Origin of the sequence: Lysinibacillus sp. UBA6686 (genome assembly GCF_002455205.1) — a bacterium.
GTDB classification, from domain to species: domain Bacteria; phylum Bacillota; class Bacilli; order Bacillales_A; family Planococcaceae; genus Lysinibacillus; species Lysinibacillus pakistanensis.
On the sequence record NZ_DKJS01000083.1, the window covers coordinates 255 to 85,004 of the forward strand.

Below are 84,750 nucleotides of genomic sequence, written 5' to 3' on the forward strand. Positions count from 1 at the left end.
TCACCTTGATTTCATTGACATAATACTATTTCAACAACATGAAAGGTCCTTGTGCACTTTTAAAGCACAAGGACCTTTTCGAAACTTTTACAGAGTATAAACCGTAAAGAGAGTATTAAATAACTAGGAGGGAAAGCAAATGTTCAAAAAAATAGCAGCAGATGCACTGGGATTGTCGGATATTGGCATAGTTGTGCCGCGTGAGGATTATGATAAAACGGATGCAGATGATTTTATTTTGCATGAAATAGATGAAAAAATTTATTTTTTAATTAAAACGAAGGCAGATGAGTATTGCTTTACAAATAGAGCAATTATACATGTTGATGGGGAAAGTGCCATGAGCAAGAAGAGATTACTGCGCCGTTATGATTATTCTATGTATGCTATTACAGATGTTTTTCTCGAAACAGCAGGAACAATTGATCTTGATGTCGAAATTAAGTTTACAATAGGTAATTCTCCATTATCCATCGATATTCATAAACGGTTTATTGATGATATTAAAGACTTATATAAAGCGTTACATGCAATCAGCTATGAGCAAAAGCAAAATGCCTACAAGCTAGAGGCAGCAGAAAAATGCTTACAAATTGCTTCCTCATCCATCGGACGAATTGGTAATGATAATGTTACTCCTTCTACATCATTCGAGGAAATTACACGCTTCGCAAATAGCTGGATATTAGATCATAAGGACAAATATAAAAAAGAAGATTTCTCACACGTTTATGATTTATATATGAACAATTAAGAAAGAATAGCTCTCTGCAATTTGTGGAGAGCGTTTTTAACATAAATACATAAAAATCAAACTAGGAGCGTGACGAAAAATGACAAACGAATTGCAAGTGCTAGAAAAAGAAATAGGAATAGAAGATGAACATTTCGAGCAGCAACCGCAAGCCGTAGAAACATTATTCGTAAATGAGTTTATAGATGGTATTTTAGACCCTTCGCAGAAAATGCTTGGTCCTGTTAAGGATGGTGGAACGATTATTGCTAATACAACACCTGGTTGCTGGGGACCCATGCTGACACCTACAATTCGTGGTGGACATGAAGTGACGAAGCCTGTATTTGTAGAAGGCGCGGAGGTAGGAGATGCCATTGTCATTAAGATTAAATCCATTCAGGTGACATCATTAGCAACGGTATCTGGACACGATGAGGTTATTAACGATCGATTTATTGGGGACCCATTTGTTTCCGTAAAATGTCCAGGCTGTGGCAAACTTCATCCGAGCACTATCGTTAAGGGAATCGGTCAGCATGCCATTCGCTGTTCCACATGTGATACCGAAACGGCCCCTTTTAAAATGACCAATGGCTACACGATGGCATTCGATCATAAGGGGAATATTGGTGTTACTGTTGGTCGAGAAGGAGCACGTCGAATTGCACTGGATGGGAAAAATTATATGCGCACACCTGAAAATTCTATACAAAATCCGGTAGTAGCATTAGCGCCCAGTGATTTAGTTGGCATTATGGCTAGAATGCGACCATTTTTAGGACAACTTGGTACGACGCCATCCAAGGCTATGCCAGACTCTCATAATGCAGGTGATTTTGGTTCATTTTTAATTGGGGCACCGCATGAATATGCCTTTACACAAGAGGAGTTGGATAAACATCGTACAGATGGGCATATGGATATAAGCCGTGTTCGTGAGGGGGCAACCATTATTTGTCCAGTTAAGGTTCCTGGAGGTGGCGTTTATATTGGTGATATGCACGCCATGCAGGGAGACGGTGAAATTGCAGGACATACAACAGATGTTGCTGGTATCGTCCAACTACAGGTGAGTGTATTGAAAAAAGCGTCATTGGAAGGTCCAATTTTATTGCCAAATGCTGAAGATCTACCTTATACAGCTAAACCTTTTACAAAGGAAGAAAAACGCCGTGCTCGTGAGCTTGCGGAGGAATTTGGGGTTAAACAGGTGGAGGATGCATTCCCTGTATCAATCATTGGCTCTGGAACATCATTAAATGAGGCAACAAATAATGCCCTAAGTCGTGCTGCAAAGCTTTTTGAGATGAGCGAGCCTGAGGTGATGAACAGAGCAACCATTACGGGCTCCATTGAAATTGGTCGTCATCATGGAGTTGTAACAGCAACCTTCCAGGTACCGAAAACTGTACTGAAAAAAGCACGAATTTATAAACCAGTGAAAAAACAATATGATTGACCGATGAAAATAAGCACAAAAGCAAACTATGAAAACTGGTTTGCTTTTTTTTGATGGCAAAGACTTTTGTCTAAAGATTGACAAATAAAAATTGTTTTCTATTGATTAGTTGCTATAATAGAACAAGTTCTAAATAGCTAAAAGATTGTTATAGTTCTATTAGAATTCTTACATAGAAATGATGGTGACACATGGCAGATTTCGTGCATTTACAAGAAAAAAGAGAAAAAACAAACAGTTTTAAAGCATATCTCAATAAAATGCGAGGTGGAGGACATGCACCATCGAGAACAAATTTTGCTGACGCTCTCACAGGTGCGGTCGGGGGATTAGTATGTATTTTTGTGCTGCTTTGGCTGACGAATTACACAGGGACACCCTGGCTAATGGCCTCACTAGGTGGTAGCTGTGTACTCGTATTTGTGGTTTGGAATGCACCGTTGTCTCAACCACGAAATATTATTGGAGGGCATTTTATTTCTGCCTTTATTGGTCTATCTATATATTCCCTTCTAGGAACAAGTATTGTTTCCATTAGTATGGGTGTAGGATTAACGATTTTCCTAATGGCGATTACGGGAATTATTCATCCACCGGCAGGAGCTAATCCTATTATTATTATTTTAGGAGGCTATGGATGGAGCTATTTGGTGATGCCTGTATTAATAGGTGCACTAATTATTGTGTTCTTTGGTATAGTGATTAATAATTTACGAGAAACACGACAATATCCTTCATTCTGGTAAAACAATTGTGTAATCCATATATGCAGGGCAATTAAAAATTTGACAGATTTTTTTGTAACTATTTGAATGGTTACTCGTCTACTGTTACGAGAAGGTTAATTTCTCGATTATATTAGTGAATTATACATAACTTCCCTAAGTTGTGTATGCAGCTAGCACTGTCTAGCATAGGCAATGAGTGAATTGTGACAATGCCAATGGGCTACCAACTTATAAGCACTTGTCCAATGAACTCATTTGCCCTTTATCAGGAAAATTTTAAATGTTAACCCATCTATTAAGTTACTATTCAATAGATGGGTTTTTCTTTGTCACATTTATAAGAATACTTTTGTCGTATTCTTAAGGCATATCATAATTTTTTTAGCATATGTTGGATTAGATTTGTTATATTGAAGAAAGAGCATTAGCTAAGCTTGTTAGTATTTTTGATAGGGGGCTCCAATTTCATGCTGTTGGATTGTGATGAGCAGTTATTCATGGCATATAAACGTAGTGGTGAAAAGGGTACTGAAAAAGTGCTGTCAACTTGGTCAGAGGCGGAGAATAAGTTACAGGCAGACCCAAAAATATTAGGTACTGCCCTTTCACCAAATTTATTTTTAGTGAATGAGGAAATGGCGATGAATATTGCTTTTTCAACTGCGAGGAAATATTGGGGTCATGTAACTACAGATACGCAAGCTTTTTTTGATAAGCAGGGTATGGATGCTAAATTTGTACATGATCGTCTGAATGATTTTTTTTATACGCAAAGAGGGAAAGAAATTTTTTTTGAGCAGCTTTTTGCACAGCATACAATGGACTTTGAACGGTTAATATGGTTAATCTTTGGCAAACGAATGCAAATTACAATGCCGGTTAACGAACTTCAAACTATATTTTTATATAAATTAAATAATGAATATTTTGTGCATATGATTTATAAAGAACATACTCTATTTTGGCATTGGTTGTTTATGAAAAAGATTTATTCACTGTTTATCCACAAACCTTTAGAACAATTCACATTTATTCATGAAATGCTTGGTCATTTTGAGCATTCTGCAAGAAAAACTTATGCACATGTGAATAACTTTGTGAATAATTACAAAAAAAATCTGGATAAGTGTATAACTTATGTGGATAACCATAATTCAACGTGCTTAGAAAAAAAACAGTTACACCTTTACCAAATCGTAGTGCATTACCGGTTAGCCGAAGGGGATAATCGTTGTGTTAAGTCATTAATTACTGCTTTTGAAGCGGATTGGCGTTATTCAATGTATGCGTTGACAGAGAAAGAAAAGGTGTTGATTGCCTACCTTCTGTTTCATATAGCACATCAGGAGAAGAATGATGAATTGGTTATCCAGTATGGAGAATATTTATTAGAGGATGAACGTCTTAATAATTATGCAATAGAGATTATGCTGGAGTATAAAGAACTATTGCCTAATCGTAAGCCAACACCTCCCGCTATTATCAAAAATTATGAACTAAATTTTCTAGAAAACTTATATGCTATTTTACTCGATCATTACGTAAGAACCGAGCGTTATCAGGAGGGGTTAACACTTTTAAAGGAGCATAAACTAGCATCCAATAAAAAAATACATGCAGCATTAGTGCAGAAAAACTATAGTAATGAACATTTCATAGCGATAGAGGCTTATGTCCAACAAGATATTGCTTTACTTGTGAATAATTCATTACAGCATATCGGATTATCTGTTGATGAATGGCGTAGAAATTATCGTCTACCAGAGGCTTCGTATTATTTTGTTGCACAGAGCGCATCCCTTCATATATTAAATATCTTAAAGGTTCTATTTGTAACAGAGCAGTATGAGCTCTTTGAAAAATTAATGGAAATTTATAAGAAGTACTTACTTATAGATGATCATTTCGAAAGTTTACGAGTGTTTATAAGTGCATATGTAGAGCAGGAATGATTAAAAAGAGTGTCTAGTGTAAATATGCACTAGATACTCTTTTTGATGTTTATTCTAAAACGCCCTTGTCTTTTAAGTTAGCGATTTCTTCTGCACTAAAGCCAAGAACAGATAACACTTCCTCATTATGCTCTCCAAGCTTGGCGCCTACATGCCTATATGCTGGTTGAGCGCCATCAAATTTAAAGGCAGATGCAATTTGTTTTTGCGTCGTACCATCGCTTTTGGGAATATCAACAATCATGCCACGAGCCTTTAGCTGTGGGTGCTCGCACGCTTCAGGAAAGGTTAAGACAGGTTCCACGCATCCTTCAAAATCCTCGTTAAACACTTCTAGCCATTCATTATAGGTTTTTGATAAAAAAGCATCATGAACGGCTTCTTTAAAACGAATTTGTGTATAGTATGAATCATTAAAAGTATTATCAATAAGCTCAGGAATATCAAGGGCTTCACATAGCAGCTTGCGGAATTGAGGCTCAAGACTTCCTACTGAGAAAAATCGCCCATCTTTTGTTTTGTAAAAATCATAGTAGCTACCACCATTTAAAATCTCCTGCTCTGGCTGAGGCACACGCCCCCCTCCAATGTATGCGGCTCCATACATAGCATTAAGTGAAAATACAGCATCGGTCATACTAATGTCAACATATTGCCCTTCGCCTGTTTTTTCACGATGTAATGCAGCAGCCAGTACGCCAATTGCAGCATGCATGGTGCCTCCTGCAATATCAGCTAACTGAATTCCCATCGAAACGGGTTTTTTATCCTTATGGCGAGAGTAATCCAGTACACCAGCTAATGATAAATAATTATTGTCATGTCCTGGACGATTGCTATAAGGTCCCGTTTGACCATAACCAGTAATTGCACAATAAATAACCTTTGGATTAATTTCCTTTAGAGCCTCATAGCCAATGCCAAGTCGTTGCATAACGCCAGGTCGAAATCCTTCAATAATAACATCGTACTCATGAACGAGTGACTTCACGATTTCTACAGCCTCTGGCGATTTTAAATTTAACGTTAATGACTTTTTAGAACGATTTAAATGTTGGTGTATATATGCCTCATGATCGTCATCATAAGGAGGCATGATTCGTGTTAAGTCCACGCGCTTCGAAGATTCAACGTGGATAACCTCCGCACCTAAATCAGCAAATATCATTGTTGCCATTGGCCCTGGCAGTAATGCAGAAAAATCGAGAATTTTTAACCCCTTTAAAATACCCAAATCTCCCAACCCCTTTTGTTTAGCTACTAATGCCATCTATATTAAGAGACCTAGTAGCTTTTCTCTTAACCCCATTTTGAAAAGCGTATATTGTATCTGTATTAATACAGTGTAATATAAATTTATCAGTATTATAACAGAAAAAATGATGGCTTGACTATGCTAATTTTTATTATAAAATACTTAGCCTGAAAATTATATGTCAGAATAACAATAAAAGTAAAAAAATTTCGAATATAGATTTTCTGTCAAATTTCAGATAATAATCACCTTTTATTTGAAAATTCTGTAAATATAAAAGCGAAAAAATCTCTATGTAATAGAAAGTACATAGAGATTTTTATATTGTTATAGAAATATTATGTCAAAGTGTACGCTATGACTTTGAATAAAAATTCACTGTAAAATAAGGTGAACCATTGTTTTTAAAGCAGACACCGACAAAAACATGCGTAAATTCTTTTCTTAAAATATTCCTACGATGTCCTGCAGAATTCATTAATGCCTCATGAGCAAAAATGCTATTGCATTGACCAGAGGCAATATTTTCACCATACCAGAAATAATCTACACTACCAGCAGTAAGTCTATCATTAGAATGATAACCTTTATGATCCTCATGGCTAAAAAATTGATGAGTTATCATATTGCTACTATGTTGGCGCGCAATAGAATTGTACTTTTTATCGTAAATAAGTGGTTGCAATCCTTCTACGGCTCGTTCATTATTAATGAGCTCAACCATTAAATCTTCAAATCCTGTCCGTAATTCATTGGAAGGTTTTCCGTAGAAACTATTTTTATTTAATTCTGTAACAGCATGAATCCAAAGAATGGAGCGAACTATATTGTTTTTGTGTAAATCATAGAAAAAAGTGACATAGTGCTGATTAATTAAATAGGTACCATGTGCTACATTGTCTGTACAATCAATATAATGTAGCAAGTAACTTGTATTTTGATAGTGAATAGCTTTGAGAGGAGACCCATATTTTTTAGTAACCTCTGTTAAACTAGCACCTATTTTAATACCAAATGCTTTATGCGCTATTCTTGTTTCATATCCACCAACGACTTGAGAATTATGCCTTCCTACAAGAGAAAATAGGGAATCATCTGTCCCTATTCGATGCCATTCCATTTTATATTCACTTTGAAAGCTAATACTTGAGGCGTTTTTTTTTGTCAAAGCACTCGAATAAGCCTTTTTATTTGAGCTGATAGAAGCTTTAGCCCATAATCCCATACCAAAGCCCAATAAAATTGGAGCTGTTTTATAAATCAACATACTTCAATCCTCTTCTGTTAAAGTACAATATCTAATAAAAATCTATCAGAAATAGAGCGTTTTATTACTATAAAAATACTATATTTTTGCTAAAAAAACGAGAGGATAAATTTTGGTACTTACACTATAATGTTACTTTAGATATAAAATATCTATAAAAAATCACTGTTTTCAATAAATTATTTCTAATAAAATAAGGAAATGTACTCATTAAGAATAATAGGGGTGTGAAAGTTGAAATCAAATCGGTTAAAGTTAAAACATTTAATTATGGGAGTAGCAATGGCTGCCTTTTTCTTTACAAGTATTGGTAGTCTCTGGAGCGGTTACCAAATGAATGTTGACTCGATTAAAGAAAATACATTAGAAACGAATCGAGTGTACGCACAAAAATTAGCATCTACAGCAGATGCTTACCTAGAGGAGGCTTTTCAAATTTTAGGTTATAGTGCTTCCAATATAAGCTCAAGGATGAATGATGGAAATGCATTAGAGCAGGAAACAGATCGTTTGAAAATGCAAAATAGTATGTTTAACTCTGTCGTTATTACGAATGCAGATGGCCGTGTACTTTCTATCTCACCTCCCTCTATAGAAATAAAGGGAGAGGTTTTAACATCAGTTGGTGCTAAAGAGGCTTTAACTAAAAAGGAGCCGCTTATATCAAAACCATATGAGGCGATAACAGGGCGTCTAATTATTTTTATATCTTATCCTATATTCTCAGCATCCAATGAATATCTAGGAATGGTGGCTGGTAGCCTTTATTTAAAGGAACAAAATGCCTTTAATAATTTATTGGGAGAACATTATAGCCATGATGGTTCTTATGTATATGTAGTAGACGAAGATGGTCGAGTGATTTACCATCAGGACCCAAGTAGAGTCAATGATATAGTTACTGAAAATAAAGTCGTGAAAGCTGTAATTTCTGGGGAGAATGGAGCACAGCTAGTCGAGAACACAAAAGGCATTAAAATGCTTGCAGGCTATAGTGCAGTATCTTTATCAGGGTGGGGAGTTGTATCTCAAAGACCTTTAGATGTTGCATTAGCGCCTTCGTTTGATCGGGTACAGGATGTGGCGATAAAATCTATACCACTTATGCTGGTTTCAATCCTTATAGTGCTTTGGGCGGCAGCACGTATTGCTAGTCCTTTACAACAATTAGCCACTTTAACAGAGGAGAGCCTAGATAGTAAAAATGTTGAAGGGCTAAAATCTGTCCAAGGTTGGTATTTTGAAGCGTATTCTTTAAAAAGTGTTTTAATAAGGAGCTTATCTTTTTTACATGGACAGGTACTGTTTTTCAAGGATCAATCGACCACTGATCCACTAACAGGGGTAACAAATCGACGTACGATGGATGCAATGCTGGCAGAATGGCAAGAAAACAAGCTACCTCACGCTATCATCATGTTGGATTTAGATCATTTTAAAAGTGTGAATGATACATATGGCCATGCGGTGGGAGATAAGGTGTTGCAATTTTTAGCGAAAAATATGAAAGCTGTCGCTCGAGAAGGAGATGTGTGTTGCCGCTATGGTGGGGAAGAATTTGTTATGCTACTACCTAATACTACAGCGGATGAAGCTGCTTCTGTTGCAGAGACGCTGCGTCAGGTTTTAGCTAACACGATTAGTCCTTGTGGTCGACCTGTGACATTATCGGCAGGGGTGGCTGTCTATCCTCAAATGGCTGATTCAACGGAAGCATTATTTGAAGCTGCTGATGGGGCATTGTATTTTGCTAAGCAGGCTGGTCGTAATCAAGTGATGGTAGCTGGGCAAGAAAATTAGTAAAAAATTTATGACAGATAGGCATACATTGCTATTTTAGGGGTACATGATTAATGTAGAAATCATTTGGGCAAGCTAATCTTAAATGATTTGACATATATCACTTCTAAATCATGTTCAAATAATATGCAAACTCGGGACACATCTCTTGATCGACTTGACAAGACGTAAGGTTATCCCCCTTTCCCTTATGACATTTACAAGAACGACTAGATGTATGCCTATATATCGTTAAAGCCAAGCGAGCACCGATGCTCCTTGGTTTTTTTGTGTAGGAATCCTATAAGAAAAATGAATGAATTATGCTCATAAAGTTGCTTAATAGGACAGGGAAATCTAAAAAGTCGTACTCACTGCTCAAATGTACACTTTAAATTCACAAAGCACCGATTAATGCGTGACTTTCTACTAGTATTTTAGAATTAACTATGAAGGTTTTCTAATTTGCTGTCGATATAAAGGGTATGATGAAATTGATATTTGTGCGTATCAAAATCCATAAAGTGAAAGGATGAGTGGAATGGATAAAACCAAAATCCAAAAAGTGAACAAAGCACTTATTGCAACTGTCTTTGCTACTAGTGGAATTGCTTTAGTAGTGCCACCACCACAAAAGGCAGAAGCAGCTACCTCACCGTTTAAGGATATCGATCAATATTCAAGTCACTATGATAATATTTTAAAATTATATTCTCAGGGTGCAATTAGTGGGTTTGCAGACAATACCTTCCGACCAAATCAAAATGTAACAAGAGGTCAGGCAGCTAAAATGCTGGCTACTGTCTTAAAATTAGACCTAAAAAATGTACAGGACCCTTATTACAAGGATGTTCCAAAAGGTAGTGAATATTACAAATACGTAGCGGCATTACAAAATGCAGGGATTATGTCTGGATATTCGAATGGAACATTTATGCCAAATGAAGTTATTACACGTGGCCAATTAGCAAAAATGCTAGTGCTTGGATTTAAATTTGAGGTAGCTTCAAATTATAATCATAGCTTTCAGGATGTTAATAGCCAAACGAGTAATGCCATTTATATTCAAACATTAGTGGATTTAAAAGTTACAGAAGGAACTACGCCAGTTACATTTTCTCCATTTAATCCAGTAACTCGTGGTCAGATTGCCTCTTTCATTGTTCGCGCACAAGATAAAAAGGGGAATGCGTCCTCTTACAAGATTACGGGTATTGAAGATGATGTAGTCTACATAAATGCTGAGCCTTACACGGTACCTGACAATTTAGCAAACGTTTTTAATGAGTATAATGCACCTGTTTTACAGGGAGCAATTATTGAAGGTAATTTAGCTGGGAAGACTATTCAATCTGTTTCAAAGCTAACATTGAATGCAAGCGGCACAAGCTCAAAATTTTTAGATTTTGATGGTGAGTATGGTTCATTTGGTGCAACCATTGTTGTCAATGGAAACTATATTGGATTTTCTAATATTACATTGACTGGCACAATGCTAGTAAACGAAACAGTGCGTCCACCTTTACATTTAAATGTTTCCGGCTACAAGCCATTATCAATTGGGCGCACAGCAAGTACGAATTTTTCATTTATTAACTGGTCTAATCCAGAAAATCAAAATGGGGAAAGCTCGTCCTCGTCCAATAGCAATTCATCGTCTGATCTTCAAAATTGGACAAATCAAAATTCAGAGAAGAACCCAGATAAAAACAAACCGTTTGTTAACTGGTCTAAAGAAAAAGTGACCATGAAAAATGTGGAAAAACATCTTGAATTTTATAACAGCACTGTCTCGCGTTTAGTTGTATCTCAAAGCGGTACTAAAATTGAAACGAATACTAAGCTGCCACGTGTGGATATTATCGGAAGTGTTCGAGAATTTGAGATTCAAGGTGATATCGGAACACTAAACCTTGATACAGAAACAAAGCTGACAATCTATGGAGATAGCAATATCGACTGGATTAACTACAATAGCTTTACAGATTTAGAGCTTTATATAGACGGTCGAGTGGGTACACTGTATGTGGATAATGCATTTGGCTGGGTGGATATTGGTCCATACACGTATATTGACAAAGTCATTATACCGAAGGGTGAATCACCAAATAATATCTTCGATGATTTCTTAGAGGATAAAGATAATATTGGTAGTATCACAGATCCAGATGGTAAACCAATCGATAAGGATGATATTGAAAACCAAAAGCCTGCTGATAAAACTAAGCCTGTTGTTAATATCACAAAAGTATCTGTATTGAATGGTAGTGATGTACAGGTAGATTTTACTTCAGATAAAGTCGGCACGTATTACTATATAGTTCGAGAAAAGGACGCTGAACCACCAACAAAACGAGAAATGGTTGATCGTGTTTCTACTGATAATGTTGCAAGTGGAACAGGTTCGGCTGTATTAAATAACAACACCTTTAAAGTGACAAATCTAGGTGAGAAAAAAGAATATGTTATTTATATAATGGTTGTAGATGGTGCGAAAAATGTTTCTGATCTAAAATCAGAATCCTTCCAGATGAAGGATGCGTCACCGCCAGTAGTAAAATCTCTAAAAGTGAATCCTTTACATGGTGGAAAACGAGCAGAGTTTACATTTACTGCAAGCGAGCCAGGGGACTACTACTACTATGTTCGGAAAAAGACAACTGCAGCTGATCCGACAACCGCAGATATAGTAGCGAAGCCAACAGGTACAGGTAAGGCTGTTGCAGGTAAACTAGGAATTACGGAGATTTTAACAGGCTTAGAGGCCGAAGAAGTGTATCAGCTCTACGTAGTAATGAAGGATGCATCAGGTAACTATTCGGTAGACCCTATTCCGAAGGAGGCTATCAAAGAGTTTACGACAAGTGCATTAGATAATATTCATCCTTATGTTGAGCAGACGAAGCTAGAACCAGCAGGAAAAGCAAATCAATTTTATTTATATTTAAACGAAGCATTAGATCCTGAAAGCGCTCGTAATATAAACAACTATGATTTATCAGGGACAGTTATTGTTAACACAACAGGACAAAATAAAATTAAACCTTCGGCAGTAGAATATAAAGAAGGGGATAAAAAAGTATTATTAACGATTCCTTCTGAAACAGGCTTTGTGTACGGTGATACATTGCGCGCTACTGTTTTACCGGGCGTAAAGGACTTAACGGGTAATGATTTTGAAAATGTCAATACCGTTGACTCTGGCAAACCTGTGAGAAACTATGCGGAATATATCCATGAAAAATTTGATATGCCTGTCATAACGATTGAAAATGTAGTTAGTAAGCCAGATCAAAATGATAACTATAGACGTTCTGAAGTAGAATTTAAGCCAAGTAAGGCTGGTACTTATTATTATATGGTGCTACCTGATACTGTTGAAGACAATGGAGAAGTAAAAACGTTTAAGCAATATTTAACAGACAAGGGCATTACAGAACGTGATTTTGTGAATGAGTTTGCAAATGAATCATCCTTAAAATCAGGCTATTTCCAAATTGGTGGGAAGGATATATATATTGACCGTGGCTCGGGTCCAGCTGATTTAGAGGAAAAAACAAAAAAATTCCCAATAACGATTTCGAAAGACAAACTGAATCCATTCTTAAGCTATTCCGTGTATATGGTCTTAAAGGATCGTGGCGGGGAACTTTCTAAAATTACCTCTAAGGAAATGATTGGTGATACAAGAGCACCGTTAATTAAAAATTTAGTAGTAAAACCTAAAGAAAATGATGATACGAAAGCTATGATTTCCTTTGATACTGATGAAACAACAGAGCTTCATTATTGGTTTGTACCGAAGAAAAATGCAGATGGCACGACAAATGATTCAGCAAATCTAAAAATTGATACACCTGCTGAACGTAAATTCTTAGAGGAAAAATTAAGAAGTAGCCCAAGTGTTAAGAAAAGTGGAAAGGGATCATTCCCATTATCTGAAGCTACAGGTGTAACTTTAGAGCCGCATAAGGAATATGTTGTGTATTTTGGTGCTGCAGATACGTATGGAAATATAACAGTGTACAGATCCAACGCTACTTCCGATGGTTACGATGAATCAAGCACGGGCTGGATGAGAGAAAATTTCTATTCTGATGGTACACCACCACGTATTGAAATGACAGTTGATGGTCAAAAGAAACGTAATATTGTTTATCGTAATTCAGATGATACATTTACGATTACATTTAGTGAAGCCATTATGCGCGATGAAAATGGTAATTCTTTAATAAACAATTTAAATTTACTTACAATTACGAATGAATCAGGTCAAGATATTACGTCTCAATATCAATTTGTTAAGTATACACAAGGTACAAAAACAACAGATGAAAGTAAGTTGATTATCAAACCAGTGGCACCAAATACGGCAGATAAAACATTTACAGTGAAAATGAAAAATGAAGCAGTCGATTACAATATTACAGGGTACACGGGTAATAAATTCAATGTTGAGGATTTTGGAAAATATGTATACCAAAAATCAGGTGTGGCATTCAGATCAGCTACATTAATGGGGAATATCTCAGTGGGGAATGTCCATTCTTACAGAGAGCTTGAGTTTATGTATCAACTTGCAAACGCAGGAGATGATGTAAAATTCTATTATGCAGTCCGTGTAAATGTTGTTCCTGGAGACTTAACCGCAGAAGAAATTATTTTTGCAGGTGAGCATGCTGACCAAATAGCGGCTGGACAAGCTGTTCCTGGTATTGCTAATGGTATTTCAGTTGCAGGTACTGGTAAACCTGAAAATTCATCAGATAACTCACAAAGATCGGTATTAACAACGAAGTCTTCTAATCTGAATAAAGTATTTATGGAAGGTGACCGTATTTACTTTGCAACTGTCGATAAATACGGTAATATTTCTCAAGGCGTACTAGATACAAACGACCAACAGAAATATATTAAAATTGAGAGAAAACCTTAATCAAAATCGTATAATAGACATCTAATTAAAGTTTTAGTTCACACTTTAAAGATTCTAAAACGTTATAATCAATTTATCAATATAGTAATTTGGAGAGATATTAAAAGCCAAACAATTGTAGAGAGCTACAGTTGTTTGGCTTTTATTTATAAACTTTAATTTGTTTTATAGTATAAGGCAGTCAATATAATGAAAAAGGGGATTTGAAATAAAATTTTTTATATACGTTATAAATTATTTGTTTATTTTATTGGAATATTCGTAGTTTATCTGGGAAATATATTTTAAATGTAGTACCCATATTTTCTTGGGAATCTACACTTATTCGTAAGCCTAATTTTTGGCACAAAGTTTCACAAAGATACAAACCCATTCCAGTAGATTTAACATAATTTCTGCCATTGGTTCCTGTGAACCCTCGTTTGAAAATTCTTTCAATATCAGTTGCTGCTATACCTATACCATTGTCTGATATTAACAAGTTAGTTCCGTTTTCTACCTTTTCTGAAATAAAAGACAATTTAAGTGAGTTATGTCGATATTTAATAGCATTATCTATTAATTGTTTTAAAATAAAAACAATCCATTTTGAATCAGATGTAACTCTTAAATCAAGATTATCCTTATGTATGCTACCATTAGCACGAATAATACTTAGGGAAAGTGATTTAATGGCTAAATTAACAACCTTATCTAGTGTAAATGTTTCAATTCTATAATCTTGATTTAAAGTACTGCTTCTTGCATAATATAATGCTTGTTCAACATAACCTTCTATCTTTAATAATTCTTCTTGAATAAGGGTACTTTCGAACGCCTTATGGTTGCTTATAATTAATTTTAGTGCAGTTATAGGTGTTTTTATTTCATGCACCCAAAGTTCAATGTAGTCGGTATAATCACGTTGAGCGTTTTTTAAAGAGAAAATACAATCATTCATATTTTTTGTTGCTTCATTGAGGATGTTGTAGAAGAATTTCCCTGAAAAAAAAGGAGGTTCCTCTACAATATCTGCAATATATGTTTTTTCTTTGATTTGTTTTGAAATATTTTTTATTTCATCATAATAATTTTTTAATTGATAGTATTTTACTCCTAATGGTATGAAAAAGAAAAAAAGAAGTATTGAATCAATTACTATTACTAAACTTCCATTTTCATTATACAAATAGAGGATAGAGGAAATGATTAGCAATGAAAGAAAGTGAAGAAATATAGATAACTGTTTTTCCTTAAAGAATTCGATTAAGCTCATAGCTGGTAACCCTGTCCTCTCTTCGTTAATAAATACTTTTTTAAACCGATTGATTCCAATTTACGTCTTAACCTCGAAATATTAACATTTAAAGTGTTTTCATCAACAAAATCTCCATTTTGCCAAAGTTCATTCATTATTTCATCTCTAGAAACAACATTTCCTTTATTCAACATCAGTAGTCGAAGAATGCATAATTCGTTCTTTGTAAGCTCTATTTCTGTACGATTATAAATCGCCTTACTTTTTAATACTTCCAGAGTCAAATCTTTATAAGTAAGAATAACACTTTTGGAAATTTCGTATGTTCTTTTTAAAACGGCTTGAATATGAGCCAAAAGAATTTGTAAATCATATGGTTTTGTAATAAAGTCATCTGCTCCTATTTGAAGACTTAATAGTTCGTCGAAGGAAGTGTCGCGGCTAGTTACTATAATAATGGGAACAGATGACGACTTACGAATTTCACGACACACTTGAAAACCGTCTTGATAAGGAAGGTTAAGGTCTAAAATAATTAAGTGTGGCATGCTTTGTAAAGCATCTTCTACAATATTTGTAAAATCATCTCCGCTCATGCACTCATATCCATATTTTTCTAAAAAATTAAAAAGTTCCTTTCTGATAATTGGATCATCTTCGATAATGAATATTTTCATGTATAATTCTCCTTTTATTTAAACCAATGACTGGATTTATTTCCATTATTCATACCATTATAGTGAAGTGCAAGTAAACTTACAAAACGGTAATAATATGATACAATAATCGATTTTTTGTCAATTCATCCGATGGTAATATTATGGTAACAAAAGGATAAGTAATCCATAAAAGGAGCAGGATGGGGAAAGTGAATACAATATTAAAAGTTGAAAATATTGAAAAGGTATATGGTAATAAGGGTAATGTGACCCATGCATTGAAAAATATTTCATTTGAAGTGCAAAAAGGTGATTTTATAGCTATTATGGGGCCAAGTGGGAGCGGTAAATCGACTTTACTTAATTGTATTTCAACCATCGATACTGCAACTGCTGGTCATGTATTTATAGATGACGAAGATATCACCAAATTAAAGGGCCATAAATTATCAAAATTCAGAAGTGAAAAATTGGGTTTTATTTTTCAAGAATATAATTTACTAGATACACTAACTGCATTCGAAAATGTGTCTTTGGCATTATCTATCATTAATTATCCAGCGAATGAAATTGAGCCCGAAGTGGATAGAGTTGCCACTGCGTTAGATATAAAAGAAGTACTATACAAATATCCATATCAAATGTCAGGAGGTCAGCAGCAAAGAATTGCTGCAGCTAGAGCAATTGTAACAAGACCTACTTTACTATTAGCAGATGAGCCAACTGGGGCTCTTGATAGTAAATCCGCTAAAATGCTGCTGAAAAATTTGGAAATTTTAAATCAACAACAAGATGCCACTACTTTGATGGTTACTCATGATCCTTATAATGCTAGTTTTTGCAGAAGGATTATTTTTCTGAAGGATGGGCAAATTTTTAATGAACTAATAAGAGGAAACGATGATCGTAGAACTTTCTTTCATCGAATTATGGAGGTTGTTGCACTGCTAGGAGGAAATATCAATGATGAGTTTTAAATTGATATATAACAATGTAGGCAGAAGTATTAAAGATTATGCTATCTATTTTCTAACTCTTGTCTTAGGTGTCAGCCTATTTTATGCATTTAATTCAGTATCATCACAACCAGCTTTAAATGATTTAAATTATTCTATGGAGATTTTTGGGGATGCATTAGTTACATATATTGGTCTATTAACAAGATTTATTGCAATTGTTTTTGCTTTTCTCATTATATATGCGAATCAATTTATAATGAAGCGAAGAAAAAAAGAGATGGGTATCTATATGACATTAGGAATGAGTAAATGGCGGATATCCTTCATTTTTGTAGGAGAGACTTTTTTAGTAGGGTTATTTGCTTTAATTATAGGACTAGGGCTAGGATTTTTAGTGTCACAAGTAATTTCAATATTAGCTTTAAAAATGTTTGTAGGAGATGCAATTGGATATAAATTATTGTTATCAAAAGTAGCTATAAAAGAGACTATTATAAGTTTTTCAATTATTTATATTATAGTAGCGCTCTTTAATACACGTAATATTATGAACATTAAACTTATCGATTTATTAATTGCAAATCGTAAAAATCAAGAATTAAAGGTCTATAACAAATGGGTAACAAGTAGTCTTTTCTTAGTAGCGATTACTCTAATAACTACTGGAATTCTATTGTTATTGAAATATGGGCTTGATAAAAATTATTTAACAGGGATAGTTTCACTTCTTGGTTTTGGTATTATTCTTTTTTACTACACAATTTCTGGTGTAATGGTATTTTGGGCAAAAAGAAATAAAAAGTTGTATTTTAAAGAATTAAATTCGTTTTTGTTTCGACAACTTGGAAGTAAAATGCAAATCAATTTTCTAGTAATAAGTATTTTAAGTGCATTACTGATGGCTTCACTAGTTGTTTTAGGTACTGGAGTTAGTGTTACAAGTTCTATGAATAAGCAAGTTACCACTGCAACCCCGTTTGATCTAACAATTGTACAACCATATGATGAAAACAATGGTCTTTTAGAAACAGCAAAACAAGATGGTATTCCACTTAAAGAAAATCTTGTGAATTATGTTGAAATAATGTTGTTTAACACAGGTTTAACATATGGGGAATTGTTTAAAGAGAAACAAGTAAAACTATCTGATTTAGAACAAGAATTACTTATGTCACAAGTTACTTTGATAACCGAGACAGATTACAATAAAATATTGAAATTATCTGGAAAAGAAGAAATTCAGCTAGGAGAAAATAATTTCATTATTAATGCAAACTATGAACCCTTTAATAAGCATATTCATTATTTTTTAAATAATGAAGGGAAAATTAGAATAGGTGATAATGAGCTCACTCCAGCAAACAAAAAAATATTTAGTAACATTACTTACTTAACAAATTCAACAAGGGCAAATGATGTAGGGACAGTGGTTGTACCAGATAATATGAAAAATCTAATGAATCCAGATAGCTTGTTATTGAATGGTATTTTTCCCTCACAAGAAATTGAGGGCATGGTCTATAAAATAATGAATAATAAATGGGTTGAAAAATCTCTTGATGGGAATATTTACTACGTAACTAAAAGCGTAATACAAGATACTTACTTTGGAGTATTTGGAGTAATAGCTTTTATTAGCAGTTACTTAGGAATAATATTCATGATTGTCACTTTATCAATACTAGCATTACAGCAATTAACAGAAATACAGGATAACAAAGAAAGATATCTGACTTTATCGAAAATTGGCTCAGATGAAAAAATGATTAATAGGTTGTTGTTTAGACAAATTGGATTTTATTTTATTTCACCTTTAATTTTAGCTAGTTTGTTATCAATCTTTACTACTAAGGTTGTATTGGAGAAATTAGAACCGTTTTTTGAAGTTTCTATAAAACAGAATATGTTTGTAAGCTTCGGGATTATTTTTCTACTATATGCAATATATTTCATTGCAACTTATCATAGTGCAAAACAAGTAATCTTGGACAATAGACTTAAATAAAAGGAGTAGATAATATGGTTGAATTTCTAATGGGCTTTGGATTATCGGAGGGAATTGTTGAAACTATTAAATGGTGGATTCCATATTTAAGTTTTATAATGATCATAATCATCATAACAATTTTATTAAAGGTTATCCGTAAAAAGAAAATAAAGAATGCAAAAAATGGATAGTGAACTGCTCCCTGTCAAGTAGATAATGGAAATAATAAAGAGCGGTTTGAGCCCTGAATTCTAAAGGACTTAAGCCGTTTAATCGTGTCTGGTTGCGATAGTGATTATAAAAATGAATCTAGTCATCAACGCTAATTTTAACTCTTTTGAATAGAATTTACATAGAGTAGCTTCTTCGCGTTCACCTGGCTCATATTTTAATTTCCAGCTATAAAAAGTTTGATGATAATGGAAATTTTCCACACCCTTCTTTGAACAATTGAAGGATTTGTAGTTTTACTAGATAGAATGTTTGCCTCGCCTCATAAAAAGTATTCCCCTTAGATAAACAGATTTTATTTTGTAATCTGTCTATCTAATAGGGGGTATCAAAGCGCTTTTCAGCTAGGTATTTAAAAAACGGGGGAGTCGGCTAAGCATACAGGGAAGAACACTAACATGATCCTCCTCATCGAACTTCACAAAATTGGTGTGAATATTCTTGTCACTTAAACGCTTCATTCGTTCTGCTGCTTGCTCAGCCCCTTCAAGCATAGCAGCCAGTTCATTGGCACCAATTGTGAGCAGCAGATTGATAGTATGATTCCCATTCCAAGTTTCACTAAATCTCTCCATTTCTTTTAACACAGCATTATCAGCCCACCAAACTGAGGGACTTCCAGCTATGATGTGCGTAAATAAATAAGGTCTTGCACATAAAGCATATAGAGTAAAAAGACCACCTAATGAATGCCCCACAATGCCTTGTTTACTTTTATTAATGGGCCATTCCTTTGCCACCTTAGGCATCAATTCATGTTCGATAAAATCTAGAAAATCATTCGCCTTGCCATTAGGAGGCCAAGGCGTACCATCAGGACGAGGTGGTAGATTTTCCTCACCTACAGGTAGTGTAAAATCAAGGCATCGTCGTTCCATATCAAATGGCTCCTTTGAGGGATAGCCAATACCTATAACAAGAATGGCGTCAAAGCCTTTTGGTTTTCTTGTTTGTAGCTTCACTGCCTCTGCAAGTGTTGGAAAAAGTGCATCTCCATCTAAGACGTATACCACAGCATAGCCATCTGCTGGCGGCTCATCTGTTGGAGTCACAATCAATATTCGATAGTCTAACTGCTGTTGGGAAGTCATCATGTATTCAAAATAGTCTTTTGATACATAGGGTTTCTTTGTCATTGTTTTCATGGCGTTAAAAACTCCAATACATCATCTATGACTTTTCCCTGTGCATGAATGCCCCCATTTAGCCAATAATCTCCTGCTGTTTCGTATACGTGATTGTTTTTGAAGGCTGTTGTACTTTGCCAAATTTTACTTTCCTTAAATTCCTTTAAAAATTCATCGCCAAGATTGCCATCATTAATAAGGAAAATATAATCTGCATCAAGCTCTGGCAAAATTTCTAATGACACCTCGAAGGCACCATTCTTCACTAAGTTGCTTTGTTCAAAGCCTAATTCATGTGTTAATACATAGCCACTGAAATACTCATCAGTCATGAAGAACATACCTTTCGCATTAAAGCGAATTAACGCCACTTTTTTCCCTTTCGTAATAGCAGCTAGCTTCGCTTGTGCAGCATCTACCTTCTCTTGATAACTTTGTAATGCTTGCTCAGCCTTATCTTGTTCATTAAGTAGCTGCCCTAATACTTTAATAGAACCTTCCAAATCACTTGCTGCATTTTTGAATACGTATGTTGGGGCGATCTTTGCATATTTTTCATAAGTGCCATTTTCAAGATAAAATGAGTTGTGCAATATAATTATATCTGGTTTGTTTGCCATAATCGCCTCTGCAGATGGAGGACCACTTGCAAAGCTAATTTCTGGTACACCTTGTAACTGATTCTGTAAATAGAGCTGTGGCTTCACGCCATTTGACCATTGCATCATGGGTTTAATGCCTAAAGCAAGCAGCGAATCCTCCATGACAGGCGCAAATATTTTTGTAGGCTTAGCAGGTAATGTCACGTCATTTCCAAGCTCATCCTTTACTGTTAATGGATAAACATCTTTTTGCTCCTTCGTGCTTCCCGAAGCTGCCTGTGTTACTACCTCTTCTTCTTTATTACTTGATTGAGCATTGCAGGCAGTAAGTACGCCAATAACAAGTAATAAAGAGGCAAACACAAAGATAGATTTTAAAATTGTTTGATAGTGATAACGACAGTTTATGTTCATTGTTCATCAAGGTCTCCTTTTACTGATAATGATTCTCAAATGGAATTATAATTCAGTGTTAGAAAGGAAGCCATGGACTGGAACAGGAAAGGGATTTGGATTTTTTCCGGTTAACATTAACAATGTTTCATCTAACATTCGATTAATGGCAATAGCAGAGTACTCAAACCAAGGATTCGATGGCAAAATATACACATGTCCGTTTTTTATAGCCTGTAACTCTTTCCAACTATCAAGGTATTGTAAAGCGAGCCAATAATTTCGAGTGGCCGTATCGGGGCAAATGATGAATAGCAAACGATCTGGATTTATGTCTAAAAGCTGTTCAAGAGTGATAAGCTCGTTACATGTTTCTTGTTGAGCATCAATAGGATGAAGCTGCAAATCTGTAAAAAGAACATTCTGAATTCCTTTATTACAATATAAAAATAATTGATCTCCACATAATCGGAGTACAGCGAAAGTATCCTTTCCAACCGCTCGTTTGATCTCTAGCTTTGCCTGTAATGCTTTTTGCTCGTACGTTTGAATGAAATGTTTACAAGCGCTCTGTTTGTTGATGGCGTCAGCTATTTCTGTTAATTGAGTTTTCCAATCCTTTGCTTTAATCGTCACATGTTTGACGCCAATTGATTCAAGCCAATGTAGCATTGAAAGTGATGGTTCCTCCTGAAAAATATGAATATCTGGCTTTGCAGATGCTAATTTTCTAAAGTTATCCTCCGATTCCGCATCAAATATATTTAAAGGCACATGAATTTTATCCTGGTAATGGTTGTAATAATATGGACTCCATTTAGCATTGAGTGGTGCAGCGACAGGTATTATTCCTAGTGCTAATAAATTCCCAGTAGTGGACACAGAAAAAGTGGAGATACGCTGACGGGCTATTTTGCTATAAGAGGATGGTGAAACTCCAACCTCTTTTTTAAATTTTCGACTGAAATAAAACTCGTCACTGTAGCCAACCTTACTAGCAATATCACGTAACAATAAGTCAGTATCGCGAAGTAATTGTTTGGCATGTCCAATGCGTAACTCTGTTAAATAATCAGTAGCACTTTGCCCGAATTCCTTTTTAAATGCCTCCCCAAAATAGCTGGAACTGAGACCAGATATGAAAGCTAAATGATCAATCGTTAGAGGCTGATGATGGTGTTTTGCAATATAATTTCGGATATCCTTTAATGATATTTGAGTTGTCATCGTATCTGTAGCACTTTCGGTTTTCATGTTAACAAGTCACCTCTTATATGTTAGTGTGAAAATTATTTTACATTAACCAATAGCTTCGGTAATGCACCCAGTAATTTCTCTCTTGTAAAGGCATCGTTGTAATTCCATTTTGTTGCGTCAATCAAATAAGCGTGGTTATTTTGAACAGCAGAAAGTTCTTTCCAACTATCACTTTTGAGCAATTCCATAGTTGCTATTTGCGATTCAGGCTTGTCAGATAATAGCATAAAGATTCGATCACCAGCGTACTGAGGTAAGTGATCAATTGGTATTTCCTTATAGCCTTTCCCGGCTTGTAGTAATTTTTTTACTTGTCTATGAGGCTGAAATCCACATGGATGAAAAAGCGCAGGGGATAGACCTGTACAGCCCATAACAAATAGCCGTTTACCATGATCAAAAGTAAAAACAGTAGCCGTTTCATCAGGCTTTACATCTTTTTGTAGCTGCTGCCACATTGTATTTTCTTGTAGTCTAAAATGTGTTAGCCAATCTTCTGCCCGTTGTTGTTGGCCAAGCCACTGCCCTAGTAGAAGAATTCGTTCATCTAAGGAATCCCAGGAATTGAGTGTAATGGTTGGAGCAATAGATGATAAAGACTGATATTGCTGCTCGTCATTACTTGTAAAAATAATTAAATCTGGATTCAGCTTTGAAGATTTTTCAATGTTAATTGGAAATGCCACATCTTGCACATTAGGTACGTGGTTTTTATAAAATGATTTGCTAATCGATTTTTTGTCACCACCTATTGGCTGTACATTAAAAATCAACATATCTCCAAATGTTTCTCCATGATAAATAATTCGATCAGGTGTGGCAGGAATTTCTACTTCATGCCCTGTCCAATCTTTAACAATAGTCCTTTGCTTATATTGACGAGCGAACTGCTTAGGCGGAATGCCAACGATCTGTCGAAAGCGGCGATTAAAATAATATTCATCATCAAATCCAACCTGCTGAGCAATATCTTTTAAAGGTTCATTTGTTTGTAGGAGTAATTCCTTTGCTTTTTTTAGGCGTAAATCTGTTATATAATCCAATGGCCTTTTCCCAGTTAAGGTTTGGAAGATTGCACTGTATTGCCATAGGGCGATATGGGCTAAATCAGCGAGTTTTTTTACTGGTAAAGACTGCTGATAATACTTATGTATATAGTCAATTGTTTGTTCAACAGCCTTGGTAATATTTACTTGGTAATCCATATGAAGCTGATGCTCAAATAATAAATGTAATAATTCATACAAGATCACTTGTTGTTTAAGATAATCCGAATGAGGCTTCATAGCATACAAATCCTCTGTTAGTCGAGTAAAGCGGGTAGCCGGGTATAACGTATATTCCACTTGCTCAGAAAAAATGGGTTCTATATAAGGAGAGGGGCCTTGTACTAACTGAAAAGCTGAAAAGGAAATTTTATAGAAACGAAAATCTTTAGTTATACCCGATAAATCAATCATTGAATGTGGCTGTACAAGGAAAATTTTTCCCTTCATCACAAGATAGGGAATATCATCAATTGTTAACGTTCCACAACCATCCGTAAAAAGAATCATCATATGATGAGAGGTTGAAATAAATGGATAGCTCTGTGTAATACAGTCAATAGCTTCTAAATGAAAAAGTAAGTCTTTGGTAAAAGAAGTTGAATTTTTATCTTCCATTAGTGACTTCCTTTCTAAATGAAAATCATTATCAATTAACTATATTGTATAAAAAGTAAAGAGACATTTCAACAAAGATGAAATGTCTCTTGCTTTTATTTATTTTTTTAGCATATTTGGTAGTTCAGTTAGCAGCCATTCTCTAGTTGAGGCATCACTATCAGCTTTTCGAATGTCAATTGTGTAAACATGCCCATTTTTTACAGCAGGGAGCCCCTTCCAAATGGGACTTTCCATCATTTCCTTTGTAGACTGTTTCGCTTCATCAGGTACTGGCGTAAGGATGAAAATTCGATCTCCTGCATACTCAGGAAGAAGCTCTGTGGAGATTTCAGCAAATCCTGTCCCTTCATCTAGGATTTGTTGTATGTTGTCGCCAGGCTTTAAGACATTGGAGTCGTAAAGAACCTGTGAAAGACCTGCACGTGCCATCACAAACAGTCGATCCCCAGGATAGTAGGTTAAAACAGATGCCGTTTCATTTTCTTTTAAAACTCCTTCGCCAACTAAGGATTTCCACATTGTATCTGCCTTCGCTTTATAATTGCTGAGCCATTTTTCTGCCTCTTCCTTCTTGTTTAATATATCTCCAAGTTCTGTTAAACGCTGCTCTAAAGGTGCAAAGGTATCGATTACAATGGTTGGTGCCACTTTAGATAGCTGTTCATAGATCTTTTCATCTGAAGTCGCAACAATAATAAGGTCTGGTTTCAGCTCAAGAGTTTTCTCAATATTGATTGGGAAACCGACATCCTCTACATTATGTACTTCTTTCTCCCATGCATAATCAGTAATCCAGGAGAAACCTGCACCTACTGTTTGCGCATCTAATGCGATAATATCACCATAGCCCTCGCCATGATAAATCACTCGCTTTGGTTCTAGTGGGATTTCCACCTCATGATTTAAATAATCTTTATAAACACGTACATTGCTTTCAGCCGGTTGTTCTTCCTCTTTTTTTGCTGTTTCATTTTTGGAGCTACAAGCAGCAAGTACTAATCCTAAAGTTAGCAATACGCTACAAAGGAGCATATATTTATTAAACGTTTTCATACCTAGTCCTCCGAAATAGTATTTAATAGATAATGAGAATCATTATCGACATAAGTTAGCATAATGGAGCAAGTTAACTTTCACAATGGAGAAATGAAAGAAGCTCCATTAATTTTTATCCAAAATTTAATTGATGATCATGTAGGTTTAGGAAGTAAAATCCGTGTAACCGTTAAAATATCCGCCAATTGGTGGAGAACGATATTTAAAAAGATTAAACTAACCATGTTTTTAAATGATAATAATTATCAAAGAAGAGAGGATGAAGGGAAATGAGAAATTTTTGGCTGTTTGTTACAACTGGCATGTTATTGATTGTCACAACGACAGGGTTTGCACGTATGGCCTATGGTATTATCTTACCCTTTATGCAGCAAGGGCTATCACTGTCAACAACACAATCCGGGCTACTTGGAACAATGCTCTTTCTAGGTTATTTGCTAACAGTAGGTCTTTCGGGAATGCTATCAATGCGCATTGGTGCAAAAAATGTTCTGCTCGTTGGAGGATGCCTTGTTATTTTAGGCTTGGGTGGTCTAGTATTTGTCACAGGCTTTTGGTGGTCGGCTATCACTTTGTTCTTAGCAGGGGCTGGAAGTGCATTCGTTTATACACCTCTACTATCGATAGCTGTTAGCCTGTATCCAAAGAAACGAGGCACAGATCGGAAGAGCNNCGAGGCACTGTGATGGGACTGTTAATGAGCGGAGCTGGTATTGGGATGCTATTTTCAGGCTTACTCGTGCCATTTATGCTACAGCAATTTCCAGAGCTAGGTTGGAGGGGTGCCTGGTTAATATTCGCAATCATGACCATTGCAGTAGTGTTGTTAGCGTTTTGGGTGATAAAACAACCTCAGGCTACAGCTGAAAAGGCTACTGCTGGAGATAGTAACGTTGCTTGGCGAAGTAAGGAGTTGTATATGATTGCAGGTATGTATTTCGCTGTTGGACTGGTCTATCTTATCCCTAATTTATATCAGACAAGCTATATGAAGGAGCTTGGCATCTCAACTGCTACAGCAGGCTCTATTTATGCAATGGCAGGCATCGTTTCTATTGGAGGAGCTCCATTTTGGGGAATGTTGGCTGATAAAATCGGTGTAAAAAAATCTTTAATAGCAGCATTGCTGTTTTCTGTTATAGGAGATCTCCTGCCTATTATGCTAGAAAATACAGGAGGGTTTATCTTATCCTCCATCATATGGGGCTCTTCACTTGGCGGAGTTCTTGTTTTGATTCAAATGAAGGCTAGCCAACAGGTGTCACCTTCGTATGTAGCATCTGCCATAGGTTTTATTTCCATTTTCTATGCGGTTGGTCAAATGATGGGACCGGGAATTGCTGGTTGGCTAATCGAGTATGCAGGAGGTTTTAAAATGGCTTATGGCTTTGGTGCAGTCGTTTTCCTTTTCACACTACTTTTGACAACTGTTCTTAAGGGTGAAAATATACAGGAACGCTAAAGCACCCAGTGGATTTCACGTATTTACGCTAGGACATAATTGATAGCTAAAAGTCAATCTGTTTGCTATACTTTGGTTAAATATTGATAATCATTCTCAATAAAGAACTGAAGGATGGTGACAACCTCAATGAAAGTTGACTTTCATCAAAATTTTAATCATTTTTATCATGCATTCGAAATACTGAATCTGCAGGAAATACCACAAGATTACATGGCTTTTCAGTCAAGTGTAAAAGATGGAGCTATTCATCGACTTAGCCCTCGTCAGGATTTGGAAGTGGTCGTTTCTGATTATTCATTTTACAAAGAGCATCGAATGGATATGCTTACAGCCAAGCCTATGGTAGAAATTAGCTTCTGTCTACAAGGAACAAGGGAAGTTCAGGTTTCGGGTTGTGCCTATGAAATAACTGCAGGAACATGCTCATTACAATTTATTGAACAAGTAGAGGCAAGTTTTTTATTCAAAAAAAATGAATCCTATCAAATGGTTGGTATTGGTATTCCAGTTTCAACCTTTAATCATTATATGGATAAGATAGATGGTATCGGTGAGAATTCTTTAAATTTTCATAAAGTCATTAAAGGGACCTCCTATCGCCTGTTTCAGGAAAAAATTGATGCTATTGATACGCTTATTTTAAAACAAATGTTGCATGCTATTGCTGCTAAAAAAATGACAAATTTAGAGCTTGAATATACAGTTTTACAACTGATAATGAGAACATTTCAAACTTTTCTCAGCCACCCTATTAATCAAACGGAATTCTCATATAGTGATAGGGAAAAGATACGTCAAGCACATGCTATTATAATTGAAAATATGATGAATCCACCATCCTTAATGGAATTGTCGCGTTTAATCGGATTAAATGATTTTAAATTAAAAAAGGGCTTTAAAGAAATGTTTGGCACAACAGTGTTTGGCTATTTACGTGAGAAACGCTTAGAGAAGGCTAGTTATTTACTACAAAATGGCTCAATGAATGTAACAGAGGTTGCCAATGCAGTGGGCTATTCCAATCCAAGCCATTTTGCTGAAGTGTTTAAGGGGAAGTATGGAATAAATCCTAGTGAGGTATTAAAGAACTTTTCTCAGCCTTTTACCGAGAGGAACAATCTATGAAAAACGTAGAAGATCAGCTAAAAATAATGGGAGAAGAGTGACTTTTGGGTGAAAGATATTCGCTAGTTTCGATTGTTGTAGGATGAGATTTCCCAGTCTTATAAAATGCAAACTAATGCTTTTCTCTGTTTTTAAAAAGGAGGAGCTGAGATGATACTATTGAATATTATTAATTCTTTAGAAAGGGATTAAACATAATTCATAAAGATGCCTAACTAGTTTGCTTTTTTAAATTCTACTTCATTATAATGAAAATGATAATCAATATCGATTTGACGTTTTAGGAGGATAGAAAAAGATGTCTATAGCAAATAGCCTACTTTCCCATATTTTTTATCAGCCTATACAAATAATTCATTTAGAAGATATGCTAGATACCTATAAACATTCATCTCCATTACCATGTATCATCATCGTTTATGATGGTAGTGTTAGCTATACTCTTCAAAATCAGCAAATTGAGCTTCACGCTAGAACCATAATGTTTTGGGATCATATCAGTAATTTTCATATTCCCAATAATAGCAATGTGAATGGAATAGTCATCGAGTATCGCCCGTTTGGAGTAAGAGAATCCAACTTATTTCAAGAAATCTCCATGATTCAAGATTGTTCCTATAAGATTATGAGTCTGGCATTGGAAATAGAGAAGGAAGAAAAGGCTATTAAAAAAACGCACCCATTCCGCCTACAGAAATTATTCGCTGACTTGTTAGAGACGATTTATACCGAATTAAATGAATCTATACAGCAAAAAGAAGAATCATGGATTGAAATAGCACTAGCATATATTCATTTACATTTTCAGGAAGAATTGACGCGTGAACAAATGGCGAAAAAGGCTCAGGTGAGTCCAGAACATTTTTCGCGCACATTTCTTAAGCATACCGGTTATCCATTTACTAAATACTTAACTTTACTAAGAGTCCGTGAATCCCAAAAAAAGCTATTGATTGAAATGCCAAAATTGGATGACCTTGCGCGAGATGTTGGCTATCGAGAAGGTACCTATTTAAGTAGGAAATTTAAACAGCTCGTTGGTGTATCGCCTTCAGTTTACAATCAAAAATCGAAACGTGTTGTTGCCCTGAACACAAATCATACAGCATGTTTATTAGCTCTTGGGATTATGCCTGAATTAGGTGTATTTTCACCGTATATTGAGAGCTTAAAGCCTGTTCCTCCTGTACATAAGCTAAAAGGCTATGAGTATGATGCTGCCACAATTTATGCAGAAATTATAGCAGCATGTCCAGACGTCATTATTAACTATACTGGTGAAAGAGAGAGAAAAGCATTACTTTCGTTGGCACCTGTATTCGAGCTTCCGTGTATGCAGTTTAGCTGGCGAGAACAATTTCGCCTTATCGCAAGCATTGTTGATAAACAGGATTTAGTTGAAGAATGGCTTTATCAATATAATGAACAGTTAGCGGACTATAATCATATCCTTGATCGACGGATTGGTCAAAGAGGTACTGCAATTGTCTGGGAGATAGGTAGCCATGCAGCCTATTGTCTAGATAGTAGCTATGGTAGGGGGAGTCAAATATTATATGATGATTTAGGATTTAGTCGACCGAATTCGATTGTTGGACAAAGTATTAAGAAATCTGGTTTTTTTCCAGCAGAAATAGAAGAGCTTGTTTATTTTCCAGCAGATCATATTTTTATCACGGCTACTCCTAAGCAAGACTTTGAGAAAAAACGTCTTATGCAGTTGCTACACTCAGAACAATGGCGGTCTATGGAGGCTGTACGCAGGAAACAAGTGTATTTTATCAATCAGTATGAGTTATTTTATGGATATGACCCATTGTCAACAGCCGCTCAGCTGAAAGAATTGATGAGAGTATTGACATCATAAAAGTACATGGCGATAGATCACTTTCATGCATGGACATTTATAGTATACTCTTCTACAATAAATGAGAATAGTTATCATTTACGTTGTATGGAGGGATAATATTGCTTTTACAAAGAAGAAAAATCATTGCTTCACTTTTTGTTGGATTACTGCTTCTATTAACGGCTTGTGGAAATACGACAACCCCAGCCACTAAAGAGAGTGAATCAGCAGATACAAAAAAGGTACAAACTATGAATGGAGAAATTGAAATTCCCATAAACCCTAAGCGTATCGTTGCTGAAGAATATATTGCTACTTTAATCGTGTTAAATGTAAAGCCTATTGGTGCACCTGGATTAACACTTGAAAATTATTATTTAAAGGATGCTTTAAAAGGGGTTACGAGCATTGGCACCTATGGGAAGCCATCCACAGAAAAAATTATAGGCTTAAAACCAGATTTAATCATTACAGGCAATGGAGATAATTATGAGGCGTTAAGTAAAATTGCTCCAACCGTTGTGATTCCTTATGGTGAATTAAAAGATGCACATGAAGAACTTACATACTTTGGTCAATTACTAGGCAAGGAGCAGGAAGCAAAGGAATGGTTAGCGCAGTATGATCAAAAAATTGCTGATGCTAAAGCACAGGTAGATGCGATAATATCAGCAGATGCAAGCTTTTCAATAATTGAAGATGCGGGCAAAAAACTGTATGTTTATGGCGATAACTTTGGTCGTGGTGGACAGCCAGTTTATCAGGCACTCGGACGAAAGCCACCTCCAAAATTTGCCGATGAAATTATGGAAAAGCAGTGGACAGAGATTTCAGAGGAGATGCTAACAGAATACGCAGGTGACTATATTATTTTGACTGCCGATACTCGGACGCTTGAGGATTTCAAGAAAGATCCAATTTGGAGTAGCCTACCAGCAGTAAAAAATGATCACCTTTACATCTGGCCTGAGGAACGTTCTTGGTATTACGATCCAACTGCTGTCCTTGCTCAGGTTGAAGAATTAACCAAATGGCTTACAAGTAAAAAGTAAGAAAATGCTACTTCCTTTTTTTATAAAACAGGGAAGTATTTTGCATATCATATGAATAGGTGGTATCTTCGTATTAAAAAAATTACAATGGTTTAACCCATCCTCTCATCACGAATGGGGATTAGGCTTTAACCGAGATCCTTATTTTGTCATTTGTGTAGTTGCAAAAAGTAAAAAGTTAATGCATAAACAAATAAATGACTATGATGAGATTCCTAGTCTTCAGATTTTAATAGAATGAGCAGGATAATAATGAATGGAAGCAATATTTACTTGATGACGAATAAAATTCATCAACATGTCCTTTTAACACAAAAATGAAAAGCAGACCCAAAAACGAGTCTGCTTTTTTCAATTTGGATGATCCACATGCTAGAAGCCTTAGTAGGCTAATTAAAAATGTTTACTGACTTTTGTGATTAACCGGGCGGCTACATTATGACCTACAATTTGATTAACCGTTCCTGTAAAATAAAGATCCTTTTTCGGTAAATAAAACGCAAATGCCCCAGATTGTCCCCAATGACCGATTAATCCATCTTTAAAGGAATAAAGAGAGATCGGCTGTTTTGCTATGCCTATTCCATAATAAAATTGTCCAGGAACAAAGAGGAAATTAAAGCTATTTAATAATTCATTAAAATCACTTTTCGGAAAAAGTTTACCGTTAAAGAATGCTCTTACAAAAATCATTGATTCCTTAGCTGTAGAGATAATACCTCCCTCTGCAGGTATAGAAGACATGTATTGAGGAATATGGAGTTGTTTAGATTTGTAATTTAATGGCAGGGGTTTTGAATCATTGCTATCCTCATAAACATAGGTATGCTTAAGATTTAATTCATCAAAAATAAATTCCTTAAATACTTCCTGAATTGATTTTCCTGTAATCGTTTTAATAATTTCACCCAAAATCTGATAATTCGTATCAGAATAATGTGCCTTTCCTTTTTGTCCAGGCTTAAATTTTGGTTTCATTTGTTTCACAGAATGAATTGTTTTATCAAAAGGCCAAGATTGATCCTTGCCATTTACTAATTCTAAAAAAATCTCAGAAGTAAAATAGTCTGGAATTCCTGAAGTATTAGACATCAAATGTTTGATTGTAATATCATTTGAATAGTCAATCTCTTTAAACACATGAATTCGGCTTACTACATCTTTAGAAAGATATTTTGAGATTTTATCATCTAAATTTATCTTATTTTCTGCCCTTAGCCTCAAGATGCTTGCTGTAATATATAATTTTGTGACACTTGCAAGAAAATATGGTTGATCATCCTCCATATTGCCTGCACTAGACACTTGAGAAAATGAGTTATCCCCTTTTTCTACACATAACACGACACTCACAATATTCTTTTTTTTAACTGCCTGAGCGACTAGCTCATCCAAGGTCGATTGATTGATAGCATTGTTCATTGTAAAGGCTCCTTTCTGAAAGTTTCTTTTATATACTATCTACATATACGCTTTACTCCATGAGATGTTTCATCTGAATAATTACAATGACATTTATTCGCGGATGTCACGGATTTTAAAGGGAATGAATTGTGCGGGCATAATTCAAAATCCGGACGCATTGTTTATCTGTAGCGAAAGCGAAGCGTCAGCAACAATTACGCCAAGGCGAAATTGATTGACAACGACAAAATAAAGATGATAAAAGAAAAAAGCTGCTTACTAGTTTTTTAATTACTAGAATGGCAGCTTTTTTGAATGAAAACGATGAAATAATTATACAAGAGATGCTTTGTTATCACTTGCCTCTTTCTTTGTAGTATGGTTAATGACTAAGCCCTTATGTGAGGAATATACAAATATAATTAGTAGGAGACTGATTGCAATGCAAATCCAATAAGGTGTATCTGGATGTATACGATATAACTCTGTCCCAACAATTGGTGCAACTAATGAACCAATTCCAGTAGCAACTGCTGTTAAACCTCCAGCTGCTCCCTGATTTGCCTTTCCAGCTACCAGGGAAATGCCCGCTGTATAACCTGACATTAGAAAACCTCCACCAATACCAAATAGCATAAAGGCAATAACAAATCCAGCTAAATGATTCCACTCGATTAATAGGACAAACCCAAGTAGAAGTATAGGCAAACCGATACGTACCAGCCTACGTGGTGAATACTGTCGTTTTTGAATAATAGTCATTTGCACAAGTGCCATCATGATACCAACGGCAAACATACCAATACCTACCCAGACTGCTGTTTTCTTAGAATCTAATGAAAATCGATCCTGTATAAAAAATCCAGATGTTACTTGAAGCATAACAATCATTGACATAACACTCGTAGCAATAAATAGATAGGGACGAAGACCACTAGTTGTTAATTTAATTTTATTGCGTTTATTGGCAATTACAGTCGACTCTGTTTTAGGGATTTGTATGGCTATCAAAATGACAGCGATTAATGCAAGGATAGCTGTAATAATGACGGGGAAAATTAGATTAATTGTTGATAGGAGTGCTCCTAGGGCAGGGCCAATAATAAAGCCAATGCCTGTAGCTGCACCTATCATCGCCATACCTGCTGGTCTTTCTTGTACAGAAGTGATATCTGCCATCAATGCCTGTGAGGATGCTGAAATTGCTGGGAAAAAGAAGCCAAACATAATCCTCGAGCTGAGTAATAGGAAGAACACGACATTGATTGGTAATAAATCCTTCATCCCCATCCATCCTAAAAAGGCGAAAAAGGCTAAACTAAATGAGAAACCAACAAATCCAATCACCATGACCTTTTTCCGACCTATCCGATCACTTTGTATTCCCCAGAAAGGAGCCGCTAGTAATAATACTAAGGCAGCGATAGAAATAACAATTCCAGCGTGTCTTTCCTGAAGCCCTATCTCTCGAATTAAAGGTGCAAGAATTGGGATAATAACCCCGAATCCGATATAACAAATAATCATTGAAAAAAAAATTACTTTTTTAGGTTGCAAGTCCATTCCTCCTTTTTGATAATAATTATCAATTAAGGTAGTGGTGGTTGCCACTCAGTAAAGGATTTTCTTTAACGGTAAATGGATTTTTTAACAACAGTTTTAACGAAAAAATCCGTCTACTAGTATAAATAATCCCGGAAATGGTAGAAAGAAAAAATTTTTTATATAAACTTAATAATGATATTGATTATCATTTTCAATAATTGAGGAGGAATAAATAGATGTGTAGATTGAAAAATTATAAATATATTTTTGCTTTTCTCTGTTTACTACTGATGGTGACAGGATGTGCTAAGAAAACAACAGAAGTAGATAGGAAAGGGGCTTCTAATTCTACAGTGGAACAGACTCAGTATCCAAAAATAATTCACCATTTAGAAGGCAGTACAACTATTGATAAAAAGCCCGAAAGAATTGCAACACCCTACATATCCTTTGTAGATTATTTAGCTGTTTTAGATGTATTTCCAATTGCTGGTCAAGGGATTGGTACTATTCAGAAAAATTTCCCTTACTTAAATGAGTTAATAAAAGATCATACGATTATAGATCTTGGTCAGGAAGTAGATATTGAAAAGGTACTTGCTGTTAAACCAGATTTGATTATTGCGGCAGAGGATATGAGCGGCAAATACGAACAATTATCTAAAATAGCTCCAACAGTGATTTTGCCACAAGCTGGCGATTGGAGAGAAACATTAATGCAAATTGGTGAAATTGTTGGAGCTGAAGAAAAAGTAAGAAAAGTACTAGTAGATTTTGATGAAAAATCGGCTAGGTACAAACAAGAACTTAGTAAGCATAGTAATGAAACTGTATTGTTTACAATGTACCAGGGGAAAGAAAATTTTGTCACATGGGATATAGAAAGATTTGAACCCTTTTATAATGGACTAGGATTAAAGCCAGTTCCAGAGGCTGAAAAAGGGGGAACCATAAGTCTAGAAGGTCTAGGTAAACTAAATCCAGATCATATTTTCGTTGTGAATAATTGGCAAACACCAATTGCAGGTGGTGTTGAAAAAGATTTGGAACATAGCGCCGTTTGGTCAAGTTTAAACGCAGTTAAAAATAAGCAAGTTTATTACTTAGATGATCCATCTTTACCTGGTCCATTAGCTGTTGCCAAAATAAAAGGAATTGAAGATATTTATAATGCATTAAAATAGTACAATGTAAAAACCCTCTCAATTATTGGGTAATATTGGGAGGGTTTTTAAGGATGACTATTTTTCATTTTTTAATATTTCACTAGGGTTATAACCAAATGTTTTACGAAATAATGTAGCGAAATGACTTAAATTTTGATAGCCAACCATTAGCGCTGTTTCACTGACATTAGCTTTTCCTTGTTCTAAAATATTTCGTGCTTCAAGCATCCGCAAATTTCTAACATAGCTGAAGACCGTTGTACCAAATAATTCTTTAAACCCGTATTTTAATTTGTAGTCATTTAAGCCAATCTTTTTCGAAAGTGCTAAAATGCTGGGAGGATTTCTCCAGCAATTATTTAAAATCTCTTTTGCATGATAGAGAGCATGAATATCAATTTCATTAAGCTTCGTGGCGGCTTTCTTCTTATTCTCTTCAAGCTCTATTCCGTTTAAATGAAGGGTTAACAATTCAAGTGCTTTCCCCTCTATATAAAGCTGTTTCAGCATGCCAGTATAAGGACAATTCTTTATTTGCTCGATTAGTCTATGAATGTAAGAGGGATTGGATATTTGCTGACAAAAAAACGATTGCTCAAAAAGATGTTTATTTTCTGCGATTAATTGTTTGAAGTATCTTAAATCTAACCGTAATTCCATCATGACTACTTTTTCCTTCGGCGTCAGCTCTGAATATATTTTCGTGTTTTGAGCAAATAGAAAATTGGAGGTGTTGGCAGCTAAACTAAATTCTTTTCCATTTGTTGCCCAAAACCCATCCCCAGATAGTGGATAGAACAATTCAAGATGGGGATAACGAACGTTGCAGCTTAAAGATAGGGGCTCATTCATTTGAGCTTGAAACCAATTCATTTCCATACCTACTCTTAAAAGCTGTCTTTCAATATTACCGGAGCCATTATGGATAGGTAAACTATAGGTTTTTTGATTGGATGGCATGATCAACTGTCTGCATTCAATTTCGTTATAGAGTGAGTCTAGATTATTTGTATTGATGTTTAAATTCAATTCTTGAACGCTCCTTAAGTAATAAGATATGTAAAAAATTTCTTATTATATCCACTATAAATGAGAACTATTTTCATTGCAAATAAGAATGGTATAACTTGTAGAAACAAAAAGAAAAAAGGGGATGAATACCCCCTTTATCATACCCAGCCAAACACTCGAGCAATCGTTGCTGTTAGCCATGTTACCCCGATAGCGATAGCCGTTGGAATTAAAAATGACATAAATGTCCATTTTGGACTCTTAGTTTCTTTATAAATATTCACTAAAGTAGTTCCACATGGGAAGTGTAGGAGAGAGAAAAGCATCATATTTAAAGCTGTCAGCCAAGTCCAGCCTTGGTCGATAAATACTTGCTTAAGCTTCGATAAATCCTCAATTTCAAGCATAGCCCCCTGAGATAAATAAGCCATGATGAGGATAGGAATAACAATTTCATTAGCAGGAAGCCCCAGAATAAAGGCAGCCATAATAAAGCCATCCATGCCTAAAGCCTGACCAAATGGATCTAAAAAGTTCACAAAGTGCATTAAAATACTTGTATCGCCAATGTATATATTAGCGAAGATCCAAGTCAAAATAGATGCAGGTGCTGCAACGATTACCGCTCTTTTTAAAACATTCCATGCTTTATCGATACTTGCTCGCAAAATTGTATTCCAAAACTTTGGTCTTCGGAATGGTGGCAGCTCTAGCGTGTAATGAGTAGGAACACCCTTTAAAGCTGTTTTAGATAGTCCCCAGGATACCGTTAATGTTACAACTACGCCAAGCAAAACAAATCCTATTAAAATAGCTGCCGTCATAAATGTACCAGCTGCTCCTGTAAATCCAGTTACCATAAAGAGCGAGGCTAATAAAATAAGCGTTGGCCATCTCCCGTTACAAGGAACAAAATTATTGGTTAAAATCGCTAACATTCGTTCACGAGGTGACTCTATAATTCTAGTAGATAGAATGGCTGCCGCATTACAGCCAAAGCCCATAGCCATTGTTAAAGATTGCTTTCCATGACCACCTGCTCGTTTAAATAAACGGTCCATGTTAAATGCAACGCGAGGTAAATAGCCATAGTTCTCTAGTAATGCAAAGATAGGGAAGAAGATAGCCATTGGTGGCAGCATCACGCTAATCACCCAGCCAGTTCCTCTAAATAGCCCAAGCACTAAAACACCATGGAGCCATTCAGGCGCGTGCATTGTTTCAAAAAGGTATGTGAGCTTACTCTCTAGAAAGCCAAATAAGCTTGCTAGCATATCGGATGGAATATTTGCTCCAGCAATCGTAATATAAAAAATAGTCCCAAGCATGAGCAGCATAATCGGGAATCCCCAAATGCGAGATGTGAAAATTTCATCTAATTTATCGGATCTGTACAGAGCTGTATGCTGTTGTGACACGACCTTTTTACATAAGGATTTACTTTTTGCATAAATATCACTAACGATTTCATCTCGAATGTCCTCGTTTGAAACTTCCTTCACTTCAGCTAAAATTGCCTTTAAGGAGCTATGATTTAACACTGACTGGGACTCCATTTGTGCTCACCTCTCGCTGTCTAGTATTGTTATGATTGTGCAGCTTTACAATTAAATCCTCATCTCCGTCAAGTAAGCGAAGGGCAACCCATCTTGAGGGATATTTATCATCAAAATAGCCATTAAGTTTAGATTCTATTTTGGATATTGCTTCCTCAATCTCTCTTGAATAGGTCATACGATAAGGAGTTGTAATGATCTGCCCATTGACGAGCTGATTCAATGTATCCAACAATTGACCAATTCCTTTTTTATTTCTTGCTGATATTTTGACAATAGGGACTCCTAGCTCGCGTGCCAATTTCTTTTCATCAATCCGAATACCCTTCTTCTCTGCTTCATCTATTAAATTGATACATATAATGACATTGTTGGTCATTTCTAATACCTGTAGTGCAAGATTTAAATTTCTTTCTAAAGAAGTTGCATCAAGCACGACAATTGTTGCATCAGGCTGATCAAAAATAATATAATCTCTTGCCACTTCTTCATCTGTCGAATTGGAGAATAGAGAGTAGGTTCCTGGTAAATCCACAAGTACATATTGTTCACCCTTGTGTTCAAAGAAGCCTTCAGCATGAACAACCGTTTTTCCTGGCCAGTTTCCCGTATGCTGTTTCAATCCTGTTAATGTATTAAACAATGTACTTTTGCCTGTATTCGGATTACCTGCTAAAGCTATTTTATTTACTCTCATTTTGTTCCTCCCTCACAATTACGCCCAAAATCTTAGAGCTTTCATCATTACGTAAAGCAATAGTCGTATTACTAACACGGTATGCGACCGGATCTCCTAAAGGACTTTTGCGAAGAACCGAGATTTCGGCTCCTTTCACAAAGCCTAAATCTAATAATCTTCTTCTTAAGGGACCCTCGATATTTATTTCCTTTATTAAAAAGCAATCGCCGAATGAGCATTTTGAAAGTGATGTTAAGTTTTTAGTCATGGGCAGTTTTTGTTCCCTTCTATAATAATATTTCCTTAATTATATATTGTTTCTTTTAGGAAACTTTATTTAAGCATATGCCCATAATATGACTAATGTCAATGATTTTCTAAATTTTTTTGAAGGAGGCAAATGGTAAGAGACGTTCCCCTGCAATTTAAACCTTCGATTCTTATAATAAGGTACAGATTTCCCTATTTATAATGGTTTTTTTATATAAAGAACACATCGAATTAAATGAATTTTGCTTATGGTATAGCCCAGTTTTAAATTTTAATAGACGTAATATCTTCATCTAAATTTAGAAGTAATAAATGATTCTTATAAGCAACAAAATTGTATTGAGATGTTGAATTAGATGATAGGTAAATTAATCTATTTTGGAAAAAATCTATTTTTTTAACCTATTTTTAACCTTGAAACCGTAATGTGTTAGGTAAAGCAATGTTTTTTGAAGGAGGTTTAAGAATGGATCAATTTGTCGGAGAAATTCGATTGTTTGCTGGGGATTATGCGCCAGATGGCTGGGCCCTTTGTAATGGTCAACTACTATCTATTTCCGAAAATGAAATACTTTTTTCTTTGATTGGCACAACGTATGGGGGAGATGGTCAAACAACCTTTGCATTACCCAATTTTCAAGGCAGGGTTGTGGTACATCAAGGACAGAATCCAACGACTGGCACTACCTTTGTCAATGGTCAAATGGGAGGAGTGGAATCTGTCACATTAATCTCATCACAGCTTCCTGCACATACACATCAGGTAAAAGCTTCTTCTCTTGATGGCACAACACCTAGTCCAGAAAATGCTGTTTGGGCAAAAGATATACAATATTCGACACAGCCACCAAATGGCACAATGAATGCCGCCATCGTTTCAAGTGTTGGAGGAAACGCTGCTCATGACAATATAATGCCATTTTTAACGATTAGTTACATTATTGCCCTTTACGGTATTTATCCAACGGAATAGGAGGTATGAAGAATGAGTGAACCATATGTAGGTGAAATTCGATTGTTTGGCTTTGGGACAGTTCCAAGTGGCTGGGCACGATGCGACGGTCAAGTATTGCAAATTAATACAAACCAAGCGCTGTATTCAATTTTAGGAGCAACGTATGGTGGTAATGGCTCCTCGACATTTGCATTACCTGATTTAAGGGGAAGAGTTCCAGTTCATGTAAGTAAGAGTATCACACGTGGACAAAAAGCAGGGGAAGAGGCACATGTATTAACAACTAATGAGATGCCGACTCATACACATATTGTTAATGGTAGTTCAGAAAGCGCTACGTTGAAAGTGGCTTCTGGAAACGTATGGGGTACATCCACTAATAATATTTATTCTGTCAATCAACCAAATACTAATATGAACACGCAAGCTTTGTCAACATCAGGAAATTCACAGCCACATCAAAATATGCAACCATACAGTGTCGCTAATTACTGCATAGCTTTAGTCGGAATTTTTCCATCAAGAGATTAGAAAAAAGGAGGTGGGCAAAGTGTCAGAAGCATATATTGGAGAAATTAGAATATTTGGCGGTAATTTTGCGCCAAAAGACTGGGCTTTGTGCGATGGCCAGATAATAAACATTGCCTCGAATAGTGCATTATATGCTATTTTGGGTAACAGATATGGAGGAGATGGAAAAACAACGTTTGCTTTACCCAATTTAAATGGTAGGGCAGCGCTTCATCAAGGAACAGGTGTAGGATTAACACCAAGAAATGTTGGAGAATCTGGGGGTTCAGCTACTGTTACATTATTAACCACTCAAATGCCTAGTCATAATCATATTGCTACTTGTAACAATACTCAACCATCAAATAATGAGCCAACTGGAGCAATATGGACCGATCAACAAGGGAAAGGCTCTGTTCCTCTCTACACGTCACAAGTAAATAAACAAATGAATCTAATGACGATGGATGTAGCTGGGGGAAGTCAACCACATAATAATATGCAACCATATTTAGGGCTAAACTTTATTATTTGTTTATATGGGGATTGGCCTCCTAAGGGTTAACGATTCATTAAATGAAGGGTGTGGAACCAAGAAGGAGAATATAGAATGGGAAAAAAGATATTAACAATAACCCTGTGTTTGGTGTTAGTCGTTTTTAGTCAATTGGCAGGAATAGGGTTTGTGTCACCTTTAAAAGTAGAGGCAGCCGCTTGCGATTCTCCCGATTTCCCGAAGTGTATACAGGATTTAACACAAGCTTCGTGGAAAGATGACACAAATAATGGCTTTGTAGTGAGTGGTATTCCTGGTGATGATGGTATTAATATATTCAAGTATAGCAATGGATCACAATTTCCAGCTGGTTACTATTTTGATGCAGATGAATATTCACCACCAAAATCAATTAGAATTTCTGCTGGAGAAAGCTTTGCAGGTGGGATCTTCGATTTAAAATCAATAAAAATTAATACTATTAATAAACATCTTGAAAACGATGCATTGTCCTTAACAATTCAAGGGTATGATGGAGCAGGAAACCCAAAAGGAAATCCTGTAATTTTTAAGACAGTTGCAAATCATGAACCTATCTATGAAATTCCTATTAATATAGAGGGTATCAACTCATTTGTCATTACTGCGAGTGTACAATTTATACCTACTGTACAGGCGGGACTATGGGATTTAACATTTACTCAATTTACGATTGATATCCCAAATAATAATCCCCCGACAATTTCAAATGGTACTATTACTGCCTCGAATATTACAACATCAGGAGTACAGTTGGACTGGGCTAAAGCATCTGATGATATAACAACTCAAGAGGATTTAGAATATCGTGTCTATCAATCTAGTAGTAACAATATTGGTACGGTTAGTACAATTGAATCGAATGGTACACCATTAGGCAGCTATGTCAAAGATAGTAATTCCTTTAATGTCACAGGTCTTGCTGCCAATACTACCTATTATTTTAATGTCATTGTCAAAGATACCGATGGCAATAAGAGTGCATATATGATGCAGCAGGTAATAACCCTTGCCTTAAATAAACCACCGACATCCAGTAATGGAACCGTAAATGTAAACGAGGGTCAAGTGTATACATTTAATAGTACTTCCTTCGCTTTTTCTGATGAAGATGCTGGAGATACTTTGAAACAGATTCAAATCTCTACTATCCCAAATAGCGGACAGCTCTTTCTTGATAACAACAATAATCAGCAATTTGATGGTGGGGAAGCTATTACAAATGGTATGACAATTAGTAAGGCTAATTTAGATGCAGGTAATTTAAAATATATTACGGAAAATGGCTCTTCTTCATCTTTTACATTTAAGGTAAGCGATGGTATTGATTTTAGTACGGTCTATACGATGAATCTAGTCGTCAATGCACGTCCAGCCGTGACAATTACAACAAATAAACCTAGTCCAACAAATAGCCTTCCAATTTTTATAGCTATTGTTTTCAGTGGGTCAGTGACAGGCTTTACGGTTGGGGATATAGAAGTTACAAATGGAAATGTGACAGCGCTGTCAGGAATGGGCACCACATATACAGCCCTAGTATCACCTATTGCAGATGGAGCTGTGAAAATCAAAATTCCTGAAAAGGTTGTTGCAAATAGTGGAGGTGCATTAAATAAAGCATCAAATGAATTACAAATAATCTATGATGGTACACCCCCTACCGAAATTGACCTCAGTAATACTACTGTACAAGAAATGAAGCCTATTGGTACAACTGTTGGGACATTGACAGCAACAGATTCAGGAAGCTCGCAAACATTCAAGTATTCATTACAGTCTGGGGATAAGAGCTTCTTTACGATTGATGGAAATGTATTAAAGACAAATATGCTGTTTGCATATGATACGAAAAATAGTTATAAGATTACGATAAGAGTAACAGATGAGGCTGGCAATACGTTTGATAAGGAGTTTACAATCCAGATTACTAAAAATAATGCACCAACAGGCTCTATTATGATTAATAATGGGGCAGCATATACAAGTTCTACTAATGTGATCTTAACAATGACGGCAACTGATTTAGAAGGGGAAGCGATAGAAATGCGCTTTTCGAATGATGGTACTACTTGGTCCAGTTGGGAGTCAAAAGTATCTACGAAAAGTTGGACATTGTTAATTGGCGATGGTAGTAAAACAGTTTATATGCAACTAAGGGATACTGCTGGCAATATATCAAATACATTCTCAGATACAATTGTACTAGATACAACACCTCCAGTCATAACAGGAGTTACAAATAACGGTCTTTACAACACCAACGTAACAATCAGCTTTAATGAAGGAACGGCTACCTTGAATGGAGCTGTTTTCACAAGTGGAGCCACTGTCAGTACATCCGGAAATTATACTTTGGTAGTAACAGATAGTGCAGGTAATACGACAACCATTACATTTGTGATTGATAAAGCTCTGCCAAAAGCTGTAGAGGTGAAGATCAAATCGAATAATCTGGATCCTACAAAGGCTAAGGTAGGAGATACGATCACATTAACAATGAAAACAGATAAGAATATCCAAATACCGACAATTACCATTGCGGGGAAAACTGCAACTGTAACGGGAGCCGCCACAAACTGGCAGGCAACATATGTTATAGCGAATGGTGATTTAGAGGGAACAGCACCTTTTACCATTAACTTTAAAGATTTACAGGGCAATTCAGCAACAGAGGTAACGGACGTAACTGACGGAAGCTATGTCATAGTCGATGGTATAAAGCCAACTGTAAAGAAGGTGACAATGGCTTCAAATAATGCTAATCCAGCAGTTGCTAAGGTAAACGATGTTATCACAATCGACTTTGAGACCAGTGAGGATATTCAATCACCAAATGTAAAGATCCTAGGACAAACAGCAAATGTAAGCGATAAAGGTGATGGAGATGCTAAAACATGGCAAGCAAGCTATACGCTGAAGCCCGGAGACACAGAGGGACCAATTAGCTTTACAATTGATTATCAAGATTTAGCAGGGAATGACGGCTTACAGGTAACGAAGGTTACATCAGGAGCAATTGTGATGTTTGATAAAAAGGCTCCTGAAATAACAACCTATTTCCCAGCGGATCAGTCAATTGATGTTCAGCCTACAGATAATCTCGTGTTAACATTTAATGAAAAAATCTTGCCTGTAACTAGTAAAAACATTATCATTCGAAATGCTACGGATAACCAAATTGTCGAAACAATTGGTGTTACACAAGCAAATGTTTCTATTACTAATGAAACTGTGACAATAAATCCTCCAGTGGATTTGGCCCTTAACACCGCTTACAGCATTCAAATTGATGCAGGAGCATTTACTGATTTAGCGGGCAATGCTTATAAAGGTATTACTGATAATACTTCCTGGAATTTTACGACTAGCGTACTGCCAACATACACAGTTACGTATGACGGTAACGGAGCAGGTGGGGGTAAGGCGCCAACAGATTCGAAGCAGTATAAAACTCAGGAGACAATCACAGTACTGGGCAATATAGGTAATTTGATGAAAGCAGGCTATACATTTGTAGGATGGAATACGAAGGCTGATGGAAAAGGTGTTACCTATAAAGTTGGGCAAACGATTCAAATGGGGAAAGAAAATTTGATATTATATGCTTTATGGTCTAAAAATTTTGTACCGGAAGATGGAGGATCGTCAACTCCGAATCCTACTTCAACACCTGACCCTGTTGCACCAAGTAATCAATTAAAGGTGAATATTGTAGATCCGAGTATGCCAGACGAGGTGCTCCTACAAACAATGTTAACACGTGTATTTAGTAACGGTAGTTTCCAGGATACAGTAAACTTTACGGTTGCAAATGCAAACGAGTTTCTCCGAAAATTAGCGAATAAGGAAGAAAAAAGATCTCGACTTGTGATACCCGATATGGAACAACCAGCAAGTGAGACAAAGGTGATACTAGCTAGAGAGGCTGCCAAACGATTAATAGAGGGCAAATCACATTTTGGTATAGGTATGGGAATGGTCAAAATTGATGTTCCTTTTGCTTCAATGAATGATTTCGATGAAGATATTTATTTCCGAATTGTACCGATTAAGGATGCACTACGGCAGAAATCTATCGAGGATCGGGCTAAACAAGCAGAAAAAGTCTTACAACAGAGTAATGGCGCTAATGTAAAGCTCGTTGGTCAGCCAATATCTATTGACACAAATCTACAAAATCGTCAGGTGACATTGCTGCTACCATTACCAGCGAACATAACTTCAGCTCAACGGGAAAATATAATGGTTTACGTAGAGCACAGTAATGGAACACATGAATTAATACGTGGGCGTTTTGTAGAATTTACGAAAGGGCAAACAGGTATTGCCTTTGATGTACAACACTTTTCTACTTTTTCTTTACTATATGTAGAACAAGGACAGGAAGAAGAGCAACCAGAAAAGGAACCTATAGAGGTAGACAGAACATTTGCCTCCTATATTCAAGGCTACACAGATGGCACTTTCCGTCCGAATGCGAATGTCACACGTGCGCAAATAGCAGCGATGTTGGCAAGAAACCTTAGTGACAATGATGTACCAGAGGCATCTAGTTTATTTTATGCGGATACAGCTACTTCTTGGGCAAAAAATGACATTGAGTATATTCGAACGCAGGGAATCATGCAAGGACGTCATGATCATTCATTTGGTCCGAATGATATGATTACTAGAGCTCAAATGGCGGTTATTGCTGTGAGGTGGATTGATAAGCAATGTGTAGAAGAATCTACAGATACCCCATATTGTGAAGTGACAGCAAGTGGCGAAACATATAGTGATGTGGCTTCTACGCATTGGGCGGCAAAAGAAATCGATCGCATAAGCGCAATGGGAATAATGTTTGGCTCAGGCAATGGACAATTTAGACCTGAAGAGAAACTAACACGCGCTCAGGCAGTAAAGGTACTGAATCGAATCTTTAATCGTCCAATATTGACTGAGGAAACAGAACAAATCTTCAAGGATATACCAAAAGAACATTGGGCTTTCTTTGAGATTCAAGCCGCAGCAAAATAAGATCATTAGAATAAGCATACTAGGTGGAAAATGCCTAGTGTGCTTTTGTTTTGTCGAATACATAAGAAAATTTTAATTTTGAAGGGGGGATTGCTAAATTGATGGGAATATATGCACGATTGACTAGTATTTATGATAGATAGAAGACTATTTATGCTAATAGAATCTATGGGTATTTGCCTGTTACAAGACATCTGTGGTAGTAACAACAAAAATTATTCCATTAAAAACTTTATTGACATAATAGTTTTTCAATGACAAGAAACACGCTAGGAGAATACTGCCTAGCGTGCTTTAAATTCGAGCATAAACATCAATTAATTTCTTACAATTTGGAATGTACCAGATGTAGTTGTTTGAATATAAATTCGATTGCCATCAATTGTATAGTCTGCTGGCATTCTCTCCCCGAATTCATCGATACGGACAATGTAGGAGTTGGAAGGTATATTTTCAATAATAATTTCCATATCAGCTTCATATTTAACAGGTTTTTTATTTAATGTTGCTTGGAAATTGATACGATTCAAATTTCGTGTAACTTGAATATCCATCACGCCACTATCCTCATTTAGAAGAGTTTCTAGTGGTGGAATGATGACCGTCATATTGGCTTTAGTTGTTAGTACGTAGCGTTCTGTATCAATTTCAGAGTCTGCCACATTTATTTTAGCTTTATAGGTATTTTTGCTTTTAGTCATCTCTGTAGTTTTACCCGGTTCAGCGGCTGTATCTGATAAAGTCGGCGTTTTTGTCCCGTTCCCATTCTTTGATAATGAATATTTGCCGTTTACATAGTCTACTAATGTCCAAACATTTGGAACGAGCTGCTGTTGTACAGGTGTCAAGGCTTCAAATGCTGTTTTCACTGCTTGAACATCCTGAGCAGTGGAAGTTTTAGGTGATAAAGCTTTAATGGCATTTTCTACTTCCTTTGCTACAGTTTTATCTTTGACAACAAGTTGCTCAGCATCTAGTAAAAGCTGTTCAATCCCAGAAGGTAATGAGATGTTCGAATATTTTCGTAAAGCATTCAGCTCAGCTCGGGCATCAGCGACATCCTTATGAAAGTTCGTGCGAGACGAGTTTAATAATTTAATTTTATTGACCACTTTATCTGTAGAGGTATTCGGCAAGATAGAGGATGTCAATATTTTTTGAGTTTGTGCACTTACATAGGTTTTTTGTGCAGCATTCAAAGTATTATACCAATCTCTTGTTTCTAAGACATTTTGATAATAGTTTACAGAAGTCGATTCAACAGAAGCTAATTTTTCTTCAATTTGAGCAGCAAGCTTACGATACGCAATTCTCGTTTGTTGATGATAAGAAAGAGTAGCATAATTGGTTACATATTGTTTTTCGTTTTCATTTAAGGCGTTATAGGCTTTAAGAGCAGATTCTAACGATGTTTGGAAGGAAGCAGTTGTGTTATTGATATTTGAAATAAGCTGAATAACATTTGCGACATTCGAGTTATAATTTGCAACATTGTATATGTAGGCTACATTTGGCTGATTAGAGAAATCGGTTGCAGCAGCTGTTGTAACAGGTGTCGTATAAAGAAGTGAAGGGACTGCAACTAGGGCGAGCAATGCTAGTCTTTTTTTGTTTGTCATAATATAAGAAAACCTCCTATTGGAAAATTTTGTTAGTTGATTAGTCCTAAGTGAATAATTGGGTCTTGGATAGTTAGACAAATTTTCCATCCTAAGTTATGATGTTAAACCAATTTTATCATAGTTTAGGATTTTTTTATGTATATTTTGAGCGAATAGGTCAATAGGCTGTACGTTTTTAATTGACTTCGTGTCTTATGTACTTAAAACGCAGAAGAACTAATAGAAATATTTTAAATATGGACGGATAGAATTTGCAAAATGGCGGATAGAATGATTCAACTGAAGGATAGATTCTTAAAACTAAATGATAGTCCAACGTCTTTGTTGAATTCGTTGGGTTTGTTTAGAAACTGTATAGAATGAAATGTTAATATAGAGGTGTTACCAGATGAAAAATGTAACAATTATACATTAATTACACAAAAATGGAGGATTAAAGTGGAAGTATTTATCGGTAGACAACCAATTTTTAATCTTCAAGAACAGGTCGTTGCATATGAATTATTATATCGTAGTAAAAATGGAAATTCTTTTCCGATGGTTGATTCAGATGCGGCAACTATTGACGTACTAGTAAATTCATTTCTTTCAATTGGTATTGAAGAGGTAACAAAAGGTAAGCCTTGTTTTGTGAACTTTACTGAAAACTTGCTTATGGGCTCGATAAATGAATATTTAAATCCATCAGAGGTTGTTATTGAGATATTAGAGGATGTTCCGCTTACACCACAATTAGTAGAGAGAGTAATTGAGCTGAAATCATATGGATTTAAAATAGCATTAGATGATTTTATATTGGATGAGCATGTTCAAGTTTATGATGAACTTTTCGCCCATATTGATTATATAAAAGTTGATTTTTTATCGTCACCACTACTCAAGAGAATGGAAATTGAAAATAAAGTGAAGGAGAATTTCCCTCACATTCAGCTGCTTGCAGAAAAAGTGGAGACACGTAATCAATTTGAAGTTGCTAAACACTCAGGCTATAAGTTATTCCAAGGCTATTTTTTTGAACAACCCCAAATAATTAAAGCTACAGATATACCAGCGAATACCCTTCAATATTTCTACATTATTACTCTATTAAAGGAAGAGGAACCTAATATACAGTTACTTGCCGATAATATTGAGCGTGATCTTTCATTAACGTATAAATTATTGCAAATGATTGATAATGCTTCTAGACGTTCTAAATCCAAAGTGCGCTCTATAAAACAAGCGATAGTACTGCTTGGGATATCCAATTTACGTAAGTGGATTTACTTATTAGCCATGCGGGAAATTGATATAAATACTGATTCAGATCTTTTTAAAGAGGTAATGCGGACATCATTATTCCGTGCAAAGGTTTGTGAAAAATTGGCTAAACACTCGAATAAGCATAACTTCTCTGAATACTTCTTGGTAGGCATGTTTTCATTAATAGATACTTTACTACAAAGACCAATCAACGTAATTTTACAACAGCTACCATTTTCAGAAGACATAACGGACACAATTTTTGGTCATCAAACTGAGATGACGCCATATCTTGAATTCAGTATTGCCTTGGGGAAATTTGATTGGTCAAGCTTGGAGGAATTAGCTCCACAAGTATATATTGATCTGACAACCATTGATCTTTTATATCATGAAGCAATGGAATGGGCGGAAAAGTCATTTTAATAGCCGTTTTCGATGATGAACCTCATGTGTTTATGCGCGGCCCATTAATGGCGTAACAATACATACTCAAACAAAGGGGAGAGTTTGTTATAATGATTCTAACGAATGGAGGTGTTTGATCTGCAACAAAACTGGCAAAAAGTAGTTGTGGAAAAGCTAGCATTAGCTGTTAATCCGGCCTTTGTTATTGTTTTTGGTTCGTATGCGCAAGGTTCGGCACGGGAAGATAGTGATTTAGATATTGCGTATTTTGCAGAAAGCCAGCTTTCGGCATATGAACGCTTTCTATTAGCAGGAGAGATTGCGCAGTCTTGTAATGTAGATGTTGATTTAGTTGATATTCTAACAGTTGATACAGTGTTTGCAGCACAAATTTTCTCAAGTGGTATTGTCATTGATTGCAAAGACGAAAACACCTTTGTTAAAGAACGAATGAAGGCATTATCAATGTATGTGACGTTAAATGAACAACGTGCGGAAATTCTAAAGGCAATTGAAGAAAGAGGTAGTGTCTATGGTGAATAATGATGTTGTTTTAAATAAGGTTGCAACAATCGAACGATGTATGAATCGAGTCAGGGAAGTATATAACGATAATCCTGAAAATTTAATGGATTTTACCAAGCAGGATAGTATTATTTTAAATATTCAACGAGCATGTGAGGCTAGTATTGATTTGGCCATGCATATAGTTAGTGATTTAAAGCTTGGTTTGCCTAAAACAAGTCGAGAAGCATTCAAGTTGCTCGAGGACAATAATATTATAAATCATACATTAGCAAAAACATTAATGAATATGGTTGGGTTTCGGAATATTGCTGTACATGATTATCAAACAATTGAATTAAATATACTTCAAGCAATCATAGAGAATCATTTAGATGATTTTAAGGTCTATACAGCAGCAATATTACTTATATAACGTAAAACGGATAGAATGGTCGAACTGGTGGATAGCGCCTTAAAAGTGACGGATAGAACCACTAAACTGAAGGATAGCCCTTCAAACCGAAGGATAGAGCAGACTTTGCTCTATCCTTATTTTTTAGGAATTGGGAATGAAATGGTAGTGCCTTGTCCAACTACACTTTTTATAGTTAGTTCTGCATTAAATAATTGTTTTAGACGTTGTTGGGTATTGACTAGACCAACGCTTGTTTTCTTTTGCGGTGCGGTATTATCAAAGCCAACGCCATCATCAGAAATGGCTATAGTAAAATAGTGCTCTGCCTCAGTAATGCGAATGGTCACGTTTCCACCTTCGCGTTTTGGTAAAATGCCATGCTGGATGGCGTTTTCCACGAGCGTTTGAATGGATAGTGGAGGAACGGACAGCTCCATATTCACTGGGATATCCCAGTGAACTTGAATTCTATCCCCAAAGCGAATTTGCTCAATGGCTAGATAGGAGCGCACAAGCTTTAATTCATAGTCGATCGGTACGGTCAAATCGACATTTTGGAAATCGAAGCTCATTTGTAAATAGTCACTAAATGCTAATAATAGCTTCTCCATTTGCTCATTATCCACGCCATGCAAGGAAATAATCGAGCTCAGTGTATTAAAGAAAAAGTGGGGCTGAATTTGTGCCTGTAGCCAAGCTGCCTCGATTCTTAGGCGTTCCTCACTTGACTGCTTTACGCGAACAAGTGCATGGACCCTTGACTTAAGCTCCACATATTCCATTGGTTTTTTAACATAGTCATTTGCGCCACTTAAAAAGGCGAGCTGTATATCCACTCTTTGCTGACGTGCTGTTAGGAACAAGATTGGTAATTCAGAAATGGAGAATTGTTCACGAATTTTCTTCGCCAATTCATAGCCAGACATATGTGGCATCATAATATCGGAAATGAGCAAATCAAAGCTATTATTTTGTAGCATTTCCAGCGCTTCGGACCCGCTTAATGCAGTTTCAATATCATAAGCCTCCGTAGAAAGCGCATTGGCAAGAACTTGTAGGTTTACGGCATCATCATCAACAATTAAAATTCTCGAATGACTAGTTACTAGCGTTTCTTTTTCAGTAACCGCAGCTATTTCGTCTTCAAATTTTGAGAGACTATTTAGTAATGAGACATATTTAGAAAGTGAAGCATCGTTGTCAATGTTTATTTTCGTATTATTGTCTGCTTGTTCATTCGTTATTGGTAATGAAAAAGTAAAGGTAGAGCCTTTGCCAACAGTGGACGCCAATGATATTTTTCCTCCATGAAGGGCAACTAGCTCATGGCAAATACTTAAGCCTAGTCCAAGTCCACCACCAATAGATGTCATACTTGAATCTGCTTGCTCATATGGTTCAAATATTCTTTCCTGTATGTCTTTCTCAATACCGATTCCCGTATCTGTAACGGAAATATACACTTTTTTACCGATCCATTCAGCATCTATAGTAATAGTTCCTTTTTCTGTAAATTTAATAGCGTTGTGAATTAAATTAGTGAAAATTTGAATAAGACGAGTTTCGTCCGCTAAGACAGGCGGTAAATCTTTTGGTATTTTAATAATAAGCTCTATAGGCCTTCCTTTTAGCATGAAAAGGAATATATTACTTACGCCACTTGCTAGATTATGCACATTGATGGCCTTTGGATGAAGACGGAGTGTTTTCTCTTTTAATTGCACTAAATCGAGTAAATCATCCAACACGTAGGTCATATGATTGCCGATTGTTAGCAGTAGCTTTATATCATCATTATTTTTTTCGGGAAGATCCGAATTTTGCTTCGCCAATAGTGTTTGGGCAATACTCATCATGCTATGAAGCGGATTCCGAAGCTCATGTGAAGTATTTGCCAGAAAATCATCCTTTGTATCGATTTCTTTTTGGAGCTTAACAGAAAGCTCTTCGGTTTGCAGTGTTGATTGGAAGTAACGTGTAAACCAATATGCTGATAATGCTGTGATAGCAATCAAGAGATCAAAGGGATAATGACTGTAAGGTAATGTAGTATTCTGCCTTGTTGAAAAAAATAGTGAATTACCAGCAACTGCGGTACCAGTTAATAATAAAAACACAATTCCTTTTTGTCCTTTAATTACTATATATAATATGAAAACAGTTATAATAATAGGAGACACAATAAAAACTGTTGTGAAAATAATTTTGGTTTTAAAGATATACTCGATTGGAGATAGAATGATAAATACTAAATAAGCTACACATAGCATTGGAACAACATTTAATATTTTTGGTGGTTTTAAATATTCCTTCACTAATTCGCGTAGAAATAACACGAAAAATAACATATTAATAATATAAGAAAAGTAAAATAGTTTACTTGCCCAAATCCAGTTAATGGGTAGGTAAATATAAATAATTTTGTTACTTGAAACGAGTACAGTTATACACGTGAAAATAATCATCATGGCAAAGTATATGAGTGATTTACTTCGAATTCCAATTCCTACAAGTAAAACAACAAAGAGAAGATAAAATAAAAAAACTAGACATACAGCTATTTGAGTACCTATAGAAAAGAACTTTGATTTTTCCATCGAGTACAAATCGCCAAAAATAACTTCTTTTGTAAATCCACCCTGTGAATAATGATTCGTTTGAACGCCCTGTATAATAATCTCACTTTCATTCGAGTCTAGGGTAAAATAATAGGTAATCGGTCTACTAATCGGGGCAGTTCGTTCATTGTCGGATTTCAGATTTCCCAGTCCACCAATTAGTTGCCCATTTACATACAGTTCGTAAGGTGCTAATCCTTCAGGTATTGTCATACCATACATTTGAGGTGCATTATGTTGTTTTAGAATTGTTAAGCGATAAGAACCATATTGTCTATTGCTAAGCTCTTTAAAGTATTTATTCCATGACTCAGGTTGGTTGGAATAAACTTTTTTTTCATCATGTACAGATGATTTTTCTGATGCGAGTAAAGTGTCTGGATATAACGCCCATTCTCCTTGTAGTTTAATTTTAAAATCATAGCTTGTATCAACAGCTCTTAAATCAACTGTTCCTTGTTTAGCAGAGACCCCCTCAGGAACATTTGTTAAATCAAACCAAGCAAAACGAAGTAATGTAAGTAAGCAAAAGAATATACCAGCAATTAGAAAAATCGTGAAATTTTTTGAGAGTACTTTCTTCTTTATCATAAAGAATTAATTTCAACAAAATGTTTAAAACTCCTTCAAAAGTAATGGCTTTTTTATCAATTCTTTCATAAACATAACGATATTAATACTATGACTAGTTTTTAAGGAGGGGATGTCATGAGAATAGTATTAGTAGATGATGAACATTTACCATTAATGAGACTGAAAACCTTACTTGAAAAGAGTAAAGTCCCGGAAATTGACATAGTTGGAGAATATACCGAATCCCTAAATGTCATTGCCCAAATACAAGCGCTGCAACCTAATGTTGTATTTCTAGATATTGTCATGCCAGATATGGATGGACTTGCATTAGGAGAAAAGCTTCAAGAGCTTTTGCCGAATGTTGAGATTGTCTTTATTACTGGTTATGACAAATATGCGATAGATGCTTTTAATTTGCATGCAATAGATTATCTATTAAAACCTGTGCAAGAGGCGCGCTTACAAAAAACATTGGAACGGCTTCAGCGGGTAATCGAAAATAATCATCAAATGGCAGCGAAGCATAAAATGATTAAGCTGCTGGGGGGGATTAAAGTCATAACATCTGAGGGTAAGGTGCAATTAATGAAATGGCGGACATCGAAAGCGAAAGAGCTATTCGCCTATATGCTTAGCAATCGCAATGAAATCATTTATCGTGATACCATATTAGGGTTATTTTGGCCAGAATCAGATATAGAAAAAGCATCCAAGCAGCTTTATACAGCTATTTATACTATCCGTCAAACATTAAAAAATTATGGGTTAGAGGGCATTCAAATCTCAAGTCCATTGTTAAATTCGGGTTATAAATTAATAGTGGAAAATGTAGTAATTGATGTAGAACAATGGTTGGATCAATTAAAATCTTTACCCCCTTTACAAGAAGATACAGCAGATAAACATGAACGGGTGTCTCAGGCCTATACAGGAGATTATTTAGGGGATAGCGATTATCTTTGGTCTGAAGGAGAAAGAGAACGGCTCAGACGATTGTGGTTGCGCCACGCACAGCAATTAAGTGAATTTTATATAAGAAGCCAACAATATTCTGCTGCTGTGAGAGTACAGGAGAGAATCCAAATAATCTCTCCAGATGAAGAGGAGAGCTATTTTTCCTTAATGAAGCTATATGATCTGCTCAATAATGCCGCTGCCGTAGAAGAGCAGTATGGGCAACTTAAAAAAATGCTGCAAGAGCAATTAGCAGTAGAGCCAAGTGTGGAAATTGAAGGATGGTATAGAAGTTGGCGAAAGGGCAGTACGGTTACGCAGGTGGATGTGTTGAATTGAAGTTGAAAGAGGATGGGGTATAAGTAAAATTTAGATTAAAATTAAAAAGTTTCACATCAGAAAAGTGCGAGAAATCAATGTTTTAAATTGATTTCTCGCGCTTTTTAAGATTTTGCTAGTTTTGTTTCAGCTTTTCAATAACACATTTTCCTTTATTCGGGAAAATGTGTTATTAGATTCACTTATTTAATAATTATTTCGATAACTCCAAATAGCCAAATCTAATTTTTCAATAGCTTTCGTCACATCGTATGGTGTCGAATTAGTATTATTGACAACATACTGAGCTTCTTCAATAGCTGAATAAAAATTGCTATTAACTGTCGAGCTCTTAAGGGAGTAATCTGTATAATAATAATTCCTAGCAGAAGAGATTAGGTCATTTAGTCTAGTTTTATCAACATACCCATTATACCCATTATACCCATTTACTCCATATTTATAATTACTCTTATAAATTTGAATTGCATAATTTAAATTATTTATAGCATTCGTCACATCATTTTGACTAGAGTAATAATTATTTACCACTGATTGTGCTGATGTAACTGCTGACTCTATTGCATTTTTCTCTGCTTGAGTTGTCCAAGGTATACTAGACACTAAATCATAGCCATTATTATAAGAAATTGTAACGTATTGAGACTTAATGGAATCAATAATTGATTGTAGGGTTGTCTTATCACCATTTCCATACCCATACCCATACTTCGTTCCGTTTTTCTGCACAGCTTGATAGTTTGCTAATGCAGTTTTATATTGTGTAATGGCATTGTTCACTTGCTCCTGTGAAGCATTCGTATTATTAGCTACTGCTCTAGCATTTGTAACAGCTACATCAAATGTGTTGCGATCTGCCTGAGTTGTCCATCTCTCAGTTGTTAAAACGTCACTTCCATAAGCAGAAACCGATACGTATGGAAGGGAAGCTAGTATTTTATTTAATTCAGTTTTATTTGCTAAAGGTAGTGTTACAGAAGCTTTGCTATCATCTACCTGTACTTTATTTACAATATGCCCTGAATTTAGTGCTACCTTTGCTCCGCCACTAACAGTTATTTGCTCAATTTTGCCTTCCCCATAAAGGCTAAAATCATTTTCAACATCAACGATTAGTTTGTCCACATTCGATGAAACCTCAAATGCAGCCACTTTATCAACGACATTGATAGTTGAAATTGTTTGGTTAGAGGATACATCCACCTTTGTACGTTCTACGTTAAGCGTTGCCGATTTAACATCATTTAAAGAAACATTGAGCCAATTAATTTTTCTTGCCGTAAGAGGTTTAAAGGTAATTCCATCCCCAATTGTTACTTTATCGAGTGAGAATGATTTTTTTACACGACTTGAAACAATGAGCTCATCCTCGATAGCTACATTTTCAACTTTCACATAATCTGCATCGACAGTTAGGCTTCCTTCAATCTTCGCGTCTCCGCCATCGAAATACACCGTCTTTTTGTTAGTGCCAGCTTTTTTCAATGTTAGTGATGTGACGCTAGTAATTTCACCCTTTTTAACGACAATTGTAGCTTGCGCATTTGTTAATGCCGTGCTATTTGCAGTTTTAAAGAGTGATTTAAGAGAATCACTAATATTATATTGTCCGTTAGAAGTACGCACCTTATCCTTTGTAATATTAGTAATAGTAACTGCATCTCCTGCTGGAACCTTCGTTTTTGTAGCAGCCAATCGTTCACCAATTTGAATTGACTGGTTTACAGATGAATCACTAGAAGCTGCGTTTACAGGTGCCACTGGCAATACTAAGGTTGCTGTAAGAGCCGTTGCCATAAAAGTTGATAACGCTTTATTTTTCATTTTGGTCACTCCAATCATCGTATTTAGTAGCTAATATATCATATATTTCAATAATTTAGTATCCAAAGGGCATGTTTTACTAGGTTTGATTAAATAAATAAACCAATAGTCCTTTTTTTAGCTTTCTTGTTTTCTGTGATAAAATCCTAATATTTCTCTATAAATATGTAAAATTCTACTTAATTCGCTAAATCTATTGTTGTGATACAATGTTCCATCCATTATTATTATGTATAAAAGAGGGGTGTTGTCATGAAAAAATCTAGAAGTATTGCTTTGAAGCTATCTTCTCTAATAATAGGAATATTTTTACTATTATTTTTTGCTTATACGATAATAACAGGCATTATTTTGAAAAATCAAAGTGTTGATGATGCAGAAAGTGCAACGCTTGAAACTGCTGAATTTTCTGCGGCAAAAATGAGTGAGCGCTTTAAGAAAGCAAATACTACTTTACTAACAACAAAGCGTATTGTTGAAACTATGGAGAAAAAAGGTGAGGTTTCTGCGCAAGCTATTTTGGATATCATGGAAACCAATTTAGTGAATAATGATGATTTGCTTGGGGTAGGGGTTATTTTAGAGAAAGATATTGCAAATGTAAAACCGATAGCTCTTGCGACTTTATTAGAACAGAATACTATGAAAATAGATTCAGCTACATATGCGGCATTAATTGATTCAAAAAATCGCTTTATACCTTATTTAAGTAAGGATGGTGGTGGTATTACTGCTGCTGCTATTGAAGGCATAGATGATAAAAGTGTGTCCGAATGGTATTGGGTACCAAAGGACGAGGGACGATCAGTTCTAACAGAGCCCTATGATTATAATGTCAATGGAAAGACAGTCCTAATGACAACTATTTCTGTCCCATTAGTAAATGCTTCAGGGTCATTTTTCGGCATATTAACGGCAGATTTATCCATCGATTATCTTAATGGATTGACAGAGTCGGTCAAGCCAGATGGTGGTTATGCTGCGATTATTACAAATAAAGGAATTTTAACAGCGAATAGCCTTGGTGCTACATTAGATGGATTGAATATGCAGGATCATATGGATTGGACAAGCATTAAACAAACGATGGATAGTGGCGAAGTAAAAAGCATGTACATGGACTCTGATGAATTGAAAGAAAATTCATTCAATGTCTTTTCACCAATGGTATTAGAGGGAATTGGTGAAACATGGACTGTCCAAATGGTACTACCTAAATCAAAAATTCTAGAGACTTATAATCAGGTGTTTATTTTTACAATTGTTGCTTCTATTATTATAGTGGTTTTAATGTCTGCTGCTAGTGCCCTATTCATTTATAGACAATTGAAGCCATTAAAGTTTTTACGTGCATCTATTGAAATGGCGGCTGATGGTGATTTAACACAAAAAGTGGATGAGAAATATATTAAAGCTGATGAGATTGGGGCTGTTGCATTGGCTTATAATAATATGCTAGATCAAACGAATAGTGCCATAAAAACAGTGCTAAATTCTACAACACTACTGAATCAATCATCCAATCATGTTCATGAGACATTTAATGAAATAGTGGCTTCAAGTCAGGAGGTTTCTGTAGCAATTAATGAAATTGCTCAAGGTGCATCTAAGCAATCTGAGGATACTGAGGAGACAAACTATCGAATGATTGATTTATCCGATCAAATTGATGCTATTACAGCTTTATCGAATGAAATGGATGAGCTGTCAAATAAAACAAAAGTCACTACTGATAAAGGCATGCAAGAGGTTGAAATCTTACGTGACCGTAATGCGGAGACAAATGCCATGAATGGTCGTATTCAGCAGCAAATGGAGTCTCTGGCATCTAATATCGCCAATATTAACCAAATAATCGCATCTATTCAAGGCATTACGGAGCAAACGAATTTATTAGCCTTAAATGCAAGTATAGAAGCGGCACGTGCTGGCGAGCATGGCAAAGGCTTTGCAGTTGTTGCAGAGGAAGTGCGAAAGCTAGCAGAGCAATCAAAAAACGAAACAGATATAATTAAGCAAACAGTGGATAGTATACTTGCAAATTCCAAGCAAACGGTTGCTGTTATTGCTTCAAATGCAGAGCTTATGCAGTCACAAAATGAGTCTGTACAAAGCACAGAGGTAGCATTTAAAGACAACAGTGAGCTATCAAACTCTATCGCCTCCTCGATAAATGAGCTAATGGCTAAGCTATCGGATATGTTGGAGCATAAAAATCAAGCAATTATGGCAATCCAAAGTATTTCTGCTATTTCAGAGGAGACAGCTGCATCTGCAGAACAGGTAAGTGCCTCTGCTATCGACCAACAAGCAGAGCTACAAAAGGTGGGGGAATCCATCAATAATATGAATGAGATTTCAAAGGAATTACAAGAGGTTGTTAATCGATTTAAGCTAGCTTAATAATGAAGAACTGTCTAAGAGGTATTGAAGGTCACCTAAGGCAGTTCTTTTTTATTGGAGAAGGCTAGTTCTATTCTCTCTTTGGGACAGATTGACCTAGCGGAAAAACAGCACTACTATAAGAAAGGAGAGGAGGACAAATGCTATGATGTATCTCGGTATGATTTTCTTCCAGATTGTTGCTCCTATTTTAGTGCTTCTTGTGCTTGGCGCGATATTGCAAAAGAAATTTTGCTTCAATCTAAAAGCGCTCTCTCAGCTTATTACCTATTGCTTCATGCCAGCCGCTGTTTTTGTTAATTTATATGAAACAAGCGTGGAGCTCTCTGTGCTTGGAGAAGTTGCGATATTTATTGTACTTTTTATCGGCAGTCAAATGGTGCTAAGCCATTTTTTAGCGAAAGGACTTGGTTTAGTTAAAACAGAGGCTGCAGTATTTAAAAATAGTGTTGTCCTTATTAATTCAGGAAACTATGGAATTCCTGTTGCACAAATGATATTTGTGACACAACCAATCGGCGTAGCGATACAGGTTATTCTGGTGATATTCCAAAATATGACTACCTATACATATGGCTTATACAACTTAATTTCCTCAACAAAATCAGGTATATCCATTGTAAAGGATTTTCTTAAGATGCCTATCATTCATGCCCTTATTATAGGGGTGGCAATGAACTATTTTAATCTTGCAGTGCCACAGTTTATTAAAATTCCAATAGATCATGTTGCAGACGGTTTTATTGCTGTGGCATTAATCACGTTAGGAGCCCAATTATCACAGCTTGAAATAAAATCCATGTTTAATAAAACAGTCATTATTAGCTGTTTTACACGACTAATTTTGGGACCAGCAGTTGCTTTATTCATTATTTATATACTCGGTCTAGATGGGGTAGTGGCACAATCATTATTTATTGCTAGCGCTTTTCCAACATCCCGAAATAGTTCTAGTTTAGCATTAGAATATGATATCGAATCAGCAACAGCCGCACAAACTGTTTTATTTTCAACAATAGTGAGCTGTATTACAGTAACAATCGTTATTTATCTAGCAGAATTATTATTTCTTTCATAACATATGACGTAAAAAAAGGAATAGGCTTATGGCTTATTGCTTTTTTTTATGCTCCAAAAGTAAAATGAAGAAAAATACTAGAAAATAAAAGTGTTTTTGTAATTTATTGTAATTTTAAATATATACATAGGGTAAATAGGTACTAAATAATAATATTCAAAGGGGTGTTCATAGCTTTGCGTAAAGGTATGGAGTTATGGAAAAAATTTATCATCTTATTAGTAGCTATTATGATTGTTTTTAGTGTTGCTCTAGGTCTTATTGTCTATAAAAGTACAAAAAATATAGTGGAGTTGACGTTAAAAGAGAATAGTATGATTCTAGCAAGAAATGTCGTGAACCAGCTTGATTCAGAGAGGTATGGGCAGCTAGTTAAAAATCCAGAGAACCGTTCACTGTATCTTGATTTACAGAAGGAGCTTACGACAATACTGAAAACCAATTATGTAACGTATATTTATGTATTCAAGGGAACACCTGATGGTAAACAATCGATGGTGCTGGTGGATGCAGGAGATTTAAATAGTAAGGAAACCTATCAAATTGGAGATATTATAGAGGATATACCGTATGAAAGTGTTGTAAAAACAATTTCTAATAATGAGGATGGCTTTAGTGAGTTTGTTTCTGTAGAGGGATGGGGAGATTTTATTTCTGCTTATGCTCCTGTCAGAGCAGAAAATGGTGAAATTGTTGCATATGTTGGATTAGATATTGAGAGCTCCATTATTTACGGCATTCAAAAATCTGCTGTAACGAAGTACTTGCCTATACTTTTAGGCATAGTCATTTTATTGAGTGTCGTTATGATGACTACATTGTATTTGTATATGCGAAAATCATTGAAGCCAATATTTATCATGAAACGAGCAACAATAGCTTTTACAGATGGGAATATGGCAGAAGCTCAACAAATATTGGATGAAATAAGCTTTGAATCGAATGATGATATTTCAGATTTTAGTAGCAAATTTAAAGAGATGATGCAATCCATGTATCAAATAATATTTAATCTTTCGGGGATTGGCACAGATATATCTAAGGCCACTGATAGTTTACAGGAGGTAGGGGATAATGTGCAGCACTCAAGCAACAAGCTGATTGAAAGTGCAGGGGGAATAGAGGAGAGTGTGGATCGACAAAGAGACTTAGCGACACACTCCTTTAAAACAATTGAAGAAATGACGGCAGGAATTATGCAGATTTCAGACTCTGTTTCTTCTGTTATGAAAAGCTCCTCCAATACAGCCAATCTTATGAAGCACAGTCAATCTGAAGCGGCAATGATTACAGCCCGCATGAATGGCGTGGCAGATTTGGTAACGCATACGGCAAAAAATGTGAATGTTCTTGGTGAAAGATATAGTACAATTGAAAAAATGATAGGTGTTATTCAAAGTATTGCGGATCAAACAAATTTATTGGCTTTAAATGCGGCGATTGAGGCAGCAAGAGCAGGTGAGCATGGCAAAGGCTTTGCAATTGTCGCAGAAGAGGTGAAAAAGCTGGCAGAGATGACAAAGCTGTCAGCAGAAGATATTCGTCAGCATATATATGAATTTAAAATCGTGACAGAAATGGTTTTAAAAGAAATGGACCATAGTACTGTTGAAGTTAAAGAGGGAGCCCATTTGGTAATGGCCATTAGTGATGAGTTAGATCATTTGTTTGAAGCAGTAAAAGTAGTGGAGGTAGATGTACAAAATGTTTTTGAGGTTACAAACACAATGTCTAAAAACACGAACGTTGTCTTAACGGCATTAGAGCAAACGAATGAGGCATCTAAAGCTGTTATGTTAGAAACAAAGGAAGTAGCGGATGCATCAAAGTTACAAGAATCAACATTGAGCCAGCTAAGTAGTACGATTCATGAATTAACGGAGCAGGTAAAGCGTTTAGAGTTTATGAAGCAAAAATATAAACTCTGAAGGAAAAAATAGTAATGAAGCTTCCATCTCTTAGCAATATCTGTTACACTAGCATCAAACTTAATAGCATTGACTAGGGGAGTCTGATGAGTCAGGCTGAGAGGGAAACGCATAGAGGTTTCTTGACCCTTTGGACCTGATCTGGCTCATACCAGCGTGGGAAAGTTAAGAAATTATTGCGTGCTCTTTATAATGCGATAATTATACCTTTTACAATCATAGCCGGATCCAAAATTTTTTGGATTCGGTTTTTATTTTTGTTGGGGTGAGCTAGATTCGGTCCTTGTATGAATTTTCTATAAGGGAGAGAAGTAGGTCATGACAACAGTTAGCGAAAAGAACATTACGATTATGTCGAGCTTTGAGGGGAGTAAAAAGGTTTATGTAGAGGGTTCGAGACCAGATATTTTGGTACCGATGCGTGAAATTGCATTAAGTCCAACGACAGGAAGCTTTGGAGAAGAGAAAAATGCTCCAGTTCGTGTATATGATACGAGCGGTCCATATACTAACCCTGCCTATAAGGTAGATATTACGAGGGGCTTACCAGCGTTGCGAAGTAAATGGATTAGAGAGCGAGGGGATGTTGAGGAGTATGTAGGGCGAACTATTAAACCAGAGGATAATGGCTTCCGCAATGCTGATGATCCACGTATTCAAGAAAACGTTTTTCCTGAGCTATCTAGGAAACCTATACGTGCGAAAAAGGGGAGAAATATCACACAGCTTCATTATGCACGAAAGGGAATTATAACACCGGAAATGGAGTTTGTAGCGATTCGTGAAAATATGGAACCAGAATTTGTTCGCGCTGAAATTGCAGCGGGGCGAGCGATTATGCCTTCTAATATTAATCATCCTGAAGCTGAGCCAATGATTATAGGACGTAGCTTCCATGTGAAAATTAATGCTAATATTGGGAATTCAGCAGTATCATCTTCTATTGCAGAAGAGGTGGAGAAAATGACTTGGGCAACACGCTGGGGTGCTGATAATATAATGGATTTATCGACTGGTAAGCACATTCATACGACGCGTGAATGGATTATCCGTAATGCTGCGGTGCCAGTTGGAACAGTGCCAATTTACCAAGCACTTGAAAAGGTAAACGGTGTAGCTGAGGATTTAACATGGGAGGTGTATCGTGATACGTTAATCGAGCAGGCAGAGCAAGGCGTCGATTACTTTACGATTCATGCAGGCGTACTGTTGCGTTATGTGCCACTAACAGCAAATCGTGTGACAGGCATTGTGTCACGCGGAGGTTCAATTATGGCGCAATGGTGCTTATATCATCATCAAGAGAACTTTTTATATACACATTTTGAAGAAATCTGTGAAATCATGAAAACATATGATGTTGCCTTCTCGTTAGGGGATGGCTTACGTCCTGGATCGATTGCAGATGCTAATGACGAGGCACAGTTTGCAGAGCTTGAAACGTTAGGAGAATTAACACAGATTGCCTGGAAGCATGATGTACAGGTGATGGTGGAGGGGCCAGGCCACGTGCCAATGCATTTGATTAAAGAAAATATGGACAAGCAATTAGAGGTGTGCAAGGAGGCTCCGTTCTATACTTTAGGACCACTGACAACAGATATTGCACCTGGCTATGATCATATTACATCTGCTATTGGTGCGGCAATGATAGGTTGGTTTGGTACGGCAATGCTATGCTACGTGACACCAAAAGAGCATCTGGGCTTACCAAATCGAGAGGACGTTCGTGTAGGGGTGATTACGTATAAAATTGCTGCACACGCGGCTGATTTAGCGAAGGGACATCCTGGAGCACAGCAGCGAGATGATGCACTTTCAAAGGCACGTTTTGAATTCCGTTGGCGCGATCAATTCAACCTGTCTTTAGATCCAGAGCGTGCAGTTGAATACCATGATGAAACATTACCAGCAGAGGGGGCAAAAACTGCGCACTTCTGTTCAATGTGTGGGCCTAAGTTCTGTAGTATGAGAATCTCGCAGGATATTCGTAATTATGCAAAAGAAAAAGATTTAAATACGACAGAGGCAATTCATCAAGGGATGCAGGAAAAGGCAGAGGAATTTAAGAAAGCAGGCAGTCAGATTTATCAATAATAATGTAATGAAGGTTTGTGTTTATTTAGGCACAAACCTTTTTCGTTGAATAAAAAACTCCATGTGAAGTGTGGCTCACATGGAGTTAAAGTTGGATTTGGATATCAATAATAGATGGAAGAATTAAACGTTAGATGGTTGTTTCACGTATGGATTAGAAAGATCCATACCTTCTAAAGAAAGACCCATTGCTTTTGCTACACCCTCACCATATGCTGGATCAGCTAAATAGCAGTGAAGAATGTGGCGACGTTTGATGAACTCTTCAACAGGTGCCATATCATTTGCTGTATTTTCGAATAGGCGTTGTTGTTCTTCTGCAGTCATAAGGCGGAATAGTTTCCCTGGTTGCTCGAAGTAGTTGTTATCATCTTCACGGAAGTCATGGATACCTGCGTTACCATCAATGCGTAATTCAGGCTCTTTATAGTCTAAGTTATGCTCCCATTCGCCGTAGCTATTTGGTTCATAGCCTAAAGTTGAACCAAGGTTGCCGTCAAAACGCATAGCGCCATCACGATGGAAAGTACGGAATGGACATTTTGGGGCGTTTACTGGAAGCATATAATGATTTACACCTAGGCGGTAGCGTTGTGCATCTGCATAAGCAAAGATTCGTCCTTGTAACATTTTATCTGGTGAGAAGCTAATACCGGGAACAATGTTTGATGGAGCGAATGCAGCTTGCTCAACCTCAGCAAAATAGTTGTCTGGGTTTTTATTTAATTCGAATTCACCTACAGGAATTAATGGGAAATCTTTTTTATACCATACTTTTGTTAAATCAAATGGGTTATATGGTAGTTCGCGAGCTTGTTCCTCAGTCATTACCTGAATGTACATTTTCCATTTAGGGAAATCACCTTGCTCAATAGCACCATATAAATCACGTTGTGAAGATTCACGGTCTTTACCGACTACTTCCTCTGCTTCAGCACCTGTTAAATTTTTAATGCCTTGCTCTGTGCGGAAGTGGAATTTTACCCATACACGCTCATTTTCAGCATTGATAAAGCTATACGTGTGAGAACCAAAACCATGCATATTTCGGTAACCAGCTGGAATACCACGGTCAGACATTACTATTGTGACTTGGTGAAGTGCCTCTGGTAGTGATGTCCAGAAATCCCAGTTCGAGTTTAAGTTTTTCATATTTGTACGTGGGTCACGTTTTACCACGTGATTTAAATCTGTAAAGTGTAATGGATCACGGAAGAAGAATACAGGCGTATTGTTCCCAACTAAATCCCAGTTACCTTCTTCTGTATAAAATTTAAGGGCAAAGCCACGAATATCTCGCTCAGCATCTGCTGCACCACGCTCACCCGCAACTGTAGAGAAGCGCGCGAACATTTCTGTTTTCTTCCCAATCTCAGAGAAGATCTTTGCTTTTGTATATTGAGTAATATCATGCGTTACAGTGAAGGTACCAAATGCACCTGAACCTTTTGCGTGCATACGACGCTCTGGAATAACTTCACGGTTGAAGTTCGCTAATTTTTCAACTAGCCATACATCTTGAAGTAACAGAGGACCTCTTGGACCCGCTGACATGGAGTCGTGGTTGCTTACTACTGGAGCACCACCTGCTGTTGTAAAACGACGGCTACGATCATTTGCGTTTGTCATATTAGTTTACCTCCTGAAAAAAATTGTGAGTCAAACTCTTCATCAATAACTATAGCAAATATAAAATAGAATTGCTAGTATATTATAATAATTATCGTTAAAGAATTTTTATTTTTAGATATAAACTATTATTATATGTGCAAAGTAGTAGAATTATGCATAATTTCACTACCCAAAACAACACTTTTCAAAACAATTTTAGAAGTAAGAGAGGAAGATGAAATGCTTTTTCATTGATTTTTTTCTCTATTATGCACATTTAAAGTAGCCTGCAATCTAAAATTGCCCAATAAACACACTTTATTGAAATATCAATCCTGAATTTTAGTGATGATATCAAAATGCTTGTATACGATATAGATGAAATAAATCACGGTTTTCTTTGTCAGAATTGAAAATAGAGCAAGCTAAATGAAAATTCATTAATAGGATTTCCGATAGCGATTGGGTGTCATGCCTATCTGCTGCTTAAATATTTTTATGAAATAATTGGAATCTTCAAATCCGTTTAAATGGGCAATTTCGCTAATGGCAAAATCTGTGTCCACAAGCATTTTCATGGCACTATGAATTCGAGCCTGCTGTAGGTAGCGTTTAAAGGGCAAGCCTTGCTTCTTTGAAAAAATTGTACTTAAATAATTGGGGCTAATTCCTAATTTATGGGCTACAAAGGGTAAAGATAACCGACTATCCTGAAATTGTTGATCGATAATTTCTATTGCTAGCTCTACATAATCGGCCCTTTTCTCCATTCGTGCCTCACGAGCCAGTTCAATAAGTCTTTGTGTAAATAAAATGATGCCGTTTAGTATGGTATAAAAAATAGGATGTTCGATAATTAAATGAAAAAGCTGTCTGTAGTTTTGCTCAATAGCAGCTTTCTCATGCAATTTATACTTCAGCATGAATCGGCGAATTTGCGCTAGGACACTAGTTAGATGAATACGTAAGTCATCTTGCTCATAATAAATTCCTTCATTGGATAGTCGATATAAAAATGTTTTAACGGCTTCAAGATTGCCTTCTTCTAAACTACTGATTAGTAATTGCTGTTCCTCTGGTGTTAACAAAGGATCAAATGGCTGTGCTTCAAATTGTTTACTTGCATAAAAAATGTGCCCGAATCCTTCGTAAAAGCTTTGATGAAGGGCACGCTTTGTGAAGATATACATATTCTTAAGAGTTGTAGGTTCCCCATCATATATCCCAATATTTAAAGAGCTATTGCTTGTTAAACGCCATTCCTTTATCAGCGTACGAACATCCTTTTCCACGATCTTTCTATCATTTGTTAGGAATAAGCAGACGATACTATCAGATAATGGGTAGACTTGCATATGATAGTGAATTGCTGTTTGCTGTAGCCAATTAAATAGCTTGTTTAATGTTTCTGAATGCTCAGGCTCAATCATTGTAAAATGCCTGGCTGTCTCTATGGAGCTAGGCTTACTATCTATAAATAATTGATAATAAAAGGATTCGTCTGTCGCCCTCTCAACAGCATTGTTGATCTGGGGTACACGAAGAGAGATAGTCGTAAGCTTTTGTTTTAATACTTCTAAATCAATGGGTTTTACAAAAAGATGCTGTACCTGTAAATCAATAGCTTTTAACGCATTTTTAAATAAGGGCTCTGTGGTCATTGCTAAAATAGCCCCAGAATATTTTTGGAAAACATGATTTAGAGCAGTTAAACGATTATTTGGGAATAAATCAATATTCAATAAGATTGCATCAGGCTCGAATTGCTGAATGCTTTGAGGTGCCTCAGACATACTCGTGCACATTTCAATCGTTACATCTCCAGGAAAATACGTATGTAAAAACCAGCGAATACCAGAAAGCTCTGCAGGGTCTCGATCCATTAATAATAGCCTCATCACAACCAACCTTTCTTAAAATAATCTCATTTCGTAAAAAAGTACGATTATATTCATAAAAATAACATAAAAATCAGAAAAAAATCATGTTTCTTGCATTAAAATTCTCTATTTTCTGAAAAAAGTAGTTAGTACAATGTAAATAGAGTAATCCATCTTTGAGGAAATGGATTTAACCTCTTTCAGCAAATGTTTTTGTTTCGAAAGCGTAGCGGCAGATACAAACGTCTCCCACTTCTAAAGGTGGTGAGATCAATGAGAATTTAAACTACTTTTCAGCGGATATCAGGGACGCAATTATGCCGAGGCATAATTGATAAAAATTTTTACACAGCCATAAAGGGAATAGGGGGATGTCATATGAAGTCAGTCATCGAGCTTGATGGCAATACATTAACTAGAAAGCAAATAGAGAAAATTGTTAAAGGTGACGCAACGGTAACGCTATCTATAGAAAGTGTGGAGCGAATCCGTTTAAGTAGAGAGCGTATTGAAAAACGTTTAGCTGAAGGGCAAACGATTTATGGTGTAAATACAGGATTTGGGAAATTGAGTAATATAAAAATTGAAGAGGAAGATATTGAGCTTTTACAGCTAAATCTATTGCGCTCAGATGCAACAGGTGTAGGTACACCGTTTCCGACAGATGTTGTACGTGCAATGATGGTTTTGCGTGCCAATGCCTTAGCACGTGGTTTTTCGGGTATTCGTCAGGAAACAGTCCAGCTATTAGTGGATTTTATTAATAAGGGTGTGCATCCAATTGTACCGTCTCAGGGTTCTGTAGGAGCTAGTGGAGATTTAGCACCATTATCTCATCTAGCTTTAGTGCTTGTAGGTGAGGGAAAGGCTGAATTTAATGGAGAAGTGTTGAGTGGTAGTAAGGCATTAGAAAAAGCGGGATTAACACCTGTTCGACTACAAGCGAAAGAAGGGCTAGCGCTTGTGAATGGTACTCAAGCAATGACAGGTATTGGTGTGTTAACTGTTAATGAAGCTGAGCGCATAGGGCTAGCAGCGGATATGGCAGCAAGTTTAACACTTGAGGCCTTAAAGGGGATTACATCAGCGTTCGATCCAGCGCTTTTAGCAGTAAGACCACATCCAGAGTTAGAGCTGGTAGGTGGAAGAATACGTAAGTGGTTAGATGGAAGTAAACGGGTAACGAAGCAGGGAGAGATACGTATGCAGGATGCCTATTCATTGCGCTGTATCCCACAGGTACATGGTGCATCTTGGCAATCATTCTTCTATGCCCAGGATCGTGTACAAACAGAAATGAATGCAACGACTGATAATCCGATTGTATTAGAGAATGGAGAGGTACTATCAGGGGGACATTTCCATGGTCAACCAATTGCCTTAGCTATGGACTTCTTAAAAATTGGTGTGTGTGAGTGGGCCAATATTTCTGAACGCCGAACAGAACGTATGGTAAATCCTCAATTGAATGAAGGCCTGCCACCATTTTTAGCGACAAACCCTGGTATTGAGTGTGGTTTAATGATTGCTCAATATACAGCGGCTTCGATTGTATCTGAAAATAAAGTATTGGCACACCCTTCAAGTGTGGATTCTATTCCAACGTCTGGTAACCAAGAGGATCATGTAAGCATGGGAACAACGTCAGCTCGTCAAGTTCGACAAATTGTCCATAATGCTGCTCGAGTAATTGCAATAGAAATGATTTGTGCGTCACAGGCTATTCATTTAGATCAAGCAGAGGAGCAATTATCTCCAACAACCCGAAAGTACTTAGAAAAAGTGCGTGAATTTTGTCCACCGCTACTAGCGGATCAACCAATTGGTGATGAAATTGAGGCGTTAGCGAAATATTTATTAGATAGCGATGATTTAGTGGAATTATCTAAATAAAATCTGAGAGGATGGTTCGTGATGAAAACAACAACAAATATTCGTGCACCACGGGGAACGACTTTATCGTGTAAAGGCTGGACACAAGAAGCGGCAATGCGTATGCTAATGAACAATCTTGATCCAGAGGTAGCAGAGAATCCGGATGAATTGATTGTTTATGGTGGGATTGGGAAGGCTGCTCGCAATTGGGAAAGCTATGAACAAATTATTGCTTCTTTAAAAGAATTAGAGAATGATGAAACACTTCTGATTCAATCTGGGAAGCCGGTAGCTGTGTTCCGTACACATGAGCATTCTCCACGTGTGTTAATTGCCAATTCAAATCTAGTACCTGCTTGGGCAAATTGGGATCATTTTTATGAATTAGAAGATAGAGATTTGATGATGTATGGTCAAATGACTGCGGGTAGCTGGATTTATATTGGTGCCCAAGGAATTCTGCAAGGCACTTATTTATCATTTGTAGAAGCAGGGAAAAAAGTATTTGGCACTGCGGATTTACGTGGTAAGTTCATCCTTACAGGTGGTATGGGTGGTATGAGTGGTGCACAGCCTTTAGCTGGAAAAATGGCAGGCGCTGTTATTCTAGTTGTAGAAGTAGAACGTGCCCGCATTGAACGTAAAATTAAAGAAGGTTATTGTGATTACATCGTGGACACTGTGGACGAAGCGATTGCATTAGTCAATAAATTACGTGACCAAAAGGAGCCAGCTTCGATTGGCCTTGTTGGTAACTGTGCAGACATCAATCGTGAACTGTTAGATCGAGGAATTATTCCAGACTTTGTAACAGATCAAACCTCTGCACATGACCCGATTAATGGCTATGTACCGAATGGCATGACATTTGAGGAAGCACTGGAGCTTCGTAAAACAGATGTAAAAACATATGAGCGAAAAGCGAAGGAAACGATGGCAGAGCATGTTCGTACAATGCTAGAGTTTCAGGAGGCTGGTGCAGAAGTATTTGATTATGGCAATAATATTCGAGCGTATGCCAAAGAGATGGGTGTAACAAATGCCTTTGATTTCCCAGGCTTTGTACCAGCGTATATTCGTCCATTATTCTGTGAAGGAAAAGGGCCATTCCGCTGGGCAGCGCTTTCAGGAGACCCAGAGGATATTTATAAAACAGACGCACTTGCAAAAGAGATGTTTGCTGAGGATGAAAGTCTTGTCAATTGGATTAATATGGCTCAAAAAATGGTGAAATGGCAAGGGCTACCGGCACGTATTTGCTGGCTAGGCTATGGGGATCGTCACCGTTTTGCATTAAAAGTAAATGAAATGGTTGCGAATGGTGAATTATCAGCGCCGATTGTCTTTGGTCGCGATCACTTAGATTCTGGATCGGTAGCATCACCAAATCGGGAAACAGAGGGAATGTTGGACGGTTCGGATGCTGTGTCAGATTGGCCGATTTTAAACGCTCTTGTTAATACAGCGAGCGGTGCAAGCTGGGTAAGTGTCCATCATGGTGGTGGAGTAGGAATGGGTTATTCGCAGCATGCAGGTCAAGTGTTAGTAGCAGATGGAACAGAGCTCGCTGCAGAGAAAATTGCACGTGTGTTAATCTCCGATCCAGGGCTAGGTGTTGCCCGTCATGCGGATGCAGGTTATGATATAGCGATTCGAACAGCGAAAAACAAAGGTGTGCATATACCAATGTTAAAGGATGATGTGAAGTGACCATTTTAATTAAACATGCCAATGAAGTCATTACATTAAAAAGTAATGCCAAAGGACCGCGCACAAGGGAAAAGATGCGAGAAATTGCGGTTATTGAAAATGGTAGTGTTCTTATTGAGGAAGACCGTATTATAGCTGTTGGAGCTTTTGAACAGCTGGCAGTAGATTTTCCTAATTTAGTCAAGAAAGCAGAAACTATTGATGCCTCTGGTAAGATTGTGATGCCAGGCTTGGTGGATTGTCATACACATTTAGTACATGGTGGGACACGCGAGCAAGAGTTTAATATGCGACTCAATGGTTCTACCTACATGGATATTATGAATGCAGGTGGCGGGATTCACGCAACAACAAAGCGTACACGAGAAACTAGCTTTGAAGATTTATATGCCAAGTCGATGCAGCACTTAAATGTATTTTTAAAGCATGGTGTGACAACAGTTGAAGCCAAATCAGGCTATGGCTTGGACTGGGAAACGGAAAAAAAACAGCTAGAGGTAGCAAAAAAATTACAAGCAACTCATGATGTTGATGTCGTTAGTACTTTTATGGGAGCACATGCAGTACCGCGAGACTATAAGGGACGTGAGGATGAATTCGTTGATATTGTGGTTCATGACATGCTACCAAAAGTAGCGGAGCTAAACCTAGCTGAATTTAATGATGTATTTTGTGAAAAAGGTGTCTTTACACCAGCGCAATCACAGCGTATTTTAGAGGCTGGAAAAGCACTAGGGTTAACGCCAAAAATTCATGCTGATGAAATTGAGCCGTATAAGGGAGCAGAGCTTGCTGCAAAGGTAGGAGCAATTTCAGCCGAGCATTTGTTGGTTGCCTCTGATGACGGTATTCAACGAATGGCTGAAGCGGGTACGATTGCTGTATTGTTGCCTGGAACTGCATTCTTCTTACGTGCACCATTTGCAAGAGGGCGTCTAATGATCGATAAAGGGGTACCTGTAGCGATATCTACTGATTTTAATCCTGGATCATCACCAACATTGAGTCTACCATTTATTATGAATTTAGCTTGTATGCATATGGGAATGACGCTGGAGGAAGTTCTAACAGCGACAACGATTAATGCCGCATATGCACTTAATCGAGGCGAACAAATTGGTTCACTTGAAGCAGAAAAACAAGCTGATGTTGTTATTTTGGATGTTGCCAACTACAAACAACTTCAATATTTCTATGGTATGAACCATACAAATACTGTTATTAAAAATGGGCGTATTGTTGTGCGAGATGGTATTCTTTCAAATTAACTTTTTTATAAATAAGATAATATATTAATCCCTTCAGTTTTCTAATGAGGGGATTTTTTTATGATTATAATTAAACTATAATAATTTACTATACCATGTTCCGAATACTAAGTACTTTTTAAATATACTTAGTATTATAAGTATTTGTAAAAATAATGAATTATAGGGTATTATATTCTAAAAGGAAAAGGGGTAGATGACTATTCAAACGAAACCAGCATATCAAAAAATTTATGACACAATTAAGCAAGAAATAGCAGAGGGCAAATATCTTGTTGGTGATATTTTACCTTCGGAGGCAGAGCTAGAAAAGATATTCAAGGTAAGCCGTACGCCAGTAAGAAATGCGCTGAAGCAGCTTGAAAATGACAAAATAATTCATAGAGTGCAAGGGAAGGGATCTTTTGTCAGCAACCAACAACCAAAACAAACTTGGACAAGTATGTCAGGCTTTAGAAACCATTATTCAAACGATTGGGAAAAAATCTCTGTTCGAACAATCGAGATTAAAGAGGTGGTTAATCCACACTTTGCAAAGCTATTAAAATTAGAAGAGGATACAGAAATCATTTATTTAAAAAGAATTCGATATTTAAACAATCAACCAATGTTTTTCTTAGAGCACTATATCCGACCTGTAATATCCTCAGAGGTTTATCAAAAAAATACAGCGATTTCTTCTGTGCAGCAACTATTAAAAGAGCAATCAAATATCAATATTGTTGAGGTAGAGGATGAAATAGAGGCGGTTATTGCAACTCCTTATATTGCAGGTGCATTGCAAATACCCGACACAACTGCGGTGTTAAAAGGGACGAGAATATCTTATGCAGAAAATAAGGTTCCTATGGATTTAAATGTTTTCTATATAAATACGGATAATTGGAAGTACTATTCTTATTTCAGATATTAATAAGCATCCCGTTTTCCTATTGATAAAATAAGAATTTTTATAATACTTAGTATCATAAGTTGTTGACATCCTTAGTGCTATAATTTATTATTTAATTATTCGCTATTATCAGAATTAACAAAATAAATGCGAGCAAAGGGGATGAAGTAATGTATAAGATGAAAAGGTTGTTATTTTTATTGGGGACTATTGGGGTGTTGTCCATAATTCTCGTGGGGTGTAGCAATAGCAACTCTGATGTGGGTGCCAGTGGTGGAGAGAAAGTGAGTGTAGCTGCTTTAAATAACTATCCACCTCTTATTTTTAAACAGGATGGTAAATTAACTGGCTTTGAATATGATTTATTGCAAGCGATTGCAGAAGAAGAAAATTTAGAGCTGGAATTTAAAGAGATGAAATTTGATGGTTTTATTCCAGGCTTACAATCTAATCAGGTAGATATCGCTTCCTCGCTATTAATACGTGAAGAACGCAAGGAAGTTGTGGATTTCTCAGATATCTTCTTAAATTCTGGTTTAGTGCTTGCTGTAGCAAATAATAGTTCCATCCAATCCTTTGAGGATTTAAAAGGAAAAACAATTGTTGCTACACAAGGTTCTACAACATTTGAAAAGGCAAAGGAATTAGCAGATCAATATGGTGGAAAAGCGAAGCCTCTAAAAGAAACAGATGCGCTGTATTTAGATGTAGAAAATGGAAATGCAGATGCGCTTGTGCTTAACTCTCCTACAGTTGAGTATCGTTTAGCGGTAGATGGTGACAATGTGAAGTTCCGAATTGTGGGAGAGCATATGACAGTCGATGAACATGCTTTTGCTGTTAAAAAAGGGAACAAAGAATTAGCAGATAAGATTAATGCTGGTTTAAAAACAGTTAAGGAAAATGGGGAATACAATAAAATCCATGAAAAATGGTTTGGTAAATAAACATAGTTAATGTGAAGTGAGGTGTTTTTATGGAAACAACATTCAAAGTTATGACAGATGCACTGCCTTATCTTCTGCAAGGGTTATATATGACGCTATTAATATCTATTTTATCAATAATTTTCTCACTTATAATTGGGCTAATTGCGTGTTTTATGAGGATGTCAAAGTATGCAATTTTACGATATCCTGCAGCAATCTATGTTAATCTTATTCGCGGAACACCAATACTAATTCAAATATTATTTATTTACTTTGGTGCACCAACAGCTTTGGATATACATCTTTCGGCTTTTACAGCAGGACTGATTGCCATAAGCTTTAATATTGGAGCTTATAATACAGAGATTTTCCGTGGAGGAATCGAATCAATTGGTAAGGGGCAAATGGAAGCAGGAAGATCCTTAGGTTTCTCTTATGCTCAAACTATGGCTTTAATCATTTTACCACAGGCAGTACGACGTATGATTCCGTCATTTGTGAACCAATTAACGCATGCAATTAAGGATACATCGATGCTGTCAGTTATCGGAATAGCTGAATTAACAATGGTCGGACAATCCATCTATGCGATGAATTTTAGATCCTTTGAAATCTTAACAATGGTAGGATTATTCTACTTTATCACCATTTATACTGTTTCCCTTATTTCTACTAAGATGGAACGGAGGTTTGTTATTACATGATAAAGGTTAATAATCTTTCTAAATCCTTTGGAGATTTACAAGTTTTAAAAGGTATTAGCACAGAGATTGTAGCTAAAGAGGTTGTTTGTATTATAGGTTCATCTGGTTCAGGTAAAAGTACCTTTTTAAGATGCTTGAACCTTTTAGAAGAACCGAGTGGTGGCGAAATTATTATAGAAGGCGAAAATATTTTAGATAAGACCGTTGATATTAATAAGCTTCGTCAAAAAATGGGAATGGTTTTCCAACAATTTAATCTGTTTCCACAAAAAACAGTTATTGAAAATATTACATTAGCACCAATAAGACTCAAAAAGAAAACAAAAGAAGAAGCTGAAAAACAAGCGATGGAGCTACTAAAAAAAGTAGGATTAGCGGAGAAGGCTACTGCTTATCCTACTAATTTATCGGGCGGACAACAACAGCGTGTAGCCATTGCAAGAGCCTTAGCAATGGAGCCACATGTAATGTTATTTGATGAACCAACATCTGCACTGGACCCTGAAATGGTTGGAGAGGTTTTACGGGTTATGAAACAATTAGCACAGGAAGGGATGACAATGGTCATTGTCACGCATGAAATGGGATTTGCCCGTGAAGTGGCTGATCGAGTTATTTATATTGATGGTGGTCATATAGTAGAAGAAGGAGATCCAAGAGATATATTCACAAACCCATCTCATGAAAGAACAAAATCATTTTTGTCAAAAGTATTATAAAAACTAATGGAGTCTTTCTGTCACTAAACAAAGACTCCTAATAACAAAATTTTTTACATCAACTTAGTATACTAAGTATTATAACTATATTTTCGAAGGAGAAATTATATGACAAAAACAGTTCTATTAATTGAACCAACGATCCGACCGAATGGTGTTGAGTACTTAACCAATCATTTTAATGTAGTGTTGGCACCGAATGGTTCAGAGGAGACCATTATAGCCTATATAAACAAACACCAGGCCCGTGCAGTCATTGTAAGAACAGAAAAAATTACAAGAAATATTTTAGAAAGTTGCCCCTCCCTTGAAGTCGTAGGAATGCATGGAGTCGGGCTAGATAATATAGATGTTCCAAGCGCAACAGAAAATAGCGTAGTCGTGTTGAATGCCCCATCTAGTAACTATACTTCTGTAGCGGAGCATGCAATGATGTCCATTTTAGCTTTAAGTAGAAGCTTAAATATTAGTGATTCTAAAGTTAGAAACAATGAATGGCATTATAGAGAATCGTATTTTCCTATGGAGGTGAACGGGAAGACGCTCTTAATCGTAGGAATGGGAAGAGTTGGACAGGATTTAGCTAAAAAAGCAAGGGCATTTAATATGAATGTTTTAGGATTTGACCCATTTGTTTCAGAATCAGAAATGCAGCTACATGGTGTTGTTAAAATCGATGACTTAAATATGTGTCTTCCAATATGTGATTTTATCTCTTTACATGCACCATTAACGAAAAGCACCTATCATTTATTTTCTGCTAAGCAATTTGAGTTAATGAAAGATTCAGCATTTGTTATTAATTTAGGGAGAGGCTCATTGATAAATGAACAAGCACTATATAGCGCGCTAGTTACAAAAAAAATAGCTGGTGCAGCGTTAGATGTATTAGAGCAAGAGCCCCCAAATAGTGATAACCCTCTTTTTACATTGGAGAATGTAATTTTCACACCGCATTTTGGTGGTGATACATTAGAGGCAAAAGATAGATGCTCTGAATCAATAACACACGAAGTTGGTGTTGTGTTAAATGGGAAAATATCGAGAAATGTAGTAAATCCACAAGTATTAGGCAATGCAAAGGCTTATAAATAACATTTAAAGGAGATTATTAAAATGAAATTTAATGGAATTATGACTGCATTAGTCACACCTTTACACCTTGATGGGTCTGTTGATAAACAAAGCTTCGCAAATCTAATAGAGGATCAACTAAATAATCATATTCATTCTTTGCTTGTATTAGGTGGAACAGGAGAATATGCTGCACTTAATATGGAGCAACGAAAAATTGCTATTGATGTTGCATTAAGTACTGTCAATGGTCGTGTGCCAGTAGTAGTAGGCTTGCTTTCTCCAGGATTAGGCGACAATGTAGAATTAGGTAGCTATGCAAAACAAGCTGGTGCTGACGCTGTAATGATTGTGACACCATATTATGTAAGTCCAACAAAACAAGGATTTATCGAATACTATGAAGCGATTGATAAATGTTTAGAGATGCCAATTATCCTCTATAACATTCCTTATAAAACAGGCATTCATTTGGCGAATGATACAGTAAAAGAGATTGTTGAAAATGTGCCAAATGTAGTTGGAATGAAAGTTTGCTCAGATAATATAGGTGATGTCCTTGAGCTACTTCAATTTGTTGGTGATAAAATTTCCGTTCTTTGTGGAGAGGACTTCAGAGCGGTGTCCTCATTTATTGCAGGAGCGCCAGGGGCTATAACAGCTAGCTCAAATATTATTCCTGAAGTATGGGTGAAGATTTATGACTTAGTTCAAGAAAAAAACTATGACGAGGCAATAGAACTGCATAAAAAATATTTCCCATTAATGAAGACGCTATATAAAGAAGGAAACCCAGGACCTTTAAAAGCCGCATTAAATTTAGTTGGTATACCTGTTGGTTCAGTTTCAGTGCCATTAGTAGATGCTTCATCTACTGTTGAAGCAGAGCTTAAAAATAAATTAACAGAGCTGGTTGTACCAGTAAGATAAGGATAACAATTTTTACGAGCTCAATATGTTGAGTGGATAATAATATTGGAGGTATATATGGTAGTAGCATATAAGCATGAGCCGTTTACTGATTTTAGTGTTGAAGCTAATCGATTAGAGTATTTGAATGCTTTACAAGCTGTAGAAGGGTACTTAGGGCAAGATTACGATTTAGTAATTGGTGGAGAGCGAATAACTACAGAGGATAAGATTGTTTCCTACAATCCTTCTAATAAAAGAGAAGTGATAGGACATGTATCGAAGGCAAACAAAGAGCTAGCCGAAAAAGCTATGCAAGCGGCTGTTCAAGCATTTAAAACGTGGAAAAAAGTGAAACCTGTGTCTCGCGCAGATGTTTTATTTAAGGCTGCGGCAATTATTCGTCGTCGAAAGCATGAATTTTCAGCATTGTTAACAAAGGAAGCGGGTAAGCCATGGAAGGAGGCAGATGCAGATACAGCAGAAGCCATTGATTTCTTGGAGTATTATGGTCGTCAAATGCTTTTAATTAAAGACGGCTCACCTGTTCAAAGTCGTCCAAATGAATTTAATCGTTATGACTATATTCCATTAGGGGTAGGTATTATTATCTCTCCATGGAACTTTCCATTTGCGATAATGGCTGGAACAACAGTAGCGGCAATTGTGACAGGTAATACAGTATTATTAAAGCCAGCTTCCACTACTCCAGTGATTGCTGCAAAATTTGTTGAAGTAATGGAGGAAGCAGGTCTTCCTAAAGGTGTTCTTAATTTTGTGCCAGGAAATGGCTCAGAAGTGGGAGATTATCTGGTCGATCATAAAGACACACGATTTATCAGCTTTACAGGTTCGCGCGATGTTGGTCTCCGTATTTTTGAACGTGCTTCGAAAGTTCGTAACGGGCAAATTTGGATAAAGCGTGTGATTGCAGAAATGGGTGGAAAGGACACAATTGTTGTTGATAAAGAAGCAGACCTAGAATTAGCAGCGACTTCGATAGTATCCTCCGCGTTTGGCTTCTCTGGTCAAAAATGTTCTGCATGTTCTCGTGCAGTTATTGTAGAAGATGTTTATGATCAAGTTCTTGAACGTGTGGTAGCCTTAACCAATGAATTGACTCAAGGTGATCCAAGGGACTATACAAACTACATGGCAACTGTAATTGATCAGAATGCCTATAATAAAATTATGGATTATATTGAGATTGGTAAGCAGGAAGGAAGGCTATTGACAGGTGGAAAAGGGGACGATTCTATCGGTTACTTTATTCAGCCAACTGTATTTGCTGACCTTTCTCCAGAGGCAAGGATTATGAAGGAAGAAATTTTTGGACCAGTAGTCGGCTTTATGAAGGCTAGAGATTTTGATCATGCAATTAAAATCGCTAACAATACAGAATATGGTTTAACGGGTGCAGTGATTACAAATAACCGTGGACATATAGAAAAGGCTCGTGAAGAATTCCATGTCGGAAACCTTTACTTCAACCGTGGTTGTACAGGCGCTATTGTTGGTTATCAACCGTTTGGTGGATTTAATATGTCTGGAACAGACTCCAAAGCAGGTGGGCCAGATTATTTACTTCTTCATATGCAAGCAAAAACAAGCTCAGAAATGCTTTAAGAGCTAGCTTTATAATAACATTGCATAAACCAACCAATTGTCGATAATGCTATAGGCAACTGGTTGGTTAATTATAGTTAAAAAAGAGTTGCATTTATTAGTTTTAACAAGTATTATTTTATTAAATAGTAATTATATAATTACAAATTACTTAAGTTTTTTAAATAAAGGAGTTTTTTCAATGACAAAATTCCAGAGCGAAGAAGACGTGCTTGCAAACTATGATTCCTCAAAATATCAAACACCTGATGGCTATACAGCGGATATTGCTATTTTTACAATTGTCTCAGAAAAAAAAGAAGAAAAAGCACCGCCGAACATGACGCTAAAGATTATGCTCATCAAGCGTGCAGCAAAGGATGCTGAAGGAAATCCCAATATTGAAGGAGGCAAATGGGCACTTCCAGGAGGATTTATAGATGCCAGTCAAAAGGAAACAGCCTATATCGCTGCGAAAAGGGAGTTAAAAGAAGAAACAAATGTAGAGGGTCTACATATACAGCATTTTGGTGTATACGATGGAATTGATCGAGATCCTCGAGGTTGGATGATTTCAAATGCTTTTTATGCCATTGTTCCAGAAACATTTATTGAGCAACGACAGGCAAGTGATGATGCCGCTGAGGTGGAGCTATTTGATATAGAGGAGGTATTTACCCTTCAACTAGCATTTGATCATCGTCAAATTATTATTGATGCTTTGGCATTTATTAAAAGAGATATGATACAAACAACAGTTGCTAAAAATTTTTTACCCCAGGAATTTACTTTGTCTGAATTACAGCGAGTGCTACTGACAGTCGGAGAGGATTCCCGAATTTCAAATGATTCCGTATTCTTTACAAAGGGACCCAAACTACCTTTTATCGAAAGGGTATTAGACGAAGAAGGGGAACCGAAGAAGACAAAACGTAATTCTTTCAGACCTTCACAACTATATAGATTTAATGACTTTGAAATTGTTGAGTCCATTTACCATTAGGAAAGATTCGTCTTTCCTGTTTATTTTAATGAATGTAATTTGTAATTTAAATATTACTAATTAATAAAATGGAGTGATGAAATGATGAAAAGGCGAGCATTAATTAATATTGATTACACAGTGGATTTTGTTGCAACAGATGGAGCTTTAACTTGTGGAGAGCCTGGACAGCTGCTTGAGCAGGCAAATGTTGACTTAACAACAGAATTTATCAGGAGTGGTGAATTTACTGTTTTTGCTATAGATGTTCATGAAGAAGGGGATATCTATCATCCAGAAACAAAGCTATTCCCACCACATAATATTCGAAATACAGAAGGTAGAGATTTATATGGTGCATTAAAACCATTATATGAAGAAAATAAAGAGCAAGATCACGTCTATTATATGGATAAAACGCGTTACTCTGCTTTTGCAGGAACAGATTTAGAATTGAAATTACGTGAAAGAGGGATTACTGAGCTTCATTTAATCGGCGTTTGTACAGATATCTGCGTTCTCCATACAGCAGTAGATGCTTATAATAAAGGGTTCGATATTGTCATTCATAAAAATGCTGTCGCCTCCTTTAATCAAGCAGGACATGAGTGGGCATTAGGACATTTTGAGCACACGCTTGGTGCCACTATTATTTGATAATCAGGGATGGAGGAAAATACATGAAATATGCAGACGATAGCTTCATGTTACACACGGATTTATATCAAATTAATATGGTTCAAACCTATTGGCAAGATGGTGTTCATCAACGTAAAGCTGTGTTTGAGCTATATTTTAGAAAGCTTCCATTTGGTAATGGTTATGCGGTATTTGCTGGCTTAAAAAAAATTACCGATTTTATCAATAACTTTAGATTCTCTCAAAGTGACATTCAATATTTACGAGAAGAGGGGAAGTATCCCGAAGATTTTCTTCAATATCTTCAGGAGCTTAAGTTTACAGGAAGCATTAAAGGGATGAGAGAAGGAGAACTCGTTTTTGCCAATGAGCCTATCCTAAGAATTGAAGCACCATTAGCAGAGGCCCAATTAATTGAAACCCCTTTGTTAAATATCGTGAACTACCAAACACTAATTGCAACAAAGGCTTCACGTATCAAACAAGTGACAGGTGAGGATGTCGTCATGGAGTTCGGCACTCGACGTGCACACGAATTTGATGCTGCTATTTGGGGTACCCGTGCAGCTTATATAGGTGGATTCTCTGCAACAAGTAATGTAAGAGCAGGGAAATTGTTCGGTATTCCCGTGTCAGGAACTCATGCCCATGCGATGATTCAAACCTATCGAGATGAATATACTGCATTTAAAAAATATGCAGCTGCACATAAAGATTGTGTTTTTTTAGTAGATACCTATGATACGTTACATTCAGGCGTTCCAAATGCAATTCGTGTAGCAAAGGAATTAGGAGATCAGATTAATTTTATTGGTATCCGTTTAGACAGTGGCGATTTAGCCTACCTTTCAAAAAGAGCAAGAAAAATGCTAGATGATGCTGGGTTTACAGACGCTAAAATTATGGCCTCGAATGATTTGGACGAATATACAATCATGCATTTAAAATCGCAAGGAGCGCGAATCGATGCTTGGGGAATTGGAACAAAGCTGATTACAGCCTACGATCAAGCTGCTCTAGGTGGAGTATACAAATTAGTTTCTATTGAAAATGAAAGTGAAGAAATGGTCGATACGATTAAAATTTCAGCAAATCCTGAAAAAGTGACTACTCCTGGGTGTAAGCGTGTTTACCGTATTGTTAATAATGAGAATGGTCATGCTGAGGGTGACTATATTGCCCTTGATGAGGAAAACATCCAACAAATAAAAAGATTAAAAATGTTCCACCCTGTTCATACGTATATAAGTAAATTTGTTACGAATTTTACAGCGATAGAGTTACATGAAAGCATTGTAGAAAAAGGGGAAGTTGTGTTTGAGGAACCTACTATTCAAGAAACACAAGCATATGCGAAGCGAAATTTAAAATTGTTATGGTGTGAGTACAAACGAACGATGAACCCAGAAGAATATCCAGTCGATCTAAGTCAAGCTTGCTGGGATAACAAGATGTCCAGCATTCGGGCAATAAAAGAAAAAATTTCGAAAACGATGAATACTAGATAGAAAACGATAGGGGGAAGATACGATGGCAAGGATAGGTATTTATGGTTCATCCTTTGATCCGATTACCAATGTTCATCTTTGGACGGCTAGTACAGTTGCACACCGCTGTAAATTAGATAAGGTTATTTTTTTACCTTGCTCAAACAAACGGAGGGATAAAACGATAAAAACAGAGGATACTCATCGCTGGAATATGCTACAGCTAGCGATTTCCAAGGATGATCGTTTTATTGCGGATTCATATGAAATGAATCAAGAAGGGTGGAATATTTACACATATGACACCATGAAGTATTTTAGAGAAAAGCACCCAGAGGATGAAGTTCATTTTATTATGGGCGCAGATTTACTAGTGGATATTGGTGCGGGATTATGGAAAAAGGGTGACGCATTAGTAGCAGAAAATAAATTTATTGTAATGGCAAGGCATGGAATTGATATGCTATCAACGATTAGTCGTTCTCCGATTTTAAGAAATAATGACGATGGAAGATTCCATCTTATAGATAAGGGATTAGCAATGGAAATTAGTTCTACCTATATTCGTGAAGAATTTGCGATGGGTGGTGAGCCAAGGTATCTCTTGCCAAGTTCGTGTTACGATTATATTAAAGAGCATCATCTTTATCATAAATAAATAAGTGTGGTTAAGTGCCACACTTATTTTAATTTTGAAAAGATGGTGAATTTTATCATATATGTTCTCTCGTAAGCTATAATAAAAATAGCAATGAAATATAATTTTTTTGCTGTCAATCAATATAGTGATTAATGTTAGAAAGGAATTCATGGATGTGCAACTTACATTAACATTTCTTATTTTAGGAGCAACAATTTTCGCATTTGTGACCAATAAAATACGAGCAGATCTTGTAGCGATTGTGTCACTATTGGCTTTTGTCATTACGGATATTTTAACACCAGCGGAGGCATTATCTGGTTTTTCAAACTCTGTAGTTTTAATGATTGCAGGGCTATTTGTCGTGGGTGCAGGAATTTTACGTACCGGTCTTGCAGGGATGGCAGGACAGTTATTGCTCAAATGGTCTGGCAATAGTGAGCTGAAATTATTTGTATTACTGCTCATTATTGTAGGATCAGTTGGTGCCTTTATGAGTAATACAGGTACTGTAGCATTAATGATGCCAATAGTTGTAAGTATAGCGATTAGTATGAAAGTCAGCCCTTCAAAGTTTCTACTACCACTTTCATACGTAGCAAGTCTTTCTGGTCTTATGACACTAATTGCATCACCGACCAATTTAATTGTTAGTCAGTTATTAGTGGATAGAGGCTATAACAAACTTGGCTTTTTTGAAATAACACCTATTGGTATTGTTGGAATGATTGCAGGTATCACTTACTTAGTGCTTGTACGTAATATCCTATTACCTAAGGAACAAAATCGTACTCAGACAAATGAAGGCTATAAACTTTCACCGAAGAAAATCATTAAACAGTATGATTTAAATAATCGTCTATTTAAAATCTCTGTTCCAGAAGGATCTCCTATAATTGAAACATCATTAGCAGAATTAAAACTACCAGCTAAGTATATGCTCTGTATGATGAAAATTCATCGTAAATCACAGGAGGGTATTAATTTACTACCGATGACTTATCAAGAAATGGCAGGACCAACAAGTGTCATTCATGCTAAGGATGAGCTATATGTTCAAGGAGAAGAAGAGGATATCAGCCGTTTCGTTGAAGATTATCATCTTGAGATGCAAGGGTTAGTGGAAGGAGAGGCCGATGAATTGGTATCTAAGCATCTCGGTATTGCAGAGGTATTGCTCACACCAAATTCAAGCTTTATCAATGAAACGGTTAGCTCTCTTGGCTTCAGAGAAAAATATAACCTAAACATTATTGGTATTAATCGAAAAGGTGGATATAAGCTTCAAGATATGATTTCGCACAAGTTAAAATTTGGAGATGCAATTTTAGTACAAGGCGCATGGGATGAAATTCTTTTGTTAGCAAGAGAGACTCAGGATGTCGTTGTTGTCGGCCAACCGAAGGAGCATGCAAGTGTAGCAGCAGCTACAGGTAAAGCTGGTCTTGCGGGTATTATTATGCTATTCATGATTATTTTAATGGCATTCGAAATTTTCCCAGCTGTTATTTCTGTAATGATTGGTGCAGTTCTGATGTTATTAACCGGTTGTTTAAGAAATATGGAAGATGCCTATAGCAATATGAATTTTGAAAGCATTGTGTTAGTGGCTGCAATGCTACCAATGGCGACAGCATTAGAAAAAACAGGTGGTATGGCTATTTTATCTGATGGCATCATCAATGCCCTCGGCGATTTTGGACCCTATGGAGTGCTCATCGGTGTTTATATTTTGACAGCAGTTTTTGGTCAATTTATTAGTAATACGGCAACTGCTGTATTGTTTGCACCTATTGCCATGAGTGCTGCGATTGCAATGGATGTTAGCCCAACAACGTTTATGATAGCAGTAGCAGTAGCGGCAAGTATGGCCTTTGCTACACCGATTGCATCGCCTACCAATGCGCTGGTAATGACAGCGGGAGGCTACAAATTTATGGATTTTGTAAGGATAGGAATTCCATTACAGATTGTTATGTTTATTGTAATGATGATAGCCATTCCGTTCTTTTTCCCATTTTAAAAACTCGGTTTTTATTACCGAGTTTTTTTGTTCGTTCTTCCTTCCTAAAAAAACTATTAATTTTTTATCAAGAAATATGATAAAATTATATTTTAGTTAGCGGTATTATATTAAAATAATCGTGTAAAACCAAAAATAAGTATGTAGTTATTAATATAGGAAGTTTTTCTGCTCTAATAAAAAAGTTAAATTTTTTTCTGCAAAAGTGTTGACCTTTTAAAAAAAGGAGTGTAGTATTATACAAGTCGCCACGGTGACACGCTAAAATAAAGCAAAACATGAACCTTGAAAACTGAACAAGCAAAACGTAATCAATATAGTTTTTAGTAGCTAGCTTTCGCTAGTGAACGAAACAAAAATT

The 84,750-nt window shown here is 36.3% G+C and carries 62 protein-coding genes, 1 pseudogene and 1 riboswitch; of the genes and pseudogenes, 42 read left to right on the forward strand and 21 right to left on the reverse strand.

Annotated elements, in window-relative coordinates:
- Positions 1–139: 139 nt before the first annotated feature.
- The 4 genes from B2R82_RS22415 to B2R82_RS22430 all read left to right on the forward strand — a co-directional run bounded on the left by B2R82_RS22415 (position 140) and on the right by B2R82_RS22430 (position 4,875).
- Positions 140–754 (forward strand): PH domain-containing protein, encoded by a 615-nt coding sequence (locus B2R82_RS22415; protein ID WP_286927153.1) that lies wholly within the window; start codon positions 140–142, stop codon positions 752–754.
- Between the two features lie 79 nt (positions 755–833).
- A complete protein-coding gene (locus B2R82_RS22420) occupies positions 834–2,195 on the forward strand; it encodes an acetamidase/formamidase family protein (protein ID WP_286927155.1) in 1,362 nt (453 codons plus the stop codon).
- Positions 2,196–2,386: 191 nt separating this feature from the next.
- Positions 2,387–2,941, forward strand: coding sequence for an HPP family protein (locus tag B2R82_RS22425; RefSeq protein ID WP_286927156.1), 555 nt, complete (start codon positions 2,387–2,389; stop codon positions 2,939–2,941).
- Between the two features lie 449 nt (positions 2,942–3,390).
- Positions 3,391–4,875, forward strand: a complete 1,485-nt coding sequence (locus tag B2R82_RS22430; RefSeq protein WP_286927158.1) for a hypothetical protein — start codon at positions 3,391–3,393, stop codon at positions 4,873–4,875.
- Between the two features lie 49 nt (positions 4,876–4,924).
- Here the strand turns inward: B2R82_RS22430 and B2R82_RS22435 are convergent, their stop codons facing one another.
- Positions 4,925–6,109 carry a CaiB/BaiF CoA transferase family protein gene (locus tag B2R82_RS22435; RefSeq protein ID WP_286927160.1) on the reverse strand — a complete coding sequence of 395 codons (1,185 nt, stop codon included), beginning with the start codon at positions 6,107–6,109 and terminating at the stop codon, positions 4,925–4,927.
- 376 nt (positions 6,110–6,485) lie between these two features.
- Positions 6,486–7,397, reverse strand: a complete 912-nt coding sequence (locus tag B2R82_RS22440) for a CAP-associated domain-containing protein (protein WP_286927162.1) — start codon at positions 7,395–7,397, stop codon at positions 6,486–6,488.
- 234 nt (positions 7,398–7,631) lie between these two features.
- Between B2R82_RS22440 and B2R82_RS22445 the strand changes: the two genes are divergently transcribed.
- Together B2R82_RS22445 and B2R82_RS22450 are read left to right on the forward strand one after the other, a co-directional pair.
- The gene (locus tag B2R82_RS22445) at positions 7,632–9,197 is read left to right on the forward strand and encodes a sensor domain-containing diguanylate cyclase (RefSeq protein ID WP_286927164.1); all 1,566 of its coding nucleotides are present in this window, start codon (positions 7,632–7,634) and stop codon (positions 9,195–9,197) included.
- Between the two features lie 520 nt (positions 9,198–9,717).
- Positions 9,718–14,112: an S-layer homology domain-containing protein gene (locus tag B2R82_RS22450; protein ID WP_286927166.1), complete on the forward strand. Its 4,395-nt coding sequence runs from the start codon at positions 9,718–9,720 to the stop codon at positions 14,110–14,112.
- A gap of 247 nt (positions 14,113–14,359) precedes the next feature.
- Here the strand turns inward: B2R82_RS22450 and B2R82_RS22455 are convergent, their stop codons facing one another.
- Positions 14,360–15,367 carry a sensor histidine kinase gene (locus B2R82_RS22455; protein ID WP_286927168.1) on the reverse strand — a complete coding sequence of 336 codons (1,008 nt, stop codon included), beginning with the start codon at positions 15,365–15,367 and terminating at the stop codon, positions 14,360–14,362.
- Positions 15,364–16,026: a response regulator transcription factor gene (locus B2R82_RS22460; RefSeq protein ID WP_286927170.1), complete on the reverse strand. Its 663-nt coding sequence runs from the start codon at positions 16,024–16,026 to the stop codon at positions 15,364–15,366. The genes B2R82_RS22455 and B2R82_RS22460 overlap by 4 nt, the downstream gene beginning before the upstream one ends.
- A gap of 191 nt (positions 16,027–16,217) precedes the next feature.
- On the opposite strand from B2R82_RS22460, the gene B2R82_RS22465 reads away from it, so the two are divergent.
- Genes B2R82_RS22465 through B2R82_RS22475 form a run of 3 tightly spaced genes read left to right on the forward strand, consistent with a single transcriptional unit; the run spans position 16,218 to position 19,145 of the window.
- Positions 16,218–16,985 (forward strand): ABC transporter ATP-binding protein, encoded by a 768-nt coding sequence (locus B2R82_RS22465; RefSeq protein ID WP_286927172.1) that lies wholly within the window; start codon positions 16,218–16,220, stop codon positions 16,983–16,985.
- Positions 16,972–18,972 (forward strand): FtsX-like permease family protein, encoded by a 2,001-nt coding sequence (locus B2R82_RS22470; protein WP_286927174.1) that lies wholly within the window; start codon positions 16,972–16,974, stop codon positions 18,970–18,972. Before B2R82_RS22465 ends, B2R82_RS22470 begins: the two co-directional genes overlap by 14 nt.
- A gap of 14 nt (positions 18,973–18,986) precedes the next feature.
- Entirely contained in the window at positions 18,987–19,145 is a 159-nt protein-coding gene (locus tag B2R82_RS22475; protein ID WP_286927175.1) for a hypothetical protein, read from the forward strand.
- Here B2R82_RS22475 and B2R82_RS24130 read toward each other — a convergent pair.
- From B2R82_RS24130 to B2R82_RS22500, 6 genes are all read right to left on the reverse strand, one after another.
- Positions 19,105–19,263: an IS3 family transposase gene (locus B2R82_RS24130; RefSeq protein ID WP_376781239.1), complete on the reverse strand. Its 159-nt coding sequence runs from the start codon at positions 19,261–19,263 to the stop codon at positions 19,105–19,107. The two genes, B2R82_RS22475 and B2R82_RS24130, sit on opposite strands and share 41 nt — an antisense overlap.
- Positions 19,264–19,529: 266 nt before the next feature.
- Complete coding sequence (locus tag B2R82_RS22480) at positions 19,530–20,330, reverse strand: alpha/beta hydrolase (protein ID WP_286927176.1); 801 nt, start codon at positions 20,328–20,330, stop codon at positions 19,530–19,532.
- Positions 20,327–21,328, reverse strand: a complete 1,002-nt coding sequence (locus tag B2R82_RS22485; protein ID WP_286927177.1) for an ABC transporter substrate-binding protein — start codon at positions 21,326–21,328, stop codon at positions 20,327–20,329. The genes B2R82_RS22480 and B2R82_RS22485 overlap by 4 nt, the downstream gene beginning before the upstream one ends.
- Before the next feature lie 45 nt (positions 21,329–21,373).
- Positions 21,374–22,561, reverse strand: coding sequence for a helix-turn-helix domain-containing protein (locus B2R82_RS22490; protein WP_286927178.1), 1,188 nt, complete (start codon positions 22,559–22,561; stop codon positions 21,374–21,376).
- A 35-nt stretch (positions 22,562–22,596) separates the two neighbouring features.
- Complete coding sequence (locus B2R82_RS22495) at positions 22,597–24,228, reverse strand: AraC family transcriptional regulator (protein WP_286927179.1); 1,632 nt, start codon at positions 24,226–24,228, stop codon at positions 22,597–22,599.
- A gap of 99 nt (positions 24,229–24,327) precedes the next feature.
- Complete coding sequence (locus B2R82_RS22500; protein WP_286927180.1) at positions 24,328–25,284, reverse strand: ABC transporter substrate-binding protein; 957 nt, start codon at positions 25,282–25,284, stop codon at positions 24,328–24,330.
- 63 nt (positions 25,285–25,347) lie between these two features.
- Here B2R82_RS22500 and B2R82_RS22505 point away from each other — a divergent pair, with 63 nt between their 5' ends.
- From B2R82_RS22505 to B2R82_RS22530, 5 genes and pseudogenes are all read left to right on the forward strand, one after another.
- Positions 25,348–25,560 (forward strand): hypothetical protein, encoded by a 213-nt coding sequence (locus B2R82_RS22505; RefSeq protein WP_286927181.1) that lies wholly within the window; start codon positions 25,348–25,350, stop codon positions 25,558–25,560.
- Positions 25,557–26,749, forward strand: a pseudogene (locus B2R82_RS24060) (MFS transporter). Before B2R82_RS22505 ends, B2R82_RS24060 begins: the two are co-directional and overlap by 4 nt.
- Positions 26,750–26,878: 129 nt before the next feature.
- A complete protein-coding gene (locus B2R82_RS22520) occupies positions 26,879–27,877 on the forward strand; it encodes an AraC family transcriptional regulator (protein WP_286927184.1) in 999 nt (332 codons plus the stop codon).
- A gap of 298 nt (positions 27,878–28,175) precedes the next feature.
- A complete protein-coding gene (locus B2R82_RS22525; RefSeq protein WP_286927186.1) occupies positions 28,176–29,744 on the forward strand; it encodes an AraC family transcriptional regulator in 1,569 nt (522 codons plus the stop codon).
- A 101-nt stretch (positions 29,745–29,845) separates the two neighbouring features.
- Complete coding sequence (locus B2R82_RS22530; protein WP_286927189.1) at positions 29,846–30,778, forward strand: ABC transporter substrate-binding protein; 933 nt, start codon at positions 29,846–29,848, stop codon at positions 30,776–30,778.
- Positions 30,779–31,171: 393 nt separating this feature from the next.
- On the opposite strand, the gene B2R82_RS22535 is transcribed toward B2R82_RS22530, so the two are convergent.
- Positions 31,172–32,200, reverse strand: coding sequence for a serine hydrolase domain-containing protein (locus B2R82_RS22535; protein ID WP_286927190.1), 1,029 nt, complete (start codon positions 32,198–32,200; stop codon positions 31,172–31,174).
- Between the two features lie 315 nt (positions 32,201–32,515).
- On the reverse strand, positions 32,516–33,739 hold the full coding sequence (locus B2R82_RS22540) for an MFS transporter (protein WP_286927192.1): 1,224 nt from the start codon (positions 33,737–33,739) through the stop codon (positions 32,516–32,518).
- A gap of 224 nt (positions 33,740–33,963) precedes the next feature.
- On the opposite strand from B2R82_RS22540, the gene B2R82_RS22545 reads away from it, so the two are divergent.
- The gene (locus B2R82_RS22545; RefSeq protein WP_286927194.1) at positions 33,964–34,911 is read left to right on the forward strand and encodes an ABC transporter substrate-binding protein; all 948 of its coding nucleotides are present in this window, start codon (positions 33,964–33,966) and stop codon (positions 34,909–34,911) included.
- 57 nt (positions 34,912–34,968) lie between these two features.
- Here the strand turns inward: B2R82_RS22545 and B2R82_RS22550 are convergent, their stop codons facing one another.
- The 4 genes from B2R82_RS22550 to B2R82_RS22565 form a co-directional block, all read right to left on the reverse strand.
- Positions 34,969–35,922: a helix-turn-helix transcriptional regulator gene (locus B2R82_RS22550; protein ID WP_286927196.1), complete on the reverse strand. Its 954-nt coding sequence runs from the start codon at positions 35,920–35,922 to the stop codon at positions 34,969–34,971.
- Between the two features lie 140 nt (positions 35,923–36,062).
- The gene (locus B2R82_RS22555) at positions 36,063–37,460 is read right to left on the reverse strand and encodes a nucleoside recognition domain-containing protein (RefSeq protein WP_286927197.1); all 1,398 of its coding nucleotides are present in this window, start codon (positions 37,458–37,460) and stop codon (positions 36,063–36,065) included.
- On the reverse strand, positions 37,432–38,157 hold the full coding sequence (locus tag B2R82_RS22560; RefSeq protein WP_286927198.1) for a FeoB small GTPase domain-containing protein: 726 nt from the start codon (positions 38,155–38,157) through the stop codon (positions 37,432–37,434). Before B2R82_RS22560 ends, B2R82_RS22555 begins: the two co-directional genes overlap by 29 nt.
- Positions 38,144–38,407: a FeoA family protein gene (locus tag B2R82_RS22565; RefSeq protein ID WP_286927199.1), complete on the reverse strand. Its 264-nt coding sequence runs from the start codon at positions 38,405–38,407 to the stop codon at positions 38,144–38,146. The genes B2R82_RS22560 and B2R82_RS22565 overlap by 14 nt, the downstream gene beginning before the upstream one ends.
- Positions 38,408–38,875: 468 nt before the next feature.
- On the opposite strand from B2R82_RS22565, the gene B2R82_RS22570 reads away from it, so the two are divergent.
- From B2R82_RS22570 to B2R82_RS22585, 4 genes are read left to right on the forward strand one after another with little or no spacing between them, the layout of a single operon-like run.
- Entirely contained in the window at positions 38,876–39,382 is a 507-nt protein-coding gene (locus B2R82_RS22570; protein ID WP_286927200.1) for a phage tail protein, read from the forward strand.
- A 12-nt stretch (positions 39,383–39,394) separates the two neighbouring features.
- Positions 39,395–39,895 (forward strand): phage tail protein, encoded by a 501-nt coding sequence (locus B2R82_RS22575; RefSeq protein WP_286927201.1) that lies wholly within the window; start codon positions 39,395–39,397, stop codon positions 39,893–39,895.
- 19 nt (positions 39,896–39,914) lie between these two features.
- Positions 39,915–40,439 (forward strand): phage tail protein, encoded by a 525-nt coding sequence (locus B2R82_RS22580; RefSeq protein ID WP_286927202.1) that lies wholly within the window; start codon positions 39,915–39,917, stop codon positions 40,437–40,439.
- Positions 40,440–40,484: 45 nt separating this feature from the next.
- Entirely contained in the window at positions 40,485–45,431 is a 4,947-nt protein-coding gene (locus tag B2R82_RS22585; protein WP_286927203.1) for an S-layer homology domain-containing protein, read from the forward strand.
- Between the two features lie 317 nt (positions 45,432–45,748).
- On the opposite strand, the gene B2R82_RS22590 is transcribed toward B2R82_RS22585, so the two are convergent.
- Positions 45,749–47,050, reverse strand: coding sequence for a hypothetical protein (locus B2R82_RS22590; RefSeq protein ID WP_286927204.1), 1,302 nt, complete (start codon positions 47,048–47,050; stop codon positions 45,749–45,751).
- Positions 47,051–47,491: 441 nt separating this feature from the next.
- Here B2R82_RS22590 and B2R82_RS22595 point away from each other — a divergent pair, with 441 nt between their 5' ends.
- The 3 genes from B2R82_RS22595 to hepT all read left to right on the forward strand — a co-directional run bounded on the left by B2R82_RS22595 (position 47,492) and on the right by hepT (position 49,643).
- Entirely contained in the window at positions 47,492–48,721 is a 1,230-nt protein-coding gene (locus B2R82_RS22595; protein ID WP_286927205.1) for an EAL and HDOD domain-containing protein, read from the forward strand.
- Between the two features lie 105 nt (positions 48,722–48,826).
- Positions 48,827–49,246, forward strand: coding sequence for a type VII toxin-antitoxin system MntA family adenylyltransferase antitoxin (gene mntA / locus B2R82_RS22600; RefSeq protein ID WP_286927206.1), 420 nt, complete (start codon positions 48,827–48,829; stop codon positions 49,244–49,246).
- Positions 49,239–49,643: a type VII toxin-antitoxin system HepT family RNase toxin gene (gene hepT / locus B2R82_RS22605; protein WP_286927231.1), complete on the forward strand. Its 405-nt coding sequence runs from the start codon at positions 49,239–49,241 to the stop codon at positions 49,641–49,643. Before mntA ends, hepT begins: the two co-directional genes overlap by 8 nt.
- A 116-nt stretch (positions 49,644–49,759) precedes the next feature.
- Here the strand turns inward: hepT and B2R82_RS22610 are convergent, their stop codons facing one another.
- Entirely contained in the window at positions 49,760–52,834 is a 3,075-nt protein-coding gene (locus B2R82_RS22610) for a hybrid sensor histidine kinase/response regulator (RefSeq protein WP_286927207.1), read from the reverse strand.
- Positions 52,835–52,951: 117 nt separating this feature from the next.
- Here B2R82_RS22610 and B2R82_RS22615 point away from each other — a divergent pair, with 117 nt between their 5' ends.
- Positions 52,952–54,112: a response regulator gene (locus B2R82_RS22615; protein WP_286927208.1), complete on the forward strand. Its 1,161-nt coding sequence runs from the start codon at positions 52,952–52,954 to the stop codon at positions 54,110–54,112.
- A gap of 186 nt (positions 54,113–54,298) precedes the next feature.
- On the opposite strand, the gene B2R82_RS22620 is transcribed toward B2R82_RS22615, so the two are convergent.
- A complete protein-coding gene (locus B2R82_RS22620; protein ID WP_286927209.1) occupies positions 54,299–55,936 on the reverse strand; it encodes an S-layer protein in 1,638 nt (545 codons plus the stop codon).
- 252 nt (positions 55,937–56,188) lie between these two features.
- On the opposite strand from B2R82_RS22620, the gene B2R82_RS22625 reads away from it, so the two are divergent.
- From B2R82_RS22625 to thiC, 4 genes are all read left to right on the forward strand, one after another.
- A complete protein-coding gene (locus B2R82_RS22625; protein ID WP_286927210.1) occupies positions 56,189–58,339 on the forward strand; it encodes a methyl-accepting chemotaxis protein in 2,151 nt (716 codons plus the stop codon).
- A 145-nt stretch (positions 58,340–58,484) separates the two neighbouring features.
- Positions 58,485–59,417, forward strand: a complete 933-nt coding sequence (locus B2R82_RS22630) for an AEC family transporter (protein ID WP_286927211.1) — start codon at positions 58,485–58,487, stop codon at positions 59,415–59,417.
- 176 nt (positions 59,418–59,593) lie between these two features.
- Complete coding sequence (locus tag B2R82_RS22635) at positions 59,594–61,345, forward strand: methyl-accepting chemotaxis protein (RefSeq protein ID WP_286927212.1); 1,752 nt, start codon at positions 59,594–59,596, stop codon at positions 61,343–61,345.
- Positions 61,346–61,410: 65 nt separating this feature from the next.
- Positions 61,411–61,525: riboswitch (TPP riboswitch) on the forward strand.
- A gap of 138 nt (positions 61,526–61,663) precedes the next feature.
- Positions 61,664–63,442, forward strand: a complete 1,779-nt coding sequence (gene thiC, locus B2R82_RS22640; RefSeq protein ID WP_286927213.1) for a phosphomethylpyrimidine synthase ThiC — start codon at positions 61,664–61,666, stop codon at positions 63,440–63,442.
- 123 nt (positions 63,443–63,565) lie between these two features.
- Here the strand turns inward: thiC and B2R82_RS22645 are convergent, their stop codons facing one another.
- Positions 63,566–65,071, reverse strand: coding sequence for a catalase (locus B2R82_RS22645; RefSeq protein WP_286927214.1), 1,506 nt, complete (start codon positions 65,069–65,071; stop codon positions 63,566–63,568).
- Between the two features lie 422 nt (positions 65,072–65,493).
- A complete protein-coding gene (locus tag B2R82_RS22650; protein ID WP_286927215.1) occupies positions 65,494–66,936 on the reverse strand; it encodes a helix-turn-helix domain-containing protein in 1,443 nt (480 codons plus the stop codon).
- A gap of 375 nt (positions 66,937–67,311) precedes the next feature.
- Between B2R82_RS22650 and hutH the strand changes: the two genes are divergently transcribed.
- The 15 genes from hutH (at position 67,312) to B2R82_RS22725 (ending at position 84,389) form a co-directional block, all read left to right on the forward strand.
- Complete coding sequence (gene hutH / locus B2R82_RS22655; RefSeq protein WP_286927216.1) at positions 67,312–68,826, forward strand: histidine ammonia-lyase; 1,515 nt, start codon at positions 67,312–67,314, stop codon at positions 68,824–68,826.
- Between the two features lie 18 nt (positions 68,827–68,844).
- The gene (gene hutU / locus B2R82_RS22660; protein WP_376781238.1) at positions 68,845–70,518 is read left to right on the forward strand and encodes a urocanate hydratase; all 1,674 of its coding nucleotides are present in this window, start codon (positions 68,845–68,847) and stop codon (positions 70,516–70,518) included.
- Positions 70,515–71,786 (forward strand): imidazolonepropionase, encoded by a 1,272-nt coding sequence (gene hutI, locus B2R82_RS22665; protein ID WP_286927218.1) that lies wholly within the window; start codon positions 70,515–70,517, stop codon positions 71,784–71,786. The genes hutU and hutI overlap by 4 nt, the downstream gene beginning before the upstream one ends.
- 196 nt (positions 71,787–71,982) lie before the next feature.
- Positions 71,983–72,699 carry a GntR family transcriptional regulator gene (locus tag B2R82_RS22670; RefSeq protein ID WP_286927219.1) on the forward strand — a complete coding sequence of 239 codons (717 nt, stop codon included), beginning with the start codon at positions 71,983–71,985 and terminating at the stop codon, positions 72,697–72,699.
- A gap of 149 nt (positions 72,700–72,848) precedes the next feature.
- Positions 72,849–73,625, forward strand: coding sequence for a transporter substrate-binding domain-containing protein (locus tag B2R82_RS22675; RefSeq protein ID WP_286927220.1), 777 nt, complete (start codon positions 72,849–72,851; stop codon positions 73,623–73,625).
- 29 nt (positions 73,626–73,654) lie between these two features.
- Complete coding sequence (locus B2R82_RS22680; RefSeq protein ID WP_286927221.1) at positions 73,655–74,311, forward strand: amino acid ABC transporter permease; 657 nt, start codon at positions 73,655–73,657, stop codon at positions 74,309–74,311.
- The gene (locus B2R82_RS22685; RefSeq protein ID WP_286927222.1) at positions 74,308–75,030 is read left to right on the forward strand and encodes an amino acid ABC transporter ATP-binding protein; all 723 of its coding nucleotides are present in this window, start codon (positions 74,308–74,310) and stop codon (positions 75,028–75,030) included. The genes B2R82_RS22680 and B2R82_RS22685 overlap by 4 nt, the downstream gene beginning before the upstream one ends.
- Positions 75,031–75,138: 108 nt before the next feature.
- Positions 75,139–76,125, forward strand: a complete 987-nt coding sequence (locus tag B2R82_RS22690) for a hydroxyacid dehydrogenase (RefSeq protein WP_286927223.1) — start codon at positions 75,139–75,141, stop codon at positions 76,123–76,125.
- 21 nt (positions 76,126–76,146) lie between these two features.
- On the forward strand, positions 76,147–77,034 hold the full coding sequence (gene dapA, locus B2R82_RS22695) for a 4-hydroxy-tetrahydrodipicolinate synthase (protein ID WP_286927224.1): 888 nt from the start codon (positions 76,147–76,149) through the stop codon (positions 77,032–77,034).
- A 57-nt stretch (positions 77,035–77,091) separates the two neighbouring features.
- Complete coding sequence (gene pruA / locus B2R82_RS22700; protein WP_286927225.1) at positions 77,092–78,639, forward strand: L-glutamate gamma-semialdehyde dehydrogenase; 1,548 nt, start codon at positions 77,092–77,094, stop codon at positions 78,637–78,639.
- Positions 78,640–78,820: 181 nt separating this feature from the next.
- A complete protein-coding gene (locus B2R82_RS22705; RefSeq protein ID WP_286927226.1) occupies positions 78,821–79,621 on the forward strand; it encodes an NUDIX domain-containing protein in 801 nt (266 codons plus the stop codon).
- A gap of 81 nt (positions 79,622–79,702) precedes the next feature.
- Positions 79,703–80,257 (forward strand): cysteine hydrolase family protein, encoded by a 555-nt coding sequence (locus tag B2R82_RS22710; RefSeq protein ID WP_286927227.1) that lies wholly within the window; start codon positions 79,703–79,705, stop codon positions 80,255–80,257.
- A 23-nt stretch (positions 80,258–80,280) separates the two neighbouring features.
- Entirely contained in the window at positions 80,281–81,747 is a 1,467-nt protein-coding gene (locus B2R82_RS22715) for a nicotinate phosphoribosyltransferase (RefSeq protein WP_286927228.1), read from the forward strand.
- Between the two features lie 22 nt (positions 81,748–81,769).
- Positions 81,770–82,384, forward strand: a complete 615-nt coding sequence (gene nadD / locus B2R82_RS22720; RefSeq protein ID WP_286927229.1) for a nicotinate (nicotinamide) nucleotide adenylyltransferase — start codon at positions 81,770–81,772, stop codon at positions 82,382–82,384.
- A 151-nt stretch (positions 82,385–82,535) separates the two neighbouring features.
- Positions 82,536–84,389, forward strand: a complete 1,854-nt coding sequence (locus tag B2R82_RS22725) for an SLC13 family permease (protein ID WP_286927230.1) — start codon at positions 82,536–82,538, stop codon at positions 84,387–84,389.
- Positions 84,390–84,750: the final 361 nt, after the last annotated feature.

Bases quoted from the DNA above. Each gene is read 5' to 3' on its own strand.
- B2R82_RS22415 (WP_286927153.1), top strand. From the start codon at position 140: ATGTTCAAAAAAATAGCAGCAGATGCACTGGGATTGTCGGATATTGGC.
- B2R82_RS22420 (WP_286927155.1), top strand. From the start codon at position 834: ATGACAAACGAATTGCAAGTGCTAGAAAAAGAAATAGGAATAGAAGAT.
- B2R82_RS22425 (WP_286927156.1), top strand. From the start codon at position 2,387: ATGGCAGATTTCGTGCATTTACAAGAAAAAAGAGAAAAAACAAACAGT.
- B2R82_RS22430 (WP_286927158.1), top strand. From the start codon at position 3,391: ATGCTGTTGGATTGTGATGAGCAGTTATTCATGGCATATAAACGTAGT.
- B2R82_RS22440 (WP_286927162.1), bottom strand. From the start codon at position 7,397: ATGTTGATTTATAAAACAGCTCCAATTTTATTGGGCTTTGGTATGGGA.
- B2R82_RS22450 (WP_286927166.1), top strand. From the start codon at position 9,718: ATGGATAAAACCAAAATCCAAAAAGTGAACAAAGCACTTATTGCAACT.
- B2R82_RS22455 (WP_286927168.1), bottom strand. From the start codon at position 15,367: ATGAGCTTAATCGAATTCTTTAAGGAAAAACAGTTATCTATATTTCTT.
- B2R82_RS22460 (WP_286927170.1), bottom strand. From the start codon at position 16,026: ATGAAAATATTCATTATCGAAGATGATCCAATTATCAGAAAGGAACTT.
- B2R82_RS22470 (WP_286927174.1), top strand. From the start codon at position 16,972: ATGATGAGTTTTAAATTGATATATAACAATGTAGGCAGAAGTATTAAA.
- B2R82_RS22475 (WP_286927175.1), top strand. From the start codon at position 18,987: ATGGTTGAATTTCTAATGGGCTTTGGATTATCGGAGGGAATTGTTGAA.
- B2R82_RS22480 (WP_286927176.1), bottom strand. From the start codon at position 20,330: ATGAAAACAATGACAAAGAAACCCTATGTATCAAAAGACTATTTTGAA.
- B2R82_RS22485 (WP_286927177.1), bottom strand. From the start codon at position 21,328: ATGAACATAAACTGTCGTTATCACTATCAAACAATTTTAAAATCTATC.
- B2R82_RS22490 (WP_286927178.1), bottom strand. From the start codon at position 22,561: ATGAAAACCGAAAGTGCTACAGATACGATGACAACTCAAATATCATTA.
- B2R82_RS22495 (WP_286927179.1), bottom strand. From the start codon at position 24,228: ATGGAAGATAAAAATTCAACTTCTTTTACCAAAGACTTACTTTTTCAT.
- B2R82_RS22500 (WP_286927180.1), bottom strand. From the start codon at position 25,284: ATGAAAACGTTTAATAAATATATGCTCCTTTGTAGCGTATTGCTAACT.
- B2R82_RS22505 (WP_286927181.1), top strand. From the start codon at position 25,348: ATGGAGCAAGTTAACTTTCACAATGGAGAAATGAAAGAAGCTCCATTA.
- B2R82_RS22520 (WP_286927184.1), top strand. From the start codon at position 26,879: ATGAAAGTTGACTTTCATCAAAATTTTAATCATTTTTATCATGCATTC.
- B2R82_RS22525 (WP_286927186.1), top strand. From the start codon at position 28,176: ATGTCTATAGCAAATAGCCTACTTTCCCATATTTTTTATCAGCCTATA.
- B2R82_RS22535 (WP_286927190.1), bottom strand. From the start codon at position 32,200: ATGAACAATGCTATCAATCAATCGACCTTGGATGAGCTAGTCGCTCAG.
- B2R82_RS22545 (WP_286927194.1), top strand. From the start codon at position 33,964: ATGTGTAGATTGAAAAATTATAAATATATTTTTGCTTTTCTCTGTTTA.
- B2R82_RS22555 (WP_286927197.1), bottom strand. From the start codon at position 37,460: ATGGAGTCCCAGTCAGTGTTAAATCATAGCTCCTTAAAGGCAATTTTA.
- B2R82_RS22560 (WP_286927198.1), bottom strand. From the start codon at position 38,157: ATGAGAGTAAATAAAATAGCTTTAGCAGGTAATCCGAATACAGGCAAA.
- B2R82_RS22565 (WP_286927199.1), bottom strand. From the start codon at position 38,407: ATGACTAAAAACTTAACATCACTTTCAAAATGCTCATTCGGCGATTGC.
- B2R82_RS22570 (WP_286927200.1), top strand. From the start codon at position 38,876: ATGGATCAATTTGTCGGAGAAATTCGATTGTTTGCTGGGGATTATGCG.
- B2R82_RS22575 (WP_286927201.1), top strand. From the start codon at position 39,395: ATGAGTGAACCATATGTAGGTGAAATTCGATTGTTTGGCTTTGGGACA.
- B2R82_RS22585 (WP_286927203.1), top strand. From the start codon at position 40,485: ATGGGAAAAAAGATATTAACAATAACCCTGTGTTTGGTGTTAGTCGTT.
- B2R82_RS22590 (WP_286927204.1), bottom strand. From the start codon at position 47,050: ATGACAAACAAAAAAAGACTAGCATTGCTCGCCCTAGTTGCAGTCCCT.
- mntA (WP_286927206.1), top strand. From the start codon at position 48,827: ATGGAGGTGTTTGATCTGCAACAAAACTGGCAAAAAGTAGTTGTGGAA.
- B2R82_RS22610 (WP_286927207.1), bottom strand. From the start codon at position 52,834: ATGATAAAGAAGAAAGTACTCTCAAAAAATTTCACGATTTTTCTAATT.
- B2R82_RS22615 (WP_286927208.1), top strand. From the start codon at position 52,952: ATGAGAATAGTATTAGTAGATGATGAACATTTACCATTAATGAGACTG.
- B2R82_RS22620 (WP_286927209.1), bottom strand. From the start codon at position 55,936: ATGAAAAATAAAGCGTTATCAACTTTTATGGCAACGGCTCTTACAGCA.
- B2R82_RS22625 (WP_286927210.1), top strand. From the start codon at position 56,189: ATGAAAAAATCTAGAAGTATTGCTTTGAAGCTATCTTCTCTAATAATA.
- B2R82_RS22630 (WP_286927211.1), top strand. From the start codon at position 58,485: ATGATGTATCTCGGTATGATTTTCTTCCAGATTGTTGCTCCTATTTTA.
- thiC (WP_286927213.1), top strand. From the start codon at position 61,664: ATGACAACAGTTAGCGAAAAGAACATTACGATTATGTCGAGCTTTGAG.
- B2R82_RS22645 (WP_286927214.1), bottom strand. From the start codon at position 65,071: ATGACAAACGCAAATGATCGTAGCCGTCGTTTTACAACAGCAGGTGGT.
- B2R82_RS22650 (WP_286927215.1), bottom strand. From the start codon at position 66,936: ATGGATCGAGACCCTGCAGAGCTTTCTGGTATTCGCTGGTTTTTACAT.
- hutH (WP_286927216.1), top strand. From the start codon at position 67,312: ATGAAGTCAGTCATCGAGCTTGATGGCAATACATTAACTAGAAAGCAA.
- B2R82_RS22670 (WP_286927219.1), top strand. From the start codon at position 71,983: ATGACTATTCAAACGAAACCAGCATATCAAAAAATTTATGACACAATT.
- B2R82_RS22675 (WP_286927220.1), top strand. From the start codon at position 72,849: ATGTATAAGATGAAAAGGTTGTTATTTTTATTGGGGACTATTGGGGTG.
- B2R82_RS22680 (WP_286927221.1), top strand. From the start codon at position 73,655: ATGGAAACAACATTCAAAGTTATGACAGATGCACTGCCTTATCTTCTG.
- B2R82_RS22685 (WP_286927222.1), top strand. From the start codon at position 74,308: ATGATAAAGGTTAATAATCTTTCTAAATCCTTTGGAGATTTACAAGTT.
- B2R82_RS22690 (WP_286927223.1), top strand. From the start codon at position 75,139: ATGACAAAAACAGTTCTATTAATTGAACCAACGATCCGACCGAATGGT.
- dapA (WP_286927224.1), top strand. From the start codon at position 76,147: ATGAAATTTAATGGAATTATGACTGCATTAGTCACACCTTTACACCTT.
- pruA (WP_286927225.1), top strand. From the start codon at position 77,092: ATGGTAGTAGCATATAAGCATGAGCCGTTTACTGATTTTAGTGTTGAA.
- B2R82_RS22705 (WP_286927226.1), top strand. From the start codon at position 78,821: ATGACAAAATTCCAGAGCGAAGAAGACGTGCTTGCAAACTATGATTCC.
- B2R82_RS22710 (WP_286927227.1), top strand. From the start codon at position 79,703: ATGATGAAAAGGCGAGCATTAATTAATATTGATTACACAGTGGATTTT.
- B2R82_RS22715 (WP_286927228.1), top strand. From the start codon at position 80,281: ATGAAATATGCAGACGATAGCTTCATGTTACACACGGATTTATATCAA.
- nadD (WP_286927229.1), top strand. From the start codon at position 81,770: ATGGCAAGGATAGGTATTTATGGTTCATCCTTTGATCCGATTACCAAT.
- B2R82_RS22725 (WP_286927230.1), top strand. From the start codon at position 82,536: ATGGATGTGCAACTTACATTAACATTTCTTATTTTAGGAGCAACAATT.